The organism is Rhizobium sp. 01N447_2 (assembly GCF_056399245.1).
Window position 1 is genome coordinate 1 of record NZ_JBFTQY010000044.1, and the last position, 98,402, is coordinate 98,402.

Sequence of the window (98,402 nt, forward strand, 5' to 3'; positions counted from 1 at the left end):
CGTCTGCGCAGCAACGCCGATGGTGAAGGAGAAATAGAGGAAATCCCAATAGCCGGGTTCCGTGATCCCGTCAGGAAACTTCAGGCCGCCTTCCTCGTCCGATCCGCCGTAGAAATAGTGGGCATAATGGATGGTGAAGAGCGTATGCAGGAAGATCCAGGAGATCAGGATCGTCAGTACAGCGGCACCTGCCCGCAAGAGCGCGATGTCGGGCGCCTCCTCCTTGATCGAATGCAGCTCGAGGCCGATGCCGGCGATGCTGGCAAGGGCGGTGCCGATCGAGAGAGCCAGCAGGACGGTGTCGGAGAAATCGAGATCCTCGGAGCGCTTCCTGATGCTTTCGACCGTCGCCCGCAGCATCTTGCGCCAGCTGAGTGCGACAAAAACGCCGGCGCTGACATTCCAGCCGAACAGGATGTTGCCGGCGTTCGCCTCGCGCGAGGTCACAGCCAAGAAGACCGCCAGCCCGGCAAGGACGGCGATGATGAAGCTCGCATGCTTGTAGGCAAATGCCACCAGCGAATTTGCTCGTTCCTCATCCGCCATATCAGTCTCCGACAGCATATGCCCTTGATAACAGTACGAAAAAGGCGCGCCTGCCAGCCGGCAGCCGCGCCTTCGATTGCATGCCGTGCCTTATCAGGCAGCGGCGAGCTGCAGTTCCTTCTGCACCATGGTGCGCAACGTTCCCAGATCCTTGGCGAAGGCGCGGATGCCTTCGGCGAGCTTTTCCGTCGCCATGGCGTCTTCGTTCATCATCCAGCGGAAGGTCTTCTCGTCGACCGAGACCTTCGGGTCCGGCTTGCGGCTGTCCGGCGAGAGCTTGCGCTCCAGCTTGCCTTCGTCCTTGGCCAGTTCGTCGAGCAGATTCGGGCTGATGGTCAGGCGGTCGCAGCCGGCAAGGGCTTCGATTTCGCCGGCGCTGCGGAACGAGGCGCCCATGACGATCGTCTTGATGTCGTTCGTCTTGTAGTAGTTGTAGATTTCACGGACGGAGATAACGCCCGGATCTTCCTCGGCCGTGTAGTCCTTGCCGGTCGACTTCTTGTACCAGTCGAGGATGCGGCCGACGAAGGGCGAGATCAGGAACACCTTGGCGTCGGCGCAGGCGATCGCCTGGGCCTTGCTGAAGAGAAGCGTCAGGTTGCAGTCGATGCCTTCCTTCTGCAGCACTTCAGCGGCACGGATGCCTTCCCAGGTGGAAGCGAGCTTGATGAGGATGCGGTCCTGGCCGATGCCGCGATCCTTGTAGGCGGCGATGATTGCGCGCGCCTTGGCAAGCGAAGCCTCGGTATCGAAGGAAAGATCGGCGTCGACTTCGGTCGAGACGCGGCCTGGGACGAGCTTCACCAGGGCTGCACCGACGGAGATGGCGAGACGATCGGCGACGGCAGAAGAAACGGCTTCCGGATTACCGCCCTGCTTCTTGCCCCAGGCGACGGCTTCCTTGATGGCGTCGGCGAACATCGGCGTGCCAAGAGCCTTGAGCACGATGCTCGGATTCGTCGTGCAATCCACAGGCTTCAGGCGGGCGACGGCCTCGATGTCGCCGGTGTCGGCGACCACGGTGGTAATCTCGCGGAGTTGGTCAAGCTTGGATGTCATGGTCAATAATCCTTGTTGAACTTGGGCTGCGACCGGCGCGCGTTCCGCCGGGCAAAGGTGATCTACCGACAGGTTGTTTGCATACTGCAGACGAAAATGCGCGCATCCGTCACGGATGATTCATAAACGTGAAGGACAGTGGCCATGTTCCGGCCGTGAACCAACGGCTGCTCGGACGCAAGCGATGCCGCTTGCGGCTGGAAGGCCGGTCGTGACTTTCGGCATGCCCGCACTATGTCCTCCTCGGACGGACAAGAACGACGTGTATCACCTGGACTATCGCCATTCGGCTAACGAAAAGTCAAGGACATTTGTGCATTTCAATTGACATAAGTGTCACACCCGTCATTATCCCCGGCAACAAAAGCGTCGCTAAGGCCTTTCATCCCATGAGGGATCTAGGGCGGGAAATCGTGCGGAGGAGATGTGGTCAAGCTCAAACGCGGCACGCACACGGCCTATTCCGAGGCATCCTCGCTGCGGCTAAGGGCGGCATGGCTCTATTACAACGAGGGTCTGACCCAGAAGGACGTCGCCGAACAGCTCGGCATCAGCCGCACCACCGTCATCCGCCTGCTCGACGAGGCGATGAAACGCAGCGAAGTCCAGATCTGGATCAACGATTCGATCGGCGACTGCGTTGAACTTTCGGTGAAGCTGGAGCGTGCCTATGGCCTGGACGAGGCGATCGTCGTCCCTGCACCGGTCAATGGCGACGTCAACTCGCTGGCTAAAAATGTCGGCTTGGCGCTTGGCCAGTTCCTGTCAGAAGCGATCCCGGACGATTACACCATCGGCGTCGGCTGGGGCCGCACCATGACTGCCTCGCTGTCGAGCTTCCGGCCGCCACGCCGCGCCAATTGCAAGGTCGTCTCGCTGCTCGGCGGCATCGTCGCCGTGCATCAGACGAACCCGATCGATTACACATGGCGGCTGGCAAACCAGCTTGGCGCCGAATGCTACATGTTCCTGGCACCGCTTCTCGTCGATTCCATCGAGACCAAACGCAATCTGATCGAGAAATGCGGGCTGGACACGATTTATCGTCTCGCCGAGAACCTCGATCTGGCGATTGTCAGCTGCGGCGATATCGGCCCGCATTCGACCTCGCTATCGGAAGGCTGGATATCGAAGGGAGAGTTGCAGGAGCTGATCGATGCCGGCTGCGTCTGCGACACCATGTTCAACTTCCTCGACAGGGACGGCAATTCGGTCGACCATTCGATCAATCGGCGCGTGATGTCCGTCGATCTCGACACGCTGAAGGAGGCAAAGCATATCGTGCTCTCCTCCGGCGGCGCCCATCGGGCTGTAGCAATCCGTGCGACGATCAAGCGCATCGGCTGCAACACGCTGATCACCGACGAAAGTGCTGCCCGGGCGTTACTGGAACTGGCCGAGACATCACCGTCTGCCACTTCTCCCCAGCAGGGAGAAGGGGCAGAGCGATGAGCGGCGACGACTCCGCCCTCCGCCCGCGAACCCCACTCAGGCGTGCGCCGATTCCCAGCCGAGCATCGCCCGCTTGCGGGTGAGGCCCCAATGGTAGCCCGTCAGCGCGCCATTCTTGCCGAGCGCCCGATGGCAAGGCACCACGAAGGAGATCGGGTTTGCCCCGACCGCCGCACCCACGGCGCGCTGCGCCGTCGGCCGGCCGATATCGTTGGCGATATCGGAATAGGTGACGGCCTTGCCGAACGGGATTTTCAGCAGACTTTCCCAGACGCTCACCTGAAAATCCGTGCCGATCAACACGACACGCAGCGGCTGGTCCGAGGACCATTTGCCGGGCTCGAAGATGCGGGCGGCATAGGGAACCGTCGCCTGCAGGTCTTCGACATAACAGGCGTTCGGCCAGCGGCAGGTCATATCCTCGAGGCAGGCCCTCTCGTCGCCGGAATCGCTGAAGGCAAGGCCGGCAAGGCCGCGGTCGGTCACCATGATCAGCGCCACGCCGAAGGGGCAGATGTGGAAGCCGTAGCGAATGGTGAGACCACCGCCCTTGGCCTTCCATTCGCCGGGTGACATCGCCTCATGCGTGACGAAAAGGTCATGCAGGCGGCTCGGCCCGGAGAGGCCGACCTCGATCGAGGTCTCGAGCAGCGGCATGTCTTCCTTGCGCAGCAGTCGCTTGGCGTGGTCGAGCGTCACCGCTTGCAGGAAGCCCTTGGGCGACAGGCCGGCCCAGCGGGTGAATGTCTTCTGCAGCTGGGTCGGCGACTGGTTGAGCCGCGCAGCGATCGCTTCCAGCGAAGGCTGGTCACGGTAATCTTCGGTGATGAGTTCGATTACCCGACGGACAATGTCATAATCAGGACCGTCAGGCGTGATATCTGTCTGCAGGTTGGCAATCATATTCATCGTCTTTCTCCTTGTAACAAGGAGATAGTCAATAGGGGGTGAGCAAACCACCCGATTCTTGCGCATCCGCCGGATAGGTTCAGATCCGCTGCTTGACCGTCGCCAGTGCTCCCTTGAAGGCTTTGGCGAAGCTTTCGCGATCGTCGGGATTGAGGAAGGAGCCGATATCCGTACGCCGGCCCTCGCCGAAGATATGCATGGAAAGGATGCCGATCTCCTGGTGCCGGCGAACGAGGAAGCGCGCCCAGAACGGATTGAAATGATGCTCCACCATCCGTCCCGATGGCGCAAACTTGCGCACCGACACATCAGTGCGCGACACCGTCACCTGTTCGCGCGCTTTCCCGGAGCGGTAATTCAACCAGAAGGCGCCGTAGAGAAGCACGAAATCCAGTCCGAAGAAGAAGCCGATCGGCCAGGCGCCCGTCGCGATGAAGAACATGCCGTAAAGCAAGCAGACGGCACCGGACAGGGCAAGCAGCACCTTGAAGCCCCGGCGGCCGAGCGACCGGTGGGGAAAGAGCTCGGCGGCGAAAACAGGCTGCTCATTGAAGCTGTCGGCGTTGCTTTCCATCATGGCCGTTGAGTATAGAGTCTCCATGGCGAATCCGAAACTCAAATCCGTTACCAAGACGCCGCAGGGCTCGAATCTGACTGCCCGCCGCAAACCGGCGGCGGCGGTGAACACGGCCTATTCCCTGGCCGAGCGCGAGGAGATCTTCCGCCGCTTCTCGGTGCAGCGGCCGGAACCGAGGGGCGAGCTCGAGCACACCAACCCCTTCACGCTCGTCGTCGCCGTCGCGCTTTCGGCGCAAGCGACCGATGTTGGCGTCAACAAGGCGACGCGCGCGCTCTTCAAGGTTGCCGATACGCCGGAAAAGATGCTCGATCTCGGCGAGGAGCGGCTGCGCGATTACATCAGAACGATCGGTCTCTACCGCAACAAGGCGAAAAACGTCATCGCGCTATCGCAGATGCTGGTCGACCAATTCGGCGGCAAGGTGCCGGAGACACGCGACGAACTGGTGAGATTGCCGGGTGTCGGCCGCAAGACCGCCAATGTCGTGCTTTCCATGGCCTTCGGCCAGGCGACGATGGCCGTCGATACGCACATCTCCCGCATCGCCAATCGCATCAGGCTTGCCCCCGGCAAGACACCCGACGAGGTCGAGGCGCGGCTGATGAAGGTGATCCCGAGCCATTACCTCTATCACGCCCATCACTGGCTGATCCTGCATGGCCGCTACACCTGCAAGGCGCGCCGGCCCGAATGCGAGCGTTGCGTCATTGCCGATCTCTGCAAATCGCCGGAGAAGAGCTGGGATGTGCCGGCACCGCTCGTCGAGCTACCGCCGCAGGTGATCGGTGAGGCCGTCGAGTAAAATAGCGATCGCCTCTTCGTAATACCGCCTTTCGGCGCCCGCCTCGATCGCGATCGCCGCGCGATCGAAGGCCGCCGACAGCAGCGACGTCAGCGGTTCGAGCATAGCGCCGGCCTCCGGAAGCATCGCTGCAAGCCCTGCCCGCAGCGTCGCTTCCCCGCCGAGCGCTGAATTTGCGGCGATGTACGACGTCTCCGCCCTGCCCCGTTGAGCCTCAGGCGCGCAAACCGGGATCCTTGGCGGAAACCAGCTTGTGCAGATGGACCATCATGCCGGCGGCAAAAAGCGGCGTCAGAAGATTGACGATCGGGATCGCCAGAAAGAGGGCGATCACCAGCCCGCCGAGAAAGACCGTGGAGGCATGCTTGGTGCGGAAGAGCCGTGCCTCATCAGGCGAACGGGAGCGCATAGCGGCGAATTCGAAGAATTCCCRTCCGAGCAGATAGCCGTTCACCAGAAAGAACGCGACCAGATTGACGCCGGGGATAAACAGCAACAACAATGCCACGATATTGCCGAGGATCACCACGCCGAGGAACTTGATCGAGCTTGCCATCGCCGGACCGAGCGGCATGGCGGTGCCCGGCGCGTCCTTGGGATAGTCGCGCCTTTCGATGACATCGGCGACATCGTCGAGAAACAGGCCGGCGATCAGCGCCGTGACCGGCGACAGCAGCAGCGCCAGCATCAACGCAAGGCCGATACCGGCCAGGATCGCGAAGAGGAAAGCGAGCCACCCTGCCCAATCCGGCATATCGGGAAAGAAACCCGTGAGCCAGGGAAAGAGGAAGGCCATGAAGGCCCCGCGCAGCGCGAACCAGAGGCCGACGAGCACGAGAATCGTCAGGCCGAGCACTTTCCAGAAGACAGAACGTGTTTCCGATGCGAACAAATTGGCGAGCGAAAGGCGAGCGGCGTCAAGAATCATGTCTCAGGCGTCTCCGGTTGCGCCGAAGATGTAGGAAAGATGGAGGCCACCGACAAGAGAGAATAAAATTGCATGCAGTAATAGAAAACTTGTCGAAAACTAAATACTAATATAATATTGTGACGCATATAAAATACACACGGGCCTGAGAAGCAGCTTCCGAAATAGTTGCAAAGACAAGGGGTCGCAACAGCGCATCCACGGAACGCCTCTGAGGGAAGACGGGGAGGCTGACGTGGAAGACTTTGTGCAAAAACTCAGGCAATACGCAAAAACCGGCACACCGGCCGAACGCCGTATCGCGAAATATTTCACCGAACACCTGAACGACCTGCCGTTCGAGACGGCTGCGTCGGTTGCCGACAGGCTGGATCTCTCGCCGATGACCGTCGGGCGCTTCCTGCGCTCGCTCGGTTATCAGGGATTGGACAGCGTCAAGGTGGAGATTCGCGAGACCGTGACGACATCGCCGGCGCAATTGCAGAGCGCTATGAGCGAGCTGCATGCCGACGCTGCGGACGGCAAACCGCTCGCCGTGCTGGTTGCCGAACAGATTCAGGCCCTCCATCATATCTATCATCTGACGGCGCAGCCGCACTGGTCGGAAGCCGTCGGCTTGATCAGCACTGCCCGCGAAGTGTCGATCGCCACGCATGCGCGGCTCTCAAGCCTGGCCAATCATTTCTGTCAGCGGCTGACGCAAGCCCGCGACGGCGTTCGCACGCTCGACGCTGCCGACAACCGTTTTGCGGAACTCTTCGCCCGGCTGGCGGTCGACGACGCGCTGCTTGTCATCATCGATTGCCGCCGCTTCGCCAAGGCGCGGCTGCTTGCCAGAACGGCGCGGCGCTACGGCTATAAGGTCGTGCTCATTTCGCCGCAGCAAGCGGACTGGATGGCGGACCAGTCGAACGTCATGCTGCCCTTGCCGCCCGCTCGCGCCCCCGATCTCGACAATCTTCCGCCGCTGATCGCGCTGCTCGATTGCCTGTCTGAATCCGTCATCCTCCAAGTCGGAGAGGAGGCCGCACTTCGCCGCCGCCGCATGATGGAATTCGCAACCGTCCTCGGCGAGACGGCAAACCACTAATTTGAAAGGTTATGCGCAGATTCAATGTGATGGAGCGTCCTTAGAGCGGCGCTCTATTGCATCGTTTCCAATTCGGCGCGGTGCCGGTGCATAGCGAGAAGACGGCGGTAGTCGCGGTCGTAAAGCGCCTGCTTGGCCTTGTCGGGAAGCCGTTCGTCGCCGCCCGGATACATCGCCTCGCCGGCCGCCGCCAGATCCTTGTACAAGCCGCACGCGACGGATGCTGCGATTGCCGTGCCGAGCAGCACCGCCTCGTTCATCTTCGGCACCACGACCTTGCAGCCGGTCGCATCGCTATAAAGCTCCATCAGCACCGGGTTCTTCACATGCCCGCCGGCAATATGCAGCGTATCGGGCATGTAACCGTATTCCTTCATCATTTCCAGGATATGGCGGATGCCAAGCGCAATCCCCACCGCAGAGCGCCAATAGAGCGCGCAGAGCCCGTCGAAGGACGTATCGAGTGTCAGCCCGCTGACGACGCCGACGGCGTGCGGATCGGCGAGCGGCGAACGGTTGCCATGGAAATCCGGCAGCACGAAGATCCGCGCACCGAAGTCATCGCCCTCCTCGGCCCGCAATTCGGCGATGCGCGCGACGATCTTCTGATGCAGCGCTGCCGTCGGCTCGCCACCGGCCGCATGCATGCGCACGATGTGGTCGAGCAACGCGCCGGTCGCCGATTGCCCGGCCTCCACCAGCCAGGACTGCGGGAAGACAGCCTCGTAATAGGGACCCCACATGCCATGGCTCGGCTTGCGTTCCCGCGAGAAGGTAACGATGCAGCTCGACGTGCCGGCAATCAGCGCCAGCTGGTGCTCGCGTTTGACAGGATCGGCGGCGTAGCCGCCGAGCGCGCCGAGTGCGCCGGCATAGGCGTCGATCATCCCGGCGGCGACATGGCAGTCCGTCGTCAGCCCCAGCGCTTCCGCCGCTTCCTGCGTCAGCCGGCCGACGCTGTCTCCGACAGGCGTGGTCTCATCCGGCAGATGGCCGCGCGCCTGAAGGTCCTCGAGGCCGATCCGTTCCAGGAAATCCTGCTGCCAGCCCTTTTCGAGATGGGCGAGATAGTTCCATTTCGCCGTCAGCGTGCAGCGCGAACGGGCGGGCGATCCGGTCGATTTCCACGTCATGAAATCGGCGAGATCGAAGAAATAGCCAGCCTTTTCCCATGTGGCGGGCAGCTTCTTCTTCAGCCACATCAGCTTCGGCATCTCCATTTCCGGCGACATCACGTGGCCGGAGTGTTCGAGCACCCTGTGCTGCGTCGCCGTGCAAAAATCGGCTTCCTTCAGCGCCCGATGATCGAGCCAGACGATCGTGTCGAAACGCCTCTCCCCGCCTGTGGAAACGCTGAGCTGCCGGCCCTCGACGTCACGGACGACGAGCGAACAGGTGGCATCGAAGCCGATCGCTCCGACCGAGGCGGCGGCGATACCGGATTGCTCCATCGCCCTGCGCACTGCCATGCAGGCGGCCGACCAGATATCTTCGGAATCGTGCTCGGCATGGTTTTCGCGCGGCCGGTTCATCACGATCGGATGCTCGGCCTTGGCGAGCAGGCGACCGTGTGCGTCGAAGACGCCGGCGCGCGCACTGCCCGTGCCGATATCCACCGCAACCACATGATCACGCATCAAGTCTTGGTCCCGTCCAGCTTATGGTTGCGGACAAGGTGTATCAAATCCGGCATGGCGTCAAACACCACTTCCGGCGAAAGGCGGTCGAGTTCGGCACGGTATCCGGCGAAGTTGGCGTGTGATCCGCCGGTGAAGGCGAAGACCGTCATGCCTGCCGCCTTGGCCGCGGCAACGCCGGCCGGGCTGTCTTCAACGACAAGGCAATGAGCCGGCTCGACCTGCATTTCACGCGCCGCATGCAGGAAGAGATCGGGCGCCGGTTTGCCGCGCTTGACCATCGTCGCACTGAAGATGTCGGGCAGCTTGTCGAGAAGTCCGGTCACCGACAGCGACAGCCGGATTCGCTCCATCTGGCTGGACGAGGCAACGCAACAGGGAACGCCAAGCCCGTCAATCGCCGCGGCGATACCCTCGATCGGCTTCAGTTCTGTGCGAAAACGAGCGTAGAGATCGGTGCGGATACGCTCGAGGAATTCCTCGCCGGCATGAACGTTGAATTCGGTTTCCAGCGTATCGATGAGAGTAGACAGGCTGCGGCCGAGAAAACGCTCATAAGCCTGGTCCTCGGTGATCGAGACGCCGAGATCGTTCATCGCCCCGACGAGCACGCTGATCGAGATCGGCTCGCTGTCAACGAGTACGCCATCGCAATCGAAGATGACCAGCCGTGTTTCCGCATCAGCCATGGAAGACCCAACCTGAGTTCAATTCGGACGTGTTACCGTCCCGCGGCGCTCGCAAGGCCGGATGAATGGCGGCAGCAGATACCGCCATCCGGATTCCTTACACTGCGAGCTTGCCGTCGAGATAGAGCTGCAGCGTCTCCCGCGTGCCCTTTTCCCACAGGGTTTTGAGAGCATGGGCGAAACGCTTGCGAAAAAGTTCCGATTTCGCCACTTCGCCGAAAATATCGTCGAAGACGAGAAAGGCCGACGGGTCGTCCTTGGCTTTCAGCGCCGCCGCATGCAGGCGCTCTGCGCTCGCGTCGTTGAAGACGATATCCTTGCCGCTGTCGGTCTTGCCGGCGAAATAGCGGCACCAGAGTGCTGAAACCAGCGCCAGGCCAACGACGTCCCTGCCCTGACGCAGATTGTCGAGCGTCGACGGCAGGATGAATTTCGGCTGGCGGTTGGAGCCGTCTTGCGCCAGCCGCGGAATAGTGTCGGCAATCTTCGGATTGAGCAGGCGATGTTCGATCAGGGCGAAATAGTCCGCCAGCGACGTGTTCGGCACCGGCGGCACGATCGGGATGATCTCGTCTTTCTCGAGCTTGGCAAGGAAGGCGCGGATCAGCGGGTCTTCCATGGAATCATGAACGAAATGAATGTCCATCAACGCCGCCGGATAGGCGATCGCGGCATGCCCACCGTTGAGGATGCGGATCTTCATGTGCTCGTAGGGCGTGACATCGGGCACGAAGGTGACGCCGACCTTTTCCAGCGCCGGCCGGCCGGCGGTGAACTTATCCTCGAGCACCCATTGCTTGAATTCCTCGCAATAGACCGGCCAACTGTCCTCGATCTGGAAATTGTCCCGGAGGAAATCGACCTCGCGCTGGCTGGTCGCCGGCGTGATGCGGTCGACCATGCCGTTCGGGAAGGCGACATTCGCTCGGATCCAGTCGGCAAAGGCAGGGTCCGAAAGTGCGGCCGTGCCGACGACGGCATTGGCGGTGACGACTCCATTATGGGGAATGTTGTCGCAGGACATGACGGTGRAGGGACCGATGCCCTTGTCCTTGCGCGCTTTYAGGCCGGCGACGATCAGGCCGAACACTGTCTTCGGCGCGTTGGGATTTTGTCCGTCGGCGGCGATCGCCGGATGGGTCGGATTGAATGTGCCTGATGCGTCGATGAAATAGCCGCCCTCGGTGATCGTCATCGAGACGATGCGGATCTCGGGATCGGCAAGCTTGGCGATGATCGCAGTGGCATCGCCGACCGGCAGGATGTCGATCATCGGTGCCGTGACGCGCGCCGCCGTCTTGTTGTTGTCCTGTTCGACCACCGTCGTCAGGAAATCCTGCGCCGCAAGCTTTTCGCGCATGGCGGCATCCGACGGCAACACACCGGCGCCGACGATTGCCCAGTCGTGATCCGTGCCGGCGTTGAAGAGATCGTCGAGATAGATCGCCTGGTGGGCACGGTGGAAATTGCCGACGCCGAAGTGCACGATGCCGGCTTTCAGCGATGCCCTGTCATATCCAGGGATGGCGGCAGTGCGCGCCACATCCGAAAGCGTTGCCAGCGATAATTTGCACGTCATGTTTCAGTCCTCTTGAAGGTCTTGCCGAGACGGCCAGGCGCCATCGTCCGGCTCGCATGCCTGCCCCCAGCCCGGCGGYCCGCTTCAGATGGCAAGGCCGCCCTCGTTGAATTTGTGAATACGCGAACGGTCCGGCGTCAGGAAGACCGTGTCGCCCGCTTTCGCCGGGAAGTCGCCGCTGCCGCGCGCCGTCAACATGCCGATGCCCTCGGCGTCGATATGCAGGAAGGTGTCGGAGCCGAGATGTTCGGCGACCACGACCCTGCCCTTCCAGTCGCCGCTCTCCATCGACAACAGCACATGTTCGGGCCGGACGCCGATGGTATGTGCGTTCAGCGCGGCGGCGTGCTGGCCTGTGATGAAGTTCATCTTGGGCGATCCGATGAAGCCGGCGACGAAGAGGTTGCGGGGGCGGCTGTAGAGTTCGAGCGGCGAGCCGACCTGCTCGATATTGCCCCTGTTCAGGACGACGATCTTGTCGGCCATGGTCATCGCCTCGACCTGGTCGTGGGTGACGTAGACCATCGTCGTCTTCAGCTGCTGATGCAGCTCGCTGATTTCGAGGCGCATGTTGACGCGGAGTGCCGCATCGAGGTTCGACAGCGGTTCGTCGAACAGGAAGGCCGAAGGCTGACGCACGATGGCGCGGCCGATCGCCACGCGCTGGCGCTGGCCGCCGGACAGCTGTCGCGGCTTGCGTTCGAGATAGTCGGTGAGGTTCAGCACCCGGGCCGCATCAGTCACTTTGCGGTCGATCTCCGCCTTGTCGACGCCCGCCATCTTCAGCGGGAAGGCGATATTGTTGCGCACGCTCATATGCGGATAGAGCGCATAGGACTGGAACACCATGGCAAGGCCGCGCTCCGAGGGCGCCTTTTCGGTGGCGTCCCTGCCGTCGATGACGATCTTGCCGCCGGAGACATCCTCGAGCCCGGCGATCAGCCGCAGCAGCGTGGACTTACCGCAGCCCGACGGGCCGACGAAGACGACGAACTCGCCGTCCTTGATGTCGAGATCGATCGAAGGGATGACCTTGGCTTCGCCGAAGACCTTGGAAACCTTCTGAAGGGTAATGCTGCCCATGTTTCTCTCCCTTTTATGTTATTTCACAGCGCCGAAGGTCAGGCCGCGGACGAGTTGTTTCTGGCTGAACCAGCCAAGGATCAGGATCGGCGCGATCGCCATCGTCGATGCCGCCGAGAGCTTGGCGTAAAACAGGCCCTCGGGGCTGGAATAGGAAGCGATGAAGGCCGTCAGCGGCGCCGCCTTCGAGGCGGTGAGGTTGAGCGTCCAGAACGCCTCGTTCCAGGCAAGGATGATGTTCAAAAGCAGCGTTGAGGCAATGCCGGGCACCGCCATCGGCGTCAGCACGTAGACGATCTCCTTCATCAGCGACGCCCCATCCATGCGCGCCGCTTCGAGGATCTCGCCGGGGATCTCCTTGAAGTAGGTATAGAGCATCCAGACGATGATCGGCAGGTTGATCAGCGTCAGCACGATCACCAAGCCGGTGCGCGTGTCAAGCAGGCCAGAATTACGAAACAGCAGGTAGATCGGGATCAATGCACCGACCGGTGGCATCATCTTGGTCGACAGCATCCACATCAGCACGTCCTTGGTCCGCTTGGTCGGCGAAAACGCCATCGCCCAGGCGGCCGGAATGGCGATGATCAGGCCGATCAGCGTCGAGCCGAAGGAGATGATCACCGAGTTCATGAAGTGGCTGAGATAGTTCGACCGGCTCTGCACCTCCGCATAGTTTTCCGTCGTCCAGTGGAAGAACAGGAATTGCGGCGGCGAGGCGATGGCGTCGGCTTCCGACTTGAAGCTGGTCAGGAACGTCCAGAGAATCGGGAAGAAGATCAGGATGCCGAGCGTCCAGGCGATCGCGGTGACGATGAGCTTGCGCTGCGTTGTGACTTTTCTGGCCATCTCAAGCCTCCAGATTCTTGCCGACGAGGCGCACGAGGAAGATCGCGACGATATTGGCGAGGATAACAGCCACAATACCGCCGGCCGATGCCCCGCCGATATCGAACTGCAGCAGCGCCTGGGCATAGACGAGATAGGTAAGGTTGGTGCTGTCGGTGCCCGGCCCGCCATTGGTGGTGACGAGGATTTCGGCAAAGACCGAAAGCAGGAAGATCGTCTGGATCAGGATCACCACGGTGATGGCACGCGCCATGTGTGGCAGGATGATGTAGATGAACTTCGAGATCGGACCGGCGCCGTCCATTTCGGAGGCTTCCTTCTGCTCCTCGTCGAGCGACTGCAGCGCGGTCAGCATAATGAGGGTGGCAAAGGGCAGCCACTGCCAGGCGACGATCAGAATGACGGAAAACAGCGGCGCATTCGCCAGCCAGTCGATCGGCTGCAAGCCGAGCGCCTTGGCAAGATGCGCAAACAGGCCGTTGACCGGGTTCATGAACATGTTCTTCCAGACGAGTGCTGCCACCGTCGGCATGACGAAGAACGGCGCAATCACCAGGATGCGCACGATGCCCTGGCCGTACATCGGCTGGTCGAGCAGCAGCGCAAAGGCGATGCCGCCGATGACGGTGATCAATAGAACGCCGGCGACGAGCAGCAGCGTATTGATCAGCGCGGCGATGAAGGCCGGATCGGACAGGAAATATTCGTAGTTCAAGAAACCGACGAAGTTTTCCATGCCGGGGCTGAGCAGATTGTAGTTCAGCAGCGAGAAATAGATCGTCATCACAAGCGGGACGATCATCCATGCAAAGAGCAGCAGCACGGAGGGCGCGATCATCAGGCGCGCGGCGGAGCGGGTATGTAAGGTTGCCATGGCAATCACCGATCTGGACTGAAGCGGGGAGCGGCCGCAAGGCAGCTTTGTCTGAAAAAAGAGGCCGCCGATGCAGTTCGGGCAATCGGCGGCCCAGAGGGGCGGATTGTCAAGGATCCGCCTCTTGCTCAGGAGGTTTTATTTAATGTAGCCGGCCTTGGTCATTTCGCGGGTTGCCAGCTGCTGTGCGGCCTGCAGGGCCTGGTCGACCGAAAGCTGGCCGGCAAGAGCTGCGGAGAACTGCTGGCCCACTGCCGTGCCGATGCCCTGGAATTCCGGGATCGCCACGAACTGGACGCCGACATACGGTACCGGCTTGACGGTCGGCTTGCTCGGATCGGCCGAGTTGATCGAGTCGATCGTCGTCTTGGCGAAGGGAGCCGCCTTCTGGTAATCCGCATTCGCATAGAGCGAGCTGCGGGTGCCTGGAGGTGCATTCAGCCAGCCTTCCTTCTCGGCAACGAGGTTGGTGTAATCCTTGCTCGTGGCCCAGGCGACGAACTTCTCGGCGGCTTCGGCCTTCTGAGAACCTGCCGGGATGGCAAGGCTCCAGGCCCACAGCCAGTTGCCGCGCTTGCCGAGGCCMTTGTCGGGAGCCAGCGCAAAGCCGACCTTGTCGGCGACGGTCGATTCCTTCGGGTTGCTGACGAAGGATGCAGCAACGGTCGCATCGATCCACATGCCGCACTTGCCGGTCTGGAAGAGCGCCAGGTTCTCGTTGAAGCCGTTGGAGGAAGCGCCCGGAGGACCGGCATCCTTCATCAGCTTGACGTAGAAGTCGAGCGTGTCCTTCCATTCGGGCTGATCGAACTGCGGCTTCCAGCTTTCATCGAACCAGCGGGCGCCGAAGGAGTTGGACATGGCCGTCAGGAAGGCCATGTTCTCGCCCCAGCCGGCCTTGCCGCGCAGGCAGATGCCGTAGACTTCCTTGTCCTTGTTGGTGATCTTGCGGGCAGCGTCGGCAATGAAGTCCCAGGTCGGGGCGTCGGGCATCTTCAGGCCGGCGGCGTCGAACAGGTCCTTGCGGTACATCACCATCGAGCTTTCGCCGTAGAACGGCGCCGCATAGAGCTTGCCGTCCATGGTCAGGCCGCTGCGGATCGCCGGCAGCAGGTCGTCGACGTCGTAATTGGCGCCGAGATTGTCGAGCGGCACCAGCCAGCCCTGCTTTGCCCAGATCGGAACTTCATAAGTGCCGATCGTCAAAACGTCGTACTGGCCGCCCTTGGTCGCGATGTCGGTCGTGACCTTCTGGCGCAGCACATTTTCTTCGAGGGTTACCCATTCAAGGTCGATGCCGGGGTTCTTCGCCTTGAAATCATCCGTCAGCTTCTGCATCCGGATCATGTCGCCGTTGTTCACGGTCGCAATCGTAAGCGTTTCKGCCGAAGCCATACCGGCAAACGCCAGTGCTGAGCAGGCGCCCAGCAGAAAAGTTCTCAATGTCATAATCTTCCTCCCAGAAGATGGGGTGTGAGCATTCGCTTCGCTCATGGGCAATTACTCAATAAACGACGCAGAATGTCAATCGGCAATCGTTGCTGCAGTGCCGAAGGCGATAGTTATCCTATTGATTTAAATATAATATTTTTTGCTCAGTTCTTGAGCAAAAACTCAGCCGTCTCTTCGTCGGTGATCAGAGCGTTGATTTGATGGCCGACAACGGCAGCTCTGATGGCCTTGAATTTGCGCTTGCCCTTGGCCAACCCAATGACCATCGACGCGTCACGGGACGGGATCGGCGCGGACGCGACGCGCTCGTTGATCGGGTTGTCGATCAGCCTGCCATCGACATCGAAAATCCAGCCGCAGATCTCACCGACAGCACCCCCGCGCATCAGCTCCATCATCTCGTCCTTCTCGAGAAAACCGTCGACGCAAAGCGGCCCATCGATGCCGAGCTCGCCGATGCCGACGAAGGTGACATCGGCCTGCGCGCTCATATTAAGCGTCGAGCGCACCAGCTGTTGGCCATGCAGCAACTCCCGCTCCTCCGCCGAGGTGACAAGCACCGGCAGCGGCATCGGATAGTGTCGCGCCTTCACCGCATCGGCCATGCTGAAGATGACGTTGTAATAGGCCGCCGATCCGTCCGGGGCGATATTGCCGGTCAGCGAAACGATGCGGTGATTGGGACATTCGATCGCCGGAAGCTGGTCGACGGCCGCCTTCAGGGTGCGGCCGGTACCGATGGCGAGTACGATCGGCTCCGGCCGTTTCAGCCACCGCTCGATCTCGGCAGCGGCCGCCTCGGCGATACCGACCGTCGTCGACGACGACGCGGGATCGCTCGGCACCACCTCCACATGTTTCAGCCCGAATTTCCGGCGCAGCTGACTGCCGAGCTCCAGGCAGGCGGCGATCGGATGATCGAGCCGCACCTTGATCAGGCGCTCGGCGACCGCCAGCGACACCAGCCGCTGCGCCGATTGCCGCGAGATGCCCATCGCAGCGGCGATTTCGTCCTGCGTGCGCCCGGCGACGTAGTAGAGCCAGCCGGCACGCGCCGCATCATCGAGCCGTGCAGGGGTCTCGGATCTTTTTACCATCTAATGCCTACCGCGCAAAGTGAGCCGGCGTGCCGCCGCCGAACATGATTTGAGTCTGTATCGCGCCAGATCAAAACAAAATTCCGGCAAATGTCGAGCCTGTTGCAAGGAGCCCCGCCAAATAACCGCCATCACTCGGGCAAACCCGCTCAGGCAAACCATTGCACGACGAGATAGATCGCCGCCTTCACGAGACCGTAAATCACCCCGCCGGCGATGACGAGCGACACGGCCGTCATCACGAAGCCGATGAGCGCGAAGAGACCGTCACGGCCCAATATGCCGAAAGCGAAGACCGAGATCGTGATCGCCGGCAGAATGTTGCCGAGCGGGACCGGCAGCAGGAGAACGATCGACAGCAGCAGGCATGCCGCCCCGGCGAGATATTCCGCCGGCGGTTCGGCGAAGATCGCAAGCCGCGGTTTCAGCATGCGTTCGGCCCAGGCGAGCCAGCCGTGGATGCGGCCGACGATGGACTCGAAATCCTCCCGGCGCATCGAACGGTTGGCAATCACCTTCGGTAGCCAGGGTTTCAGCCCGAAGGTCAGTTGCGCTGCCAGGAAGACCAATGGCGCCCCGAGCACGGCCGAGGTTCCGGGCGGAGTGGGAAAGGCGTTCGGAAGCGCGAAGATCAGCATCAACGCGCTGATCGCCCTGTCACCCATCGTGTCGAATAGATCGCCGATCGAGATCCGTTCGCGGCTCTGATCGACGGCCATCTGCCGCAAAATGGATGAGAGGCGGCGGCCTTTGGGACGTGGTCTTCGGATGGTACTGTTTTCTCTCGTATCGATCGTCGTGGGTCCGGCAGTTGATGAAAGTGTAGGGCCGGATTCTGGCGATGCAATATGCCAATTGAATGACTTGCGGGGTTAGAAATTGCAGCTGTAATCGGAGCCGATGGGCTTGGGCTCACCCGATTTCTCCAACGTCTTGCCATGACGGAATGGAAGACGGAAACCCGTCCCGCCTATCCGATCTCCCCACCCGTGGGAGAGGTGTCCGGCAAAACAGAGGGGTGGCAGACGGCACGCCCCTTAAGCCGGCGACACCACCGCCGAATGAGCGCTTGAAATTCCCCGCCAACAATGCAAGCAGACGCTGGGAGACCAGAAAACGGCAGAGTGGCAATGATCATTTCATTCGACATCGGTGGCACCGCCATCAAGGGTGGCATCGCTCGTTCCGAGACACACATCGTTCCCCTCGGCCGCCGCCCGACACCCAGGGATGATTTTGCCGCTTTCGTCGAGACCCTGCGCGGCATCATCGCCGAAACCGGCGAACAGCCGAACGGCATCGCCCTCTCCATCGCCGGCGTCGTCGATCCCGATACGCAGCGCCTGATCTGCGCCAACATTCCCTGCATCCACGACCGCACGCTTGGCGCCGATCTCGAAGCCGAACTCGGCCTGCCGGTGCTGATCGCCAACGACGCCGACTGTTTCGCTATTGCCGAAGCCGGTCTCGGCGCCGGCCGCGGCCACCGCATCGTCTTCGGCGCCATCCTCGGCACCGGCGTCGGCGGCGGCCTGGTTGCCGACGGGCGCCTCGTCAACGAGGCCGGCGGCTTTGCCGGCGAATGGGGTCACGGGCCGATCATCGCATCCGCAGCCGGCAATCCGCCCGTCGCCATTCCCGCCTATGCCTGCGGCTGCGGCCAGAAGGGCTGCGTCGACACTGTCGGCGGCGCCCGCGGCCTGGAGCGCCTGCACAAGACGCTGCACGATCTCGACCTTGTCAGCGAGGAGATCATTGCCCAGTGGCGCCATGGGGAGGAGAAGGCGACACGGACGATCGACGTCTATGTCGATCTCGTCGCCTCGCCGTTAGCGCTGACGATCAACATCACCGGCGCGACCATCGTGCCGGTCGGCGGCGGGCTTTCCAATGTCGAGCCGCTGCTTGCCGAGCTCGACCACGCCGTGCGCGCCCGCATCCTGCGCAAGTTCGATCGCCCGCTGGTGGTGCGCAGCGAATGCCGCATCGAACCCGGCCTGATCGGCGCGGCACTGCTGGGGCTGAAGGCCGAGGCGGCTTAGAGCACCGGCCACATCCGCACGATCGCTGCGAACCGATCCCAGTCCTTGCGCGCAGAAGGCGTCCAGGCAGCCTCGGCGACCGCCGGGAGACGCGGAAAAACCAGCCGGTTGAAATAGGCGCGCGAGACGAAGTTCTCGGTCCAGATGCAGGCCTGGATGCCGCGCATCTTCTCCTGCAGCGCCTCCGGCAGCTCGCCCTCGGCCTCGTAAGCGTAAGTGTGTTCCGGCGGCGCGTAGCCCGCCCAGCCGGCGCCGGGCTCGGCCCAGGCTTCAGCCTGCGCCATGTCGAGATAATAGGCCTGCCCCGGCGTCATCACCACGTCGTAGCCTTCCTGTGCCAGCTCGATGCCGACGGCGGGCTTTTCCCAGGCCATCAGCAGCGTGCCGTCGCGGTCGACGCCGCCGCCATGCGAAACCTCGTTCCAGCCGACGAGCTTCTTGCCGCGCTCCGACAGCATAGCTTTGATACGTTTCAGGAAATAGGATTGCAGCTCGGCAGTGCCGGCAAGTTTCTCCCGCTCCATCAGCGCCTTGCAGAGCGGCGAGGAAAGCCAGGAGCCATGCGCCACCTCGTCGCCGCCGATATGAAGGTACTCGCCGGGAAACAGCGTCACCATCTCGTCGAACACCTTGCCGAGAAATTCATAGGTGAATTCCACCGCCGGATTGAGGGCGTTGTTCGGATAACCCTGCACCGAGCGGTAACTGTCCGGCGCCTCCTGTCCGTCGACGAGCTCGGGCAGCGAGAACAGCGTCGCCATGCTATGGCCCGGAATATCGATTTCCGGCACCACTTCGATATACAGCGAAGCTGCATGCGCAACGATCCGCCTGGCGTCCTCTTGCGTGTAATGGCCGGAGCGCGTTTGCGCCCCGTCGCCGAGCTGCGGCACGAGCACTTCATCCGGCCCACGCCGGGCGCCGATCTCCGTCAGCGCCGGATAGGCCTTGATCTCCAGCCGCCACGCTTCGTCATCAGTCAGATGCCAGTGGAAGATGTTGAGCTTGTTCCAGGCGAGAATATCGATCAGCCGCACGACGTCTGCCACCGGATAGAACTGCCTGGATACATCGAGATGGCAGCCGCGCCAGTCATAACGCGGCTGGTCGGCGATCGCACCGAAATTGGGGAATTTGAATCGCTCGCGATCGCCGCGGGCGCCGTGCATCAGTTGCGCCAGGCTGATCAGCCCGTAATGCCGCCCGGCCGCATCCGCACTCGAAAGCACGATCTCATGCGCCGTAAAACGCAATTCGTAGGCAAAGGCGGCGATCGACGATTCGGTGACGAAACGAATGGCCCGCCCGCCTTCGATGGCACTGAGCGAATACGGCACGTTGTCGGCCGGATAGAGCCGCTGGTAAAGCGCGAGAACCAGCGAGAGCGCCTTGACCGCGTCGGGCCGCGTTCGCTCGGCCGGATAAAGGATCACCGGAAGCTCTCCCGCCTTCAGCCCGAGCGCCAGCGGCCAGGGCAGCAGCGAATAAGGTTCCTCGGCCCGGCCCGGCGGCAGAAGCGGCGGCGCCACGCCACCATCCCGGCCTTCGAGCATGAGATCGCCGAAACCAACAGGAACGTGGCGTTCGTCGCCAAGTGTCAGATAGGCCGATTTGACGCCTGATGTCATATGTTTCGGCGCCCTGGTCAGCCCCTCGACGGTGAACCGCCAGCGCCCGCCGGGCGGCACGCTCAGCCCCTCGGGCGGCAGGAATTCATGGAAATGCGCGACCTGCCGCTTGAGGCTGCCGCCGTCGCAGACATGTTTGTCGGCAATCCGCGTCTCTGACGTGTAGGCGAGCGAGAAGCCGGACAGCGGCTCGGTCGAAAGATTGAAAAGCGTGAAGGTGAGGCGCCCGAAACTGCCCTCGATCGGGCTCCAGCTTGCTTCCAGATGGTAATCGGCCATGGTCGGGTCCTGCCTCGTCAATGAGTGGCCGGGATCGCGGTTGGTCTCCCGGCATGCTTTCGCAGCTTAGCTTTTTCGAGGCGGCAATGGAATCGGCGCGCAGCTCCAAGACGGAACAGGCAGTAAAGACTGCGCGGCGCTGTAGGCAGCGACGCGCTTTGACGAGTAAGCTGTGACCTGCAAGGAAAACGGCGCGGCTTTCGCCGCGCCGTCCTCACTCTGCTGCCAACGCCGGCGGATGTCTGTCATCCGCCTCTTCCTGGATGGCGTCGGCATGCTGGCCCGGCTCGTCCTTTGCCTTCGGCTCCCGGCCGAAGAAAAGGGCGTAACCGGCGGGCAGAACCAGAATGGTAAGCACGGTCGCAACCAGGATACCGCCCATCATCGCGTAGGCAAGCGGACCCCAGAAGACACCACGCGAGATCGGGATGAGCGCCAGCACGGCGGTCAGCGCCGTCAGCATGATCGGCCGGAAACGTCGCACGGCCGCGCCGACGATCGCCTCCTGCCGGTGCATGCCGGCCTTGATATCCTGGTCGATCTGATCGACCAGGATGATCGAATTGCGCATGATGATACCGAGCAGCGCGATGACGCCGAGGATCGCTACGAAGCCGAAGGGGGCGCCGCTGATCAGCAATGCGGCCGCCGCACCGATGATCCCGAGCGGTCCGGTGGCGAGCACCAGCATCGCCTTGCCGAAATGCTGCAGCTGCACCATCAGCAGCACGATGATGACGGCGAGCATGATCGGCGCCTTGGCGGCGATCGACATCTGGCTTTCTGCCGCATCCTCGGCGCCGCCCTGGATTTCGACCTTGTAGCCGGCAGGCAGGCTGTCGCGCAGATCCTTCATGTCGGCATACATCTTCATCACCACGTCGTTCGGCTGCACATCGTCAGGCAGCGTGGCGCGCACGGTGATTGTCGGCAGCCTGTTGCGCCGCCATTCGATGCCCTGCTCCATGACGGGCACGACCTTGGCGACCTGCGAGACCGGTACGAAGCCGCCGAAATCCGTCGGCACATAGACCGAGTTGACCGCCGACAGCAGCGAGCGGCTGGCATCCGGCTCGCGGGCGACGATCGAAACCGTCTCCTCGCCATCGCGGAAATCGTCGAGCGCAGTCCCTGACATGGCGGTCTGCAACATCTGGCGGACACGCTGCGAGGTGACGCCGAGTGCCCGGGCGCGGTCCTGGTCGATCACCAGCTTCATCGCCGGCACCTCTTCCAGCCAATCGTCATGGATGGCGCCGAGCTCCGGATTGGCCTGGAAGCGCGCCTTTACCTGATCGGCGATCTCCCTGACTTCCTGACGGTCGGGCCCCATCACGCGCATCTGCACCGGCCAGCCGGTCGGCGGACCAAGGAAGAGGCGGTCGACCTTGCCGCGAATATCGGGGAAGTCTTCCGCAAGGATCGTCCGCAGCTTGACGATCAGCCGCTCGCGCGCCGGTTCGTCATTGGCCATGACGAGCAGCTGGGCGAAGTTCGGATTGCGCAGCTGCTGGTCGAGCGGCAGGAAGAAGCGCGGCGCGCCTTCGCCGATATAGGTGGCGATAAACCGCTTGTCGGGATCATCCATCATCTTGGTTTCGAGTGCCTTTGCCTGCACCTCGACTTCCTTGATGCTGGTGCCCTCGGGCAGCCAGAGATCGACGAGGATTTCCGGCCGCGACGATTGCGGGAAGAAATTCTGCGGAATGAACTGGAAGGCCCAGAGGCTGGTGACGAAGGTGCCGAGCGTCAGCAGCAGCACGATGACGCGGTGGCGCACCGCCCAGCCGACCGTGCCGCGCAGCCGGCGATAGAAGCCGGTGTCGAAGGCGTCGTGATGCTCGCCGGCGTGATGGCGCTGCTTGAGGATCATATAGCCGAGCCACGGCGTGAAGTAGACCGCGACGAACCACGAGGTGACAAGCGCGATGCCGACGACGTAGAACAGCGAGCGCACATATTCGCCGGCCGTCGAGGCGGCGAAGCCGACCGGAATGAAGCCGGCCGTGGTTATCAGCGTGCCCGTCAACATCGGGAAGGCAGTCGAGGAATAAGCGAAGCTTGCCGCGTCGATCTTGACGAGCCCCTCCTCCAGCTTTCGCTCCATCATCTCGACGACGATCATCGCATCGTCGACAAGCAGGCCGAGCGCGATGATCAGCGCGCCGAGTGAGATGCGCTGCAGATCGATGCCGAGTTCGTACATCAGCGCAAAGGTGGCGGCGAGCACCAGCGGAATGGCGATGGCGATGACGAGGCCCGATCGCCAGCCGATCGACACGAACGAGACGACGAGCACGATGATGAGAGCTTCGCCGAGCGCATGCATGAATTCGCTGACCGCATCCGTCACCACGTCGGGCTGGTTGGCGATCTGATCGACGGCGACGCCATAGGGCAGCGCCTCCTCGAAGCGCTGATAGGTCGCCTCCACGCCCTTGCCGACATCGGTCACGTTGAAGCCCTTGGCCATCACGACGCCGACCTGAACGCTGTCGTGGCCGTTGAAACGGTACTTGCGCTGGTAGGGATCTTCGAGCCCGGAACTGACGGTGGCGATATCGCCGAGGCGCGTTACCTGGCCGCCGGCGCGAAGGCGCAGCTCGCGGATATCGGCCGCCTTCTTCACGTCGCCTTCGACCGATATGCGCACCGAGCGCAGGCCGGTATCGACCGAGCCTGCCGGATCGACATTGTTTTGGCCCTTGATGGCGTTCTGCAGATCGAGGATCGTCAGGCCGCGCTCGGAGAGCGCCTTGGACGAGACGTCGATATAGATCTTCTCAGGCTGGTCGCCGATGATGACGGCCTTTTCGACGCCCGGCGTCGTCAACAGCATGTCGCGCGCCTGGATCGCGAATTTCTTCAGTTCCGGATAGGAATAGCCGTCGCCGCTGATCGAATGCAGCGTGATGAAGGTGTCGCCGAACTCGTCGTTGAAATAGGGGCCGAGCAGGCCCTGCGGCAGCTCGTTGGAGATGTCGCCGACCTTCTTGCGCACCTGGTAGAAGGCATCCGCCACTTCTTGCGAATTCGTGTCGCCCTTGACCTGCAGGGTGATGATCGCACTGCCCGCCCGCGTATAGGACTTGACCCAGTCGATATGGGGCGTTTCCTGCAGCTTGCGCTCGATCTTGTTGACGACCTGATCTTCCATTTCCTGGATGGAAGCACCTGGCCAGATCGCCTGAACGACCATGACGCGGAAGGTGAATTCGGGGTCCTCGCGCTGGCCCATGCGCATCAGGCCGAGCACGCCGGTGATGATGATTAGCCCGAAGAGGAAACGGGCGATGCTCGGATGTCCGATTGCCCAGCGCGACAGATTGAAGGGCCGCTTCTCGGTGGTGGCGTCCATGGTCTTGTTCCCTATCCTATGGCGCGATCAGCGGACGGTCTGGTCCGTGGCGGCCAGGGCCGACTGCTGGTCCGGCACCTTCACCTTCAGGTTCTCGCTCATGAACTGCGTGCCGGCCGAAACGACGAGATCGCCGCTATCGAGACCCTCGGTCACATGCACGCCGTCGCCGGTGAAATCGGCAACCTTGATGTCGCGGCCATGCACGGTCGCCGTGTCTCGGTCGACGGTCCAGACCATCTGCTTGCCGTCCTTTTCAGCCAATGCGCTGAGCGGGATCGAGACATAGCTGCTGCCATTGCTGACATCGGCCTCGATCGTCGCCGTCATGCCGAGCAACACCTGCGGATCGTTCGGCAGGCTCACCCGAACCGCAAAGGTACGCGACTGCTGGTCGGCGCTGCCGGAAACCTCCCGCACCTTGCCGTCGAGTACCAGCCTGTCGTCGGCCCAGAAGCTGGCCTTGACTGTCTTGCCTGGCTTGAATTCGGCAATGTCGTTTTCAGGAACCGCGATCTGCACTTCCTTTTCGCCGTCGACGGCAACGGCGACGACGGGAGTGCCGGACGCAACGACCTGGCCGACATCGGCATTGATCGTCGTGACAATCCCGTTGTGGTCGGCCTTCAGCTCCGCATAACTGACCTGGTTCTTCGCCTGATCGAGCGCCGAGACGGCGGCATCGCGGCTTGAAACGGCCTGATCATAGCTGAGCGACGCTTGCTCGAGCTGGGATTTCGGCGAAACATTCTTGTCGAACAGTTGCTGATTGCGCTTGTTCACGAGATCGGCGGTTTCGACGCCTTTTTCAGCGGCTGCGAGATTGGCTTCCGCCGTTCTGACCGCCAGCTGGTAATCGGTGGAGTCCATCCGAGCGAGCACGTCACCCGGCTTCACCTTGTCGCCGATATCGACGAGGCGTTCGGTGATCTTGCCTGCGACGCGAAATCCGAGGTTCATCTCCGTGCGCGCCTTGACCGAGCCCGAATAGTCGAGCTTGCGCGTGTCGCCGGCCTTGGCGATCTCGACGACCTTCACCGGCCGGATGACTTCCTTGACCTCAGCCTTCTCTTCCGAGCAGGCAGAAATGCCGATGCCGATGGCGCCCACGAGCACGAGACTGGCGACGGACGGCATGCGATGGCTGAGGGTCTTGAGCGAAAACATCTTCCGCACTCCTGGATCGTTTCGGGGGTTCCGACGGCGGCCGCCGTCCATTATTACTTCAGCGCCCTGATCACGTAGTCGATCAGTTCGTCGACGCTCGCGCGGTTGGTTTTGGCAAGACATTGCGCCACCATCTGCGGATGGCAGAGAGTGGTCGTCGCGGCACCGAAGCAACGCGAGGCAATGACCGGGTCCTGCTCGGCGAATTCTCCGGCGGCAATGCCTTCGGCGATGATTTCGGCAATGAGATCATGAACGCGGTCGATATGTTTTTCGATGACATGCCAGTCGCGCTCGATCGCGACGATGATCATCTCGTGCACCTTCGTCTCGTCGAGCATCACATCCAGCGTCCACTGATACTGGGTCTCGACATAACGGCGCAGCCGTTCGCTGGCGCTGAGCGGCTGATGGCGGACGTCGTAGGCGATCTGATAGCACATGGCGAGCATGCGCCCGCAGAGCGCCTGGTGGATCTCCACCTTGGAGGCGAAGAAACGATAAATATTGGCCGGCGACATGCCGAGATCGCGGGCAATGTCGGCCACCGTCGTCTTGCTGTAGCCATAGTGACGGAACAGCCGCTCGGCCGCATCGAGAATGCGCGTGACATTCTCCTGCCGCGTGATCTCGAGTGTATTTTCCGCGATGTCGTTCATAAGTTTTGAGACCTGAATTACGACTGACGATTTTCGAATTTCGTCAATCATAAAATATCAGACGTCACTTGTCAATATGCCGCAGCGCAGCACAAGATGTCACAGGCCGAGCGCGGTCGGGCGGAAGCGACGAATGCTGATGAAGCCGATGACGATGAAGGCGATCAGGACGATCGACTGAACGACGGCAACTATGGGCTCGCCACCGGTCGGCGCCAGTGCATTGAGCGTGGCGATCTTCTGGAACGACTGAACGACGAATACGAGACAGTTGAAATAGAACAGTGCAAGCGCACCGGCGATAAAGAACGGGCGCCAGACCCCGCTCATACCAAACCGGTAGCGCGCAAGCGCCGTTGGGACGAAGATCAGCACGCAGAGGATGCCGACGCCGATTCCCGGCGTGAAGCCATTGTAGGGAAAGAGAAAACCGGTCAGCACCGTAACCGCCGTCGTCAGCATGAAAAGAAACGTCCAGCGATCGTGGCGTTTGCCGGTCAGCAAGCCATGGGCAAGGGCGATGCCTGCCACGATGGCGATGAGACTGACAATGACATGAAATAGGGTAAGGCCTGTTACAGCGGACATGATGTGATCCCTCGGTGGTTTTTTGACGGAAATGAATATTGATGCGCGTGCGCGCCGGGGCTGCATGCCCGGAGCAGCACCATGCTGGCGCTTAATCGCCGCGGAATAAAGTGAAAAATATTGCGCGCAATTGAAAGTGCCGCGGCATATAACGCGCGGCACTTTGTCGGCAGCGGCTAGAGATCAGACGATCTTGACGTCGAGTGTGATCGGAACGGAGGCGAGCGCTTTGGAAACCGGGCAGCCGGCCTTTGCCTTGTTGGCGAGTTCGGTGAAGGTCGCCTCATCGGCACCGGGAATACGGCCGGAGAGCGAGAGATGGATGGCGGTGATGGCAAAGCCGCCCTCGACGCTTTCGAGCGTTACCTTGGCAGAGGTTTCCATATGCTCGGCGGTAAAGCCGGCTTCACCGAGGATCAACGACAGTGCCATGGTGAAGCAGCCGGCATGGGCGGCACCTATCAGTTCTTCCGGGTTGGTGCCGGCAACGCCTTCGAAGCGGCTCGCAAAGCCGTAGGGATAGTCCTTCAAGGCGCCGCTCTGCGTCGAGATCAGGCCTTTTCCGTCCTTGAGGCCACCGGTCCAATGAGCCGAAGCCGTGCGATTGATCTGCATGCCGTCCTCCTGTTTTCGATTGTGCTTTCAGAGCATGATGCCGAAAAGTGTGCGCGGTTTTCGGACAACATCATGCTCCAACTGTTTCCAGGAAGCGGCAGGGCGCCGCTCCATGCCTGCGGGAGATCAGATAGCCTTCCCGATGGGCAATATAATGCTCTATCTCGAGAAGACGACAGGCTTGTAAAAATAGCGAGATTGACGCCGCTTCAGGCGGAATGCTGCAACACGCTGAGGCCGCCGTCGATCGTCAGGCAGGTGGCATTGATGAACGGGCACTCGTCGGAAATCATGAATACGGCCGCCATGGCAATCTCCTCCGGCGTCGCGATGCGCCCGCCGGGATGCAGTTTCATCGTCTCGGCCTTTGCCGCCTCCGGATCGGGAAAGCCGTTCCAGTAATCGATCACCTTCTGCGTCGAGACATAACCCGGCGCCAGCGCGTTGACGCGGATATTGCGCGCGGCATATTCCAGCCCCAAGGATTTCGTCATACCGAGCAGGGCGTGTTTTGCCAGCGGATAGGGAAATGTGTGCGGGATGATGGTGAAAGCGTGCGTCGAGGCGATGTTGAGGATGACGCCGCCGCCCTGTTCGATCAGGCCCGGCAGCACCGCCTTGCAGCAATTCCATGCGCCCTTCAGATTGATGTCGAAGCAGCGGTTCCAGTCCTCGTCCGTCGTCTTGAGGGGTTCGGCAAAGACATTCACCCCGGCATTGTTGACGAGCGCGTTCAGCTGTCCGATTTCTTCATTCGCCTGAGCGACCAACGTCGTGATCGTGCCGGCATCGGTAATATCGGCCGGCAGATAACCAAGCCGGCCGCCGCTGCTCTGGAGCTCTTTCGCCGCCTGCGCCAGCAGCGCCGCATCGCGATCGACGAGAAAGACGGCGGCATCCTCCCGCATGAAAGCCTTCGCCATCGCAAGGCCGATACCCTGCGCAGCGCCGGTGATCAGGATGTTCTTGCCCCGCAGACGGCCGCCCATCTATCCCTCCTCCGGTTGAACCGGCAGCGCCGACATCAGGATCGTCACCGTGCCGGTAAGCGCCCCACCTGGCGCAAGCGACGTGAGCCCACCGAAATCAGGAAGGTGATGGCCGTTCGGCAGGTGGCTCATCGGCTCGAGGCAGAAGAAGTCGCTCCGGTTGACCGGCATATACAGCATGAAGCGATCGAGCGCACCGCCGGCTTCCAGCGCCGCCTGAATTCCAAGTTCCGGCCAGGCGATCGCCGCTCGCCCATTCCAACCCTCGAAGGCATTGTTCATCCACCTCTGCGGCAAAAGCTTTTCGGATCTGAAATCGAAATAGTCCGGCACGGGGCCAGGCATCTCTGGCAGATGGTCCGGCCGCTCGCTCCAATAGCGATCGGCCGCGATCGTCAGACGCGTCTTTGGCGTGCGCGCGAAGAAGGGATGCTGACCGAGCCCGAAAGGAAGAGCCGCTTCGCCGCGGTTTTCCACGGAAAGCCTCAGCACCAGCGCATCGCCGGCGAGACGGATCTCCTGCCGGGTCAGATAGGCATAGGGTGAAACCCCGTCGGCGCTCCGGGAAAATGAGAATTGCGCATGCTCCGCGCTGATATCTTCAAGCTGCCAGAGGCTGAGCCAGCCGTCGCCGTGCCGATAGAGCGGATCGGAAGTATTCGGCTGGAAGGCATAGTCGCGCCCGGCAAAGGACATGGCGTTGCCTTCAACGCGATTGCCGAACGGCACCATCGCGAAATTCGCCATCGTTCCTTCAGGGCCGCCAGCCGCCACGAGAAAGGGTACGCCCCGATATGTTCCGGCGGTGACGGCGGCACCCCGATGGCTGACCCGGACGGCGAGATCGCCGTGCCTCAGTTCGATGTCGTTACCGGCTTGTCCCTGGCTCATCCGCGCCGTCCTGCAGCCGAAGATCTCAAATTGTCGAGCAACACTGCGATCAGCAGGATCAGCCCGCGAACCACATACTGATAGAACGCCTGGATATTCAAGAGGTTCATGACGTTTTCGGCGATGCCCATGATCAGCACGCCGACGATGACGCCACTCATCGCCGCCCGGCCGCCGGCCAGCGAGACGCCGCCGAGAACGCAGGCCGAAATCACCGAAAGCTCAAGCCCTGTCGCMGCATTCGGCTGGCCGGAGGTGATGCGCGAGGCAAGCAGGATGCCGGCAATGCCGCAGACAAGCCCCTGCAGCGCAAAAATCCAGATGCGCATATTGACGACATTGACGCCGGCAAGCCGCGAGGCCTCCGGATTGCCGCCGATCGCCAGCGTGTTCTTGCCGAAGACGGTGCGGTTGAGCACGAAACCGAAGAGGATGAAAAGGAGCAGCATGATCCAGATCGGCGTCGGCACGGTGAGAAATCGCGACAGGGCAAGCTGGTAGAAGGCGGGATCATTGATGCCGACGGCGCGGCCATCAGAGGCGATCAGCGCCAGCCCGCGGACGATCTGCATGGTCGCAAGCGTGGTGATCAGCGCATTGATGCGGAACCGCGCAATGACGATACCATTGACGAGGCCGACGACGGCGCCGCACAGCAGGGCGGCGAGCAGCCCGACAGGAATGGAGCCCGTCGCATTCGAGACCATCACCGCGATCATGCCGGAGAAGGCGACGATCGATCCGACCGAAAGATCGAAATCGCGCGACGCCAGGCAGAACATCATCGTGCAGGCGACGATGCCGATCGTGACGACCGATTGCAGCAGCCCCAGCATGTTTCGCTCGGTCAGGAAGTTCGGAACGAAGAGCGAGACGATCACGAAGGCGGCAGCAAAGATCACCACCAGCCCTTGTTCGCCGAGAAGGATTTTTTTCAACGAATTCATCGTCCGTATTCCTGGTTCTAAAAGGTGCCTGCGGCATTCTTGTCGGGAAGCGCTGCCGTCAGAATGCTGCGCTCGTCGAAATCCGGACGGGCGACGTTGGCGGCCACCCTGCCATGGCACATCACCATGATGCGATCGGAGATGCCCATGACTTCGGGCAACTCGCTAGAAATCACCACGATCGCCATACCGCCTGCCGCAAGCTCGTAGAGGATTTCATAGATTTCCGATTTCGCCCCGACATCGATGCCGCGCGTCGGCTCGTCGATGACCAGGACCTTGATCCCCTGCTCGGAAAGCCAGCGGCCGAGGATGACCTTCTGCTGATTGCCGCCCGAGAGATTGATGATGTCCTGCTTGCGCGACGGTGTTCGCACCCGAAGCTTGGCGATGAACTGGTCCGCCAGCGCCGCCTCTTGTCTCAAGCTCAGAATGCCGAAAGGCGAAAAATGCCGGCGCGACGAGATCGCGATATTCTCTTCGATCGATCGCCCCTGGACGATGCCGTCGAACTTGCGGTCCTCGGGGCAAAGCACCATGCCGGCATTGATCGCCGCCTTCGGATTGTTCGGCGAAACGGCAACGCCGTCGATCGTGACCTGGCCTTGATGCCTGGTGTCGGCGCCGTAAAGCAGCCGCGCCATCTCGCTGCGGCCGGCGCCGATCAGGCCGAAGAAACCGAGAATCTCGCCCTGGCGGACGGAAAAGCTGATCGGATGGCGCAGCCTCGGCCCCGACAGGCCCTTGACCTCCAGCCGTACGTCGCCGAGGGCGCGTTCGCGCCATCCCCAGACATTGCTGATCTCGCGTCCGACCATTTCCGAGATGATCTGCTCGCGCGTGGTTTCGGCGATCTGAGGATGGTGGGCGGCAAGTTTGCCGTCGCGCAGCACCGTCAGGCTGTCGCAAAGACGGAAGATCTCGTCGAGACGATGCGAGACGTAGAGAATGACCGTTCCCTTCGCCTTCAATGTATCGATGAGCGAAAACAGGATTTCGCTTTCGCGTGAGGAAAGCGAGGAGGTCGGCTCGTCGAGCGCAATCACCCGCGCATCGAGCATGACGGCCTTGGCGATCTCGACCATCTGCCGCGCACCGATCGAAAGCGAGGCGACCTTGGCCGACGGATCGATATCGATGCCGATCTCCTCGAGCTTCGACCGCACTGTCTCGATCAGCGTCTTCGAATAGATGACGCCGCCCTTGGCTGGAAAGCGTCCGAGCCAGAGATTTTCGGCGACGGTCAACTCCGGAACGAGTTGCAGTTCCTGATGGATGACGATGACGCCGGCATGGAAGGCGTCGCGGACGGATCCGTATCTCTGTTCCTCGCCGTCGATGAGGATGTTGCCGCCATCGGCGGCCTGATCGCCTGACAGTACGCGGATCAGCGTCGATTTACCGGCACCGTTTTCGCCCATCAGGCCGTGCACGGCGCCCTTCTCGACAGTGAAGGAAACATTCGCCAGCGCCTGCACGCCGGGATAACCCTTGGAGATATTGCTGAATTCGAGGAAAGCCATCATCGCTCCGCCGAGAAAGACCCGGCGGCACACTCAGCGGCCGCCGGACGATATCATCTTGGAAGGACGATCACTCGATGCCAAGATCCTTGCGGACCTTTTCATAATCGTCGCGCAGTGCTAGCGAACCGGAGGTGAGCGTCAGCTTTTCCGGCTCCTTGTCGTTGGCGATCCAGTCGTACATATTGAGCGCCGTCTCATAGCCGTGACGCTTCGGCGAGATGATGACGGTGCCGAAGAAGCCCGTCGCTGCCGGCTTCTTGAACTCGTTGATCGCCGATTCCGCGCCGCCGATGCCGACACCGATGACGTTGGCCGCCGGAATACCGACCGATTCGGAAGCACGGACGGCGCCGAGGACGGCTTCGTCGTTGAGGCCGAAGGCGACCCAGTATTTCACGTCGGCATGTTTGTTGAGAACGGTGGTTGCCGCGTTGAGCGCCGCTTCCGTATCCGTCTTCGCCTGTGGCGCATCATAGATGTTTTCGGCCGGGAAGCCGGCGGACTTCAGCACCGAGATCGCGCCTTCGACGCGGTCGACGGCCGTCGGCAGCTGGTCATAGGAGACCCGCACGGCGCCGACATTCTTCATGTCCCAACCGCGCTTTTTGATTTCGTCGACGATCGCCTGGCCGACGGTCTCGCCGATCTTGGTGGCCGAAATGCCCATATGCGGCACCTCTTCCAGCGGCTTGCCGTCGGCGCTGACGAGGCGGTCGTCGACTGTCATCAACTTCAGCTGGTTGGCTTCGGCCTTGGCGATGATGCCGGGGCCGAGCTTGACGTCGGGCGTGCAGATGATGAAGCCCTGCGCACCCTGGGCGCCGAGATTATCGATCGCCGACTGGACCTTCTCGCCGTCTTCGGCGCCGATCTTGACGACGGTGAAGCCTTTTTCCTTGGCGGCCTGGTCGGCGAATTTCCATTCGTCCTGGAACCACGGCTCCTCAGGCTGCTTGACGATGAACCCTATCTTGACGTCCGCGGAAAATGCCGAGCCGGCTGCCAGAATGGCGAAAGTGCCAGCCAGAATGGCTGCTTTGAACAAGCGCATGTCTCTCTCCCTAAACTCTCAAAAACCGAGCAGCTGCCTCCCAGGCAACGTCCAATGAATTAGGATAAATCATCATACCAGTCAATTGCCAATGTATGATGATTGGAATAATAGGATTATTGACGGAGTGCCGGGAGGAAGCGTCGCAAAGCGGATCGAATTCGGATAATCAGGTTCGGTTGCCTAGCACGCGAGACAGAGCGGAGAGGTGAGTTGGAAACAATCGAGCGACAGAGCGGGCCCGAAAGCCGCCGCATCGAGCGCCGCCCGCGCGTACGCCGCAACGTCACGGCGGCGATCGCTCAGGATATCTGTGCGGACCGCTATCCCGCGGGCTCGCCGCTGCCTCGCGAGAACGATCTCTGCGAACTCTACGGCGTCAGCCGCACCGTCATTCGCGAATCGCTGAAAGTGCTGGAATCCAAAGGTCTTGTCCGCGGCAAGCCGCGCATCGGAACCACCGTCTGCGATAAAGACGACTGGAATATCCTCGACGCTGACGTGCTTGAATGGATGGGTCCTTATATCAAGGATTTCGACCTGCTCGGCTGCATTCTCGAAGCCCGCCGCACCATCGAGCCGGCAGCCGCCGAATATGCCGCCGAGCGCGCCAGCGCCCAGGAGATCGCCGATCTCGACAATGCCTGGCGGCAGATGCGCGACAGCGCCCGCGACCCGGAAAGCTTCACCGATGCCGACGTCATGTTCCACACGGTGCTGCTCACCGCCAGCCACAACCAGGTCTTCCGCCGCCTGTCGAGCGCCATTCACGCGGCGCTGAAATATGCGCTGCATGCCTCCAATATCGGTGTCGAGAATCGCGAGGATGCGGTGCTCGTTCACGGCCAGCTGGTCGAGGCCCTGCGCATGCGCGACAAGGCGGGCGCCCGCGAATGCGCCAACCGCATGCTCGATCTTGCGGTGCGCGATCTTGCCGCCGCCGAAAAAGCGATCGGCAGAACGAAATGAACTATCACGACAAATCTGCGGACGCGCCGCCGATCGCAAACCCGGGAAGAGACTGAAAGAACAGCGATGAAGATCACCAAACTCACCACCTATATCGTCCCCCCGCGCTGGCTGTTTTTGAAGGTCGAGACCGATGAGGGCATCGTCGGCTGGGGCGAGCCGGTCGTCGAAGGCCGTGCGCTCACCGTTCAGGCGGTCGTCCATGAGCTGGAAGACTACCTGATCGGCAAGGATCCTTTCCTGATCGAAGACCACTGGACCGTGATGTATCGCGGCGGCTTCTATCGCGGCGGTGCCGTCCACATGAGCGCGATCTCGGGCATCGATCAGGCGCTGTGGGACATCAAGGGCAAGGCGCTCGGCCAGCCGATTCATTCCCTGCTCGGCGGCCAGCTCCGTGATCGCATCAAGGTCTATTCCTGGATCGGCGGCGACCGTCCCTCGGATGTCGCCAACAATGCCAAGGAAGTGGTTGCCCGCGGCTTCAAGGCGATCAAGCTCAATGGCTGCGAGGAAATGCAGATCGTCGACACCAACGAGAAGGTGGAGAAAGCAGTCGAGACCATCGCTACCATCCGCGAAGCGATCGGCCCGCATATCGGCATCGGCGTCGATTTCCACGGGCGCGTGCACAAACCGATGGCGAAGGTTCTCGCCAAGGAGCTGGATCCCTACAAGCTGATGTTCATCGAAGAGCCGGTGCTTTCCGAAAACAAGGAAGCGCTACGCGATATCGTCAACCACACCTCGACGCCGATTGCGCTGGGTGAACGGCTCTTTTCGCGCTGGGACTTCAAGCAGGTTCTGTCCGATGGCTATGTCGACATCATCCAGCCGGACCTCTCTCATGCCGGCGGCATCACCGAATGCCGCAAGATCGCGGCCATGGCCGAAGCCTATGACGTGGCGCTGGCGCCGCATTGCCCGCTGGGTCCGATCGCGCTTGCCGCCTGCCTGCAGGTCGATGCCGTCAGCTACAATGCCTTCATCCAGGAACAGAGCCTCGGCATCCACTACAACAAGGGCAACGACATCCTCGACTACATCTCCAACAAGGAGGTGTTCCACTATGCCGATGGTTTCGTCTCGATCCCGCAGGGTCCGGGTCTCGGCATCGAGGTCGACGAGGCCTATGTCATCGAGCGCGCCAAGGAGGGCCACCGCTGGCGCAACCCGATCTGGCGGCATGCCGACGGCAGCTTCGCCGAGTGGTGAGAGCGCATAACCCCGAAAATCGGAACCGGTTTTCGGAAAGGATTGTGCGCAATTCAAAGTGTTAGGGTCGCGCAAGCGGCCCTTTTTCATTCACCGTGTAGGATATCGGGAGTCTCGTCCGTCATAATGGAAACTCAAAGAGGAGATTTCAGGATGGCCAGAGCAATCGCAATCACCGTCGCCCGCATCATCTTCAGCTTCGTCTTCTTCATGGCCGCCGGCTTCAAGTTCGCCGATATCGGCGCAACGGCCGGCTATATCACCGCTGCCGGCTTTCCGATGGCGACATTCCTTGCCTGGGTCGCCGCCTTCTTCGAGATCGCGCTGGCGCTCGCTTTCATATCAGGGGCCTTCTTCACCGAGGCCAGCCTGCTCGCAGGCATCTATGTGATCTTCCTCGCTTTCGCTTTCCACGGCCCGTCCCATTGGCAGCAGAACCAGGCCGAATTCGGCTTCTTCATCGATCACTTTACCTTCCTCGCCGGTCTGCTCTTTGCCGCCGTCCACGGACCGGAGAGATGGGCGTTGAAGCAAACGCTTCTCAGATAACCGCGACGGCCCGCCTCCTTCCGGAACCAATTGCCGCGCCGAATAGTTGGCATGTCGGCAAAACCGCAAGGAGAGGCCGCCCATGGAGCTGAAGGGAAAGATCGCATTGGTGACAGGCGCCGGTTCCGGCATCGGCAAAGCGGCCGCGTTGCGGCTCGCTGCCGAGGGTGCAAAGGTCGCAGCATTGAGCCGCACCACCGACGAGGTCGAAAAAACTTGCGCCGAGATCAAGGCAGCCGGCGGCCATTCGATCCCGCTGACGGCAGATACCAGCGACGAAGCTCAAATGCGGGACGCCGTCGCGCAACTGACCGACACCTTCGACGGCCTCGACATCGTAGTCGCCAATGCTGGGATCAACGGTGTCTGGGCACCGATCGACGATCTGAGGCCGGATGAATGGGACAAGACCATCGCCGTCAATCTGCGCGGCACCTATCTGACCCTGCATCTGACGGTTCCGCATCTGAAGCGCCATGGCGGGTCGATCATCGTCGTCTCTTCGATCAACGGCACCCGTACCTTTACCACACCGGGCGCCACCGCCTACACCGCAACCAAGGCGGGCCAAGTCGCCATGGTCCAGCAACTCGCCCTCGAACTCGGTCGGCACGGCATCCGCGTCAATGCCGTCTGCCCCGGCGAGATCGAGACCAATATCGGCGCCAATACCGACAGCCGCCATCGCGAGGAGACGGAGGTTCCGGTCATCTGGCCTGAGGGCGACATCCCGATTGCCGGCGGCAAGGCAGGCAAGAGCGAGGACGTCGCCGAAACCATCCTTTTCCTCGCCTCCGACCGCGCCCGACACATCACCGGTACGCCGATCTGGATCGACGGCGGCCAGGGTCTGCTGCGATAGCCTTTTCAGTCGGGAACTCAGCCGTTCAGCCGGGCGCTGTCGAGAGTATACAGTTCCTGAGCGCGCTGCACGCCGCGCAACGCATAGCGTCCGACGCAGGCGAGTGCGGTACGCTGCTGCTCCGGTATCGCCGCGGCGAAATCGGAGGAGATTAACAGGTTGAGATCGACGGAACGACACATCGAGGCGATCCGGCTGACCTCGTTGACGGCAGGTCCGATAACGGTGAAGTCCAACCGGTCCTGGCTGCCGATATTGCCGTAGAAGACATCGCCGATATGCAGGCCGATATAGACGTCGGTCGTCGCCCGGCCGTCGGCCGCGCGCGCGGCATTCAGCGTGCTGAGCTTTTCCCGCAGCAACGATTCGGCGCTCAGCGCCGCCCGACATGTCTCCGCCGGCACCTCGCCCTTGAAGATGGCGAGCACACCGTCGCCGATCAGCTTCAGCACGTTGCCGCCGGATTCGTGGATCGCCGTGATCACCGCCTCGCTATAGTCGTTGAGCAGCGGGATGATCTCCTCCGGCGGCACGCTGTCGGAGATCTTGGTATAGTTCAGCAGATCGGAAAACCAGAGTGCCGCGGAAATTCGCTCCGATTTGCCGCGGCTGATCTTGCCTTCCATCACCTGGCGCGCGGCGTCCTCGCCGAGATAGACCTCGGCGATGGTGCGGGCGATACGCCCGAGCGCGATACATTTGATCGCCAGCCCCAACACCGGCACCAGCTTGCGCAGGATGGCGAGGTCGTGATCGGAAAAGCCCTCAGGATGTTTCGTCGCGAAATGCGAGAAGAAGCAATCCATCTCGCCGATCGTGCCGGCCTCGGAAAAACGATGCATCATCGCCACGAAATCCGTGTGACCGGCTTCAGCGATCGTATCGAGCATGGAGAAATCGATCGGATCGCCGAAGCCGAGACGCCGGCGTATCTCCCGCTCGTTGCGAGACCAAAGATGATAGAAGGCCGAACGCTGCCAGTTCGACGCCGCCTCCCCCGAGATCGTCGGACCATATTCGAACTCGGTCTGGATTTCCTCGATGCTGTCCCAGCGGAAGGCGCGGCCCTCATGTACCGGATGCAGCGTATCCATCAGCGCCAGACCGCGGTCGAGCGGTAGGCCGGCATCCCGGCAAGCCGAGCAGAAACCGGTCATGAGCTCGGCTTCTGAAGCGCCCTTCAGTCCCTGCTCCGTGATCCAGGCTGCAATCGTGCTGACGTCGCTGTAATCCATGCCGCTCACCTCGTGTCAAAGCTGTAGCCCGAATTCGGCATCGAAGGAAAGTCAATTGGCTCAATCGCCCGCGGGCATGTTGTAGGGCGTGACGATTTCGACTGATGAAAGCGAGGGCGTAACCGCGCGCGGCAAGGCAGTCGCCCGGCTCATGATCGCCCGGAAGGCCGAACGCGCATCGGTTCTGAGATCATGATGCAGCACGAAGCCGATCCGACGCGCCGCAAGCAGCGCGCGATTATCGGCATCGAGATCATGGGCGACGAAAACGCGGGCGGGGCGTTTGGCCATGTCGAAGGCCGCAAGCACCGCCCGGTTGCCGCCGCCGATCGAATAGACGGCGTTGATGGCGGGATCGGCCGCAAGCGCTGCCGCGGCAAGCGTTCCCGTCGCGGCATCGGTGCCGTGCCCCTCGCTGATTTCGGTAATGCCGACGTCGGGATAACGGGCGCGGATGACGCGGCGAAAGCCGATTTCGCGCTCCTCCTCGCCGCGGAAGCGTCCGCTCGACAGCGTTACCAGCACCTTGCCGCCGCCATCCCCGAGAAATTCGCCGATCAGATAGGCAGCGGTCTCTCCCGCTGCCCGGTTGTCGGCGCCGGCATAGGCGATCCGCGCCGAATTCGGCAGGTCGGTCACCAGCGTCACGACGGGAATGCCGGCGGCATCCGCCCGCGCGACGGCGGCAGCCACATCGGCGACGTCAGGCGCCTTGAGCACGATGCCGTGCGTGCCGCGCAGCCGGATGCGATCGAGAAGCTGCACCAGCTCGGCCGGCTTCATCACCTCGCCAAAATGGAACCGGCAGCGGAAAACGCCCGGCAGGAAGGTCGCCATCTCCGCCTCGAAGGCGGCCCGCACCGCATCGCTGAAACGCTGCGGCGTCTCCATGACGATATCGATCGCCAGCATGCGGCCGCTGCCCATCGCCCCGGCCTGCTGCTTCTCCAGCTCCGCGATCGCCGCCTTCACCCGCATCTCGGTCTGCCGGCGCACACCCGGTCTGCCGTTCAGCACCCGGTCGACGGTCGCGGTGCTGAGCCCTGCCTGGAAGGCTATATCCTTGACGAGAAAGAGATGTGCCATATGACCGGCCTGATGGTTTTTTGATGGATTTCTGATCTATAACACCTGGCATCGCGGCGTATAGTGCTTCCATTGGAAAGAGGGAGGAGCCCGCCATGAAAACCGACAACCAGCAGAAACTGCGCGCCGACCGCGTCTGGCTGAGCGAAGACGCCTGCGATCTCGATGAGTTTCGCGCCCTTGCGGAAAAGACGACGGCACTTGCCGATTACCCCTCGGCGTCTGCGGTCGAAAAAAACGTCCTGATCTATGACAGCCTTAAGGTGATGACGGCGGCCGCAACGCCCGACGGCCGACGCGCCGTGTTGGCGGAAATCTGCGAGGCCTTCGGCGAGGGTCCTGGCGTCGTCGTGTTCAAGCGCGCTTACGAAGACACCGGCATCATCGACCGCGCCAGCACGATCTTCGATGCGATCATCGAGGTACAACACCGTACCTCGACCGGCGGTGGCGACCACTTCGCCAAGCCTGGCGCCAACGACCGTATCTGGAACTCGCTGGAAAAACATTGCCTCGCCGATCCGGCAAATTTCGCCGAATATTACGGCAACGCCATCATCGCGCTGGCAAATGAAGCCTGGCTCGGCCCGAGCTACCAGATGACGGCGCAGGTCAACCGCGTCAATCCGGGCGGTTCGGCGCAGTCGGCGCATCGCGACTACCATCTCGGCTTTCAGTCGTCGACGGTGATCGAGCAGTTCCCGGCGCATGTGCATCGGCTCTCGCCGGTGCTGACATTGCAGGGCGCGGTCGCCCATTGCGATATGCCGCTCGAAAGCGGTCCGACGCTCTTCCTGCCGTACAGCCAGACCTATGTGCCGGGCTATCTCGCGCTGAAGCGGCAGGAGTTTCGGGATTATTTCGAGACCAACCATGTCCAGCTGCCACTCGAAAAGGGTGACGTCGTCTTCTTCAATCCCGCCCTCTTCCACGCCGCCGGCACCAACCGCTCGACCGACATCAAACGTGTCGCCAACCTCCTGCAGGTCTCTTCCGCCTTCGGCCGGGCAATGGAAACCGTCAACCGCGAGAGGATGAGCGCCAGGCTGTTTCCCGCCTTGAAGACCTTGCAGGGCAGGCTCTCGCCTGACGAAATCGCCAACGCCGTCGCCGCCTGCGCCGAGGGCTACTCCTTCCCGACCAACCTCGACCGCGACCCGCCGCTCGGCGGACTGGCGCCGAAGACACAGGCGCAACTAATGCACGAGGCGTTGCGGGGAGGCTGGAGCGATGAAGCCTTTACGGCAGCACTTGCCGAGCAGGCGCAGAAGAAGTTGAGCTGATTTGGAGCTCGAGCCTCTTGCATCCGCACTGAGATAAAAGCCTCCCGCACCCGCGGGAGGCCATTCGCACATCATCACAATGGAGGAACCACATGAGCACAGACCACGGCCGCCTCGACGGCAAGATCGCCATCGTCACCGGCGGCACGCAAGGATTGGGCGCGACCATCGCCCGTCTCTTCGCCGAACGCGGCGCGGAAGGCATCGTCATCTGCGGCCGCAACGAAGCCAAGGGCAAGGCAAAGGCGGCGGAGATTTCGGCTGCGACCGGCGCCAGGATCGTCTACGTCAAGGCCGACCTCGGCAAGGTCGAGGATGCACAGAATGTCGTGCGCGCCTGTGACGAGACCTTCGGCCGCGTCGACGCGCTGGTCAATGCCGCCGCCATCACCGATCGCGGCACCATCCTCGATACCAGCCCAGAGCTCTTCGACTCCATGTTCGCTGTCAATGTGCGTGCGCCGTTTTTCCTGATGCAGGAAGCGGTGAAGGTCATGCGCCGCGAAAACATCGAGGGTACGGTCGTCAATATCGGCTCGATGTCCGCCAAAGCCGGCCAGCCCTTCATCGCCGCCTATTGTGCCTCCAAGGGCGCGCTGGAAACGCTGACGAAGAACACCGCCTACGCGCTCCTGCGCAACCGCATCCGCGTCAATGGTCTGAACATCGGCTGGATGGCTTCCGAGGGCGAGGACCGGATCCAGCGCGAATATCACGATGCCCCTGCCGACTGGCTGGAGAAGGCGGCGGCAAGCCAGCCCTTCGGCCGCCTAGTCGATCCGCACGAGGTGGCGCGCGCCTGCGCTTACCTTTCGTCTTCCGAATCCGGCCTGATGACCGGCTCGGTCATCTGCTTCGACCAGTCGATCTGGGGTGCTTATGACGGCTCGCCGCATCCGGCCGCGGCCCTCTGACCAAGCCGCAGCCGGCATTTCCATCGCCGGGCTCTGGCACCTCCAGCTTTTTGCCGCTAGGAAAAGAACGGCAGCATTCAGGGAGGAAACTGGCATGGGCGACAATCCGATTTATGAGATTCGCGACGAACGCTTCGGTGCAATGGTCATCGGCAGCGCCGGCCTCGAGGAGCTTTATTCCGGCTGCCGCTGGACGGAAGGCCCGGTCTGGTTTTCCGACCTGAACTGCCTTCTCTGGAGCGATATCCCGAATGAACGCATGATGCGCTGGACACCGGATGGTACCGTCTCCGTCTTCCGCTCGCCCTCCAACTACGTCAACGGCAATACCCGTGACCGGCAGGGCCGGTTGGTCTCCTGCGAACATGGCGGCCGCCGCGTCACCCGCACCGAGACGGACGGCACCATCACCGTTCTCGCCGACAGCTACCAGGGCAAGCGGCTGAACTCACCGAACGACGTCGTCGTGCACTCCGACGGTGGGGTCTGGTTCACCGATCCGACCTACGGCATCCTCTCGGATTACGAGGGCCACAAGGCCGAGCCCGAGCAGCCCACGCGCAACGTCTACCGGATCGATCCGGCAAGCGGAGCGATCGACGCCGTCATCGAGGATTTCATCCAGCCGAACGGCCTTGCCTTCTCGCCTGATGAGACGAAGCTTTATATTGCCGATTCCGGCTCCGCAAAACATGAAGTGCCGCGCCATATCCGCGTTTTCGACGTCATCGACGGCAGGGCGCTTGCCGACAGCCGCTACTTCTGCAGCCTCGATGTCGGCCATCCCGACGGTTTTCGTTTCGATGTCGCCGGCAATCTCTGGACGAGTGCCTCCGACGGCGTGCACTGCTTTTCGCCCGACGGAACCCTGCTCGGCAAGATCAGGGTGCCGCAGACGGTGTCCAACCTCACCTTCGGCGGCCCCAAGAAAAACCGGCTCTTCATCACCGCGACGCGTTCGGTCTATTCGATCTATCTCAAGACGACCGGCGCACAATATCCATAGATCACGCCTTCGCCTTGTCGGGGCGGCCGTGCAGCGGCTCGGCCCGATGCCAGTTTTCCAGGATGCGGCCATCGGTGTGTTTCTGCCGCGCCCAGCGGATGCCGTTCGAGATCACCTTATGCACGGTCTTGTCGTGATAGATCGGATAGGTTTCGTGGCCGGGGCTGAAAAAGAAGATGCGCCCACGCCCGCGCTGGAAGGTGCAGCCGCTGCGGAACACTTCGCCGCCGGAATACCAGGAAATGAACACCAACTCGTCCGGCTGCGGAATGTCGAAGGGTTCGCCATACATTTCCGAGGCATTGACCTCGAAATAGGGCGGCAGCCCCTCGGCGATCGGATGCGAGGGATTGACCACCCAGACGCGCTCCAGGTCGCCATCAGGCGTCTCGCGCCAGGAAAGGTTGGCATTGGTCCCCATCAGCCGGCGGAAGAGCTTGGAATGATGGCCGGAATGCAGGACCAGCAGGCCCATGCCCTTCAGCACGCGCTGCTGCACGCGGTCGATCAGCCCGTCGCTGACCTCTTCATGCGCCATATGCCCCCACCAGAGCAGCACATCGGTATCATTGAGCACGGAATCCGGCAGCCCTTCATCCGGATCGTCCAGCGTACCGCGGCGGACCTCGAAATCGGGGTGAGCGATACCGGTAGCGATCGCTCCGTCGATACGATCAGGATAGATATCCTGAACTTCCTTGTGGACCTGCTCGTGGCGCCCTTCATTCCAGATCGTAACCTTGATTGTCATGTCATTCCTCGATGTGTTTCAAGCGGTTGCCGAGCGGATTACGCGGCCGGCGGAATCAAACAGATGGCAACCGGCGCGCTCGGCAGTCAGCGACACGCGATCGCCGGGGCGAATGGTCATGTCGCCTTCCGTGCGTACGACGATCGGCTGCTGCTGCGAACCGACTGTCAGATAGGTCTCCACGCCCAAACGCTCGACGATGACGACCTCGGCCGAAAAATCACCCTGCCCTTGGGGTGCGAGCTTCAGATGTTCCGGCCGAATGCCGAGTTTCGCCTCGCCCTGCTGCACGGCGCCATTGGCGTCTGAAAGGTCGATGGAAAGGCCGAGCGGGCTTTCCAGATGCACCTTGCCGGCATCCCGGCGCGTCGCCGTCATCGGCAGCACGTTCATCTTTGGCGAGCCGATGAAGGTTGCGACAAACTCGTTATCGGGCTGATGGTAGAGATCCATCGGCGCGCCCTGTTGAGCGACGACGCCCTTGTTCAGCACGACGATGCGGTCCGCCATCGTCATCGCTTCGACCTGGTCGTGCGTGACATACACGACCGTCGCCTTCAACTCGCGGTGCAGGCGCTGCAGCTCGGCGCGCATCTGCACGCGCAGCGCCGAATCGAGGTTCGACAGCGGCTCGTCGAACAGGATCAGCGCCGGTTTCTTGATGATGGCGCGGCCGATCGCCACGCGCTGGCGCTGGCCGCCGGAAAGGGCGGCCGGGCGGCGGTCGAGGTAATCGGTGAGCTGCAGGATTTCGGCCACAGCTTCCACCTGCCGGCGGATTTCCGCCTCCGGCACCTTCTTCAGGCTGAGCGAAAAGCCGATGTTTTCGGCAACGCTCATATGAGGATAGAGCGCATAGGACTGGAACACCATGGCGATGCCGCGCTTATCGGGCGGCACGTCGTTGATACGTTTGCCGTTGAGGATGAGGTCGCCCTCGTCGATGCCTTCGAGGCCGGCGATCATCCGCAGCAGCGTCGACTTGCCGCAGCCGGACGGACCGACGAAAACCGCGAATTCGCCGTCTTCCACGGTAACGTCGACGCCCTTGATGACCTCGAGCGCACCGTAGAACTTGCGAACGTTTCTGAGATTGATCATCTGTTTCTCTTTCTTGATCTCAGCCCTTCACACCGCCCGAAAATGTCTGGACGAGGAAGCGCCGCGCAAAGCCGAAGGCGACGACGGCAGGCAGCAGATAAATGAATGCAAGTGCGGTCAGCAGGCCGTAATCGATCTCGTTGATGCGCAGGAAGGCGCGAAAGAGACCGAGCGGCAGCGTCTGCAGCTCCGGCGACGACAGGAAGATCAGCGGCAGCAGGAAATCGCCCCAGGCCGACATGAAGGCGAACAGCCCACCAGCGGCAAGCCCCGGCAGCGCCAGCGGGATCAACACCCGGCGGATGCGCTGGATGAGTGTCGCCCCATCCATCAGCGCCGCCTCCTCATAGTCCCTCGGCAGCCCGTCGAAGAAGGTCTTCATGATCCAGAGCGCCAGCGGCAATTGCATCGTCGCAAGCACCAGGATCAGCCCGAGATAACCGTCGATGAAACCGGTCCAGCGCATGATGTCGCGCGCATAGCTGCCGAAGATCGGTCTGAGCACCGCCGCTTCCGCATTGTTCAGCGTCAGCAGGAATTTGTAGAGCGGCACGACGAGCGCCGTCGGCGGCAGCACCCGGATGAGCAGGATTGCGTAGAGGAAGGGCAGCTTCCACCAGGCCCGGGTGCGCGACAGTGCATAACCGCCGAGCCCCGAAAGCACCATGACGAGCAGCGTCGCGCTAGCGACCACGAAGAGCGAATTGAACAGYCACTTCGCCCCGTCCTCCTTAGTGAAGACCCTGATATAATTGGCGAAAGTCCACTGCTCCGGCCAATGCAGGAAGAGCTGGGCATTGCCGTCGAGCGAGGCGAGCAGCACCCAGAAGAAAGGCACCGCGCAGAAGATCGAGATCAGCGACAACGTCGCATAGGCGATGAGATCGGAGCGACCCTTGTTTGCAGTTTCACTTGGGGAAACGACGGCCATGTCAGACCTCCACCTTCATGGCCCGGACATAGGCGATACCTAATATCAGCGAGATGACGAGCGCGACGACGGCGACCGCGGCACCATAACCCAGCTGGAACGACGTAAAGGACTGGTTGTAGATATAGATGCTGACCACCTCGGTCGCCCCGCCCGGTCCGCCGCGCGTCAGCGCATAGACGAGGCCGAAGACGGCGATGGTGGAGACGGCGGAGATCAACATATAGAGCAGGATCGTCGGCATCATCAGCGGCAGGGTGATGCGGCGGAACATCTGCGACGGGGTGGCGCCGTCCATGCGCGCTGCCTCATAGATCTCCGCTGGAATGGTGCTGAGGCCGGCCGTCAACAGGATCATCGCCGTGGCGATGCCGCGCCAGGTGTTGACGACGATGATCATCGACAGCGGGAAGACCTGCAGCCAGTCGGCCGGCGTGATGCCGAAAAAACTGACGATGCGGCTGAGTGTGGCATTGTCGCCGCCCGCCAGCATCGAGATCCACATGAAACCGGCGACCACTTCAGGAGCTGCATTCGGCAACAGGATGATCGATGAAAACACCCGCCGAAAGCGGATCGGCCGGCGCAGCGCAATTGCCGAGATCAGGCCGAGCACGAACTGGCCGATCACCGCCGAACCGATGACGAAGACGAAGGTGACGAACAGCGAATTCCAGAACTTCGCGTCGTTGAAGAGCCGCGTGTAATTCCTGAAACCGACGAAACGGGGCCGAAGGGCCGCGGCCCCGGTCAGCGCCTCGTTGGTGAAGCTCAGATAGATCGAATAGAGGGCCGGATAGATGACGAAAGCCAGAAGCAGCACCAGCGAGGGCAGCAGGATCAGCAGCCATTGCCGCTCGGCGCGCTTTTCATGAGAGTTTCGGGCCATGGAAGCTCACAAACCTTATCGATGGAACTGGCTTATCGAATGAAAGTGGGAAGACGCGGGCGTTGGCGCCGCGTCCCCGTTCTGGCGGAAGAGAGGGTGCCGGAGCTTACTTGACCATGTCGTCGCCGAGCGTTTCCTTGACGTAGTCGACAAGGATCTTCTGGGCGCCGGCGGCATCGGTTTCCTTGCGCAGCAGCGCTTCGGTGGCCCGCGCCACACCTTCCGAGACCGTGCCGAAACCGGAGGCCTGCTTGAGGAACACGCCATTTCCGGCCGCGGCATGGATCGGAACCAGTTCCGTCAGCTTCTTGAACTCGGCATTGTCAGCCGCATCCTTGCTGGCCGGGATGTTGCCGATGCGGGCGGCGTAGGAAACCTGCGTCTCGATCGAGCCGATCTCCATCAGCGCCTTGATCGCCAACTCGGTATTGGCCGACTTGGAATTGACGGYCCATGGCGCAGCGAGGTTGGCAAGCACATACTGGCCGCTGCTCTGGCCGGGAACAGTCCAGGTGCCGACCACCTTCGTCACGTCAGGGATCGGGTTCTTGCTTTCGCGACCCCAGTCGAAAATATAGCACCAGGAGCCGCAGGTGGTCGCGGCGAGCTTGCCTTCCGGGAACAGCTGGTACTTCGGCACGACCCAGGGCTCGGGTCCGAGCAGCGGTTGCGTCGGCATCAGATCCTTGTCGATCAGTTCCTTGTAGACGTTGAAGACATCCTTGATGCCTTCGCCATTCAGATCGAGCTTGCCGTCGGCATCGACCAGCTGCGGCGTCTTGGAACCGACGAGCAGATGCTGGAAGCCTTCGTCGAAGGCGCCGCTTCCCCAGGAGACGCCGGCCGGAAAGAGTAGGCCGTAGGCGCCGGTCTTCTGCTTGATCTCCGCCGCGCGGTCGAGAAGTTCCTGCCAGGTCTTCGGCTGTTCGGTGGAGATGCCGGCCTTTTCGAGAACGTCCTTGCGATAATAGATTTCCTGGATGCCGAGCATGAACGGCATCACATAGGTTTCACCATCCGGGCTGACGGCAAGCTCCTTGGCGACGTCATAGAGGTTGGCGTAGCCATCCCAAGCCTTGAACTCCTTGGTCACAGGCGCGAGGTAGCCGGCTTCCACCATGTCGGCGACGGCAGCCGTGGTCGGGATGGAGAACAGGTCGGGTGCGTTGCCGGCGCCGAGCTCCGTCAGGAGCTTGGTCAGGTAATCCTTGTCGGGCGCAGGATATTCGATGACCTCGACGGTGACGCCATATTTCTTTTCGATCCGCTCGACCGTCGACTTCATCGCGTCGATGCCGGCCTGACCGTGATTTGCAATGCGGATTGTTTCAGCCTGCGCCAGCGTCGAAACCGCGCTCAACAGAACGGCGCACAGGCCGCCAAGAACCATCTTCTTCAACGGAAGTCCTCCCTTTTTTAGAGACACGGCGCCCTCCAGCACCGGTTGCGAAAATGTACACGCATTCCCAACACTGACAAGATGGTTTTTGAAAAGATTCGAATGCGAGTTTTAATATACTGATATTGCTTCTCTATTTAGATATTGCCATCACTATACCGTTTGTGTAATCGTGTGCACAATGCATTCAGGGAGGAATTTTCATGACTAGGAAATTACGCCTCGGCGTCATCGGCGCCGGCTTGAAGGCGGCGGAATATGCCGAGAACTGGGTCAAGATGCCGGAGATCGAATTTGCTGCTCTCGCCGACACCACGGCGGCGTCGCGCCAGCGCCTGATCGACGCCTGCCTCGCCGCCGGCGCACCACAACCGAAGAGCTTCGAGGATTATCGCCAGATGCTTGCCGAATGCCGGGGCGAACTCGACATCGTCTACGTCTCCACCCCGCATGCCTTCCATGCCGAGCAGGCAACCGCCGTTGCCGAGGCCGGCCTCGACCTCTTCCTGGAAAAGCCGATGGTGACGACGGTCGGCGAGGCCGAGAGGCTGATCGCCGCGCAGAAAAAGAGTGGCGTCACCATCGTCACCGCCTTCCAGGGCGGCCTGTCGCCGCTGGTGCTCGACACGCGCCGGCGGGCTCTCGCCGGCGAATTCGGCGCGTTGATCGCCATATCGGGCATGATCTGGGAAAGCTGGTCGTCCAACTACGACGGCCATTGGAAGCAGCAGCCTGATATCTCCGGCGGCGGCTTCATGTTCGATACCGGCGCCCATATGATGAACACGGTCTGCCTGCTCGCCAATTCGGATTTCGACAGTGTGTCCGCCTACATGAACAACCACGGCAGACAAGTCGATATCGCCACTGCCGTCTCCGCCCGGCTGAAGAACGGCGCGCTGGCGACATTGACGGCCGCCGGCGAAGGCCCTCCGGGCTGCGCCTCCTACATCACCTTCTTCTATTCAAAAGCGATCGTGCGCATCGACGCCTGGGGCGGCTGGCGCGAGATCAGTGTCGGGCGTACCGCCGAGCCGCGCGAGGAGGCTGAGATTCTCGGCAACCCGATGAAGAATTTCCTCGCCATTCGCGAGGGAAAGATGGAAAACTCTGGCTCCGTTGAAATGGGCCTCAGATTCGCTAGGCTATGGGATGCAATCAAGGAATCGGCAGCGGCCGACGGCGCTTCCGTCAGGATCGTCGCCCAATAGGCGCTGAAGATGAGCGGTATGAGTAGACGGCGGATCACCTCGAAGGAACTGGCGAAACTCGCCGGCGTCTCCTCCGCCACCATTTCCCGCGCCTTCTCGCCGGATTCACGCATCGGCAGCGCCACCCGCGACCGCATCCTCGCCGTTGCCCGTGAACATGGCTACCAGCCGAACGCGATCGCCCGCTCGCTGAACAATCAGCGCTCGCGCCTCGTCGCCCTGGTCGTCAATGCGATCGGCAACCCTTGCGAGGCTGAGGAACAGCAGCTTCTCGTCCACCGCCTGCAGGCGAGACAATTGCTGCCGATTATCCTCTGCTGCGCCGATCATTCCGACCGGCTGCAGCTGATGCGCCTTGCCTCCACCTATCAGGTCGATCACGTCGTCGTCTTCTCCGACATGGTGTCGATGCAAGATGCGGTCGACATCTTCCACACGACGAAGCCTATCATCGTCTCCTTCGAGCCGCTCGACAACGAAAACGTCTCCAGCATCCGCATCGACGGCGCTGAGGCCGCCAACGAGATCATCGACAAGATCGTCCGCGACGGCAAAAAGCGTTTCGCCTACCTCTCCGGCACCCACTCAAGCTGGATCGACAAGCTCAGACGCAAATGGTTCGCCGATGCGCTGACCAAGCGCGGCCTCGCCTTCGAGGCGCAGGCCTTCGGCGATTATTCTTATGATTCCGGCTTCAAGGAAGCCGTGCTGCTGCTGCACCGTGACAAGGTCGACGCCATCATCTGCGGCAACGACGTGATGGCGATCGGCGCACGCGATGCAGCCCGCCGGGTGCTCGGCAAGAACACCCCTGATGATATCGCCATCGTCGGCCAGGATGGTATCGCCATGGCCGCCTGGGATTGCAACGACCTCACCACGCTGAGCCTCGACCACGTCGCCTTCATCGATGCCGTCGTCGAACTGATCGAACGCCATGACGCCGAGGTCGAAGGCCCGCACAGCATCACGCTCACCTGCACCGCCCGCTGGGGTTCGACCGCCTAACAGCTCGCATACCCATTGCATCAAGGAGGAATACTATGACTCAATTTTCACGCGCCGAAAGGTGCCGCACCGTCCCTGATGCCGTAACCTGGAGAGCCTGAAATGCGTTCCGTCGTTTCTTTCAACGAAGGCTGGAGTTTCCATGAGGGCTTCGGCCAGCGTTTGCTCGAAGCTTTCGATGCCGCCAAGTCGGTCAGCCTGCCGCATACCGCCGTCGAACTGCCCTTCAGCTATTTCGACGAGACCAGCTATCAGCGCGCTTTCAGCTATCAGAAGGTGCTGCGCTGGCTGCCGGAATTCGAGGGCCGCGAGGTCTCGCTCGTCTTCGACGCCGCCATGGCCGACAGCGTCGTCTATCTGAACGGCCAAGAAATCATTGCCCACAAGGACGGCTACACGCCCTTCGAGGCCCGCCTCACCGACAAGCTCGTCAAGGGCGAGAACCTCGTCACCGTCAAGATCGACGGCAGCGAGAACCCTGACATTCCGCCTTTCGGCGGCCGCATCGATTATCTGACTTATGCCGGCATCTACCGCGACGTCTGGCTGAAGGTCACCGACCCGGTCTCGATCCGCAATCTCAAGATCGAAACCACCGACGTTCTCGGCCCGGAGAAATCGGCAACCATCCGCGTCGACATCGCCAATCCCGAGGGCCGCAACTTCTCGGCGACCGTCACCGCCACGCTGAAACAGGCCGACGGCACGGTGGTCGCCACCGCAGCGACCGAAACGATCGGCAGCCGCACCACGCTCTCGTTTGGCGGCCTCACCGGCATCGCCCTCTGGGACATCACCGATCCCACGCTCTATGACGTCACCGTCGAGCTCAGGACCGAACACGGCTCCGACCGTATCTCGACCAGGTTCGGCTTCCGCACCGCCGAATTCACGCCGGAAGGTTTTCTCCTCAACGGCAAGCCGCTGAAGCTGCGCGGCCTCAATCGTCACCAGGCCTTCCCCTATGTCGGTTATGCCGCCGGCCGCTCCGCCCAGGAGCGTGACGCCGACATCATGAAGACGGTGCTGAAGTGCAATATCGTCCGCACCTCGCACTATCCGCAGTCGAAATGGTTCCTCAACCGATGCGACGCGATCGGCCTGCTGGTCTTCGAAGAGATCCCCGGTTGGCAGCATATCGGCGATGCCGACTGGCAGCAGGAATCGATCGAGAACGTCCGTCGCATGATCGAGCGCGACTGGAACCACCCCTCGATCATCATCTGGGGCGTGCGCATCAACGAATCGCAGGATAATCACGATTTCTACGCCGAGACCAATCGGTTGGCCCGTGAACTCGACAGCACCCGCCAAACCGGCGGCGTGCGTTATCTCACCGAGAGCGAGTTGCTCGAAGACGTCTATACGATGAACGACTTCATCCTCGGCAACGAGGAACTGCCGGGCGCCAACCGCCCGCGCACAGCGCTGCGCGCCCAGCAGGAAAATACCGGACTGTCCCACAAGGTGCCGTACCTCATCACCGAGTTCAACGGCCACATGCACCCGACGAAGATCTATGACCAGGAGCAGCGCCAGGCCGAGCATGTGCGCCGGCACCTGGAAGTGCTGAATGCCGCCTATGGCGATCCCGATATATCAGGCGCCATCGGCTGGTGCATGTTCGATTACAACACCCACAAGGATTTCGGCTCCGGCGACCGCATCTGCTATCACGGCGTGATGGACATGTTCCGCGAGCCGAAATTCGCGGCCTATGCCTATATCAGCCAGTGCGACCCCTCCGAGGAGATCGTCATGAAGCCGGTGACCTTCTGGGCGCGCGGCGAACGCAATATCGGCGGCGTGCTGCCGCTGATCATCCTGACCAATTGCGACGAGGTGGAACTGCAATATGGCGCGCTCAGCAAGCGCATCGGTCCGGATCGCGAGAACTACCCGCATCTGCCGCACCCGCCCGTCGTGCTCGACCATCGGCACTTTACCGCCGATGAGCTTGGCACCTGGGGTCTCGAATGGATCGACGGCACCTTCACCGGCTATATCGGCGGCGAGCCGGTGGCCAGCCTGACGCTGGTGGCCGATCCGCTGCCGACGACGCTGGAAGTGGTTGCCGATAGCCCCACGCTGAAAGCCCGCGAACGCGACAGCACACGCGTCATCATCCGCGCCCTCGACCAGCGCGGCCAGCGCCTGCCTTTCATGAACGACAGCATTTCGCTGAAGGTGCACGGCCCGGCAAGGATCGTCGGCCCGACCAACGTGCCTCTGCAGGGCGGCACCGCCGGTTTCTGGCTGGAGGCGACGGGGTTCACCGGCGAGATCACCGTCGAAGCAGTCTCGTCGCGTTTCCCCCCGGTGAAGGTCGGCGTGACGGCCGCCTAGCGCATAACCCCGAAAATCGAAATCGATTTTCGGAAAGGAATTATGCGAAAACCCAAAGTGTTAGAGCGTCCTTAGCGCGTCTTTCGAGACGCGCGGCGCTCTAACGGTCGTCACCCAATCCTGAGCTGGCTATTGGGATCGAAGAAGACGGCTTTGTCGAGATTAAAGGCGAGGCGGGTGTTTTGTCCTGGGGCGATGCCGGTATCGGCGCGCAGGCGGGCGACGACGGATTTGCCGCCGAGCTTGGTGACGGCGAAGGTGTCGGAGCCGGCCGGTTCGACCACCTCGATCAGGCAATCGCCCTCGGTCAGCGAGCGCGCCTTGCGGTCGGCGCCATCGCGTGCCGAACTGCTGCAGCACGCCGTCCTTCAGCACGGCGATCTTGGTCGCCAGCGTCATCGCCTCGATCTGGTCATGGGTGACATAGACGAAGGTGGTGCCCATGCGCTGATGCAGCCGCTTGATCTCGGTGCGCATGTCGACGCGCAGCTTGGCATCGAGATTGGAGAGCGGCTCGTCGAACAGGAAGACCTGCGGATTGCGCACCAGCGCCCGGCCCATGGCGACACGCTGGCGCTGGCCGCCGGAGAGCTGGCTCGGCTTGCGGTCGAGCAGATGGCCGATCTGCAGCATGTCGGAGACTTGGGCGATCGCCCTGGCACGCTCTTCCTTCGGAACGCCGCGGATCTCCATGCCGAAGGCGATGTTGCCCGCCACCGTCATGTTCGGATAGAGCGCATAGGACTGGAACACCATGGCGATGTCGCGCTTGGAGGGATGCAGACCGCTGATGTCGCGCCCGTCGATCTTGATATCGCCAGAGGTGATCGTCTCCAGCCCGGCAATGGTGTTGAGCAGGGTGGACTTGCCGCAGCCGGACGGGCCGACCAGCACGAGAAAGCCGCCCTTTTCGAGTTCGAGGTCGATCCCCTTGAGAATGTCGACGGCGCCGAAGCGCTTTTTGAGACCGGAGATTTCGAGGAAGGCCATGGATTACCCTTTGACAGCGCCCGCCATCAGACCGCGCACGAAGTAGCGGCCGGCGAGGATATAGACGATGAGCGTCGGCACGGCGGCGATCATCGCCGCCGCCATGTTGACATTGTATTCGACGACGCCCGTCGAGGTGTTGACGACATTGTTCAGCGCCACCGTCATCGGCATGGATTCACCGGTGCCGGCGTAAGCCGAGGCAAACAGGAAATCGTTCCAGATATTGGTGAACTGGTAGATCACCGTGACGACGATGATCGGCAGCGAGTTCGGCAGCATGATGCGGCGGAAGATCTGGAAGAAGCTGGCGCCATCGACCTGGGCGGCCCGCACCAGCTCGGTCGGAAAGGCCTCGTAGAAATTGCGGAAGAACAGCGTCGTGAAGCCGAGGCCGTAGACGACATGGACGAAGACCAGATTGACGGTCGGATTGCCGAAGCCGAAGTTCCAGCCCGTGGCGTTCTGCAGCGTCATGCCGAAGCGGCCGAGGCTGCCGAGGATCGTTGCCATCGGCAACAGCACCGACTGGAACGGGATGAAGCAGGCAAACAGCATCAGCCCAAACACCAGCGTGTGGCCGGGAAAGCGCCATTTGGTCAGGACATAACCGTTCAGCGCCCCCATGATGGTGGAGATTGCGACAGCCGGCACGACCATCTTGATCGAGTTCCAGAAGTAACCCTTGATGCCGGCGCAGGTCAGACCGACGCAGGTCTCGCCCCAGGCCTTGATCCAGGGATCGAAGGTCGGCGCTTGCGGCAGCGCCAGCATGTTGCCGTTCTGGATCTCGTCCATGGTCTTGAACGAGGTCGTCAGCATGACGAAGAGCGGCATCAGATAGAGCACGGCAAAGACCAGCAGCAGGCCGTAGATGACGGTGCGGCCGATCCAGCGGGTGTTGTTGTTGTTCTGCGCCCTGTCGGCTGTCGGTGAGATGATCGTGCTCATCGCGCCTTCTCCTTCAGTTCGGAATAGAGATAGGGAACGATGATCGCCGAGATCGTCATCAGCATGATGATGGCGCTGGCCGAGCCGACGGCCATCTCGTTGCGCTTGAAGGTGTATTCATACATGAAGTTGGACGGCAGCCAGGCCGAGCCGCCGGGGCCGCCCGAGGTCAGCGCCACCACGAGATCGTAGGACTTGATCGCCATATGGGCGAGCACGATGAAGGCGGAGAGAAAGATCGGCCGCAGCAGCGGAATGACGATGCGCCGATAGAGCTGGAATGGCGAGGCGCCATCGATCTGGGCGGCCTTCATGATCTCGCCGTCGATGCCGCGCAGGCCCGCCAGGAACATCGCCATGACAAAGCCCGACGCCTGCCAGACGCCGGCGATGACGACGGTGTAGATGACGAAGTCCTTGTTCTTGATCCAGTCGAAGTGGAAGCTCGTCCAGCCAAAATGGTGCAGCGTCTGTTCCAGCCCGAGGCCGGGATCGAGGAACCATTTCCAGGCAACGCCGGTGACGATGAAGGAGAGCGCCATCGGATAGAGGAAGATCGGCCGGAGCAGCCCCTCGCCGCGGATCTTCTGGTCGAGCAGGATGGCGAGGAAGAGACCGAGTGCCAGGCAGATGCCGACATAGAGGAAACCGAAGATCGCCATGTTGGTGATCGAGGTATACCAGGAGGACGGCGGATCGCTCTCGAAGGTCCAGCGCCACAGCCGCTGATAGGCACGCGCGCCGGTCAGCGCATAGGAGGGAAAGGTCTTGGAATTGGTGAACGACAGATAGGCCGTCCAGACGATGAAGCCGTAGACGAAGATGATGGTGATGACGAAGCTCGGCGCCAAGACGATCTTCGGCAGCGCATCCTGCAGCCGGCCCCTCAACGAGATCGCCGTCGATTGCCGCGGCGTCAAAACCGGATCGGTGGTCGCAACGGTGCTCATGGAATGTCATCTCCTCCCCGGAAGCTTCCCCGCGGAGCACGCGGGGAAGCATTTGTCATCACACGTGGTCTCAGCGGGCGTCGTCGATCGCCTGGACGAGCTGCTTGACGGCTTCGTCGGAGGTCTTGATCTGGCCGTGGACGAACTTCGAGACGACATCCTTATAGGCATTGGCGATGGCCGGAGGCGCACCGTAACCCTGTGCCAGCGAGCCGAACAGCGTGCCGCCTTCGTTCGCTGCCTTCAGGTCGGCGATGCCCTTCTTGCCGCAGGCGTCGAAGTCGGTATCGGGAACGTCGGTGCGGGCCGGCACCGAACCCTTGACGACGTTGAAGGCCGACTGGAAGCTCTTCGACAGCGTTGCCGTGGCCAGCGCCACCTGGGCCGCCTTGCGGTCGTCGGGGACGTTGAACATGCCGAACATGTCGGAGTTGTAGACCACGCTGCCGTCGGTGCCGGGGAAGCGGTAGCACAGGAAGTCGGTATCCGGCGTCTTCTTGGCGGCGACGAATTCGCCCTTGGCCCAGTCGCCCATCACCTGCACCAGCGCGTCACCCTTGATGACCATGGCGGTCGCAAGGTTCCAGTCGCGGCCCGAGAAGTTCGGGTCGACATATTTGATGATCGTCGCCAGGTTATCGAACGACTTCTTCATCGTGTCGGACTTCAGCGATTCCTCGTCGAGGTCGTTGAAGGCCTTCTTGTAGAACTCAGGCCCGCCGGTCGACAGCACGATGGAATCAAACATCGTCGCTTCCTGCCAATTCTGGCCGCCAAGCGCGAGCGGGATGACGCCAGCGGCCTTGGCCTTGTCGAGCAGCGCGATCAGCTCGTCGAAGGTCTTCGGCTGGGTGCCGCCGATCTTGTCCATCACAGCCTTGTTGATCCACAGCCAGTTGACCGAGTGGACGTTGACGGGAGCAGCAACCCACTTGCCGTCATAGACCGAGAACTTCTGCAGGGCTGCCGGAACCGACTTGTCCCAGCCTTCCTTCTTCGCCGTCTCCGTCAGATCACCCATGACGCCGGCCTGGGCATAGTCGAGCACGGTATAACCCAGCATCTGCGAGGCCGTCGGATAGGTGCCGGCCGCAACCATCGCCTTCAGCGCCGTCATCGCCGCATCGCCGCCACCACCGGCAACCGGAACGTCCTTCCAGGCAAAACCTTCCTTCGAAAGATCCTGCTTCAAGACGTTCAGTGCCGCCGCCTCCCCGCCAGACGTCCACCAGTGCAGCATCTGCACTTCCTTCACGTCGGCGGCGCGTGCGGAGACGCTGGCGCCGGCCAGAGCCAATGCGATCGTTGCAGTCGTGGTCAAAAACCTGTTCATCGAAAGACCTCCCAGTCTTACATTGGAAGATGCGGGACCCATTCCCGCACCAATCACCCGCCCTCCTCGAGCGTAGTTCGGCTGCCGGCTAAGCCAGCTTTTCCGTCTGCGGCATCCACCAGCTGGTGCGTTTGCCGATATGCATGTTGAGCGTCTTCGTCTCCGTGTAATCTTCGACCGCATGGCGGCCGAGTTCACGGCCGAGGCCGCTTTGCTTGTAACCGCCAAAGGGAAGTTCCGAGGCGCCGTCCATGAAGGTGTTCATCCAGACCGTCCCTGCCCGCACTGAGCGGCCGATCGTCAAGCACGTGTCGAAATCGCGGCTCCAGACACCGGCCGACAGGCCGTAGTCAATGGAATTCGCAATCCTGATCGCTTCGGCGGATGTCTCGAATGTCAGGACCGAAAGCACCGGACCAAAGACCTCCTCGCGCGCCACGGCCATATCGGGGGTGACCTCTTCGAGGATCGTCGGCGACATGAACTGCCCCATGCCGAGATCGAGCGTCTCGCCGCCATGCGCGACCCGGGCACCGCTGCCCCGCGCGCCGGCGACGTATCCTGATATCTTCTCCAGATGCTGCGGCGTGATGATGGCGCCGACCTGCGTCGAAGGATTGAGCGGGTCACCGACCTTCACTGCCTTCGACAGCTCGGCAATCCGCTTGACGACATCGGAAGCGATTGRTTTGTGAAGGATCAGCCGCGAGCCGGCATTGCAGCACTCGCCGGCATTGAAGTATGCGCCGAAGACCGCGGCATCGATGAACGCATCGAGATCGGCATCCGGAAACACGATCTGCGGGTTCTTCCCACCCAGTTCCAGCGAGACCTTCTTCAGCGTCTGTGCGGCATTCGACATCGTCAGCTTTCCGACACCGGTCGAGCCGGTGAAGGACACCATGTCGACGTCGGGATGCGACGTCATGACCGCGCCGACCTCTGGTCCCGTGCCGGTGACAATGTTGACGACGCCATCCGGAATGCCTGCCTCCTGCAGGATCTCTCCCAATACGAGCGTCGATCCTGAGGTCAGCTCCGAGGGCTTGACGACGGTCGTGCAGCCAGCGGCCAGGGCGAATGGCAGCTTCTGGCCGACGATCAGGAACGGAAAGTTCCAGGGCGTGATGATCGACACCACGCCGATTGCTTCGCGCAAGACGACGCCGAGCGTGCCATCGCCGAGCGTATTATAGCTCTCTCCGTGGAGGTCGCGTGCAAGAGCCGCCGCGTAGCGCCATATGTCAACGGAGCCTGCAATTTCTCCCCGCACCTGTGTGATCGGCTTTCCCGCCTCGATAGCATCGAGAAATGCCAACTCCTCTGCGCGCGCTGCGATCAGATCGGCAGCCTTGAGCAGGATGGCGGAACGTTCGGCAGCGGTCATTCGGGGCCACGGCCCGCGGTCGAACGCCTTGCGTGCCGCGGAAATCGCACGCTCGGCGTCCTTCTTGCTGCCGGTCGGGAACCGGCTGACCACGACACCATGGCTTGGCGCGACACGCTCGATCGGATCGGAGCTGCCTGCCTCCCAATTGCCATCGATGAGCATCTTGAAATCACGCGCTTTGTGGTCGCTGAGCGCGGTGGGGTTGACGAGAACCGTCATTACCATTCTCCCTTGAACGCTGCCGGGCGCTTCTCGCTGAATGATGCGACGCCCTCCTTCAGATCGCCGGTCTTCGCGGCGAGGATCGAGCCCAGGGCTTCGACCGCGGTTCCATTGTCTTCGCCGTTTGCCGATGCGATCATCAACTTCGCGATCTCGATGGCAGCCGGCCCCCTTGCGGCAATCCGCCCAGCATATTCCCTGGCAGCAGTGAGCGCGTTCCCCGTCGGAACGACTGCGTCCACGATCCCGAGCGTACGCGCCTCTTCGGCAGTGAATATTTCGCCACCCAGGGCCATACGCCGGACCGCCTGCGCCCCGAACCGGCGCACAAGACGCTGCGTCCCGGACCAGCCCGGCACCATTCCAAGACCGGTTTCCGGCAGGCCGATCTTGATGTGCTGCTCGGCGAGGCGAATGTCCGCGACGCCTGCAAGTTCAAGCCCTCCCCCGAGGGCGTGGCCGTTCAGAGCCGCGATCAGCGGCACCCTGAGCGTCGCCAGTCTTTCGAAGATACGGTGGCCGTGGCGAACCCAGAGATGACCGAACTCCTGAGGCAACATTCCGCCCCAGGCCTTGATATCGCCGCCGGCGGAAAAGCCCTTTCCTTCGCCGGTGAGAATGGCAGCGCGCACATTCGCGTTCGCCTCCACCTCGTCGGCCGCATCCGCCAGCGCTTTCAGCATGTCCAGGTCGAGCGCGTTCAGCTTCTCCGGACGAGAAATCGTCAGCGTCGCAACATGTCCATCGACGTCAATTCTGACTGTTCCGCTAGCCATGGAAGCTGCCCTCCAGCGTCCGTGCCTTTTTTTCTGGAAGCGACAGGCCGATGGTTGCCTCCGCGAAGAGCGCCGCGTCCATGACCTTCAGGTCGGGCGCTATGATCAGCGGAAACTCCGACTGATCGAGGATGTGGGACTGGAGATCGACGCCGGGCGCAATCTCGGTGAGGACGATACCATCGGACGTCAGTTTCATCACGCACCGCTCGGTGACATAGGTGATCTMCTGCCCCTGCTCGATCGCGCGCCTGCCGCTGAAGGTGACATGTTCGACCTCGTTCACCAGCTTCTTCAGCTTACCTTCCTTCTCGATGAGAAGAGCGCCATCGGCGATCGAAAGCTTCGCTCCGGCATTGAACATGCCTGAGAAGACGATCTTCTTCGCCCGCGCCGTAATGTCGACGAAGCCTCCGGCGCCGGCCGTCACATGTGGCCGGAAGGAGAGCTTGGAGACATTGACCGAACCGTCTTTGCCGATCTCGAGGAAGGACAGCAGCGATGCATCGAAGCCTGCACCCTGGAAGTAGGTGAACTGATAGGGAGACGGCATATAGGCGTCCGCATTGGAGGCGCAGCCAAAGGCGAAGTCGAGCAGCGGCACCCCACCGACTGCGCCTTGCTCGATGACCCAGGTGACTGCGCCGTGAAGCCCTTCCTCCAGCAGAATTCGCGGCACGTTGGCCGATATGCCGAAGCCGAGATTGACGCAGCTTCCCGCTTGCAGTTCCTGCGCAACACGACGCGCGATGACTTTCTGAACATTGAACTCCGGAACGCTGAAGCTATCGAGCGGGCGGAAGATCTCCCCGGAAATTGCCGGATCGTATTGCGTCTGCGTCGTCTGCTTCTGCTCCGGATCGACGACCACATAATCGACCAGCATTCCAGGCACGCGGACGTCATGAGGCTTCAGCGAGCCTTCCTTGGTGATCCGCTTGACCTGGGCGATGACGATGCCGCCGTTGTTGCGTGCGGCCAGCGCCTGATCGAGGCCGCCGAGATAGGCGCCTTCATGTTCGTATGTCAGATTGCCGCGCTCGTCGGCAGTGGTGGCGCGAATGATGGCGACATCAGGGACGATCGAGGGAAAGAACAGCCAGTCGTCGCCCTCGAAGCTCACGCGCTTGACCACCGGATGCTCCGAAGCCAGGCCGTTCATCGCGCAACCCTGCCGCTTGGGATCGACGAATGTGTCGATGCCGATCTTGGTCAGGACGCCCGGCCGCTTCGCGGCGGCTTCGCGATGAATGTCGAAGAGGATACCCGACGGAATATTGTAGGCCGGGATTTCGTTGTTGGTGATCATTTGCCAGATCAGCGGCGGCTCTGATGACGACGGGCCGGACGGATAGGAACCACCGATGATGCGCTTGAGCAGCCCCTTCTTGGCGATATGATCGACACCCTTGATGCCGCTCATGTCGCCGGCGGCGATGGGGTGAAGGGTGGTGATATCACGAGGGTGGCCGGTCGCATCGAAACGTTCGCCAATCGCCTTCAGCATGAGGTCCGGGCAACCGAGACCGCTCGAGGAAGACACCGTTACAACAGCGCCATCCGGGATCAGCGCGGCCGCYTCGGTCGGGGTGAGATGCTTCTTCATGGGCCTTACTCAGAGTCCTGTTTCGATTTTTACGCTCTTGCGGGCTCCGCAGCTCTCGCGAACAACCAGCCGAACCGCTGTTGTCACCGTCTCCGCCTCGGCCTTGCCCGCATTGATCTGCTTCAGAAGCAGCTGCGCGCCGCGGCGCCCGATGCCCTGCGGATCGACCGAGACCGTCGTGAGCGCCGGAACCGCCGCCTGAGCCTCGATGACGTCGTCGAAACCCACGACCGCGAAGTCGGAGCCGGGTTCCAGTCGGCGCGCACGCAATCCGTCGCAAACACCGAAGGCTACGGCATCGTTGAAGCAGACGGCTGCTGAGGGTTTGTCAGCAAGAACGATTGCTTTTCCGATCGCCTCCACCCCGCCGGCTCGCGAAGGCGCCGACGAGATGACAAGTTCTTGGTGATAGTCGAGCCCGGCTGCCTCCATGCCGCTTCGGTAACCGGCAAGGCGGTCGTCGAAGACAGCGGTGTCGGGAAAGCCGCCGAGAAAAGCGATGCGCTTGTGACCGAGTTCCGCCAGGTGCTTGACCGCGGACATCATGCCAGCCTGGTTGTCGGAGACGACGGACGAGACCTTGGCACCAGGCAGGTTTCTGACGACGACCACCACCGGAATCCCTGCGGCGACAAGCGGCTTGAAGTCTGCGGCATCGGTGGCGCGCGCCGGCGACACGATGAGCCCCGAAATGCCATGTTCCCGCATCGATGCGACAACCTCGCGCTGCCTGTCGATGCTCTCGCTGGTGTTCGACAGGAACTGCACAAATCCGGCCGACTGAACGACCATATCGACGCCGACCGCCAGTTCCGCGAAGAAGCTGTTCGTCAGGTCGTTCACGACGACCCCGATGATCCTCGATTTGGCACTGGCTTGGCGAAGATTGGCTGCGCCGCGATTGTAGACGTAGCCCAGCTCGCGCATCACCGCATTGACCTTGGCACGCGTCCCCTCATTGACCAGGGAGGAGCCCTGAAGCACCAGCGAAACCGTCGATTTGGAGACGCCTGCGGCCTTCGCAATGTCGATGACGGTTACCCGCGCCTTTGTCACGTCTTCCTCCCGACGCCAACGTCGAATGATTGCTTAGATATTTGGAACGTTCCAATTCTGTCAAGCGAATTTATATGAACTGCTATCCATCAGGTGCATCTATGCAAAATTCCGCCTCCCCTACTGCCGGAATCTCGCTCTAAAAATTGGAACGATCTAAGAGACGACTATGACTGAGAGGCATATGTTGATATTTTTCGATCTTCAAAATCGTGCGTGGCGCACGATCGCCCGATGCGTTGGCAGCAAAGATGTGGAAGATTCAGGCTCGCCCGGCATTTCCGTCGAAGCGATCAATGCGGCGCAATCGGCGGACCTTCCGGCAAAAGCAGGAAGGGCTTCTATTCTGTGTTAATAGACGTTGCGACAGCCCAGTGGAGACCATGGTGACATGAAATTGCGCGCCGAGCTGACCGTTCTGCCGCCACGCGAACAGGCGCGGCGCTTGGCAGCCATCGCCGCGTCTTTGGTCGCACAAATCGAGCGCGCCGAACCTCACGCGCCCGAAGCCAAAGCCGCCTTAGCGGCAATCCGCACTTGGGGTGATGGCGGACGCCTGACTGGCCGAGACTTCTCCGATCTTATCTACAGCGACGATGAGCGCGGGACGCTTCGTCGGCTCTCTGAGGTCGTGGGAAAGCCCAGCGAAGACGGCTGGAACGCGCTGACGACAGCAACCATGTACGTCGCCTGGCTTGTTTACCAGGAGACCGGCGAGCCCATGCCAAGTGACGTCAACGAAGTCGAAGAGGACAGCCTTGACCTTCTAGACGAGCAATTGGCCAAACTCGGCTGAAGTCCCCTCGCCGTTCCTCGCCGCAACTATTCCATGGCTCACATAACCGTCCGCATTGCCTAGCGGACCTTCATCGGTTTCGTCTCGAGCGGAATGAGAGGCTTGTAAGAAGTGCCTCCGAGTTCCCTAACGTGCTCCTGCTTCGCCCGGCCGATCAACTCGCTGTCCTGGAGACACCTGGCGGCGGCGGCGGCCATCACTTTGCCGGCMTGGAGCATTCCTTTATGAGCGTAGGAGGTCTTTCCCTGCGCAACCATCTGCCAGCTATGTGGAGGCGTTCCGTAGGCTGATGTCGCCATATAGACCTGTCCGGTGGGAACGATCCAGCTGACGTCGCCAACGTCGGTCGAACCGTGCAGAAACGTCGGCTTTTCTACGAGTTCGTTGACATGTCCGGAGAGGATCGTCCCGCGCTTCTCGATGCGAGCTTGAACGTCCCTCGGAAAAGTCCTCTGGATCTCCGCCGCGAACTCTTTCTCGCTGTTCGAGAAGGACGCTCCGCCGATCTTGTCGAGCTCCTGGTGAATCATACCTGCCAACGTGGCGTTCGGTATGAGGTCGGCGGAGGCTGCATCGAAGGTGATTTCGACCTCCGTTCCCGTCATCAGAGCCGCGCCCCGCGCCACGTCCTTGACCCGTTCGGTGATGTCCCGCACCTGATCCATCAGCGGCGCGCGGACCTTGTAGAGTACTTCGGCCTGCGACTGCACGACATTGGGCGCTTTTCCGCCGGTATCCGTTATCGCATAGTGAATTCTGCCGTCCTGGACGATGTGCTCGCGCAGGAAATTTGCCCCGACATTCATCAGCTCGACTGCATCGAGCGCGCTTCGCCCGAGATGGGGCTCGAAGCCCGCATGTGCACTCACACCACGGAAAGTGAAATAGACCTGGTTCGTCGCCAGCATTCTTGCATGGTAGGCGAGGTTCTCATCCCACGGGTGCCATGTGAAGGCGACGTCGACGCCATCGAACAATCCCTCGCGGGCCATGAAGGCCTTTCCGCCGCCGCCTTCTTCGGCAGGACAGCCGTAGAAGCGGACCGTACCGGCAAGCCCGAGCTCGTCCTTGCAGGCTTTAAGCGCCATGGCGGCGGCGAGCGAACCGACGCCCAGCAGATTATGTCCGCATCCATGACCGTTACCGCCGGGGACGACTGGCTTGTATCCTGCGACGTCGCCCTCCTGGCTGAGATTGGGAAGCGCATCGAACTCGCCCAGGATCGCCACGACGGGCTGTCCCTTACCGCAGCTTGCGACGAAAGCCGTCTCGATTCCTCCGGCCCGACGCTCGACAGCGAATCCCTCCGCTTCGAGAAGGTCGGCCAGGAGTGCTGCCGACTTATACTCTTCATATCGGATTTCGGCGAAGGACCAGATTTCATTGGCTGCCGACCGCAGCCCTTCCGCCTTGTCGGCGACAACACGCTCGATGATGTCGATATATGTCATTTCACGAGTCCTGGAATTGGTTGATCTGCGACCAGTTCGTCCGTGCTTCCGGTCGGAAGCGTCGCCGCCACGGCGAGGGTCACGACAGCGCAGCCGATGATCGCCAGGAAGGCCGTCTGATAGTTCTGGTCCGTAGCGTGCAGGATGGCGCCGATCGCTGTCGGCGAGGCGAACGATCCGATCTGGGCCAGGGAATTGATCAGGCCCGTGGCGGTCCCCACCGAATGACTGGGGTAGTGCTTCATGATCGTCACGAACACGCTGATCGAGATCGCGTTCAGGAACACGTTTGAAACCGTCAGATAGAAGAAGGCCAGCGGAATGGATGTGGTGTAGGCCATCAGATAGATGAACGCTGCCGACACCAGGGCGCCGATGCAGATGACGTATTTCTCCTTCTTATGGAAATAGCGGTCGAGCAGCCAGCCGGAGAAGAGGAAAGACAGGAAACCAACGGCCGGCGGGATTGCCGAGTATGCGCCCATCGACATCATGCTCATGCCCTTGACCTTCACCCAATAGGACGGGAGCCAGGACTGAAGACCCCAAAACACGATGTTGGTGAAGAAGTAGCAGAGGGCGATCTTCCAGGTCAGCGAATTCTTGAGCAGAGCCGTGATCCGGGCTTTTTCCGACTTTGTCGCCTTCGGCCCGGCGGATACCGGAGCAGTGCGGACCATTGGTTTCATGACCAGATAAAGCAGGATTGCAAGAACCAATCCGATCAGGCCGAGGGTGACGAACATGACACGCCAGTTGAAGTAGGCGATCAACGCCGTGGTGACGATCGAGCCGACGGCAAAGCCCACGGACGCTCCCGACTGAATGACCGATTTCGGTCTCGCCATGCTCTCCTTTTTGAAGTTGTCGGTTATGGCGACGGAGCTTCCCGCCGGGAAGACAGCCTCGCCCATGCCGACCAGAGCGCGTGACACGGCCAGCCCCATGGCGGAGCCGACCGCGCCGCATGCGATCGTGCCGAGCGACCAGATGCCGACTGCCGAGGTCAAGACCGAGCGGGTTCCCAGCCGATCGACAAGATATCCGCCGACGAGCTGCGTCAGAGAGTATGCGAGAAAGAATGCGCTGATGATCATCCCGGACTGTTCGGAGGTCAGGTGGAACTCGTCGACGATCGGAATGATGGCGATGTTGATCGCGGTCTTGTCGAGGAAGCCGACGACCCAGCAGATGAACAGCATCGCGACAATGATGTGCCTGCGCTTGATTTGACTAAGCATGGAATGCTCCCCTTTTGAGCGTTTATAAAACATGCTTAATATGTGAGCAGCCGTTTTTGGATGTTGAAACACACATCATATTCAGTTTATTTGTGTGAAAAGACACAGGGTTGCCACATGACGATCATGGACGAAATCGAGAGTTCGCTTTTGCTTTTGTCGAGCCGACCGCTCGTAAGCTGGCGGCGAGCTTCGGGTCGACCGACGATTCCGGACACCGACGCGTCGGAACCTACGATCACCTTCAGCCACGACCGCGACGAGGACGATGCCATATTGACCGCCGATATTTCCTATTTTGCAGGCGCCGTCTGCGAGGTGCGGATTCCCGGCGCCCACTATGAAACCGTCTTCGCCCGCCTACAGAAGATCGTGCTTAGCGCAGTCATTCGCTTTCAGAACCGCGCGGTTCGGGCCATGAACGCCATCAATCGCAATGTCCTCGATTCACTCGATCCGAACGAGATCAACGTCAACGCGATCGAACAGACGCTGAGTGTGATAGCCGAGAGCGACGCGGGCGTACTCAGACTTTACGACGAGGCGTCGGGTCTGCTCATTCCAGTATCGCAGGTCGGTTTCGACGACGATTATTACAATTATCGCGTCACGCCTCAAGAATCGATCGCCGGCAGCGTGTTCTCGACCGGAACACCCGTCCTGCTGAACTCGCCAGAAGATATCAGAGATGCTCATGCAAACCTGCGTGCGCCAAACGTTCGCTTCCTGTCCGAACAGGGTATCTCACATAGCCTTATCTGCGTTCCCATCAAGACGGACACGACGACGCTGGGAACGCTGACGGTCATGTCGTTTCGGCCGGGGTCCGCCTATGGTGAATTCAGCGTCAGCCTGCTTGCAGCCGTGGCGACGCAGCTCGCCATCGCCTATAAGAAGTCGCAGGCCTACGAGCTGGCCGTCCGGTCGAATGAAAGTATCAACCGGATGCGGCTGGAGATCGAAAGGCGCAACGCGGAGCTAGCGCGCTCGCTTTCGGCCCACGACGACATCCTCTCCATCTTTACGCGCCACCGGCCACTTGGCGAACATCTCGAGGAGATCGCGACGCATTACGGCATCGACTTCCACTACGCCGATATTTTTGGAACGACGTTCGTGTCCAGGGAATGGAAAGAGCCGAAGGCCACGGAGGACATGCCGGTCGGGCTCTTCGACGGTAGCCTATCACAGAGAGAGGACCTATCCGTGCAGCCCGTCCGTGTCGCCGACGACGTCGTCGGAAGCTTTCATTTCGAGCGCGGTGACAATGCAAGCTATTCCGCTGCGATCCTGGGCGTGGTGTCCGCTTTCGTAGCGCTCGAAATTGTCCGCAGCGCGTCACAGGACGACATCCTCAACAGTAAGAGACGGAAGCACTTCGAGGCCTTGGGAAGGGATGATCTCGTCACCTCGGGTGGAGCCGTCCGGTTCGGCTTTCAGATCAAGAAATATTGCCAGATCATCTTTGTCAGGCATGAGCAGGAGAGCGCCCAGAACCAGAGCCTGTTCCTGCAGAGAACGCTTCAGCAGGCGTTGAGGGCGGCGACGATCCAGAACCAATTGTCGTTCTATACGGACGAAGGCGTCTTCCTGCTGTTCTGCGCTGCCACCGAGGAAGCCCTGCGGAAGAATCTGGAACCCATCGGAGACAAGGCAACTGCGGAAGGATGGCGGTGCGGGGCAAGCCTGATGCAAAGCGCGCCCCATCGTTATCCCGAAGCGGCCAATCAGGCTGTCGAGGCCGCCCATCTCATGAGCATGAGACATCGTGCGGGCATTCTTGTGCACAGCGAGACCGGCATCGACAGACTGCTGCGCAAGCAATCCGCTGCCGATATCCTCGAATTTGCAGATCAGATACTTGCTCCAATCGAGAAAGAGGCGAATGGCGACGCCCTTCTGAGGACGCTGGAAATCTACATCGAGAGCGGGAAATCGGCTTCCAAGGCAGCGGCCTCCCTCGGCATACACACCAACACCCTCTATCAAAGGCTGCAGCGGGCGCAGCATTTGATGGGCAAGGACATCGACAACAAGGACGACTATCTGCTGCTCAGCCTGGCATTCCATCTGAAGTCGACATACGGCTCGCAGCAGCCTGCCGGCAGAAGCAAAGCAGCTTCCGCTTGAACGCTGGTTCGCCTATCGCAAACGACAGAAGAATTCCGGACCAGGCGTGTGCTCCAGGTTTCCGTCGAGGAAGTCCCGGCAATAGACATTAGCGAAACTTTATCGTTTCTGACGAATGCTACGGATACGTGCAACGCGCCAGATCTGAAGCAGGGCCGGATGATGCCACACTCGTTTGAATCCATTCTGGAGAGCCTGCCTCAGGGCATCGTTCTGCTTGATCCTGCCGGTACGGTGACGGCTTTCAATTCCCGCACGCTGGACATTCTCGGCCTTCCGCAAGGAGCCATCCGCAAAGGCATGAATATCGACGGATTGCCGGGCACCGCAGACTGCCGTGCAGTGGCATCCCGGCGGGCGATGGCCGGTGGACAGCCCACGTCTCAGTTTGCCCTTTCCGACGGAGGGATGGTCTCATTGACCTGCGCCCCATCGAGGGATGGAGGCTGGATCCTCAGTTACGAAGACATCTCGACCCTCATTCGGGTCGAAGACAGCCTGACCGAACAACATCGCCGGTTCGACGCAGCCCTCAGCAACATGCCACATGGGCTGTGCATGTTCGATTCGACCAAGAACCTGATATTGTGCAACGCCTCCTACGCGCGGATGTACAATCTGCCGGACCTTCTGACGCAACCGGGAACGCCGCTTGTGGATATCCTGGCCTATCGCAGCCGGGAGGGAAATGGCCCCGCCGATACCACGACCTATTTTGACGTGGTCTTTGAAGCGACAGTCCGTGGTGCGCCGGCCAGCCAGAACATCGTCCTGGCCGATGGGCGCGTTATCAAGATCACTCACAATCCGATGCAAAACGGTGGATAYGTGGCCACCCATGAGGACGTCACCAAGACCGTCCGGCTGGCGGAAGAGCTGCGCCGGCATCACGATCAGCTCGAAGCGACGGTTAAGAGCCGCACGGCGGAAGTCGAGCGGCAGGCGCTGGAACTCGAGCGCATGCTGGCGCAGGAGCGGAACATCAACGAATTGCAGCGGCAATTCGTGGCGATGGCATCGCATGAATTCAGGACGCCGCTTGCAATCATCGACGCTGCAGCCCAGCGGCTGCTGCGAAAGAGGGGGGCGTTAGAGCCCGAATTTCTCAGCGACAAGGTCGATCAAATCCGCGCATCGGTGAACCGGATCGTCGATCTCATGGAGAGCATCCTGTCAGCCGGACGCCTCGATACCGGCAAGATCGATATCAGCTACGACGCCTGCACATTGAGATCATTGATAAAAACCTGTTGCGAGCGGCAGTCGACGATCGCAAAGTCGCACAGCTTCGTCTTGAATATCGATGAGCTGCCGGAGTTCATCGATGGCGATCCCCGCACTTTGGCACAGGTCTTTACCAACCTGCTTTCCAATGCCGTCAAGTACGCGCCCGGAACCTCCGAAATTCGCGTTACGGCATGGACAGAGACGGGAAACGTCAAAGTTTCGATCAGCGATGATGGAGTGGGGATCGATGCCGAAGACGTGCCCCGGCTGTTCCAGCGCTACTTTCGTGCCCGGACGTCGACCGGGATTGCCGGAACGGGTATCGGCCTCAACCTGGTGAAGCAGATCGTTGAACTACATAGCGGCTCGATAGAGGTTCGAAGCGCAAGAGGATGCGGATCGACGTTTACCGTAACCCTTCCCATCAAGAGAAGTGGTAACGCTTCTGCGAGCAGTGATGCTGCCTGATATTTCAGGATTGCTGTCCTGCATATCTACCCTATCCTTCTCACAATAGAGGAGGATCATGCCATGGCTTTCATTCACACCCCCAATGCATCCGCCAGCGAGAAGACGACGTCGATGTATGCGTCGGCCGAGGCGAATTATGGTTATCTGCCGAACATGTACCGGGCCTTCGGCCATCGGCCGGAGGTGATGGAGAGCTGGGCGGCGCTGCTTTCGAGCATTCGCGGCCATATGAGCTTGCGGCGCTACGAACTGGTGACGCTGGCGGCGGCCAAGGAGCTCAAATCCTCGTATTGCATGCTGGCGCACGGCTCGGTGCTGCTGCGCGAGGGTTTCACCAGCGACGGGCTGACGGCTGTCGTCAACGAGACGGAAAAGGCGCCTATCGATGCCGGCGAGCGCGCTATCATGGCCTTTGCCGCCAAGGTGGCGCGCGATGCGACATCGGTCACGCAGCAGGATATAGATGGGCTGAAAAAACACGGGCTGAGCGATGCCGATGTCTTCGACGTCACGGCGGCGGCAGCGGCCCGGTGTTTCTTCTCGAAAATGCTGGATGCGCTGGGTGCTGCACCCGACCATGCCTATATCGAGCGGCTGGAGCCGAATGTGCGAAAGACGCTCAGCGTCGGCCGAGAGGTCGAGCGTCCTCTGGCGCCGTCACCGTCTCGCGCGCAATGATGCGATGACGGAGGCGCCAGGACGCCTGGTCCTGCGGCCCCTATTCCTGCGGTTTGTCCGCAAAATGCCGGATCGCAAACTCGGCGATATTCTGGCTCGACCGATCGGCATCGTCGAGCAGCGAGGGAAACAGCTGCCACTGATGGGGCATGCCCGGCCAGACCTCGGTGGTAACATCCACCCCCGCCTGGCGCGCCTTGTCGGCAAGCCGTAGCGTGTCGTCCAGCAGGACCTCACCGGAGCCGACCTGCAGCAGCAGCGGCGGAAAGCCGGTCATGTCGGCATAGAGCGGTGATGCCTGGGGATCGGTCGGAGACCGGCTGAGGAGATAAGTCTTGCGCAGCGTCTCGATCTCAGCCTTGCCGAGCAGTGGGTCGTTTCCGGCATTTGATGTCATCGAGCCGCCCGTCGCGGCAAGATCGGTGATGGGGCTCAGGGCAATTACGGCCGCCGGCAGCGGTTTCGCCGCCTGCATCTGCCGCAGCACCGTCTCGATCGCGATATTGCCGCCGGCGCCATCTCCGGCGACGATGATGTTCTCGTCGCGATAGCCGTTGTCGAGAAGCCAACGATAGGCCGTCAGCGCGTCGTTGATCTGCGCGGGATAAGCATATTCGGGCATCAGCCGATATTCGACGAGAAGAACGTCGCTGGACGCGGCCTTGGCGAGAGATCCCGCGAGCAGGCTGTGCGTGCGGATCGAGCCGCTGGAAAAGCCGCCGCCATGAATATAGAGGATCACCCTTTGGCCGATCGGGTGATGAAGACGCGCGGGCCACATCAGCTCGGCATCGACGCCGTCGGCATCGACCTGCCGAACCTGGATGCGCGTCGGCCCCGGCGTCGTCTCCATCAGCGTCCTGAAGGCTGTCCGCCGCTGCTGCAGGCTATCGGCACCGGCAAAGTGATCTTTCCACAGGCCGATGAATTTTTCGACCTGCTGGCGCGAGATTTGGCTTTGCGGTCCGATGTCCTGCCCGACCGCCGCCGAGGCGAGCAGCAAAAGCGCAGCCAATGCGGGAAATAGACCGCTGGGCCGCTTTGGTCCCCTTCGATTGGCAGTTGGCAAAATCTGACAGTTCATCAACCTCTCCCGATGATGCGGGCCATGACGGCCATGCCAGCATCTTTGGCCAGTTCAGGCGTCGGAGTCAAAAGGGTGACGGATGCGAATCCCGACCTTTTTACTCGGCTCTCATCGCGTCGATGACTGCCCTGAAACCCGCCGACATGTGGCGACGGCTCGGATAGTAGAGATAGAGCGGCTCCTCCGGCTGGCACCAGTCGTCCAGCACCTTAATCAGCTCGCCGCTGGCGATCGCCTTCTCCACGCGCGGCTCCCAGATATAGGCAAGGCCGACGCCACCAAGCGCTGCCTGCATCATCAGCTCGTGATCGTCGAGCGACAGCGGTCCGCTCGGCTGGAAGCTCACCGTCTGGCCATCCTTCTCGAATTCCCAGGCATAGCGCGCACCTGACGGAAACATGTTCTGGATGCAAAGATGACGCTTGAGTTCGTGGGGTGTCGCCGGCTTCGGCCGGGTCTCGAAATAGGCGGGCGAACCGACGACAACCAAACGGATGCGTGGCTTGATGCGCAGCGCGATCATGCCCTCGGTGACGCGCTCGCCGAAGCGGATGCCGGCATCGAAGCCCTCCTTGACGATATCGACCAGCCTATCGGTCGCGTTGATCTCCAATTGCAGATTGGGATTGCTTTTGAGCAATGGGCCGATGATGCGGCCGATGACGAAGGGGCCGATCGAGTTCGGCACATTGATCCTCACCTTGCCGAACGGCGTGTCGCGGTAGCGGTTCAGAGCATCGAGCGCTGCTGCCATCTCGCCGAAGGCCGGATCGAGATGCGAGATCAACAGTTCGCCGGCTTCCGTCAGCGAGACGCTGCGCGTCGTGCGGTTGAGCAGGCGAATACCGATCCGGTCTTCGAGATTGAGCACGGCGTGACTGATTGCGGAAGCGGTGACGCCCCGCTCCTCACCCGCCTTGCGAAAGCTCTTATGCCGCGCGACAGCCGCGAAGGCCGCAAGTTCGGACAGTTCGGTGGCTCGCATTGCTGAACTACAATCATCATAGTTTCAAGAATAACAAATCTTATACAGCAACGGATTTTCGGTCAAATTCAACCCGTCGGCACAGAGATGCGACGCCAACCGAACACATCGAGAGGAATTCGTCATGAAAGTCTGGTTCATCACTGGTGCATCCCGCGGCTTCGGCGCGCTGATGACCAAGGAAGCCCTTGCATCAGGCGATGCCGTCATCGCCACCGCCCGCAACCCGAAAACCGTGACCGAGCAGTTCGATGATCATCCGAACCTGCTTGCCGTCGCGCTCGACGTCACCAATGAGGCGCAGGCCAAGGAGGCCGCGGCTGCCGGCATCGCCCGCTTCGGCCGCATCGACGTTCTCGCCAACAATGCCGGCTACGGCCTGCTCGGCGCTGTCGAGGAAGCCACTGCCGAAGAGATCGAAAGGCTCTATGCCACGAACGTCTTCGGGCTCCTGAAGGTGACGCGAGCCGTGCTGCCCTATATGCGCCGCCAGCGCTCCGGCCACATCCTGAACTTTTCCTCGATCGGCGGTTACTTCGGTTATCCCGGCTGGGGCGTCTATGGCTCGACGAAGTTCGCCGTCGAAGGCTTGTCCGAATCGATGGCCGCCGAACTCGAACCTTTCGGCATCAAGGTGACGATCGTCGAGCCCGGCTTCTTCCGCACCGACTTCCTCGCCGACACGTCGCTGGCGATCAGCCCGGCCTCCATCGCCGATTACGAAGGCACGCCGGCCGGCAACATGCGCAGTTTCGCCGCCGACGCCAACCATGCCCAGCCCGGCAATCCCGCGAGGCTCGCCACCGGCATCATGACGATGGTCAACTCGGCCAATCCGCCGCTGCGGATGCCGTTCGGCAGCGACACGGTGGCAATGATCGAGCAGCAGCATGTCAGCGTTGAAAAGGAACTTGCCACCTGGCGCCAGCTCGCTCTGTCCACGGATTTTCCGAGCGATGCAACGACCTCGGCCTGAAGACCGGGCACTGTCCGCCGGATCCCCGATCTCGGGGATCCGGCGGCAGCGCCGCTGTGACCGCAGGAAAGCGCATCATGCGGCAAATTAGCATTCGCCTCACGCCTGGAATGACCTAGATCTAGGTTCGATCACCACCATGAAGAGGCGAGTATGTCCATCAAGTCCATCTGCATCTATGGCGCCGGGGCACTCGGCGGCGCTATCGCCGCCAAGCTTGCGAGCCAAGCCAGAAACGACGCCACCATCTCCGTCGTCGCGCGTGGAGCCCATCTCGACGCCATCCGCGACAACGGTCTCAGCCTGCGCGAAGCCGATGCGGATAGGCCAATCAACGTCCGCCTGACTGCGACCGACGATCCCAGCACATTGCCGCCACAGGATCTCGTCATCACCGGCCTCAAGGGGCATCAGCTGGCGCCTGCCGCCGAAGGCATTGCAGGCCTCCTCAAGGAGGGCACCCGCGTCGTCATGATCCTTAACGGCATTCCGTGGTGGTATTTTCACCGCGATACCCAAAGCCGGCATGCCGAACTGCAGTTCGACGAACTCGATCCCGGCGGCAGGCTCTGGCGGCTGATCGGGCCGGAACGCGTCATCGGCTGCGTCGCTTATCAAGGCGCAGAGGTGATCAATCCCGGCGAGATCCAGCTTGCCAACAACGGCCGCTTCGTGCTCGGCGAGCCCTCGGGCGAGATCTCGCCCGATCTCGAGGCGATCGCCGCGGTGCTGACCGACGCCGGCCTCAACATCACGACGACGCCTGTTATCCGCGACGAGATCTGGAGCAAGCTGATGGGCAATACCGCCTTCAACCCGATCAGCGCGCTGACCAGGGCGCTGATGACTGACATCATGGCAGATCCATCACTTTCGACCACAGTCGGCAAAGTGATGAACGAGGTCCGCGCTGTCGGCGAGGCCTTGGGCGCGCGTTTCAGCATGACCGTCGAGCAGCGGCTCGAACAATCGCGCCATATCGGTGCCGTGCGCACGTCGATGCTGCAGGATCTGATCGGTGGCAAGGCGCTCGAAATCACGCCGCTGGTCGGCATGGTGGTGGCGCTTGGACGTCTGATTGCCGTGCCGACGCCGGTTTCGGAAACGATCCTGGCGCTGGTGACGCAATTGGATCGGGAAAACCAGCGCGGCAGCTGACCGCAGAGGAAAGGCGGCCGGGAAAGCCCGGCCGCCTTCCCTTACTTTCCGACCTGCTCGGCCCAGTTCGGCGCCTTGCCGCCGCCATCGAGAAAGGTCATTGCCATATTCGCCATAAGGGGCGAGGCGAAAGTCTCGTAATGGGTGAGATCAGGCAGGATCGCCAGCCGGTTCTTCGACATGTTCTCCCGCATCCAGCCCGCATCACGCAGGCCGCCGCCGAGCTTATGGTAGAAGTCAATCATGTGCTCGGGGCGGATCATGTCGGCATCGCCATAGATCAGCATGACCGGCATGGTGAGCTTCGCGACCGCGTCGCCATAGTCGTTTGGTTCGCGCATCAGCGCGCCCATGGCGTCGAGCAGCTTCGGAAACTCCGAAACGTCGGGCGCCACCGCCTTGTAGGAGAGGAACATCGGCGTGTCCTTCATCATGTCGGCCATAGCGGCGCCGACGGCCGCCTGCTGCGGCAGCATCTCCGGGAAGAAGCCGTTCTGCGCATAGGGCGCCGACAGTATCACCAGCCGGCGCACCCGGTCGGGCGCGTTCGCCGCCATGTTCAAAGCCACCCCGCCGCCGAAGGAATAGCCGAAGACGTCGACCCTGTCGTAGCCGAGTTGCTTCACCAGGATCGCAAGGTCGGCGCCGATGGCCGGAAGTTCGATCGGCCGCGTGCCGAGGGGCGTGCGGCCATGGCCCTGCAGATCGACGGCGATCACCTGCCGGTGGTCGGTGAAAACAGGCATGACGGGCGCGAACATCTCGATCTGCCCGAGGCCACCGTGAAGCAGCAGCAGCGGCTCGCCCTCGCCGCGGATCTCATAATAATAATCGATACCGTTTACCGGCAGACTTCCCTTCCTGACAATCGGCGCTGCAGCCTTCTTCTCCTCAGTCGCCGGCGCGGTACCGTCGGCACTCGCCATATCGGGCGCGGCCAGAAATGCGGCAGCCGTTGCGATCATCGAAATCAGCGTCATCTTCGACATGTCCTTGCTCCGTGTTTGCATCGATACCGCAAGGACGGCGGTGCTCGTGTCTTTCCGACATCACGCTTCGAAATTTCTCGCATCGGCCTTTATGCCATTCCTATATTTCCGTGCCCCGCTCCGAATGGATTTCCTATCGCCCGCAGCAGTAGACTTTCGCCATCGCTGCAAAGGTCAAATGCCATGCGACATGTCATGTCCTCCGGTTTTCAGTTCCCTCGCCCACACAGGATCACCCGCGGCAATAGGCAGATGCGCGAGAAGCGCACCGCCCAGGCGCTGATCGTCTTTGGCGTGGTGCTCGCCTGCGTCGAACTCTATGTCGTTCTCGGCGCGCTCTGAGGCGGAGAACGAAGACATCAGCTGAAAGGCCGAGCTCCAACTTTTCCTTAACCGACATGCTGGTAAAATCGCGTCGCAGAGACTTCAGACGCCACGAGACCGATGAAACCGAATTTCCGCTTCACCCAATACGATCTCAAGGAACAACGCGCCGGAACGATTATCGAGGTGTCGTTGAATGCGGTGAACAATGTCCGCCTGATGACGGCCCCGAATTTCCAGCGGTTCACCGAGGTTCTCGATTTCAAATATATCGGCGGCGTGGCACGCAAATCGCCGATCAAGATCGCCGTTCCGGAAAGCGGCCACTGGCATGTCATCGTCGATATGGAAGGTCATCACGGGCTTGCGGAATCTTCCGTCAAGGTGATCGCCGCGCCGGCAAATCAGAAGACGCCGCGCGCTTCCTGAGGTTCGCCAGGTTTCAGGGCGGATTACGCTCCTTGCGAAGTTTTGCCCACCATTCCAGCCGCTTGCGAATATCGCGCTCGAAGCCGCGTTCCGGCGGATCGTAGAAGATCTGGCGTCCCATCTTCTCCGGGAAATAATCCTGGCCGGAAAAGGCATCCGGCTCATCGTGGTCGTATCGATAGCCGTCGCCGTACCCCTCGCCCTTCATCAGCTTGGTCGGCGCATTGAGGATATGCTTCGGCGGCAGCAGCGAGCCGTTCTGCTTGGCGGCCTGAGTGGCAGCCTTGAAGGCGGTATAGACGGCGTTCGATTTCGGCGCGGTGGCGAGATAGACGCAGGCTTGCGCCAGCGCCAGTTCGCCTTCCGGCGAGCCGAGATACTCATAGGCATCCTTGGCGGCGTTGCAGATCACCAGCGCCTGCGGATCGGCAAGACCGATATCCTCCACCGCCATGCGCACCAGCCGCCGGCCGAGATAGAGCGGGTCCTCGCCTGCATCGAACATGCGGGCGAGATAGTAGAGCGCGGCATCGGGATCCGAGCCGCGTACGGATTTATGCAGTGCCGAGATCAGATTGTAGTGGCCATCCTGCGCCTTGTCGTAGACCGGGGCACGGCGCTGGACGATGCGCGTCAGGCCTTCTGTGTCGAAGCTCTCGCCTTCGCGCGCCGCGCGCCAGACTTCTTCGGCGAGCGTCAGCACCGCGCGGCCGTCGCCGTCGGCCATGCGGATCAGGCTGACGCGGGCATCCTCCGTCAGCGGCAGCGGCTTCTGCTCGATCGCCTCGGCACGCTTCAGCAGTTCCTCGAGGCTCTCTTCGTCATGCGACGTGAAGGTGAGCACACGGGCACGCGACAGCAGAGCGGCGTTGAGCTCGAAGGAAGGGTTCTCGGTGGTGGCGCCGACGAGGATGACGGTGCCATCCTCCATGACGGGCAGGAAACTGTCCTGCTGGGCGCGGTTGAAACGATGGATCTCATCGACGAAGAGCAGCGTCTGACGGCCGTCCATACGCCGCAGGCGGGCTGTCTCGAACACCTTCTTCAGATCGGCGACGCCGGAGAAGATCGCCGATATCTGCTCGAAGGCCAGCCCCGCCTCGCCCGAAAGCAGCCGTGCCACCGTCGTCTTGCCGGTGCCGGGCGGACCCCAGAAGATCATCGAGCCAAGCGAGCCGCTTTCGATCATCCTCTTCAGCACGCCGTCCTCACCGGTCAGGTGTTCCTGACCGGTGACATCGGCAAGCGTTTTCGGCCGCAGCCGGTCGGCAAGCGGCCGTCTGGCGGCAACCTCCTCCGGAACACGCGGCGCGAAGAGATCGTTGCTCATCGGAAGAATTGCCGGATGCGCTGGCCGTCGCGCTCTATCTCGACCCGCCAGAGGCCGGGGTCGCTATCGGCGATCTCGGACAGTTCGCTGGTCGACTTCACATCCGTGCCGTTGATCGAGACGATGATATCCTTCGGTTCGAAACCGAGCCGGGCGGCAGGCGAATCCTCCTTCACCTCGGATACGACGACGCCCGCCGATTCCGGCGGCATGCGCAGCTCGTCGGCGACCCGCGGCGACAGGTTCTCGACGACGGCACCGCTAAACGGCGTGCGTCCGCCGATGGTGCGCTGGTCGCGCGGCGAGGTTTCCGGGGCGCGGGCGAGCGTCAGCGGCAGTTGCTCCTCGCGGCCGTTCTCGATGACGGTGAGCTTGACCGAATTGCCGAGACCGGCCGTGGTCAGCCGGTAGAGCAGCGCATCGGGATGTTCGACGGAAATTCCGTCGACAGCGGTGACGATTTCGCCGGCCTTCAGCCCGGCCTTGGCCGCCGGCCCACCTTCCGAGACCTTGACGACGAGCGCGCCGCGGGCCTTGTTCAGCCCCAGCGCCTCGGCCACTTCCGAGGTCACGGCATCGAAGCTCGCGCCGACATAGGGCCGTTCGAAGGATTTGACGCCGGCATCGGCGGAAGTGAGGAAGACCTTGACCAGATTGGCAGGAATGGCGAAACCGATACCGTTCGAGCCGCCGCCGCGCGAGAAGATCGCCGTGTTGATGCCGATCAGCTCGCCCTTCATGTTCATCAAGGCGCCGCCGGAATTACCGGGATTGATCGAGGCATCGGTCTGGATGAAGAAGCCGAATTCGTTTCTGACCACCTGGTTGCGGGCAAGCGCTGAGACGATCCCGCTCGTCACCGTCTGGCCGACGCCGAAGGGGTTGCCGATCGCCAGCACGAGATCCCCGACCTCGACCGCGTCGGAATTGCCGATCGGCAATGTCGGAAAGCTCTCCTTGGTGTCGATCTTCAGCACGGCGAGATCGACACGGTCGTCGCGCAGCACCACCTTGCAGGGGAATTCGCGGCCATCCGACAGCGCTATCTTGATGTCATCGGCGCCTTCGACGACGTGATTGTTGGTCACGACAGTGCCGTTCGCCTCGACGATGACGCCGGAACCGAGCGAGGACTGCTTCTCCGAACGGTTCGGCATCTGCTGGCCGAAAAACTGCTCGAAGAAAGGATCGCCGGCAAAGGGCGACTGCCGCTGGACGATCTTTTCCGCATAAACGTTGACGACGGCGCCCGACGTCTGTTTGACGAGCGGCGCGAAGGAGAGCTGCATCTGCATCTGGCTTTCGGGCACTGTCTTTGCCGTCTGCGCATGGGCGACAGCCGGCAGGACGAGCATCAGAGCGAACAGCGAGACGGAGGCGCGCTTAAAAAAGCCTTGCATGGGTATTCCTTTTGAATCCTCTTGAGGAACGTTGTAGCGCCCGACGCTAGAAAGGAAAGAGGGCGGAAGCATGGAAGAATAAGGCAACGAAACGTCGCGGAAGTACCACTTGAAGCGATTGCGAATTTGATTCAGGAAGTACGGCCATGCAGCTGATATCAAAAGCCAAAGTCTTGGCGAAGTCACTGAAGCGTGACATCATAGCATTGTGGCTTGCCGCCCGTGACGCCCGTGTGCCGTGGCATGCGAAAGCGGTGGCCGGTGCGGTTGCTGCCTACGCACTGTCGCCTGTCGATCTCATCCCCGATTTCATCCCCATGCTCGGCTATCTCGACGATCTTCTCATCGTGCCGCTCGGTATCATGCTGGCGATCCGGCTCGTGCCAGTAGAGGTGATGAACGAGCTTCGTACGGAGGCGACAAGGCGCATTGAGCGTCCCTCCAGCCGGGTCGGACTGATCTTCATCCTTGCCGTCTGGCTCATCTGCATCATCTTCCTGGCTCTGGCACTGCGCAAGCTCGCCTGACCGGCGGCAACAGGAACATAGGAATGATCACGACAAGAACGACGACAGCGGCCCTCGGCTTTGCGATCCTGCTCATTGCATCGAACCTGGCACAGGCAGCAAGCTTCGATTGCGATGCGAAAGAATTGAAGCCGGATGAAAAAGCGATCTGCGACAACCGCGCGCTCAACGATGCCGACGTGAAGATGGTGACGACCTTCGAGCTGCTCTCCGGCCTGCTGGCGATGGGCTCGCGCGGAACCTTGCAGGACGAGCAGACGGCATGGCTGAAGAAGCGACAGGAATGCGGAGCGGATGCGGCCTGTATCAAGGCTACCTATGACGAGCGGCTGAAGCAGCTCGGCGAGACCTATAAAAACATCAACCGGCCGCTCTAGAACAGGATGATTTTAGGCCGGGTCGGCCTAAAATCTGAATCCTGTTCTACATTATAGAGTGAGAGCATGATGTCGTCCGAAAACCGCTCACACTTTTCGGCATCATGCTCTGAAGCGACCGGTTGGAAAAGCAGCTGACTCTGGGGTCTTCGGTTCGAGCGACTCAGCGGGCGTTCAGATCCCGCACGGCGCCGCGATCGGCACTCGTTGCGAAGGCGGCGTAGGCCTTCAGCGCGGTCGTGACGTTGCGCTTGCGGACTTCGACCGGGTACCAGCCCTTGGCGTCCTGCTCGGCGCGGCGGGCGGCAAGTTCGGTTTCGCTGACACGCAGGCTGATCGTGCGGTTGGGGATGTCGATATCGATCATGTCGCCTTCGCGCACCAGGCCGATCGTGCCGCCATTTGCCGCTTCCGGCGAGGCATGGCCGATCGAGAGGCCGGAGGTGCCGCCGGAGAAGCGGCCGTCGGTGATCAGCGCGCAGGCCTTGCCGAGGCCCTTCGACTTCAGGTAGCTCGTCGGATAGAGCATTTCCTGCATGYCGGGGCCGCCCTTCGGGCCTTCGTAGCGGATGACGACGACGTCGCCGGCCTTGACCTCGTTGGCGAGGATCGCCTTGACGGAGGCATCCTGGCTTTCGAAGACGCGAGCCGGGCCGGAGAATTTCAAGATCGATTCATCGACGCCGGCCGTCTTGACGATGCAGCCGTCGATCGCAAGGTTGCCCTTGAGCACGGCAAGACCACCATCCTTGGAGAAGGGATGCTCGACCGAGCGGATGACGCCGTTCTCACGGTCGGTGTCGAGGTCATCCCAACGCGCTTCCTGGCTGAAGGCGACCTGGGTCGGGATGCCGCCGGGAGCGGCGCGATAAAAGTTGCGAACAGTTTCGCTGTTGGTGCGGGTGATATCCCAACGATCGATCGCATCGCCCAGCGTCTCGGCATGCACGGTCGGGCAATCGCGGTTCAAGAGACCGCCCTTGTCGAGTTCGCCGAGGATCGACATGATGCCGCCGGCGCGGTGGACGTCTTCCATATGCACGTCGCTCTTGGCGGGTGCGACCTTCGACAGGCACGGCACGCGGCGCGACAGCGCGTCGATATCGGCCATGGTGAAATCGATCTCGCCTTCATGGGCGGCGGCAAGAATGTGCAGGACCGTATTGGTGGAACCGCCCATGGCGATATCGAGCGTCATGGCATTCTCGAAGGCCTGCTTGGAGGCGATGGTGCGCGGCAGCGCCTTGACGTCATCCTGCTCGTAATAACGGCGGGCGAGATCGACAATCAGATGACCGGCCTCGACGAAGAGGCGCTTGCGGTCGAGATGGGTGGCGAGCGTCGAGCCGTTGCCGGGCAGCGACAGGCCGAGCGCTTCCGTCAGGCAGTTCATCGAATTGGCGGTGAACATGCCGGAACAGGAGCCGCAGGTCGGACAGGCAGAGCGTTCGATGGTCTGCACGTCTTCGTCGCTGATCTTGTCATCGGCTGCGGCGACCATGGCATCGACGAGGTCGAGCGCATGCGTCTTGCCGTGCAGCACAACCTTGCCGGCTTCCATCGGACCACCCGAGACGAAGACTGTCGGGATATTGAGGCGCAGCGACGCCATCAGCATGCCGGGGGTGATCTTGTCGCAGTTGGAGATGCAGACCATGGCGTCGGCGCAATGGGCATTGACCATATATTCGACGCTGTCGGCGATGAGCTCACGCGAGGGCAGCGAATACAACATGCCGTCATGGCCCATGGCGATGCCGTCATCGACGGCGATCGTGTTGAATTCCTTGGCGACACCGCCAGCCGCCTCGATCTCGCGGGCAACGAGCTGGCCGAGGTCCTTCAGGTGCACGTGACCGGGCACGAACTGGGTGAAGGAATTCACCACCGCGATGATCGGCTTGCCGAAATCCGAATCCTTCATGCCCGTGGCGCGCCAAAGGCCGCGGGCGCCCGCCATGTTGCGGCCATGGGTCGTGGTTCTCGAACGGTAAGCTGGCATCGGTGTCTTCCTCAACGTGTCGGAATTATCAGGCAAAGCCGGGCGGCATGGAGCCTGCGGGCCGGGCAAACGCTGCTTTTTGGAATTGTCCTAATCCAATCGACGGGGGCTGTCACTACCGCGAAGGCCAAATCCGGTACGCATGGGCCAAGCCCCATGAGGCCCATCGATCATATACGGTACGGCGCGACGTTTCGTTACAGCCTATTCCATCACGGCCGAACACAAAAAATTGGCTTCACGTCTGTAATATTCAAGGCTTAGACACTCATCCGAACATGCGGGCGGTTCGTTTAAAGACTATATTGCAGAAATCCGCCGAGGAGATTTCGACATGCCAACCTATCGCCCACCGAAGATCGCGTCATCAGAGATCACGCCACGCCAGATCTATGTGCGCCGTCGTGAATTCCTCGGCGCGGCAGCACTTGGCGCCATGGCGCTCTACAGCGCCGGCAAGGCGAGTGCTGCGGCCCTCTCCGCCGTTGAGAGCAAATACAAGGTCGACGAGAAGGCGACGCCGATCAAGGACGTCACGACCTACAATAATTTCTATGAGTTCGGCCTCGACAAGGGCGATCCCGCAGCTCTTTCCGGCGATTTCAAGCCGCTGCCCTGGACGATCAAGGTCGACGGCATGGTCAACAAGCCAGGCACCTTCGACCTCGAGGCGCTGATGAAGGAATTCCCGATCGAGGAGCGCACCTATCGCATGCGCTGCGTCGAGGCCTGGTCGATGGTCATCCCCTGGGACGGCTTTCCGCTGGCGTCGCTGCTCGACAAGGTCGAGCCGCTCGGCAGCGCCAAATACGTCGCCTTCGAAACCGTGGTGCGGCCGGAGGAGATGCCTGGGCAGAAGGGTTTCTTCCAGTCACTCGACTGGCCCTATGTCGAGGGTCTGCGCCTGGATGAGGCGCGCCATCCGCTGACGCTGCTGGCCGTCGGGCTCTATGGCGAAACGCTGCCGAACCAGAACGGTGCGCCGATCCGCCTCGTCGTGCCGTGGAAATACGGCTTCAAGGGCATCAAGTCGATCGTCAGGATCACGCTCACCGATCAGCAGCCGAAGAATACCTGGCAGGTCACCAACGCGCAGGAGTATGGCTTCTACGCCAACGTCAACCCTGAGGTCGACCATCCGCGCTGGAGCCAGGCCAGCGAACGGCGTATCGGCGAGAGCGGCTTCTTCGGCGCGAGCCGCCATCCCACCCTGCCCTTCAACGGCTATGCCGACGAGGTTGCAAGCCTTTATGCCGGCATGGACCTGAAGGCGAATTTCTGATGGCGGAACTGTCGCTCACCATCCCGAAGCGCTGGCAACCCGCCTCGGTCTGGCTGCTTTATGTCGTCGGGCTCTTGCCTGCGGCCTGGACGTTCTATCTCGGCGCGACCGATCAGCTCGGCGCCGATCCGGTCAAGACCTTCGAGCTTTTCCTTGGGCTCTGGACGATCCGTTTTCTGATCCTGACGCTTGCCGTTTCCCCTGCCCGTGAGCTCTTCGGCTGGAACTATCTGCGCTATCGCCGCGCGCTTGGCCTGCTGACCTTTTATTACGCGCTGATGCATTTCACCGTCTACATGGTGCTCGACCAGGCGATGGATATTGCCGCCGTCATCAACGACGTGCTGAAGCGTCCCTTCATCATGTTCGGCATGGCAGCCCTTGCGATGCTCATTCCGCTGGCGGTGACATCCAACAATTTCTCGATCCGCCGCCTCGGCAAGAACTKGATCTGGCTGCACCGCCTCGTCTACATCATCGCCGCCTGCGGGGCGTTGCACTTCGCGCTCTCGACCAAGATCCTCGACCTCGAGCAATATATCTATGTGGGGCTGATCATCGCGCTCATCCTCTATCGCTCCTACCGGCCGATCGCACGCAACAGGCAGAAGGGCAAAGGGCGGACGCGCAATCGCGCAATGGCGTCGGCCTCGTGAGACGGCAGGTTTAGTGGCGAGGACGCAACGCAATCCGGCGGGCCGGATCGAAGGCGCAGGCCGCAGCTATGCCGATGGCATAAGCCAGCATGTTCCAAAGCGAAAACACGCGCCCAAGCAGCAGGGCGCCTGCCGTGGTCAGTCGAAACGCGTCGAGCCAGGGCGTGTGATAGAGCCGGAACAATTCCACTGAGATCGCTATGAACAGCGCCGTGACGGCGATTGCTGCCGGCCGTGACCTTGCGATAAAGAGCGCCACGAGCAGATAGACCATCGCCCCCCAGAGTGCCGATCCACCATATTTGACGACGATGAAGGGCAGATCGGCTGCATAGCCAAACCGGCGGAGCACCAGCCCGAGAACGATGACGAGAAACAGGGCGGCAAGACGAAGGAACTGCGGAGAGCGAGCCTGAATGATTTTGCGCAATGGAGCCGGTCCCGTCACCATATCAGAAACAAAAACAGCCGGGCTTTGCAGCCCGGCTGTTCTGTTTCCGCCGAAGCGGAAGACTTAAGCGGCGACGGCCTGCTCTTCAGCAGCGACGCGGGCCTTGTCGGCTGCGCCCTTGGCATAGGCATCGCGGTCAACGAATTCGATCACAGCCATGGCGGCATTGTCGCCCTGGCGGAAGCCGGCCTTCATGATGCGCAGGTAGCCGCCGTTGCGGGTGGCGTAGCGCGTTGCGATCGTGTCGAACAGCTTCGAGACGACAGCGGCATCGCGGATCTGCGAGATCGCCTGACGGCGAGCGTGCAGGTCGCCGCGCTTGCCGAGCGTGACGAGCTTCTCGACGATCGGACGGATTTCCTTGGCCTTCGGCAGGGTCGTGACGATCTGCTCGTGGGTAATCAGCGAAGCCGCCATGTTGGCGAACATCGCCTTGCGGTGGCTTGCAGTTCTATTCAGCTTGCGGCCGGCTTTACCATGGCGCATTGCTATTCTCCTTTAATGCAGGTGCCCTTACGCTAAGTGGGCCTGCCGTTTCCTGGCACATGCAGGCGATCGGCCTGCTGTTTGACGGGGAAAGGCAGCCGAAAGAGCCTGCCTTTTGTTTTCTCAGTATTGATCTTCGTAACGCTTGGCGAGATCTTCGATGTTCTCGGGCGGCCATGCCGGCACTTCCATGCCGAGGTGCAGGCCCATGGAAGCGAGAACTTCCTTGATTTCGTTCAGCGACTTGCGACCAAAATTCGGCGTGCGGAGCATTTCTGCTTCGGTCTTCTGAATGAGGTCGCCGATGTAGACGATGTTGTCGTTCTTCAGGCAGTTTGCCGAACGGACCGACAGTTCGAGTTCGTCCACCTTCTTCAGGAGAGCCGGGTTGAAAGCGAGTTCGGTGACTGCTTCCTCTTCGGTTTCCTTCTGCGGCTCGTCGAAGTTGACGAAGACGCCAAGCTGATCCTGGAGGATGCGCGCCGCAAAAGCGACGGCGTCTTCGCCGGTGATCGAGCCATCGGTTTCGATGGTCATGTTCAGCTTGTCGTAGTCGAGAACCTGTCCTTCGCGGGTATTTTCAACCTTGTAGGACACCTTCTTGACCGGCGAATAGAGGCTGTCGACCGGGATGAGACCGATCGGAGCATCTTCCGCACGATTGCGTTCGGCCGGAACGTAGCCCTTGCCGTTGTTGACGGTGAATTCCATGCGGATCTCGGCACCCTCGTCGAGCGTGCAGATGACATGCTCGGGGTTGAGGATTTCGATATCGCCGACCGTCTGAATGTCGCCAGCCGTGACAACGCCCGGGCCCTGCTTACGCACGACCATGCGCTTCGCATCGTCGCCATCCATCTTGATGGCGATTTCCTTGATGTTGAGCACGATGTCCGTCACGTCTTCGCGGACGCCCGGAATCGAGGAGAATTCATGCAGCACGCCATCGATCTGCACCGCCGTGACGGCAGCACCGCGCAGCGAGGAGAGCAGAACGCGACGAAGCGCGTTGCCGAGGGTGAGGCCGAAGCCGCGCTCCAGCGGTTCGGCAACAAGCGTCGCCCTGGTGCGCGAGCTCGAGGAGAACTCCACCTTGTTCGGCTTGATCAGTTCCTGCCAGTTCTTCTGAATCATGAGTTTGCCTTCCGTTCGTTGCCACCATCCAATCGTGGCAACCGAGCTTGAAAACCACCGGGAGCGCGCAAGCGCTCACCGGTGACGAGAGCGATGATCAGACGCGGCGCTTCTTGCGCGGACGGCAGCCATTGTGCGGGATCGGGGTCACGTCGCGGATGGACGTGATCATGAAACCTGCAGCCTGGAGCGCGCGCAGAGCCGATTCACGACCCGAACCCGGACCGCAGACTTCGACTTCCAGCGACTTCATGCCGTGCTCCTGGGCCTTCTTGGCGCAGTCTTCGGCAGCGATCTGGGCAGCGAACGGGGTCGACTTGCGCGAGCCCTTGAAGCCCTTGGCGCCAGCCGACGACCAGGCGATTGCATTGCCCTGCGCATCGGTGATGGTGATCATCGTGTTGTTGAAGGTCGAGTTGACGTGAGCGACACCCGACGAGATATTCTTGCGCTCGCGACGGCGAACGCGGACGGCTTCCTTAGCCATGGTATTCCTTTCGTTGATCTCTTCACCGCCGTAATGCCAGCGGCTACACCGGAACGGCGCCTATATGGTCCCGCTCCAAACTCAAAAGAGGCCGGCGCAGACCGCCAGCCTCCCTACCCCGGTTTCCCGGAAATTACTTCTTCTTACCAGCGATTGCCTTTGCCGGGCCCTTGCGGGTGCGGGCATTGGTGTGCGTGCGCTGACCGCGGACCGGAAGGCCGCGGCGATGACGCAGGCCGCGGTAGCAGCCGAGGTCCATCAGGCGCTTGATGTTCATCGCGGTATCGCGACGAAGATCGCCTTCGACCTGATAGTCGCGGTCGATGGCTTCGCGGATCTGAAGGACTTCTGCGTCCGTCAGCTGATGCACACGACGTTCGGCCGGGATACCGACCTTTTCGACGATTTCCTGTGCGAATTTCGGACCGATCCCGTGAATGTAGGTCAGCGCGATAACAACGCGCTTCGCAGTCGGGATGTTGACGCCAGCGATACGTGCCACGCCTGTTCTCCTTGCATTCCAGTTGCCATCCGGCAAGTGGGCTTCGTTATGCGGCTCTTGAGAACCGCCCGTTCAGATTTACGTCCGCAACATGTCAAAACGACCGCACCCGGACTTCCCTGGGAAATCCGCGCCGATCGCATGGAATGTCGCGAGTTGGCGCGGTGTTTAGCGGAATCACTGCTGAAAAGCAACCGTTCCGCCAAGTTTATTTTCAAAGCCTTAAAGCTTGGAAAGAATGCTTTCGACCTCGGCCGTCACCTGATCGATCTCCGCCATGCCGTCCACGGACTTGAGTTTGCCCTTGGCATGATAATAGCCGATCAGCGGCGAGGTTTCCTTGTAGTAGACCTGCAGCCGGGCCGTCATGGTCTCCGGAGTATCATCAGGACGGCGCTTGAAGTGCGTCGAACCGCACTTGTCGCACACACCCTCAGCAGCCGGAACCTTATCGGTATCGTGATAGACGCTGCCACACTGTGCACAGGAGTAGCGACCGGCAACACGTCGAATCAACTCATCATCATCGACACGGAATTCAATGACGACGGAGAGGCCGAGACCCTTTGCCTTCAGCATCGCCTCGGTAGCATCAGCCTGGACGAGCGTCCTGGGGAAGCCGTCGAGAATGAAGCCGTTGGCGCAATCTGGTTGATCGATACGCTCGGAAACGATGGCAATGACGATCTCATCCGAGACGAGCTTGCCGGCGTCCATGACCGCCTTCGCGCGCTTGCCGACATCCGTGCCGGCGTTKACCGCTGCACGCAGCATGTCCCCCGTGGAAAGCTGCGGAATGCCGTGCTTTTCCACGATCCGCTGGGCCTGGGTTCCCTTACCCGCGCCCGGCGGCCCCAAAAGGATAAGTCTCATCGCCCCCTCTTTCCTCCACGCAACTTCGATTTCTTGATCAGGCCTTCGTATTGCTGCGCGATCAGGTGACCCTGGATCTGTGCAACCGTATCAAGAGTTACGCTAACCACGATCAAAAGCGAAGTCCCACCAAGGGATAATGGGATGCCGGTTTGCGACACCAAGATCTCCGGAAGGATGCAGACGAAGACGAGATAGATTGCGCCGATCACCGTGATGCGGGTCAGCACGTAGTCGATATATTCGGCGGTGCGCTCGCCCGGACGGATGCCGGGAATGAAGCCGCCATGCTTCTTCAGATTGTCGGCCGTGTCCTTCGGATTGAAGACGATGGCCGTGTAGAAGAAGGCGAAGAAGGCGATCAGCGCACCGTACAGCACCATATAGAGCGGCTGACCGTGGCCGAGGGCTGCGACAATCGATGTCACCCAGGAGGGCATTGCCGAGGTGTTGGCGAAACCCGCGACCGTTGCCGGCAGCAGCAGCAGCGACGATGCGAAGATCGCCGGAATGACACCTGACGTGTTGAGCTTGAGCGGCAGGTGCGAAGTATCGCCCTGGAACATCCGATTGCCAACCTGACGCTTCGGATACTGAATCAGCAGCCGGCGCTGGGCGCGCTCGACGAAGACGATGATGCCGATGACGGCGATCGCGACGATGATGACGAGCAGGATGAGGAAGGTCGACAGCGCACCGGTGCGGCCGAGTTCGAGCGTGCCGGCAAGAGCTGTGGGAAGGCCGGCGGCGATGCCGGCGAAAATGATCAGCGAGATGCCGTTGCCGATGCCGCGCGAGGTGATCTGCTCGCCGAGCCACATCAGGAACATCGTGCCGCCGAGCAGCGTCAGAACAGTGGAAACACGGAAGAACCAGCCCGGCTCGACGACGAGGCCCTGGCCACTCTCAAGGCCGGCGGCAATACCATAGGCCTGGAGCGCGCCGAGGATGACGGTACCGTAGCGGGTATACTGGTTGATGATCTTACGGCCCTGCTCGCCTTCCTTCTTGAGGTTTTCGAGCGCCGGCACGACCGAGGTCATGAGCTGTACGATGATCGAAGCGGAGATATAGGGCATGATGCCGAGCGCGAAGATCGCCATGCGCTGAACAGCGCCGCCCGAGAACATGTTGAAAAGGCCGAGAATGCCGCCTGCCTGGCCGCGGAAAGCCTGGGCATAGGCTTCGGGATTGAGACCCGGAAGCGGAATATGCGTGCCAAGTCGGTAGACGAGGAGAGCTGCCAGTGTGAACCACAAGCGCTTCTTCAAATCCTCGGCTTTGGCGAAGGTCGAAAAATTGAGGTTGGATGCCAATTGTTCCGCTGCAGAAGCCATGCGTTTCTCCGCGCTACCAATTCCGGCGTCTCTGGGGGACAGACCGGACCCGGAATCAGTATGAAATTATTCAAAACCGGGCTCAGGACGGATTGCGGCGCAACCCCTTGCCTCACCCTTGTTTTCGAGTCTTACCGGCATGACGCGGGCGCGCCAGCCAAGTTTTTGTGAGGCCCACATATGGGAGCAAAATCGCCCGGTGTGAAGCACCCCGGGCGATATATCATCAGATTATTATTCGGCTGCAGCCGGAGCCGAAAGCAGCGTCACGGTGCCGCCGGCCTTTTCGATCTTCTCGACGGCAGGCTTGGAGGCGCCTGCAACGACGATGGTGATCTTGGCCTTGATCTCGCCGTCGGCGAGAACGCGAACGCCGTCCTTGACGCGGCGGATGACACCGGCTGCCTTGAGGGCAGCCGCGTCAACGGTCGTCTTGGCATCGAGCTTGCCGGCGTCGATCGCCGTCTGGATACGGGCCAGCGACACGACAACAAAATCGGAAGCGAAAATGTTGTTGAAGCCGCGCTTCGGCAGGCGACGATAGATCGGCATCTGGCCGCCTTCGAAGCCATTGATGGCGACGCCCGAACGGGACTTCTGACCCTTCACGCCGCGACCACCAGTCTTGCCCGAGCCCGAGCCGATACCGCGGCCGAGGCGCTTGCGGCTGTGGGTCGAGCCTTCATTGTCCTTGATTTCATTGAGTTTCATGAGCGTTTCCTCCGTCTCACTTCTCGTCGACGACGCGAACGAGATGCTGGACAGCACGGATCATGCCACGAACCGAAGGAGTATCCTCCAGCGTGCGGCGACGGTGCATCTTGTTCAGTCCGAGACCGATCAGCGTGCGCTGCTGGACGTCCGGACGGCGGATCGGGCTGCCGATCTGTTCGATCGTGACAGTCTTCGCTTCAGCCTTCTTGGTAGCCTTGGCCATCTGTCAAACTCCTCTTATTCTTCAGAGGCGTTGCCGGAGGCGCCACGACGAGCCTGCAGCGTTGCATACTTGATGCCGCGCTGAGCTGCGATGTCCTTCGGGTGAACCTGGTGCTTCAGAGCGTCGAAGGTGGCGCGAACCATGTTGTAGGGGTTCGACGAACCGGTCGACTTGGCGACGACGTCGTGCATGCCGAGTGTTTCGAATACGGCGCGCATCGGGCCGCCGGCGATGATGCCGGTACCGACCTTGGCCGAGCGCAGCAGAACCTTGCCGGCGCCATGGCGGCCATGAACGTCGTGATGCAGCGTACGGCCGTCACGCAGCGGTACGAAGATCAGTTCGCGCTTGGCGGCTTCGGTTGCCTTGCGGATGGCTTCCGGCACTTCACGTGCCTTGCCATGGCCGAAGCCGACGCGGCCCTTCTGGTCGCCGACGACGACGAGTGCTGCGAAACCGAAACGACGGCCGCCCTTGACGACCTTGGCGACGCGGTTGATCGCGACAAGCTTGTCGACGAATTCGCTATCGCGCTCTTCACGGCTCTGGCGGTCGTCCCGCTGCGGCCTTCTTTCCTGTGCCATTGTCCTCTTCCTTTTTCTTTTCCGGGTGCAATCGGCAAACAAATGTGGACCGCATCAGCCTCCCCTTTCGGAGAGCGCCTGCGGTCCGGCGAAAATCCGGCCGGCGCCTGAAGCGTCCGGCCGGAAACTGATCAGAAGGTGAGACCGCCTTCGCGGGCCGCTTCGGCGAGAGCCTTGATGCGGCCGTGATAGATGAAGGCGCCACGGTCGAACACGACTTCCGTAACACCGGCCTTGGAGGCGCGCTCTGCGAGGAGCTTGCCCACAACGGTAGCGGCGGCGGTATCGGCACCGGTCTTCAGAGAACCGCGCAGATCCTTCTCGAGGGTGGAGGCAGACGCAAGCGTCTTGCCGGCCACGTCATCGATGACCTGGGCGTAGATGTTCTTCGAGGAGCGATGAACCGACAGGCGCGGACGGCCATTGGCCACCGACTTGAGATGACGGCGCACGCGGTTGGCACGACGTGCAAGTGCTTCTTTCCTGCTAGCCATTTCGCGTGATCCTTACTTCTTCTTGCCTTCTTTGCGGACGATCCGCTCGTCAGCGTACTTGACGCCCTTGCCCTTGTAGGGCTCGGGACCGCGATATTCGCGGATTTCGGCGGCAACCTGACCGACCTGCTGCTTGTTGATGCCGCTGACGACGATTTCCGTCGGCTTCGGAACAACGATCGAGATACCGACCGGCGGCTCGTAGATCACGTCGTGGCTGAAACCGAGGGCCAGCTGCAGGTTCTTGCCCTGCATGGCGGCGCGGTAACCGACGCCGTTGATTTCAAGCTTGCGCTCGAAACCGTCCTTGACGCCCTTGAAGATGCCTTCGATCATCGTGCGGGACATGCCCCACTTTGAGCGCGCATCCTTGGTCTGGTTCACCGGCGTCACGACGACGGCGTTATTTTCAAGCTTGAGGCTGATTTCGTCGTTAGCAACGAAAAACAGCTCGCCCTTCGGGCCCTTTGCAGTCACCTTCTGGCCATCGACCGTAGCCGTGATCCCAGCAGGCACCTGAACGGGCTTTTTACCGATACGAGACATGTTTCAATCCTGTCTGTTCGCTATGGAGATCCATGCCCGATCTTAGAAGACCGAGCAAAGAACCTCGCCACCAACGTTCTGTTCGCGAGCCTGGTGATCGGCCATCACACCCTTCGGAGTCGAAAGGATGGTGATGCCGAGACCKTTCGCAACCTGCGGAATGGACTTGACCGAGACATAGACCCGGCGGCCCGGCTTGGACACACGGCCGATCTCACGGATCACCGATGCGCCTTCATAATATTTCAGCTCGATGCTGAGTTCCGACTTGCCATTGCCGAAATCGACAAGGGAATAGCCACGGATGTAGCCTTCGGACTGCAGAACATCGAGAACACGTGCACGGAGCTTCGAAGCAGGCGTCGAGACCGACGACTTGCGGCGGGAAGCGCCGTTACGGATGCGAGTGAGCATATCGCCCAACGGATCAGTCATTGTCATGTAACCTGCTCCTTACCAGCTCGACTTGACGATACCCGGCACCTTGCCGAGATTGCCGAGTTCACGCAGCGCAATACGCGACATGCGCAGTTTGCGGTAATATGCGCGCGGACGCCCCGAAACTTCGCAACGGTTGCGAATACGGGTCTTCGATCCATCACGCGGCAGGGATGCCAGCTTGATCGAGGCCTTGAACCGCTCTTCGATCGGAAGAGCCTGGTTCATGATGATCGCCTTCAAACCAGCCCGCTTAGCGGCCTGGTTGGCGACCGTAGTACGGCGGCGCTTGTTCTTTTCAACTGCGCTTGTCTTCGCCATGTCAGGTTCCTTTTCTACGCTCGTCGTTACGGTTATTGACGGAACGGGAAGCTGAACTCTTTCAGAAGAGCCCGTGCTTCGTCGTCGGTCGTCGCCGTCGTGCAAACGATGATGTCCATGCCCCACATCTGATCAACCTTGTCGTAGTTGATCTCAGGGAACACAATGTGCTCCTTGATGCCCATGGCGAAGTTGCCACGGCCGTCAAAGCTCTTCGGGTTCAGGCCGCGGAAGTCGCGAACGCGCGGGAGCGCGATGTTCACGAGACGGTCCATGAACTCGTACATGCGGGCGCCGCGCAGGGTGACCTTCGCGCCGATCGGCATCTGTTCGCGGACCTTGAAGCCTGCGATAGAGTTACGTGCGCGGGTGATGACCGGCTTCTGGCCGGCGATCGCTGCGAGGTCGGCGGCAGCTACCGTCGGCTTCTTCGAGTCAGCGGTCGCTTCGCCGACACCCATGTTGATCACGATCTTGTCGAGCTTCGGGATCATCATCTCGTTGGCGTAGGAGAACTGCTCCTGCATCGCCTTGCGGATGCGCTCGACATATTCCTTCTTGAGCCGCGGCTCATATTTTGCCTCAGCCATCGATCACTTCTCCAGAACGCTTGGCCACACGGACCTTCTTACCGTCAACAACCTTGAAACCGACGCGGGTCGGCTTGCCGTCCTTGTCGATGATTGCAACGTTGGACAGGTGAACCGGGGCTTCCTTGTTGATGATGCCGGCTTCCTGGGTCTGCGTCTGGCGCTGGTGGCGCTTGACGACGTTGACGCCACGAACAACGGCACGATCTTCCTTCGGCATGACCTGGACAACTTCGCCGGTACGGCCCTTGTCCTTGCCAGCGAGCATGACGACCTTGTCGCCCTTACGAATCTTCTGCATCGCTTCGCTCCTTACAGTACTTCGGGAGCCAGCGAGATGATCTTCATGTGGTTCTTGGCGCGAAGTTCGCGCGGAACCGGTCCGAAGATACGGGTGCCGATCGGCTCTTTCTTGTTGTCGATGAGGACTGCTGCGTTGGTGTCGAAGCGGATGACGGAGCCATCCGGACGACGGATGTCCTTGGCGGTGCGAACGACAACCGCCTTCATCACGTCACCCTTCTTCACACGGCCGCGCGGGATCGCTTCCTTGATCGAAACGACGATGACGTCGCCGATCGAGGCATACTTGCGCTTCGAGCCGCCCAGCACCTTGATGCACATGACACGACGTGCGCCGGAATTATCCGCGACGTCGAGGTTTGTTTGCATCTGAATCATATCAGGTCGCCTTCTTGGTTTACCGGAATGGTTGGGCTAGCCCCCTACTCCGGCTTATGAAAATTTTCGCCGGCCGAGCTGCCATGATGGCAGCACAGACGCGGCAATAGCTGAATAGCGCGGGATCGATCGTGCCAGGGTGGTTTCCCGAACGGGACCTTCCGTGCGCTCAAAGCAAAAGAACGCCCGGCTTTCGAGCGTTCTGACGCTGCTTCATACAGATATTTCGGCGAGACGCAAGGCCTCGCGCAAAATTCTGTTACTTGCCCTGGGCGGAAATCACCGTCCAGCGCTTGTCCTTGGAGATCGGCGCGCATTCCTCGATGGATACGGTATCGCCAATCTTGTACTGGTTGTTCTCGTCGTGGGCCTTGTACTTCTTGGAACGACGAACGGTCTTCTGGAGCAGCGGGTGAGCGAAACGACGCTCGACACGAACCACTACCGTCTTCTCGTTCTTGTCGCCAACGACGACGCCCTGCAGGATGCGCTTCGGCATATTTTTCTTCCTTTAGGCCTTAACTTCTGCCGCCTTCTGGCGGGCAATGGTTTTCACGCGGGCGATGTCCTTGCGGACTTCGTTGATGCGCGAGGATTTTTCGAGCTGGCCGGTCGCCTTCTGGAAGCGCAGGTTGAACTGCTCCTTCTTCAGCTTGGCAAGCTCGTCCTTGAGTTGGTCGGCGGTGAACGCGCGAACGTCTGAGGCTTTCATGAGCTCAATCCCTTACTCTGCAATGCGCTGAACGAAGCGCGTCTTGACCGAGAGCTTGGCAGAGCCGAGGCGAAGCGCCTCACGGGCGATTTCTTCGCTGACACCGTCGATCTCGAACATCATACGGCCGGGCTTGACCTTGCATGCCCAGTATTCAACGGAGCCCTTACCCTTACCCATACGGACTTCGGTCGGCTTTTTGGTTACCGGAACGTCCGGGAACACGCGGATCCATACACGGCCGGCGCGCTTCATATAACGCGTGATCGCGCGGCGGGCCGCTTCGATCTCGCGCGCGTTGACGCGGTTGGGTTCCTGTGCCTTCAGGCCGAATTCGCCGAATGCCAGGTCAGAACCGCCCTTGGCGACGCCCTTGATGCGGCCCTTGAACTGCTTGCGGTACTTGGTACGCTTTGGCTGCAACATTTTCTTATTCTCCGAACTTCTCTGCCACGCGCGCTATCAAGCGTTGTCGCGGCGACGGTCTCTGTCGCGGTCACGATCACGGCTTGCCGGACCCTGGGCGTCACCTTCCATCGCGCGGCGCTCGGAAGCCATCGGATCATGCTCAAGGATTTCGCCCTTGAAGATCCAGACCTTGATGCCGCAGATGCCGAACGCGGTTTCTGCTTCAGCCGTGCCGTAGTCGATGTCGGCGCGCAGCGTGTGCAACGGCACACGACCTTCGCGGTACCATTCCGTACGGGCGATTTCAGCGCCGCCGAGACGGCCAGCGCAGGTGATCTTGATGCCTTCGGCGCCAAGACGCATCGCAGACTGGACGGCGCGCTTCATGGCGCGGCGGAAAGCCACGCGACGCTCGAGCTGCTGGGCGATCGACTGAGCGACCAGCGTCGCATCGACTTCGGGCTTGCGCACTTCGACGATGTTGAGGTGCGTTTCCGAATTCGTCATCTCCGACAGCTTCTTGCGGAGCTTGTCGATGTCTGCGCCCTTGCGGCCGATGATCAGGCCCGGACGTGCCGAGTGGATCGTGACGCGGCACTTCTTGTGCGGACGCTCGATGACCACCTTGGAGATCCCGGCCTGCTTCAGTTCGCTCATGACGAACTTGCGCATCTTCAGGTCTTCGTGCAGCAGCTGGCCGTACTCGGCATTGTCCGCAAACCAGCGGCTATCCCAGGTACGGTTGATGCCGAGGCGGAAACCGATTGGATTGATTTTCTGACCCATTATGCGGCCTCCTCTGCTGCCTGCACTTCACGAACGACGATCGTCAAATGCGCGAAGGGCTTTTCAATGCGCGACGCGCGACCGCGGCCACGAGCGTGAAAACGCTTCATGACGATCGACTTGCCGACATAGGCCTCGGCGACGACCAGCGAGTCGACGTCGAGATCGTGGTTGTTCTCAGCGTTGGCGATCGCAGATTCGAGCGTCTTCTTGACGGCGCCTGCGATGCGCTTGCGGGAGAACTCCAGCTCAGCGAGTGCGCGCTCGACCTTCTTGCCGCGGATAGCCGCAGCAACCAGGTTGAGCTTCTGGGGGCTGACGCGGAGCGTGCGGGCGACTGCTTGCGCCTCGTTGTCCTTCAGCCGGCGTTCGGCTTTTGCCTTGCCCATTGTTACTTCCTCTTCGCCTTCTTGTCCGCGCCGTGACCGTAGTAGGTGCGGGTCGGAGAGAATTCACCGAACTTGTGACCGACCATGTCTTCATTGACGCTGACCGGGATATGCTTGCTGCCGTTGTAGACGCCGAAGGTGAGACCGACGAACTGCGGCAGGATCGTGGAGCGACGGCTCCAGATCTTGATCACTTCACTACGACCGCCTTCACGAACCTTCTCAGCCTTCTTGAGAAGATAGCCGTCAACGAACGGACCTTTCCATACTGAACGAGCCATTGGAGACTTCCTCTCTTACTTCTTACGCTGATGACGCGAGCGCATGATCATCTTGTCGGTCGACTTGTTCGACCGGGTGCGCTTGCCCTTGGTCGGCTTGCCCCACGGCGACACCGGATGGCGACCACCGGAGGTGCGGCCTTCACCACCGCCGTGCGGATGGTCGACCGGGTTCATGACAACACCGCGGTTATGCGGACGCTTGCCGCGCCAAACGGTACGACCGGCTTTGCCGTCGTTGATGTTGGCGTGGTCAGGGTTGGAGACCGCGCCGATCGAAGCAAGGCAGGAGCCATGAACGAGACGCTGTTCACCGGAGTTCAGGCGAAGGATCGCCATGCCCTGGTCGCGGCCGACGAGCTGTGCGTAGCCACCGGCGGAGCGAGCGATCTGCCCACCCTTGCCCGGCTTCATTTCCACGTTGTGGATGATGGAGCCGACCGGGATGAACTGCAGCGGCATGGTGTTGCCGGGCTTGACGTCGACAGCCTTCTCGGAAGCGATAACCTTGTCACCGGCAGCGAGGCGCTGAGGAGCGAGGATATAAGCCTTTTCGCCGTCGGCATAGTTCACCAGCGCGATGAAAGCCGTGCGGTTCGGATCGTATTCGATACGCTCGACCGTGCCTTCGACGTCGAACTTGCGACGCTTGAAGTCGATCAGACGATAGGTGCGCTTGTGACCACCGCCGATGAAGCGGGCAGTGATGCGGCCGAGGTTGTTACGACCGCCGCTCTTGGTCAGACCTTCCGTCAGCGCCTTGACCGGCTTGCCCTTGTAGAGGGCCGAACGGTCGACGATGACCAGCTGGCGCTGGCTCGGGGTGATCGGATTGAATGTTTTCAATGCCATTTTCTTATACCTCAGAGACCGGTGGAGACGTCGATCGTCTGGCCTTCAGCCAGCGTCACAACAGCCTTCTTCACGTCCTTCTGCTTGCCGACGAAACCGCGGAACCGCTTGGTCTTGCCCTTGCGCAGCAGAGTGTTGACAGCCGTGACCTTGACGCCGAACAGCGCCTCGACCGCAGCCTTGATTTCCGGCTTCGTCGCCTGCTTGGCGACATTGAAAACAACCTGGTTGTTTTCGGATACCAGCGTGGACTTTTCGGTGATCGCCGGAGAGACGATCACATCGTAGTGGCGAAGATCGGTCACTTGAATCGCTCCTCTAGCGCTTCAACCGCAGCCTTGGAAAGCACGAGCTTGCCGCGGCGCACGATGTCGTAAACGTTGATGCCCTGGATCGGCAGAACATCGATGTTGGGGATGTTCTGAGCTGCGAGCTTGAAGTTGCCGTCAAGCTCTGCGCCGCCGATGAAGAGGGCGTTGGTCAGGCCGAGCGTCTCGAAAACGGACGCGAGCGACTTGGTCTTGGCTTCAGCTGCAACCAGGTTGTCGATGACAATGACGTCATCGGCCTTGATCTTGGCCGAAAGGGCGTGGCGAAGGCCGAGCGCGCGAACCTTCTTGGGAAGGTCATGCTCATGGCTGCGCACGACCGGGCCGTGAGCCTTGCCGCCGCCGCGGAACTGCGGAGCGCGAGCCGAATGGTGGCGGGCGCGGCCCGTACCCTTCTGCTTGTACATCTTGGCGCCGGTGCGCGAAATTTCAGCGCGGCCTTTTGCCTTGTGAGTGCCCTGCTGCTTCTTGGCAAGCTGCCAGCGGATGACGCGGGCGAGAATGTCTTCGCGGGGCTCGAGGCCGAAAATCGCGTCCGAAAGGGAAACCTTCCCGGCGTCTTTTCCCTCGAGGGTCTTGACGTTGAATTCCATTGATCTGGCTCCCTTACTTCGCGGCCGACTTGACGGCGTCGCGCACGATGATCCAAGCACCCTTGGAACCAGGAACAGCACCCTTGATCAGGATCAGACCACGATCTTCGTCGGTCGAAACCACTTCAAGGTTCTGCGTCGTGACGCGCGTCTGGCCCATGTGACCAGCCATCTTCTTGTTCTTGAAAACCTTGCCCGGATCCTGGCGCGAGCCGGTCGAACCGTGCGAGCGGTGCGAAACCGACACACCGTGCGTGGCACGCAGACCGCCGAAACCGTGGCGCTTCATGGCGCCGGCAAAGCCCTTACCGATCGTCGTACCCGTCACGTCGACGAGCTGACCGGCTGCAAAGTGACCCGCCTTGATCTCAGTGCCGATCTCGAGCAGCTGATCTTCCGACACGCGGAATTCAGTGAGCTTGGCCTTCGGCTCGACGTTGGCGATGGCAAAGTTGCCGCGCATCGCCTTCGACGTGTTCTTTACCTTCGCCTGGCCGGCACCGAGCTGAACTGCGGTATAGCCATTCTTTTCGACAGTGCGCGTAGCGACGACCTGGCAGCCTTCCATACGCAGTACCGTTACCGGGACATGCTCGCCGGCGTCGTTATAGACGCGGGTCATTCCCACCTTCTGTGCAATCACACCTGAACGCATCGGTTCAATCCTTCTCACTCAGCCCGAAGACCCGAGGTCTCAGAGCTTGATCTCAACATCGACACCGGCGGCGAGATCGAGCTTCATCAGCGCGTCTACCGTCTGCGGGGTCGGGTCAACGATATCGAGAAGGCGCTTATGCGTGCGCATCTCGAACTGTTCGCGGCTCTTCTTGTCGATGTGCGGGGACCGGTTGACCGTAAACTTCTCGATGCGGGTCGGAAGCGGAACGGGGCCCCGGACGCTTGCACCGGTGCGCTTAGCCGTCGATACGATCTCACGCGTGGAGGCGTCGAGAATCCGGTGATCGAACGCCTTCAGGCGGATGCGGATATTCTGGCCGTTCATTCGACTTTATCCTTGTGTCTGTTATCCGCGTGTCACCACTTGGGGACACGACTTACCTTCAGTTACGTTAGCGGGCCACCGGTTTCAAAGATCGAGAAGGACACCGAGATCGGCGTCCCTATCCTTTCCTTGGGCCAGGTGGCCCAGCCGCTAATTACTCGACGATGCTCGCGACGATACCGGCGCCGACGGTGCGGCCGCCTTCGCGGATAGCGAAGCGCAGCTTTTCTTCCATCGCGATCGGAACGATCAGCTCGACCGATACCGTGACGTTGTCGCCTGGCATCACCATCTCCGTGCCTTCCGGCAGCGTCACAATGCCCGTCACGTCGGTCGTGCGGAAATAGAACTGCGGACGGTAGTTGGTGAAGAACGGCGTATGACGGCCACCCTCTTCCTTCGTCAGGATGTAGGCTTCTGCCATGAACTTCTTGTGCGGCTTGACCGAACCCGGCTTGCACAGAATCTGGCCACGCTCAACGCCGTCACGGGTGACGCCGCGGATCAGCGCACCGATGTTGTCGCCAGCCTGGCCCTGATCGAGCAGCTTGCGGAACATTTCAACGCCGGTCACCGTCGTCTTCGTCGTCGGGCGGATGCCGACGATCTCGACTTCTTCGCCAACCTTGACGATGCCACGCTCGACGCGGCCGGTCACAACCGTRCCGCGGCCMGAGATCGAGAACACGTCTTCGATCGGCAGCAAGAACGGCAGGTTGATCGGACGCTCAGGCGTCGGGATGTAGGCGTCGACAGCAGCCATCAGCTCGCGGATCGMRTCTTCGCCGATCTTCTTGTCGGAATCTTCAAGAGCAGCAAGYGCCGAACCCTTGAYGATCGGRATWTCGTCGCCCGGGAAGTCGTAGGACGACAGCAGTTCGCGAACTTCGAGCTCGACCAGTTCGAGAAGCTCGGCGTCGTCAACCTGGTCGACCTTGTTCAGGAACACAACGATCGCCGGAACGCCGACCTGGCGRGCCAGCAGGATGTGTTCGCGCGTCTGCGGCATCGGGCCGTCAGCRGCCGAGCACACCAGGATCGCGCCGTCCATCTGGGCAGCACCGGTGATCATGTTCTTGACGTAGTCGGCGTGGCCGGGGCAGTCGACGTGGGCGTAGTGGCGGGCCGGCGTCTCGTACTCAACGTGGGCCGTCGAAATCGTGATGCCACGGGCCTTTTCTTCCGGAGCCGCGTCGATCTGGTCGTACGCCTTGTACTCACCGAAGTACTTCGTGATCGCTGCCGTCAGAGACGTCTTACCGTGGTCAACGTGGCCA

At 61.2% G+C, this 98,402-nt stretch carries 103 protein-coding genes and 2 pseudogenes; 27 read left to right on the forward strand and 78 right to left on the reverse strand.

Annotated features, from left to right (window positions below; translation table 11 throughout):
• On the reverse strand, positions 1 to 546 hold a 546-nt coding region (locus AC1ECN_RS24780; RefSeq protein WP_477954384.1), incomplete at its 3' end, for a DUF1345 domain-containing protein.
• Positions 547 to 639: 93 nt separating this feature from the next.
• The gene (gene tal / locus AC1ECN_RS24785) at positions 640 to 1,605 is read right to left on the reverse strand and encodes a transaldolase (RefSeq protein ID WP_024322941.1); all 966 of its coding nucleotides are present in this window, start codon (positions 1,603 to 1,605) and stop codon (positions 640 to 642) included.
• 426 nt (positions 1,606 to 2,031) lie between these two features.
• Here tal and AC1ECN_RS24790 point away from each other — a divergent pair, with 426 nt between their 5' ends.
• Positions 2,032 to 3,057 carry a sugar-binding transcriptional regulator gene (locus AC1ECN_RS24790; protein WP_130662278.1) on the forward strand — a complete coding sequence of 342 codons (1,026 nt, stop codon included), beginning with the start codon at positions 2,032 to 2,034 and terminating at the stop codon, positions 3,055 to 3,057.
• A gap of 36 nt (positions 3,058 to 3,093) precedes the next feature.
• On the opposite strand, the gene AC1ECN_RS24795 is transcribed toward AC1ECN_RS24790, so the two are convergent.
• Complete coding sequence (locus tag AC1ECN_RS24795; RefSeq protein WP_024322943.1) at positions 3,094 to 3,966, reverse strand: methylated-DNA--[protein]-cysteine S-methyltransferase; 873 nt, start codon at positions 3,964 to 3,966, stop codon at positions 3,094 to 3,096.
• A 79-nt stretch (positions 3,967 to 4,045) separates the two neighbouring features.
• On the reverse strand, positions 4,046 to 4,543 hold the full coding sequence (locus AC1ECN_RS24800; protein WP_018483659.1) for a DUF2244 domain-containing protein: 498 nt from the start codon (positions 4,541 to 4,543) through the stop codon (positions 4,046 to 4,048).
• On the opposite strand from AC1ECN_RS24800, the gene nth reads away from it, so the two are divergent.
• Positions 4,542 to 5,348 carry an endonuclease III gene (gene nth / locus AC1ECN_RS24805; RefSeq protein WP_197727419.1) on the forward strand — a complete coding sequence of 269 codons (807 nt, stop codon included), beginning with the start codon at positions 4,542 to 4,544 and terminating at the stop codon, positions 5,346 to 5,348. The two genes, AC1ECN_RS24800 and nth, sit on opposite strands and share 2 nt — an antisense overlap.
• Here nth and AC1ECN_RS24810 read toward each other — a convergent pair.
• Both AC1ECN_RS24810 and AC1ECN_RS24815 read right to left on the reverse strand, forming a co-directional pair.
• Positions 5,313 to 5,510: pseudogene (locus AC1ECN_RS24810) on the reverse strand (TetR/AcrR family transcriptional regulator); the annotation flags it as partial. The gene nth and the pseudogene AC1ECN_RS24810 sit on opposite strands and share 36 nt — an antisense overlap.
• A gap of 52 nt (positions 5,511 to 5,562) precedes the next feature.
• A complete protein-coding gene (locus tag AC1ECN_RS24815) occupies positions 5,563 to 6,276 on the reverse strand; it encodes a sulfate transporter family protein (RefSeq protein WP_477954386.1) in 714 nt (237 codons plus the stop codon).
• 235 nt (positions 6,277 to 6,511) lie between these two features.
• On the opposite strand from AC1ECN_RS24815, the gene AC1ECN_RS24820 reads away from it, so the two are divergent.
• Complete coding sequence (locus tag AC1ECN_RS24820; protein ID WP_130662281.1) at positions 6,512 to 7,366, forward strand: MurR/RpiR family transcriptional regulator; 855 nt, start codon at positions 6,512 to 6,514, stop codon at positions 7,364 to 7,366.
• A gap of 53 nt (positions 7,367 to 7,419) precedes the next feature.
• Here AC1ECN_RS24820 and AC1ECN_RS24825 read toward each other — a convergent pair whose 3' ends face one another.
• From AC1ECN_RS24825 to AC1ECN_RS24865, 9 genes are all read right to left on the reverse strand, one after another.
• Positions 7,420 to 9,003, reverse strand: coding sequence for an FGGY-family carbohydrate kinase (locus tag AC1ECN_RS24825; protein ID WP_128404173.1), 1,584 nt, complete (start codon positions 9,001 to 9,003; stop codon positions 7,420 to 7,422).
• Complete coding sequence (locus AC1ECN_RS24830; protein ID WP_017967984.1) at positions 9,003 to 9,692, reverse strand: HAD family hydrolase; 690 nt, start codon at positions 9,690 to 9,692, stop codon at positions 9,003 to 9,005. Before AC1ECN_RS24830 ends, AC1ECN_RS24825 begins: the two co-directional genes overlap by 1 nt.
• 97 nt (positions 9,693 to 9,789) lie before the next feature.
• Positions 9,790 to 11,271, reverse strand: coding sequence for a mannitol dehydrogenase family protein (locus AC1ECN_RS24835; RefSeq protein WP_477954389.1), 1,482 nt, complete (start codon positions 11,269 to 11,271; stop codon positions 9,790 to 9,792).
• Between the two features lie 84 nt (positions 11,272 to 11,355).
• Positions 11,356 to 12,354 (reverse strand): ABC transporter ATP-binding protein, encoded by a 999-nt coding sequence (locus tag AC1ECN_RS24840; protein ID WP_018072684.1) that lies wholly within the window; start codon positions 12,352 to 12,354, stop codon positions 11,356 to 11,358.
• 18 nt (positions 12,355 to 12,372) lie between these two features.
• A complete protein-coding gene (locus AC1ECN_RS24845) occupies positions 12,373 to 13,203 on the reverse strand; it encodes a carbohydrate ABC transporter permease (RefSeq protein WP_018072683.1) in 831 nt (276 codons plus the stop codon).
• A gap of 1 nt (position 13,204) precedes the next feature.
• Positions 13,205 to 14,077, reverse strand: coding sequence for a carbohydrate ABC transporter permease (locus tag AC1ECN_RS24850; protein WP_018072682.1), 873 nt, complete (start codon positions 14,075 to 14,077; stop codon positions 13,205 to 13,207).
• Between the two features lie 138 nt (positions 14,078 to 14,215).
• A complete protein-coding gene (locus tag AC1ECN_RS24855; protein WP_477954391.1) occupies positions 14,216 to 15,526 on the reverse strand; it encodes an ABC transporter substrate-binding protein in 1,311 nt (436 codons plus the stop codon).
• A 146-nt stretch (positions 15,527 to 15,672) separates the two neighbouring features.
• Positions 15,673 to 16,626 carry a sugar-binding transcriptional regulator gene (locus AC1ECN_RS24860; protein ID WP_018072680.1) on the reverse strand — a complete coding sequence of 318 codons (954 nt, stop codon included), beginning with the start codon at positions 16,624 to 16,626 and terminating at the stop codon, positions 15,673 to 15,675.
• Positions 16,627 to 16,775: 149 nt separating this feature from the next.
• A complete protein-coding gene (locus AC1ECN_RS24865) occupies positions 16,776 to 17,354 on the reverse strand; it encodes an exopolysaccharide biosynthesis protein (RefSeq protein ID WP_018072679.1) in 579 nt (192 codons plus the stop codon).
• Between the two features lie 402 nt (positions 17,355 to 17,756).
• On the opposite strand from AC1ECN_RS24865, the gene AC1ECN_RS24870 reads away from it, so the two are divergent.
• Positions 17,757 to 18,668 carry an ROK family protein gene (locus AC1ECN_RS24870; protein ID WP_130662284.1) on the forward strand — a complete coding sequence of 304 codons (912 nt, stop codon included), beginning with the start codon at positions 17,757 to 17,759 and terminating at the stop codon, positions 18,666 to 18,668.
• Here the strand turns inward: AC1ECN_RS24870 and AC1ECN_RS24875 are convergent.
• The 11 genes from AC1ECN_RS24875 to AC1ECN_RS24925 form a co-directional block, all read right to left on the reverse strand.
• Positions 18,665 to 20,575, reverse strand: coding sequence for a beta-N-acetylhexosaminidase (locus tag AC1ECN_RS24875; RefSeq protein WP_130673128.1), 1,911 nt, complete (start codon positions 20,573 to 20,575; stop codon positions 18,665 to 18,667). The two genes, AC1ECN_RS24870 and AC1ECN_RS24875, sit on opposite strands and share 4 nt — an antisense overlap.
• A 214-nt stretch (positions 20,576 to 20,789) precedes the next feature.
• On the reverse strand, positions 20,790 to 23,933 hold the full coding sequence (locus AC1ECN_RS24880) for an efflux RND transporter permease subunit (protein ID WP_130662286.1): 3,144 nt from the start codon (positions 23,931 to 23,933) through the stop codon (positions 20,790 to 20,792).
• A gap of 27 nt (positions 23,934 to 23,960) precedes the next feature.
• Positions 23,961 to 25,100 carry an efflux RND transporter periplasmic adaptor subunit gene (locus tag AC1ECN_RS24885; protein ID WP_130673129.1) on the reverse strand — a complete coding sequence of 380 codons (1,140 nt, stop codon included), beginning with the start codon at positions 25,098 to 25,100 and terminating at the stop codon, positions 23,961 to 23,963.
• A 53-nt stretch (positions 25,101 to 25,153) separates the two neighbouring features.
• Positions 25,154 to 25,759, reverse strand: coding sequence for a TetR/AcrR family transcriptional regulator (locus AC1ECN_RS24890; protein ID WP_130673130.1), 606 nt, complete (start codon positions 25,757 to 25,759; stop codon positions 25,154 to 25,156).
• A 99-nt stretch (positions 25,760 to 25,858) separates the two neighbouring features.
• The gene (locus tag AC1ECN_RS24895) at positions 25,859 to 26,347 is read right to left on the reverse strand and encodes a hypothetical protein (RefSeq protein ID WP_130673131.1); all 489 of its coding nucleotides are present in this window, start codon (positions 26,345 to 26,347) and stop codon (positions 25,859 to 25,861) included.
• 183 nt (positions 26,348 to 26,530) lie between these two features.
• A complete protein-coding gene (locus tag AC1ECN_RS24900) occupies positions 26,531 to 26,962 on the reverse strand; it encodes an OsmC family protein (protein ID WP_017967997.1) in 432 nt (143 codons plus the stop codon).
• A 209-nt stretch (positions 26,963 to 27,171) separates the two neighbouring features.
• Complete coding sequence (locus tag AC1ECN_RS24905) at positions 27,172 to 27,951, reverse strand: SDR family oxidoreductase (RefSeq protein ID WP_130673132.1); 780 nt, start codon at positions 27,949 to 27,951, stop codon at positions 27,172 to 27,174.
• On the reverse strand, positions 27,952 to 28,842 hold the full coding sequence (locus AC1ECN_RS24910) for an aldose 1-epimerase (RefSeq protein ID WP_130673133.1): 891 nt from the start codon (positions 28,840 to 28,842) through the stop codon (positions 27,952 to 27,954). It lies immediately after the preceding gene.
• Positions 28,839 to 29,789 (reverse strand): L-arabinose ABC transporter permease AraH, encoded by a 951-nt coding sequence (araH, locus tag AC1ECN_RS24915; protein WP_130673134.1) that lies wholly within the window; start codon positions 29,787 to 29,789, stop codon positions 28,839 to 28,841. The genes AC1ECN_RS24910 and araH overlap by 4 nt, the downstream gene beginning before the upstream one ends.
• Positions 29,790 to 29,806: 17 nt before the next feature.
• Positions 29,807 to 31,312 (reverse strand): L-arabinose ABC transporter ATP-binding protein AraG, encoded by a 1,506-nt coding sequence (gene araG / locus AC1ECN_RS24920; protein WP_130673135.1) that lies wholly within the window; start codon positions 31,310 to 31,312, stop codon positions 29,807 to 29,809.
• Positions 31,313 to 31,382: 70 nt separating this feature from the next.
• Positions 31,383 to 32,366, reverse strand: a complete 984-nt coding sequence (locus AC1ECN_RS24925) for an arabinose ABC transporter substrate-binding protein (protein WP_130673136.1) — start codon at positions 32,364 to 32,366, stop codon at positions 31,383 to 31,385.
• A gap of 213 nt (positions 32,367 to 32,579) precedes the next feature.
• Between AC1ECN_RS24925 and AC1ECN_RS24930 the strand changes: the two genes are divergently transcribed.
• From AC1ECN_RS24930 to AC1ECN_RS24945, 4 genes are all read left to right on the forward strand, one after another.
• Positions 32,580 to 33,335 carry a FadR/GntR family transcriptional regulator gene (locus AC1ECN_RS24930; RefSeq protein ID WP_130673137.1) on the forward strand — a complete coding sequence of 252 codons (756 nt, stop codon included), beginning with the start codon at positions 32,580 to 32,582 and terminating at the stop codon, positions 33,333 to 33,335.
• A 66-nt stretch (positions 33,336 to 33,401) separates the two neighbouring features.
• The gene (dgoD, locus tag AC1ECN_RS24935; RefSeq protein ID WP_130673138.1) at positions 33,402 to 34,550 is read left to right on the forward strand and encodes a galactonate dehydratase; all 1,149 of its coding nucleotides are present in this window, start codon (positions 33,402 to 33,404) and stop codon (positions 34,548 to 34,550) included.
• A gap of 153 nt (positions 34,551 to 34,703) precedes the next feature.
• Positions 34,704 to 35,099 (forward strand): DoxX family protein, encoded by a 396-nt coding sequence (locus AC1ECN_RS24940; protein ID WP_130673139.1) that lies wholly within the window; start codon positions 34,704 to 34,706, stop codon positions 35,097 to 35,099.
• A gap of 82 nt (positions 35,100 to 35,181) precedes the next feature.
• The gene (locus AC1ECN_RS24945; RefSeq protein WP_130673140.1) at positions 35,182 to 35,961 is read left to right on the forward strand and encodes an SDR family oxidoreductase; all 780 of its coding nucleotides are present in this window, start codon (positions 35,182 to 35,184) and stop codon (positions 35,959 to 35,961) included.
• 17 nt (positions 35,962 to 35,978) lie between these two features.
• On the opposite strand, the gene AC1ECN_RS24950 is transcribed toward AC1ECN_RS24945, so the two are convergent.
• Both AC1ECN_RS24950 and AC1ECN_RS24955 read right to left on the reverse strand, forming a co-directional pair.
• Complete coding sequence (locus tag AC1ECN_RS24950; protein WP_130673141.1) at positions 35,979 to 37,196, reverse strand: adenylate/guanylate cyclase domain-containing protein; 1,218 nt, start codon at positions 37,194 to 37,196, stop codon at positions 35,979 to 35,981.
• A gap of 60 nt (positions 37,197 to 37,256) precedes the next feature.
• Positions 37,257 to 38,282 carry a LacI family DNA-binding transcriptional regulator gene (locus tag AC1ECN_RS24955; RefSeq protein WP_130673142.1) on the reverse strand — a complete coding sequence of 342 codons (1,026 nt, stop codon included), beginning with the start codon at positions 38,280 to 38,282 and terminating at the stop codon, positions 37,257 to 37,259.
• 95 nt (positions 38,283 to 38,377) lie between these two features.
• Here AC1ECN_RS24955 and AC1ECN_RS24960 point away from each other — a divergent pair, with 95 nt between their 5' ends.
• The 3 genes from AC1ECN_RS24960 to AC1ECN_RS24970 all read left to right on the forward strand — a co-directional run bounded on the left by AC1ECN_RS24960 (position 38,378) and on the right by AC1ECN_RS24970 (position 41,485).
• Positions 38,378 to 39,565 carry a phytanoyl-CoA dioxygenase family protein gene (locus tag AC1ECN_RS24960; RefSeq protein WP_130673143.1) on the forward strand — a complete coding sequence of 396 codons (1,188 nt, stop codon included), beginning with the start codon at positions 38,378 to 38,380 and terminating at the stop codon, positions 39,563 to 39,565.
• A gap of 92 nt (positions 39,566 to 39,657) precedes the next feature.
• Positions 39,658 to 40,479, forward strand: coding sequence for an SDR family oxidoreductase (locus tag AC1ECN_RS24965; protein ID WP_130673144.1), 822 nt, complete (start codon positions 39,658 to 39,660; stop codon positions 40,477 to 40,479).
• 94 nt (positions 40,480 to 40,573) lie between these two features.
• The gene (locus AC1ECN_RS24970) at positions 40,574 to 41,485 is read left to right on the forward strand and encodes an SMP-30/gluconolactonase/LRE family protein (protein WP_130673145.1); all 912 of its coding nucleotides are present in this window, start codon (positions 40,574 to 40,576) and stop codon (positions 41,483 to 41,485) included.
• A 1-nt stretch (position 41,486) separates the two neighbouring features.
• Here the strand turns inward: AC1ECN_RS24970 and AC1ECN_RS24975 are convergent, their stop codons facing one another.
• The 5 genes from AC1ECN_RS24975 to AC1ECN_RS24995 form a co-directional block, all read right to left on the reverse strand.
• Positions 41,487 to 42,236, reverse strand: coding sequence for a ThuA domain-containing protein (locus tag AC1ECN_RS24975; RefSeq protein WP_130673146.1), 750 nt, complete (start codon positions 42,234 to 42,236; stop codon positions 41,487 to 41,489).
• An 18-nt stretch (positions 42,237 to 42,254) separates the two neighbouring features.
• On the reverse strand, positions 42,255 to 43,337 hold the full coding sequence (locus AC1ECN_RS24980) for an ABC transporter ATP-binding protein (RefSeq protein ID WP_130673147.1): 1,083 nt from the start codon (positions 43,335 to 43,337) through the stop codon (positions 42,255 to 42,257).
• A 19-nt stretch (positions 43,338 to 43,356) separates the two neighbouring features.
• Entirely contained in the window at positions 43,357 to 44,268 is a 912-nt protein-coding gene (locus AC1ECN_RS24985; RefSeq protein ID WP_477954399.1) for a carbohydrate ABC transporter permease, read from the reverse strand.
• A gap of 1 nt (position 44,269) precedes the next feature.
• Positions 44,270 to 45,157 carry a carbohydrate ABC transporter permease gene (locus tag AC1ECN_RS24990; protein WP_003543165.1) on the reverse strand — a complete coding sequence of 296 codons (888 nt, stop codon included), beginning with the start codon at positions 45,155 to 45,157 and terminating at the stop codon, positions 44,270 to 44,272.
• Positions 45,158 to 45,263: 106 nt separating this feature from the next.
• Positions 45,264 to 46,556, reverse strand: coding sequence for an ABC transporter substrate-binding protein (locus AC1ECN_RS24995; protein WP_477954402.1), 1,293 nt, complete (start codon positions 46,554 to 46,556; stop codon positions 45,264 to 45,266).
• 203 nt (positions 46,557 to 46,759) lie between these two features.
• Here AC1ECN_RS24995 and AC1ECN_RS25000 point away from each other — a divergent pair, with 203 nt between their 5' ends.
• The 3 genes from AC1ECN_RS25000 (at position 46,760) to AC1ECN_RS25010 (ending at position 51,121) form a co-directional block, all read left to right on the forward strand.
• Positions 46,760 to 47,767: a Gfo/Idh/MocA family protein gene (locus AC1ECN_RS25000; protein WP_027689376.1), complete on the forward strand. Its 1,008-nt coding sequence runs from the start codon at positions 46,760 to 46,762 to the stop codon at positions 47,765 to 47,767.
• A 9-nt stretch (positions 47,768 to 47,776) separates the two neighbouring features.
• Positions 47,777 to 48,775 carry a LacI family DNA-binding transcriptional regulator gene (locus tag AC1ECN_RS25005; protein ID WP_027689377.1) on the forward strand — a complete coding sequence of 333 codons (999 nt, stop codon included), beginning with the start codon at positions 47,777 to 47,779 and terminating at the stop codon, positions 48,773 to 48,775.
• 102 nt (positions 48,776 to 48,877) lie between these two features.
• Entirely contained in the window at positions 48,878 to 51,121 is a 2,244-nt protein-coding gene (locus AC1ECN_RS25010) for a glycoside hydrolase family 2 protein (protein WP_130673150.1), read from the forward strand.
• A gap of 110 nt (positions 51,122 to 51,231) precedes the next feature.
• Here the strand turns inward: AC1ECN_RS25010 and AC1ECN_RS25015 are convergent.
• From AC1ECN_RS25015 to AC1ECN_RS25050, 8 genes and pseudogenes are all read right to left on the reverse strand, one after another.
• Positions 51,232 to 52,111 (reverse strand): annotated as a pseudogene (locus AC1ECN_RS25015) (ABC transporter ATP-binding protein).
• Between the two features lie 3 nt (positions 52,112 to 52,114).
• The gene (locus AC1ECN_RS25020; protein WP_130672372.1) at positions 52,115 to 53,062 is read right to left on the reverse strand and encodes a carbohydrate ABC transporter permease; all 948 of its coding nucleotides are present in this window, start codon (positions 53,060 to 53,062) and stop codon (positions 52,115 to 52,117) included.
• Positions 53,059 to 54,012: a carbohydrate ABC transporter permease gene (locus tag AC1ECN_RS25025; protein WP_130672371.1), complete on the reverse strand. Its 954-nt coding sequence runs from the start codon at positions 54,010 to 54,012 to the stop codon at positions 53,059 to 53,061. The genes AC1ECN_RS25020 and AC1ECN_RS25025 overlap by 4 nt, the downstream gene beginning before the upstream one ends.
• Positions 54,013 to 54,082: 70 nt before the next feature.
• Positions 54,083 to 55,345 carry an ABC transporter substrate-binding protein gene (locus tag AC1ECN_RS25030; RefSeq protein ID WP_130655224.1) on the reverse strand — a complete coding sequence of 421 codons (1,263 nt, stop codon included), beginning with the start codon at positions 55,343 to 55,345 and terminating at the stop codon, positions 54,083 to 54,085.
• Positions 55,346 to 55,433: 88 nt separating this feature from the next.
• Positions 55,434 to 56,954 carry an aldehyde dehydrogenase family protein gene (locus AC1ECN_RS25035; protein WP_477954406.1) on the reverse strand — a complete coding sequence of 507 codons (1,521 nt, stop codon included), beginning with the start codon at positions 56,952 to 56,954 and terminating at the stop codon, positions 55,434 to 55,436.
• Complete coding sequence (locus AC1ECN_RS25040; protein ID WP_130661389.1) at positions 56,954 to 57,733, reverse strand: enoyl-CoA hydratase/isomerase family protein; 780 nt, start codon at positions 57,731 to 57,733, stop codon at positions 56,954 to 56,956. The genes AC1ECN_RS25035 and AC1ECN_RS25040 overlap by 1 nt, the downstream gene beginning before the upstream one ends.
• The gene (locus tag AC1ECN_RS25045) at positions 57,726 to 59,339 is read right to left on the reverse strand and encodes an acyl CoA:acetate/3-ketoacid CoA transferase (protein WP_477954408.1); all 1,614 of its coding nucleotides are present in this window, start codon (positions 59,337 to 59,339) and stop codon (positions 57,726 to 57,728) included. The genes AC1ECN_RS25040 and AC1ECN_RS25045 overlap by 8 nt, the downstream gene beginning before the upstream one ends.
• Before the next feature lie 9 nt (positions 59,340 to 59,348).
• Positions 59,349 to 60,395 carry a LacI family DNA-binding transcriptional regulator gene (locus AC1ECN_RS25050; RefSeq protein ID WP_130672369.1) on the reverse strand — a complete coding sequence of 349 codons (1,047 nt, stop codon included), beginning with the start codon at positions 60,393 to 60,395 and terminating at the stop codon, positions 59,349 to 59,351.
• Positions 60,396 to 60,579: 184 nt separating this feature from the next.
• Between AC1ECN_RS25050 and AC1ECN_RS25055 the strand changes: the two genes are divergently transcribed.
• Together AC1ECN_RS25055 and AC1ECN_RS25060 are read left to right on the forward strand one after the other, a co-directional pair.
• Positions 60,580 to 60,750 carry a hypothetical protein gene (locus AC1ECN_RS25055; RefSeq protein ID WP_165406126.1) on the forward strand — a complete coding sequence of 57 codons (171 nt, stop codon included), beginning with the start codon at positions 60,580 to 60,582 and terminating at the stop codon, positions 60,748 to 60,750.
• Between the two features lie 36 nt (positions 60,751 to 60,786).
• Positions 60,787 to 61,191 (forward strand): Imm6 family immunity protein, encoded by a 405-nt coding sequence (locus tag AC1ECN_RS25060; protein ID WP_130672368.1) that lies wholly within the window; start codon positions 60,787 to 60,789, stop codon positions 61,189 to 61,191.
• 59 nt (positions 61,192 to 61,250) lie between these two features.
• Here the strand turns inward: AC1ECN_RS25060 and AC1ECN_RS25065 are convergent, their stop codons facing one another.
• Positions 61,251 to 62,642, reverse strand: coding sequence for an amidohydrolase (locus AC1ECN_RS25065; protein ID WP_477954411.1), 1,392 nt, complete (start codon positions 62,640 to 62,642; stop codon positions 61,251 to 61,253).
• A complete protein-coding gene (locus AC1ECN_RS25070) occupies positions 62,639 to 63,883 on the reverse strand; it encodes an MFS transporter (RefSeq protein WP_130672366.1) in 1,245 nt (414 codons plus the stop codon). Before AC1ECN_RS25070 ends, AC1ECN_RS25065 begins: the two co-directional genes overlap by 4 nt.
• Positions 63,884 to 64,000: 117 nt before the next feature.
• Here AC1ECN_RS25070 and AC1ECN_RS25075 point away from each other — a divergent pair, with 117 nt between their 5' ends.
• The 3 genes from AC1ECN_RS25075 (at position 64,001) to AC1ECN_RS25085 (ending at position 68,389) form a co-directional block, all read left to right on the forward strand.
• On the forward strand, positions 64,001 to 66,013 hold the full coding sequence (locus AC1ECN_RS25075; protein ID WP_130725852.1) for a helix-turn-helix domain-containing protein: 2,013 nt from the start codon (positions 64,001 to 64,003) through the stop codon (positions 66,011 to 66,013).
• A 159-nt stretch (positions 66,014 to 66,172) separates the two neighbouring features.
• Positions 66,173 to 67,708: a sensor histidine kinase gene (locus AC1ECN_RS25080; protein WP_018072638.1), complete on the forward strand. Its 1,536-nt coding sequence runs from the start codon at positions 66,173 to 66,175 to the stop codon at positions 67,706 to 67,708.
• Between the two features lie 63 nt (positions 67,709 to 67,771).
• Positions 67,772 to 68,389, forward strand: a complete 618-nt coding sequence (locus tag AC1ECN_RS25085; protein ID WP_018072637.1) for a carboxymuconolactone decarboxylase family protein — start codon at positions 67,772 to 67,774, stop codon at positions 68,387 to 68,389.
• Positions 68,390 to 68,429: 40 nt separating this feature from the next.
• Here the strand turns inward: AC1ECN_RS25085 and AC1ECN_RS25090 are convergent, their stop codons facing one another.
• Together AC1ECN_RS25090 and AC1ECN_RS25095 are read right to left on the reverse strand one after the other, a co-directional pair.
• Positions 68,430 to 69,404, reverse strand: coding sequence for an alpha/beta hydrolase (locus AC1ECN_RS25090; RefSeq protein WP_197727574.1), 975 nt, complete (start codon positions 69,402 to 69,404; stop codon positions 68,430 to 68,432).
• Between the two features lie 169 nt (positions 69,405 to 69,573).
• Entirely contained in the window at positions 69,574 to 70,461 is an 888-nt protein-coding gene (locus AC1ECN_RS25095; protein ID WP_064245865.1) for a LysR family transcriptional regulator, read from the reverse strand.
• Positions 70,462 to 70,585: 124 nt separating this feature from the next.
• On the opposite strand from AC1ECN_RS25095, the gene AC1ECN_RS25100 reads away from it, so the two are divergent.
• Together AC1ECN_RS25100 and AC1ECN_RS25105 are read left to right on the forward strand one after the other, a co-directional pair.
• Positions 70,586 to 71,437, forward strand: coding sequence for an oxidoreductase (locus AC1ECN_RS25100; protein ID WP_130655216.1), 852 nt, complete (start codon positions 70,586 to 70,588; stop codon positions 71,435 to 71,437).
• A 153-nt stretch (positions 71,438 to 71,590) separates the two neighbouring features.
• Entirely contained in the window at positions 71,591 to 72,595 is a 1,005-nt protein-coding gene (locus AC1ECN_RS25105; RefSeq protein WP_018072633.1) for a ketopantoate reductase family protein, read from the forward strand.
• 41 nt (positions 72,596 to 72,636) lie between these two features.
• Here the strand turns inward: AC1ECN_RS25105 and AC1ECN_RS25110 are convergent, their stop codons facing one another.
• Positions 72,637 to 73,584, reverse strand: a complete 948-nt coding sequence (locus AC1ECN_RS25110) for an alpha/beta fold hydrolase (RefSeq protein ID WP_024320560.1) — start codon at positions 73,582 to 73,584, stop codon at positions 72,637 to 72,639.
• 195 nt (positions 73,585 to 73,779) lie between these two features.
• On the opposite strand from AC1ECN_RS25110, the gene AC1ECN_RS25115 reads away from it, so the two are divergent.
• Positions 73,780 to 73,926, forward strand: coding sequence for a hypothetical protein (locus AC1ECN_RS25115; RefSeq protein WP_165418840.1), 147 nt, complete (start codon positions 73,780 to 73,782; stop codon positions 73,924 to 73,926).
• Between the two features lie 102 nt (positions 73,927 to 74,028).
• The gene (locus AC1ECN_RS25120) at positions 74,029 to 74,337 is read left to right on the forward strand and encodes a DUF1883 domain-containing protein (RefSeq protein ID WP_130661377.1); all 309 of its coding nucleotides are present in this window, start codon (positions 74,029 to 74,031) and stop codon (positions 74,335 to 74,337) included.
• Positions 74,338 to 74,350: 13 nt separating this feature from the next.
• On the opposite strand, the gene AC1ECN_RS25125 is transcribed toward AC1ECN_RS25120, so the two are convergent.
• A complete protein-coding gene (locus tag AC1ECN_RS25125) occupies positions 74,351 to 75,667 on the reverse strand; it encodes a replication-associated recombination protein A (RefSeq protein WP_024320559.1) in 1,317 nt (438 codons plus the stop codon).
• Positions 75,664 to 77,067 (reverse strand): DegQ family serine endoprotease, encoded by a 1,404-nt coding sequence (locus AC1ECN_RS25130; RefSeq protein WP_018072630.1) that lies wholly within the window; start codon positions 77,065 to 77,067, stop codon positions 75,664 to 75,666. Before AC1ECN_RS25130 ends, AC1ECN_RS25125 begins: the two co-directional genes overlap by 4 nt.
• A gap of 146 nt (positions 77,068 to 77,213) precedes the next feature.
• Here AC1ECN_RS25130 and AC1ECN_RS25135 point away from each other — a divergent pair, with 146 nt between their 5' ends.
• Positions 77,214 to 77,594 carry a YkvA family protein gene (locus tag AC1ECN_RS25135; protein WP_130661376.1) on the forward strand — a complete coding sequence of 127 codons (381 nt, stop codon included), beginning with the start codon at positions 77,214 to 77,216 and terminating at the stop codon, positions 77,592 to 77,594.
• A gap of 23 nt (positions 77,595 to 77,617) precedes the next feature.
• The gene (locus AC1ECN_RS25140; protein WP_018072628.1) at positions 77,618 to 77,971 is read left to right on the forward strand and encodes a lysozyme inhibitor LprI family protein; all 354 of its coding nucleotides are present in this window, start codon (positions 77,618 to 77,620) and stop codon (positions 77,969 to 77,971) included.
• Positions 77,972 to 78,134: 163 nt separating this feature from the next.
• Here the strand turns inward: AC1ECN_RS25140 and ilvD are convergent, their stop codons facing one another.
• Positions 78,135 to 79,973 carry a dihydroxy-acid dehydratase gene (gene ilvD, locus AC1ECN_RS25145; protein ID WP_477954418.1) on the reverse strand — a complete coding sequence of 613 codons (1,839 nt, stop codon included), beginning with the start codon at positions 79,971 to 79,973 and terminating at the stop codon, positions 78,135 to 78,137.
• A gap of 334 nt (positions 79,974 to 80,307) precedes the next feature.
• Here ilvD and msrP point away from each other — a divergent pair, with 334 nt between their 5' ends.
• Positions 80,308 to 81,255: a protein-methionine-sulfoxide reductase catalytic subunit MsrP gene (gene msrP, locus AC1ECN_RS25150; RefSeq protein WP_024320558.1), complete on the forward strand. Its 948-nt coding sequence runs from the start codon at positions 80,308 to 80,310 to the stop codon at positions 81,253 to 81,255.
• Positions 81,255 to 81,911, forward strand: a complete 657-nt coding sequence (gene msrQ / locus AC1ECN_RS25155; protein WP_477954419.1) for a protein-methionine-sulfoxide reductase heme-binding subunit MsrQ — start codon at positions 81,255 to 81,257, stop codon at positions 81,909 to 81,911. The genes msrP and msrQ overlap by 1 nt, the downstream gene beginning before the upstream one ends.
• A 10-nt stretch (positions 81,912 to 81,921) precedes the next feature.
• On the opposite strand, the gene AC1ECN_RS25160 is transcribed toward msrQ, so the two are convergent.
• From AC1ECN_RS25160 to tuf, 29 genes are all read right to left on the reverse strand, one after another.
• Positions 81,922 to 82,341: a ribosomal maturation YjgA family protein gene (locus tag AC1ECN_RS25160; RefSeq protein ID WP_075224245.1), complete on the reverse strand. Its 420-nt coding sequence runs from the start codon at positions 82,339 to 82,341 to the stop codon at positions 81,922 to 81,924.
• 84 nt (positions 82,342 to 82,425) lie between these two features.
• A complete protein-coding gene (gene rplQ, locus AC1ECN_RS25165; protein WP_003558556.1) occupies positions 82,426 to 82,848 on the reverse strand; it encodes a 50S ribosomal protein L17 in 423 nt (140 codons plus the stop codon).
• A gap of 123 nt (positions 82,849 to 82,971) precedes the next feature.
• Complete coding sequence (locus tag AC1ECN_RS25170) at positions 82,972 to 83,982, reverse strand: DNA-directed RNA polymerase subunit alpha (RefSeq protein WP_003547579.1); 1,011 nt, start codon at positions 83,980 to 83,982, stop codon at positions 82,972 to 82,974.
• Between the two features lie 97 nt (positions 83,983 to 84,079).
• Positions 84,080 to 84,469, reverse strand: coding sequence for a 30S ribosomal protein S11 (gene rpsK / locus AC1ECN_RS25175; RefSeq protein ID WP_003547577.1), 390 nt, complete (start codon positions 84,467 to 84,469; stop codon positions 84,080 to 84,082).
• Positions 84,470 to 84,602: 133 nt separating this feature from the next.
• Complete coding sequence (gene rpsM, locus AC1ECN_RS25180) at positions 84,603 to 84,971, reverse strand: 30S ribosomal protein S13 (RefSeq protein WP_003573772.1); 369 nt, start codon at positions 84,969 to 84,971, stop codon at positions 84,603 to 84,605.
• A 222-nt stretch (positions 84,972 to 85,193) separates the two neighbouring features.
• Entirely contained in the window at positions 85,194 to 85,844 is a 651-nt protein-coding gene (locus AC1ECN_RS25185; RefSeq protein WP_017963910.1) for an adenylate kinase, read from the reverse strand.
• The gene (gene secY, locus AC1ECN_RS25190; protein ID WP_018067985.1) at positions 85,841 to 87,181 is read right to left on the reverse strand and encodes a preprotein translocase subunit SecY; all 1,341 of its coding nucleotides are present in this window, start codon (positions 87,179 to 87,181) and stop codon (positions 85,841 to 85,843) included. Before secY ends, AC1ECN_RS25185 begins: the two co-directional genes overlap by 4 nt.
• 234 nt (positions 87,182 to 87,415) lie before the next feature.
• Positions 87,416 to 87,892 carry a 50S ribosomal protein L15 gene (gene rplO, locus AC1ECN_RS25195; RefSeq protein WP_003547567.1) on the reverse strand — a complete coding sequence of 159 codons (477 nt, stop codon included), beginning with the start codon at positions 87,890 to 87,892 and terminating at the stop codon, positions 87,416 to 87,418.
• Positions 87,893 to 87,908: 16 nt separating this feature from the next.
• A complete protein-coding gene (gene rpmD / locus AC1ECN_RS25200; protein ID WP_003547566.1) occupies positions 87,909 to 88,118 on the reverse strand; it encodes a 50S ribosomal protein L30 in 210 nt (69 codons plus the stop codon).
• A gap of 14 nt (positions 88,119 to 88,132) precedes the next feature.
• On the reverse strand, positions 88,133 to 88,702 hold the full coding sequence (rpsE, locus tag AC1ECN_RS25205) for a 30S ribosomal protein S5 (RefSeq protein ID WP_017963908.1): 570 nt from the start codon (positions 88,700 to 88,702) through the stop codon (positions 88,133 to 88,135).
• Between the two features lie 131 nt (positions 88,703 to 88,833).
• On the reverse strand, positions 88,834 to 89,196 hold the full coding sequence (gene rplR / locus AC1ECN_RS25210; RefSeq protein ID WP_003547564.1) for a 50S ribosomal protein L18: 363 nt from the start codon (positions 89,194 to 89,196) through the stop codon (positions 88,834 to 88,836).
• Between the two features lie 12 nt (positions 89,197 to 89,208).
• Complete coding sequence (gene rplF, locus AC1ECN_RS25215) at positions 89,209 to 89,742, reverse strand: 50S ribosomal protein L6 (protein WP_003547563.1); 534 nt, start codon at positions 89,740 to 89,742, stop codon at positions 89,209 to 89,211.
• A 42-nt stretch (positions 89,743 to 89,784) separates the two neighbouring features.
• On the reverse strand, positions 89,785 to 90,183 hold the full coding sequence (rpsH, locus tag AC1ECN_RS25220; protein ID WP_477954424.1) for a 30S ribosomal protein S8: 399 nt from the start codon (positions 90,181 to 90,183) through the stop codon (positions 89,785 to 89,787).
• A gap of 12 nt (positions 90,184 to 90,195) precedes the next feature.
• Positions 90,196 to 90,501, reverse strand: a complete 306-nt coding sequence (rpsN, locus tag AC1ECN_RS25225) for a 30S ribosomal protein S14 (protein WP_003547561.1) — start codon at positions 90,499 to 90,501, stop codon at positions 90,196 to 90,198.
• 32 nt (positions 90,502 to 90,533) lie between these two features.
• Complete coding sequence (gene rplE, locus AC1ECN_RS25230; protein WP_018067987.1) at positions 90,534 to 91,091, reverse strand: 50S ribosomal protein L5; 558 nt, start codon at positions 91,089 to 91,091, stop codon at positions 90,534 to 90,536.
• Positions 91,084 to 91,392, reverse strand: a complete 309-nt coding sequence (gene rplX, locus AC1ECN_RS25235) for a 50S ribosomal protein L24 (RefSeq protein ID WP_003547559.1) — start codon at positions 91,390 to 91,392, stop codon at positions 91,084 to 91,086. The genes rplE and rplX overlap by 8 nt, the downstream gene beginning before the upstream one ends.
• Positions 91,393 to 91,403: 11 nt before the next feature.
• Complete coding sequence (rplN, locus tag AC1ECN_RS25240; RefSeq protein WP_003573790.1) at positions 91,404 to 91,772, reverse strand: 50S ribosomal protein L14; 369 nt, start codon at positions 91,770 to 91,772, stop codon at positions 91,404 to 91,406.
• A gap of 259 nt (positions 91,773 to 92,031) precedes the next feature.
• Complete coding sequence (gene rpsQ / locus AC1ECN_RS25245) at positions 92,032 to 92,271, reverse strand: 30S ribosomal protein S17 (RefSeq protein ID WP_003547557.1); 240 nt, start codon at positions 92,269 to 92,271, stop codon at positions 92,032 to 92,034.
• Between the two features lie 12 nt (positions 92,272 to 92,283).
• Positions 92,284 to 92,484, reverse strand: a complete 201-nt coding sequence (gene rpmC, locus AC1ECN_RS25250) for a 50S ribosomal protein L29 (protein ID WP_003558545.1) — start codon at positions 92,482 to 92,484, stop codon at positions 92,284 to 92,286.
• A 12-nt stretch (positions 92,485 to 92,496) separates the two neighbouring features.
• A complete protein-coding gene (rplP, locus tag AC1ECN_RS25255) occupies positions 92,497 to 92,910 on the reverse strand; it encodes a 50S ribosomal protein L16 (RefSeq protein ID WP_003547555.1) in 414 nt (137 codons plus the stop codon).
• Positions 92,911 to 92,946: 36 nt separating this feature from the next.
• Positions 92,947 to 93,678: a 30S ribosomal protein S3 gene (gene rpsC, locus AC1ECN_RS25260; protein WP_003547554.1), complete on the reverse strand. Its 732-nt coding sequence runs from the start codon at positions 93,676 to 93,678 to the stop codon at positions 92,947 to 92,949.
• On the reverse strand, positions 93,678 to 94,067 hold the full coding sequence (gene rplV, locus AC1ECN_RS25265) for a 50S ribosomal protein L22 (RefSeq protein WP_003547553.1): 390 nt from the start codon (positions 94,065 to 94,067) through the stop codon (positions 93,678 to 93,680). The genes rpsC and rplV overlap by 1 nt, the downstream gene beginning before the upstream one ends.
• Positions 94,068 to 94,069: 2 nt before the next feature.
• Positions 94,070 to 94,348 carry a 30S ribosomal protein S19 gene (rpsS, locus tag AC1ECN_RS25270; protein ID WP_003547552.1) on the reverse strand — a complete coding sequence of 93 codons (279 nt, stop codon included), beginning with the start codon at positions 94,346 to 94,348 and terminating at the stop codon, positions 94,070 to 94,072.
• A 15-nt stretch (positions 94,349 to 94,363) separates the two neighbouring features.
• On the reverse strand, positions 94,364 to 95,200 hold the full coding sequence (gene rplB / locus AC1ECN_RS25275) for a 50S ribosomal protein L2 (RefSeq protein ID WP_018067988.1): 837 nt from the start codon (positions 95,198 to 95,200) through the stop codon (positions 94,364 to 94,366).
• Between the two features lie 11 nt (positions 95,201 to 95,211).
• Entirely contained in the window at positions 95,212 to 95,505 is a 294-nt protein-coding gene (locus AC1ECN_RS25280) for a 50S ribosomal protein L23 (protein ID WP_003547550.1), read from the reverse strand.
• Positions 95,502 to 96,122 (reverse strand): 50S ribosomal protein L4, encoded by a 621-nt coding sequence (gene rplD / locus AC1ECN_RS25285; RefSeq protein WP_012757020.1) that lies wholly within the window; start codon positions 96,120 to 96,122, stop codon positions 95,502 to 95,504. The genes AC1ECN_RS25280 and rplD overlap by 4 nt, the downstream gene beginning before the upstream one ends.
• Positions 96,123 to 96,135: 13 nt before the next feature.
• On the reverse strand, positions 96,136 to 96,777 hold the full coding sequence (gene rplC, locus AC1ECN_RS25290; RefSeq protein ID WP_018067989.1) for a 50S ribosomal protein L3: 642 nt from the start codon (positions 96,775 to 96,777) through the stop codon (positions 96,136 to 96,138).
• A gap of 39 nt (positions 96,778 to 96,816) precedes the next feature.
• Complete coding sequence (gene rpsJ, locus AC1ECN_RS25295; protein ID WP_003547547.1) at positions 96,817 to 97,125, reverse strand: 30S ribosomal protein S10; 309 nt, start codon at positions 97,123 to 97,125, stop codon at positions 96,817 to 96,819.
• Between the two features lie 154 nt (positions 97,126 to 97,279).
• Positions 97,280 to 98,402, reverse strand: a 1,123-nt coding sequence (gene tuf / locus AC1ECN_RS25300; protein ID WP_477954430.1) for an elongation factor Tu, incomplete at its 5' end; no start/stop codon positions are given.

What these genes read in the sequence shown, in the direction of transcription:
- tal (WP_024322941.1), bottom strand. Translation starts at nt 1,605, where the DNA reads ATGACATCCAAGCTTGACCAACTCCGCGAGATTACCACCGTGGTCGCC.
- AC1ECN_RS24795 (WP_024322943.1), bottom strand. Translation starts at nt 3,966, where the DNA reads ATGAATATGATTGCCAACCTGCAGACAGATATCACGCCTGACGGTCCT.
- nth (WP_197727419.1), top strand. Translation starts at nt 4,542, where the DNA reads ATGGCCGTTGAGTATAGAGTCTCCATGGCGAATCCGAAACTCAAATCC.
- AC1ECN_RS24800 (WP_018483659.1), bottom strand. Translation starts at nt 4,543, where the DNA reads ATGATGGAAAGCAACGCCGACAGCTTCAATGAGCAGCCTGTTTTCGCC.
- AC1ECN_RS24825 (WP_128404173.1), bottom strand. Translation starts at nt 9,003, where the DNA reads ATGCGTGATCATGTGGTTGCGGTGGATATCGGCACGGGCAGTGCGCGC.
- AC1ECN_RS24830 (WP_017967984.1), bottom strand. Translation starts at nt 9,692, where the DNA reads ATGGCTGATGCGGAAACACGGCTGGTCATCTTCGATTGCGATGGCGTA.
- AC1ECN_RS24840 (WP_018072684.1), bottom strand. Translation starts at nt 12,354, where the DNA reads ATGGGCAGCATTACCCTTCAGAAGGTTTCCAAGGTCTTCGGCGAAGCC.
- AC1ECN_RS24845 (WP_018072683.1), bottom strand. Translation starts at nt 13,203, where the DNA reads ATGGCCAGAAAAGTCACAACGCAGCGCAAGCTCATCGTCACCGCGATC.
- AC1ECN_RS24850 (WP_018072682.1), bottom strand. Translation starts at nt 14,077, where the DNA reads ATGGCAACCTTACATACCCGCTCCGCCGCGCGCCTGATGATCGCGCCC.
- AC1ECN_RS24860 (WP_018072680.1), bottom strand. Translation starts at nt 16,626, where the DNA reads ATGGTAAAAAGATCCGAGACCCCTGCACGGCTCGATGATGCGGCGCGT.
- AC1ECN_RS24870 (WP_130662284.1), top strand. Translation starts at nt 17,757, where the DNA reads ATGATCATTTCATTCGACATCGGTGGCACCGCCATCAAGGGTGGCATC.
- AC1ECN_RS24875 (WP_130673128.1), bottom strand. Translation starts at nt 20,575, where the DNA reads ATGGCCGATTACCATCTGGAAGCAAGCTGGAGCCCGATCGAGGGCAGT.
- AC1ECN_RS24880 (WP_130662286.1), bottom strand. Translation starts at nt 23,933, where the DNA reads ATGGACGCCACCACCGAGAAGCGGCCCTTCAATCTGTCGCGCTGGGCA.
- AC1ECN_RS24885 (WP_130673129.1), bottom strand. Translation starts at nt 25,100, where the DNA reads ATGTTTTCGCTCAAGACCCTCAGCCATCGCATGCCGTCCGTCGCCAGT.
- AC1ECN_RS24890 (WP_130673130.1), bottom strand. Translation starts at nt 25,759, where the DNA reads ATGAACGACATCGCGGAAAATACACTCGAGATCACGCGGCAGGAGAAT.
- AC1ECN_RS24895 (WP_130673131.1), bottom strand. Translation starts at nt 26,347, where the DNA reads ATGTCCGCTGTAACAGGCCTTACCCTATTTCATGTCATTGTCAGTCTC.
- AC1ECN_RS24900 (WP_017967997.1), bottom strand. Translation starts at nt 26,962, where the DNA reads ATGCAGATCAATCGCACGGCTTCGGCTCATTGGACCGGTGGCCTCAAG.
- AC1ECN_RS24905 (WP_130673132.1), bottom strand. Translation starts at nt 27,951, where the DNA reads ATGGGCGGCCGTCTGCGGGGCAAGAACATCCTGATCACCGGCGCTGCG.
- AC1ECN_RS24910 (WP_130673133.1), bottom strand. Translation starts at nt 28,842, where the DNA reads ATGAGCCAGGGACAAGCCGGTAACGACATCGAACTGAGGCACGGCGAT.
- araG (WP_130673135.1), bottom strand. Translation starts at nt 31,312, where the DNA reads ATGGCTTTCCTCGAATTCAGCAATATCTCCAAGGGTTATCCCGGCGTG.
- AC1ECN_RS24925 (WP_130673136.1), bottom strand. Translation starts at nt 32,366, where the DNA reads ATGCGCTTGTTCAAAGCAGCCATTCTGGCTGGCACTTTCGCCATTCTG.
- dgoD (WP_130673138.1), top strand. Translation starts at nt 33,402, where the DNA reads ATGAAGATCACCAAACTCACCACCTATATCGTCCCCCCGCGCTGGCTG.
- AC1ECN_RS24940 (WP_130673139.1), top strand. Translation starts at nt 34,704, where the DNA reads ATGGCCAGAGCAATCGCAATCACCGTCGCCCGCATCATCTTCAGCTTC.
- AC1ECN_RS24945 (WP_130673140.1), top strand. Translation starts at nt 35,182, where the DNA reads ATGGAGCTGAAGGGAAAGATCGCATTGGTGACAGGCGCCGGTTCCGGC.
- AC1ECN_RS24950 (WP_130673141.1), bottom strand. Translation starts at nt 37,196, where the DNA reads ATGGATTACAGCGACGTCAGCACGATTGCAGCCTGGATCACGGAGCAG.
- AC1ECN_RS24955 (WP_130673142.1), bottom strand. Translation starts at nt 38,282, where the DNA reads ATGGCACATCTCTTTCTCGTCAAGGATATAGCCTTCCAGGCAGGGCTC.
- AC1ECN_RS24960 (WP_130673143.1), top strand. Translation starts at nt 38,378, where the DNA reads ATGAAAACCGACAACCAGCAGAAACTGCGCGCCGACCGCGTCTGGCTG.
- AC1ECN_RS24965 (WP_130673144.1), top strand. Translation starts at nt 39,658, where the DNA reads ATGAGCACAGACCACGGCCGCCTCGACGGCAAGATCGCCATCGTCACC.
- AC1ECN_RS24970 (WP_130673145.1), top strand. Translation starts at nt 40,574, where the DNA reads ATGGGCGACAATCCGATTTATGAGATTCGCGACGAACGCTTCGGTGCA.
- AC1ECN_RS24975 (WP_130673146.1), bottom strand. Translation starts at nt 42,236, where the DNA reads ATGACAATCAAGGTTACGATCTGGAATGAAGGGCGCCACGAGCAGGTC.
- AC1ECN_RS24980 (WP_130673147.1), bottom strand. Translation starts at nt 43,337, where the DNA reads ATGATCAATCTCAGAAACGTTCGCAAGTTCTACGGTGCGCTCGAGGTC.
- AC1ECN_RS24990 (WP_003543165.1), bottom strand. Translation starts at nt 45,157, where the DNA reads ATGGCCCGAAACTCTCATGAAAAGCGCGCCGAGCGGCAATGGCTGCTG.
- AC1ECN_RS25000 (WP_027689376.1), top strand. Translation starts at nt 46,760, where the DNA reads ATGACTAGGAAATTACGCCTCGGCGTCATCGGCGCCGGCTTGAAGGCG.
- AC1ECN_RS25005 (WP_027689377.1), top strand. Translation starts at nt 47,777, where the DNA reads ATGAGCGGTATGAGTAGACGGCGGATCACCTCGAAGGAACTGGCGAAA.
- AC1ECN_RS25010 (WP_130673150.1), top strand. Translation starts at nt 48,878, where the DNA reads ATGCGTTCCGTCGTTTCTTTCAACGAAGGCTGGAGTTTCCATGAGGGC.
- AC1ECN_RS25020 (WP_130672372.1), bottom strand. Translation starts at nt 53,062, where the DNA reads ATGAGCACGATCATCTCACCGACAGCCGACAGGGCGCAGAACAACAAC.
- AC1ECN_RS25025 (WP_130672371.1), bottom strand. Translation starts at nt 54,012, where the DNA reads ATGAGCACCGTTGCGACCACCGATCCGGTTTTGACGCCGCGGCAATCG.
- AC1ECN_RS25030 (WP_130655224.1), bottom strand. Translation starts at nt 55,345, where the DNA reads ATGAACAGGTTTTTGACCACGACTGCAACGATCGCATTGGCTCTGGCC.
- AC1ECN_RS25040 (WP_130661389.1), bottom strand. Translation starts at nt 57,733, where the DNA reads ATGGCTAGCGGAACAGTCAGAATTGACGTCGATGGACATGTTGCGACG.
- AC1ECN_RS25055 (WP_165406126.1), top strand. Translation starts at nt 60,580, where the DNA reads ATGTTGATATTTTTCGATCTTCAAAATCGTGCGTGGCGCACGATCGCC.
- AC1ECN_RS25060 (WP_130672368.1), top strand. Translation starts at nt 60,787, where the DNA reads ATGAAATTGCGCGCCGAGCTGACCGTTCTGCCGCCACGCGAACAGGCG.
- AC1ECN_RS25070 (WP_130672366.1), bottom strand. Translation starts at nt 63,883, where the DNA reads ATGCTTAGTCAAATCAAGCGCAGGCACATCATTGTCGCGATGCTGTTC.
- AC1ECN_RS25075 (WP_130725852.1), top strand. Translation starts at nt 64,001, where the DNA reads ATGACGATCATGGACGAAATCGAGAGTTCGCTTTTGCTTTTGTCGAGC.
- AC1ECN_RS25085 (WP_018072637.1), top strand. Translation starts at nt 67,772, where the DNA reads ATGGCTTTCATTCACACCCCCAATGCATCCGCCAGCGAGAAGACGACG.
- AC1ECN_RS25095 (WP_064245865.1), bottom strand. Translation starts at nt 70,461, where the DNA reads ATGCGAGCCACCGAACTGTCCGAACTTGCGGCCTTCGCGGCTGTCGCG.
- AC1ECN_RS25100 (WP_130655216.1), top strand. Translation starts at nt 70,586, where the DNA reads ATGAAAGTCTGGTTCATCACTGGTGCATCCCGCGGCTTCGGCGCGCTG.
- AC1ECN_RS25105 (WP_018072633.1), top strand. Translation starts at nt 71,591, where the DNA reads ATGTCCATCAAGTCCATCTGCATCTATGGCGCCGGGGCACTCGGCGGC.
- AC1ECN_RS25110 (WP_024320560.1), bottom strand. Translation starts at nt 73,584, where the DNA reads ATGTCGAAGATGACGCTGATTTCGATGATCGCAACGGCTGCCGCATTT.
- AC1ECN_RS25115 (WP_165418840.1), top strand. Translation starts at nt 73,780, where the DNA reads ATGTCCTCCGGTTTTCAGTTCCCTCGCCCACACAGGATCACCCGCGGC.
- AC1ECN_RS25120 (WP_130661377.1), top strand. Translation starts at nt 74,029, where the DNA reads ATGAAACCGAATTTCCGCTTCACCCAATACGATCTCAAGGAACAACGC.
- AC1ECN_RS25125 (WP_024320559.1), bottom strand. Translation starts at nt 75,667, where the DNA reads ATGAGCAACGATCTCTTCGCGCCGCGTGTTCCGGAGGAGGTTGCCGCC.
- AC1ECN_RS25130 (WP_018072630.1), bottom strand. Translation starts at nt 77,067, where the DNA reads ATGCAAGGCTTTTTTAAGCGCGCCTCCGTCTCGCTGTTCGCTCTGATG.
- AC1ECN_RS25135 (WP_130661376.1), top strand. Translation starts at nt 77,214, where the DNA reads ATGCAGCTGATATCAAAAGCCAAAGTCTTGGCGAAGTCACTGAAGCGT.
- AC1ECN_RS25140 (WP_018072628.1), top strand. Translation starts at nt 77,618, where the DNA reads ATGATCACGACAAGAACGACGACAGCGGCCCTCGGCTTTGCGATCCTG.
- msrP (WP_024320558.1), top strand. Translation starts at nt 80,308, where the DNA reads ATGCCAACCTATCGCCCACCGAAGATCGCGTCATCAGAGATCACGCCA.
- rplQ (WP_003558556.1), bottom strand. Translation starts at nt 82,848, where the DNA reads ATGCGCCATGGTAAAGCCGGCCGCAAGCTGAATAGAACTGCAAGCCAC.
- AC1ECN_RS25170 (WP_003547579.1), bottom strand. Translation starts at nt 83,982, where the DNA reads ATGATTCAGAAGAACTGGCAGGAACTGATCAAGCCGAACAAGGTGGAG.
- rpsK (WP_003547577.1), bottom strand. Translation starts at nt 84,469, where the DNA reads ATGGCTAAGGAAGCCGTCCGCGTTCGCCGTCGCGAGCGCAAGAATATC.
- secY (WP_018067985.1), bottom strand. Translation starts at nt 87,181, where the DNA reads ATGGCTTCTGCAGCGGAACAATTGGCATCCAACCTCAATTTTTCGACC.
- rplO (WP_003547567.1), bottom strand. Translation starts at nt 87,892, where the DNA reads ATGAAACTCAATGAAATCAAGGACAATGAAGGCTCGACCCACAGCCGC.
- rpmD (WP_003547566.1), bottom strand. Translation starts at nt 88,118, where the DNA reads ATGGCCAAGGCTACCAAGAAGGCTGAAGCGAAGACTGTCACGATCGAA.
- rpsE (WP_017963908.1), bottom strand. Translation starts at nt 88,702, where the DNA reads ATGGCACAGGAAAGAAGGCCGCAGCGGGACGACCGCCAGAGCCGTGAA.
- rplR (WP_003547564.1), bottom strand. Translation starts at nt 89,196, where the DNA reads ATGGCTAGCAGGAAAGAAGCACTTGCACGTCGTGCCAACCGCGTGCGC.
- rplF (WP_003547563.1), bottom strand. Translation starts at nt 89,742, where the DNA reads ATGTCTCGTATCGGTAAAAAGCCCGTTCAGGTGCCTGCTGGGATCACG.
- rpsN (WP_003547561.1), bottom strand. Translation starts at nt 90,501, where the DNA reads ATGGCGAAGACAAGCGCAGTTGAAAAGAACAAGCGCCGCCGTACTACG.
- rplE (WP_018067987.1), bottom strand. Translation starts at nt 91,091, where the DNA reads ATGGCTGAGGCAAAATATGAGCCGCGGCTCAAGAAGGAATATGTCGAG.
- rplX (WP_003547559.1), bottom strand. Translation starts at nt 91,392, where the DNA reads ATGCAGAAGATTCGTAAGGGCGACAAGGTCGTCATGCTCGCTGGCAAG.
- rplN (WP_003573790.1), bottom strand. Translation starts at nt 91,772, where the DNA reads ATGATTCAGATGCAAACAAACCTCGACGTCGCGGATAATTCCGGCGCA.
- rpsQ (WP_003547557.1), bottom strand. Translation starts at nt 92,271, where the DNA reads ATGCCGAAGCGCATCCTGCAGGGCGTCGTCGTTGGCGACAAGAACGAG.
- rpmC (WP_003558545.1), bottom strand. Translation starts at nt 92,484, where the DNA reads ATGAAAGCCTCAGACGTTCGCGCGTTCACCGCCGACCAACTCAAGGAC.
- rplP (WP_003547555.1), bottom strand. Translation starts at nt 92,910, where the DNA reads ATGTTGCAGCCAAAGCGTACCAAGTACCGCAAGCAGTTCAAGGGCCGC.
- rpsC (WP_003547554.1), bottom strand. Translation starts at nt 93,678, where the DNA reads ATGGGTCAGAAAATCAATCCAATCGGTTTCCGCCTCGGCATCAACCGT.
- rplV (WP_003547553.1), bottom strand. Translation starts at nt 94,067, where the DNA reads ATGGGCAAGGCAAAAGCCGAACGCCGGCTGAAGGACAACGAGGCGCAA.
- rpsS (WP_003547552.1), bottom strand. Translation starts at nt 94,348, where the DNA reads ATGGCTCGTTCAGTATGGAAAGGTCCGTTCGTTGACGGCTATCTTCTC.
- rplB (WP_018067988.1), bottom strand. Translation starts at nt 95,200, where the DNA reads ATGGCATTGAAAACATTCAATCCGATCACCCCGAGCCAGCGCCAGCTG.
- rplD (WP_012757020.1), bottom strand. Translation starts at nt 96,122, where the DNA reads ATGGAATTCAACGTCAAGACCCTCGAGGGAAAAGACGCCGGGAAGGTT.
- rplC (WP_018067989.1), bottom strand. Translation starts at nt 96,777, where the DNA reads ATGCGTTCAGGTGTGATTGCACAGAAGGTGGGAATGACCCGCGTCTAT.
- rpsJ (WP_003547547.1), bottom strand. Translation starts at nt 97,125, where the DNA reads ATGAACGGCCAGAATATCCGCATCCGCCTGAAGGCGTTCGATCACCGG.